This is a genomic window from Lysinibacillus sp. FJAT-14222, assembly GCF_001278875.1.
Lineage (GTDB): Bacteria > Bacillota > Bacilli > Bacillales_A > Planococcaceae > Lysinibacillus > Lysinibacillus agricola.
This window is the reverse complement of record NZ_LIYL01000018.1, coordinates 115,344-230,686: the sequence shown is the minus strand read 5'-3', so window position 1 is coordinate 230,686 and position 115,343 is coordinate 115,344. Positions and strand designations below refer to the sequence as shown.

The following is a 115,343-nucleotide window of genomic DNA, read 5'->3' as shown; positions in this document are numbered from 1 at the left end:
GATCAAGTCATTTATCTTGAAACACAGCTTCGAAAAACATTTGTTAAAACGATGAGCCGTGAAGGTTATCACCGCTTAAACCTAAGTGATCTTGAGCTATTTTTAGCACCTGACTCATTTATACGCTGTCACCGCTCTTATATCGTTAACATTGACTACATTGATGAAATTCAACCAGACTCACATTCAACATTTTTATTAATCATGAAAGACGGTACTCGTATTCCTGTTAGCCAACGCTACGCAAGCTACTTCCGTCGTTCTTTAGGCTTCTAATCTTTTATAAGTACAGCGAACATTTTAATTGTTCGCTGTACTTTTTTACTTACTGAAACATAGCGTTCATCAAAAATTGGGTATGATATTGGTTAAAACGTATACAGTGGATGCAAGTTGATTGGAGTGGAGACTGAGCGACTCCTTGAGGATTAGCGTCACAGATGAAACCCTGGAGTGCAGCGAAGCGGCTCATCGAAAACACACAGTTGGAACGGAAATCAACCCCCCATTATGTTGTTTAATCTTTTATTTTTAGAAAATTCCCTTTGTGCTCTACATTAAAACGTTTTCTCTGTCGAAAATTCATTTTTATGCTCTTTTTTTCTGTTTTTACTCAATTTAATGCTATTTCTAAAGTTTTTGTGACAATTTGGTGATAGTATTATTCAAATGGTTGGAGTCATACTACAACTGAATAAACAGAAAATTCTTACACGTTTTTTCTAGTTTTGTAATCGGTTTCCATCAAACTTTTTAGGGGAGGATTTTTTTATGGATGCAAATGTTCAAAAACGCCTAGGCTTAAAAGAACTTGAAAGTAAAATTGTTACTGCTGAAGAAGCTGCAGCACTTATCTCTGACGGTGATGTAGTTGGTATGAGTGGATTCACTCGTGCGGGGGACGCAAAAGTTGTTCCTATGGCTTTAGTAGAGCGCGCTAAAAACGAAAAATTCAAAATTGATGTATATACAGGAGCTTCTTTAGGACCTGAAGTTGATAAATACTTAGCTGATGCTGGTGTTATCCGCAAACGTGGACCATTCCAAGGAGATGCAACGATCCGTAATTTAATTAACTCTGGGGATATCCAATATGTAGACGCTCATCTTTCACATAACGCTGAATTAGTTCGTCAAGGAATTATTGGACCAATTAAATATTTAATCCTTGAAGCTGTTGCTATTACAGAAGATGGATTAATTATCCCAACAAACTCTGTAGGTAACTCACCAATCTTCGCTGAATACGCTGAGAATATTATTATCGAATTAAATATCTCTCACCCAGAAGCGTTAGTAGGAATCCACGATATCTATGTACCAGGTGAGCAAGGTCAACGTGAAGCAATCCCAATGACTGATGCTATGCAACGCATTGGTGACATCGGTATTAAAGTAGATCCAGCTAAAATTAAAGCAATTGTTATTTCTGAAGAGCCAGATGCTCCATCATTAATCGTACCGCCAGATGAAGAAACACAAACAATGGCGAACATTTTATTAGACTTCTTCAGCGGTGAAATTAAAGCTGGTCGCCTAACAAAACAATTAATGCCATTACAATCTGGTGTAGGCTCTGTTGCAAACGCTGTACTTGACGGCTTCGCAAATTCAGAATTTGAAGATTTAGTTGTTGCTTCTGAAGTACTTCAAGATGCTGTATTCAACTTAATTGATGCTGGTAAAGTTAAATTTGCAGCAGCTACTTCAATTACACTGACTGAAGAATTACAGAAAAAAGTATATGGCAACCTAGAGAAATACGCTGATAAAATTTGCTTACGTCCACAAGAAATTTCTAACCACCCAGAGCTTATCCGTCGTTTGGGTCTAATCTCAATCAACACTGCTCTTGAATTAGATATCTATGGCAACGTAAACTCAACACACGTATCAGGTACTCGTATGATGAACGGTATCGGTGGTTCAGGTGACTTTGCACGTAACGCACGTCTAGGTATTTTTGTTACTAAATCATACGCAAAAGGCGGCGCTATCTCTTCAATCGTGCCAATGGTTTCTCACGTTGACCACACTGAACATGATGTTGATGTAATCGTAACTGAGCAAGGTATTGCTGACTTACGTGGTCTAGCACCAAAAGAGCGTGTACCTTTAATTATCGAAAACTGTGCACACCCGGATTACAAAGAACAACTTTGGGATTACTATAACCGTGCTCTAGAAGCAACTGGTGGCCACCAAACACCTCATATTTTAGAGGAAGCACTTTCTTGGCACGTAAATCTTGCTACAAACAAAACAATGAAAAAAGAAGTTGCTAAAGCTTAATTACTAAAGTTTAGGAACGCCTCATTAAGTCAAAAAACTTATGAGGCGTTCTTTTTTTGTCGGAGATGGTATAATAAGAGTGATACTCATTCTCACTAATACATAATTTCCCATCGGAGGGGCTATGAAGAAATTTATTTATTTGATTATATTCTTTTCATTTTTTGACCTATTTACCCAGCTTCCTGTCATGAGTACATACGCTGAATCCTTAGGGGCATCAGCCTTTTTAACTGGCCTAGCAGTAGGTATGTATTCCCTTTCCAATACATTTGGTAATATTATTTCTGGTTTTTTAACAGATCGTAAGGGACCATTTGTTATTTTAATCCTAGGTCTTTTAATGACAGGTCTTTCACTATCACTTTATAATTTAGTAGAAGAGCCTATTATTCTATTAGTAGTCCGCTTTGTACATGGATTAGTGGCTGGCTTTATCGTCCCTGCTGCTTTCACATTTTTAGCAAATGCAACTGAGCAAGAAAAAAGAGGCAAGGGCAGTGCTATCTCTGGAGCATTTGTTGGCATCGCCGCAATAATCGGTCCTGCATTTAGTGGAATATTAGCGAGTCGTACTAGCGTACCATTCGTTTTTAATATAACAGCAAGCTTTATGCTTTTGTTAGGTATACTTGCCTTCTTTTTACTTAAATCAAATCAAGTAAAAAAAGAAAACTCTGCGCCAACTGCCAACATTCCTATTCGTGTGCTTTTTAACAATACAGGTACATTAAAAGCCTTCTCTGGTGCATTCTTTTTAATGTTTTCTCAAGGGGTTATTGCCTATCTTCTCCCACTAAAAGTACAATCTTTAGGCTTTGATTCACGTTTAAGTGGAACATTGATGAGTACATTCGGAATTATTGCTGTACTCGTATTTATTTTGCCGACTAACCGTATTTTCGATAAGGTTGCTCCCATTAAAACATTATCACTTGGTATAGCTTTAATGGGGGTAAGTCAATTATTAATTAGTCAGGCAGATTCAAGTACGTTACTTTATATTGCTATGGCCTGCTATGGTTTCGGGTTTGGCTTCTTATTCCCATCACTAAATTCACTTTTAATCGATTCTACGACTGCTGAAATCCGTGGAAAAGCCTATGGTTATTTTTATGCCTTCTTTTCGCTAGGAGTTGTCTTAGGTTCCTCATTGCTCGGTTGGCTCTCACTAGGTATTGTCAGCGGCTTTATATTTACTGGGGTTGTATTATTAGTATTTGCAATCATTATTATAAGCACACAAAAAAGACCTTCTCACGTGAAATGAGAAGGTTTTGTTATTATTTCTCTTGTTCCTGAATTTCCCCATTGAAATAATGGATACCCGTATGTCCCCCACCCTCAGCAACCATTTCGTTTGAAGCTATTTTCGTTGGGGATGTTCCAGCTCGTGTCGCTACTTGAGCAGTTATACGCTCTGAAATATCTTCGTGCATCTCCGTGTTTGTTGTATTCAAATAAGATGCTAATTTAGACTTTGCACCATTGAGCATATTCAATGCTTTATCACGGTTTTCTTTTTTACTTAAATAAGATGCTGCTAAAGTTAACCCTACTAGCACAACACCTGATCCTTTACGTTTTGCCATTATAAATCCCTCCCAAAAATATAGAAACTGGCTCTGTATTATATCTTTTCCCTATTTTCAGAGGACTAAACATACTTTTTATTTACATTACAGCATATATAAAAAGAGAGTAGTCATCTATAACCCTTCGCTTCCATCATATAAACACTTAATTCATAGTACGTCTGTATTTTTCAAGACTTAGTTTAATCATTCTCCTACTAAATTTTATTGCAGGTATCTATTCTTTGCTTATCACCAAAAGTTAGGGATACCATTTGTAAAAACGTATGCTAAATATAAGTTGATTGGAATGGAGGCTGGGCATCAGCGTCACAGATAAGACCCTGGAGCGAGCCGAAAGAGGAACGAAGCATCATGTCCTGCGATAACGCCTTCGTGACCAACATCCTTTTGGCCAAAGCGGCTCATCGGATGCCCCCAGGAAGCTTTGCTCTGTGCGCAGCAACAATGTTTTATCTGTGCGAAAGCGAAGCGGCAGCAACAATGTTTTATCTGCGCGAAAGCGAAGCGTCAGCAACAATGTTTTATCTGTGCGAAAGCGAAGCGTCAGCAACAATGTTTTATCTGCGCGAAAGCGAAGCGTCAGCGGCAATGTTTTATCTGCGCGAAAGCGAAGCGTCAGCGGCAATGTTTTATCTGCGCGAAAGCGAAGCGTCAGCGGCAAATGTTTTCTGTAGCGAAAGCAAAGCGGCAGCTACAAAGCGCCCAGTCGGAACGGAAATCAAACATACTTTATGGTAATGAGCCATCTTTTTCGTAAATTATGATAATTTTGTAACTATTTATGATTATAAAGAACAAGCGAAGGGAATTAATGAATTAATACTAATAATAGGAGAGTGATTATTATGAAAGATCTAGACTCAATATATGATTGGATAGATATGGCTTCATTAGTAGGTGGAGCGGCCCTCTTAACAGCACTAATTTACAGTGTTATTTTACTGTAAGGAGCATCGTGGATGGTTCACGATAGAAATTAAAAGGCAATCCACTTATCTAACAAGCAGATTGCCTTATTTTTATTGTTTTACATCATCATAAGCATTAGTTTTTTCAAATGCTGCAACTACATACGAGCAAACAGCCTCCATTTTATAACCCTGTTCACGCGCATAAGCTGCTGCACGATCCAACAATTTTTTGGCCACACCTTGGCCACGGAGCTTATCTGATACATATGTGTGATCCATTACCATTACTTGGCCCTTCTGCTGCCACGTAATTTCTGCTATTCTTTCCCCTTCTTGCTCATAGACAAAAGCAAGCTTATTTTCTGCTAGCTGTTGTAATTGAAATTCCATTTCTCACCACTCCTTTTTTTCATAGTAACATAGCTTTTTACATTTTTACAAAGATAGCGGGTAGCATCCCATCTCTTGAGCTAACATGACAAAAATAAAAGAATCTGCCCACTTTCCTCTAGCAATCTAGAGGAAGTGTTGCAGACTCTTTTCTATTAATTAAACCAAGATGAAATCGTATCCTTTAAATTAGCAAAGAAATTTTTCACACCTGCCCAGAATCCTGTATCTTCCATTAGCGATCCGAATTTTTCTTTTATTGTATTGCTAATATCATCTAATTGTTCAGACCATTTACTAAAATCTATGTCTAGTTTACTAATTTTGTTCATCAAATCAACTAGTAATTGACGGTCTTTTTCACTTAAATTAATTTCAAGCTTATTTAATTGCTCTTGCACAATCTTTTCAACATCTTCTCGCGTTTCTGGCTTTAATTCCGCAATTTGTTTTTTGATTTCTGTTAGTAATTCTGCAACCTTGGCATCGTCCACCCCAGCTGATTGTGTAAGAGTAGTTGCTACTGATAGTTCTTCATTTGCAACATCTGTACGATCAATATCAAGTGTTTCACCTGTTGTTACTTCGTAAGCTTTGTAAATTCCTACAAGTGCGGAATGACCTGTTACTGCTTTTGGTGCAGCCACCTGTACTGTTGCATCTTCAATACCTGCTGTTAGCATTGCGTTTGCATACATTTCAGACGTAACTTGTGTAATATTTGATGGTGTAACAATTTCAATAACTAAGCCTTCTCCTGCATTCTTGCGCGTAATTTTGGCAGAAGAATACATACGAGAGCTCGAATTACTATCTTTAATATATTTAACTAAGTCTTGACCTGATACTGATATTTCTTCAATTTCAGGCTCTTCATTCACTTTTAATGATTTTTTAACAGACTCTTTTTCAGCCTCAGATAAGTTTGCACCATATACGACGATCGGTACACCTAGTTTTTCATCAATTGCTTTAGGTGGCGTATTATCAGCTGCAAAACCCGTTGCTGGTGCCATCACGCCAAATACTAACATAGTCGCTGTAAGTATTTTCATCCACGTTTTTTTCAAATTGTATGACCCCTTTCGTTAGAAAACTCATTTGGCCTGTATAATGTTTGCCAAGCAATTAGGCCTCGGCATAATTGCTTTCTTCGCTTTCGCTACAAAAAACAACATTTGCTGAAATAAGTTAAACAATAATTAGTACGAAAAAAAGACGAGAAGGTTTCAAAGGGCTCTCGTCATTTTCTTTCACTTCATCTGGTATTCAGTCACCATACCTTAGATATATGAATGTTCCTGCACTAAATTTCCTCTGTCCAACCATTTTGCTGTTTCACTTTACCAGCTTTCAAAAGTGTACCTAACGCGCGTTTAAATGCAGCTTTACTCATATTAAACATTTCTTGAATTTCATCGGGTGAGGATTTATCGCCAAATGGCATTTTGCCCCCAACATCTTGTAGATAATTTAAAATTCTTTGTGCATCATCTGAAATACGTTCATGCTTACGTGGTAAAAGTGAACCATTCAATGAGCCATCCTCTTTTACATCAATAATACGAACAACTACGTCTTGTCCAAGACGAGGCTCTGCATTACGCTCTGATTCATGGACAAAAATGCGGTACGGATTTTCTACACCTAATAAAAAAGAGCCTACTGGTAGCAAACGATATGGTCGTGCCTTGATGTTTTTATTGTGCATTTCATCAAATGCACCTTCATATAATTCCGAAATTTTTTCTTCAGTTGCTAAACGTCCAAATAAATCACCATTGCGATCTGTGCGTAATGTCATAAATAAATGATCGCCTGGTATTGGCCAAAGCTCTGTTATTGCAGGTAAATCTTCAGCTTTCACTAGTACCTCACGTGAAGTACCGATATCTACAAAAACCCCTTCACGCTCGACTACTTTTAGAACACGAGCCCAACCATACTCCCCTTGTACGAAAGATGGAATAGCTGTCGTAGCCGCTAAATCGCCACGACGATCCGCAAATAAAAATACTTCAAGGCGATCACCTACTGTAAGTGGCTCTGTTACCTCTGAAGCATTTAAAGGCAGTTCATCAACTCCATTTGTTAAGATCCATTTCGATGCTTGTTGCTCTAATACTGTTAACGAAACAACTTCACCTGATTTTAATTCGTTCATATTGTCTTCCTTTCCTTTACACCATCATTTTCGCAAAAATTTTTCCGCTGGAGGCTTTAACTTCTGTAGCTGACGTTTCACTTTCGCTACAAAAAAACATCTGTAGCTGACGTTTCACTTTCGCTACAAAAAACATTTGTAGCTGACGTTTCACTTTCGCTACCAAAAACATTTACTGAAAGAAGTTAAAAATTATGCTGTGTCCTAGATGCCTCCAGTTTTTTCACGATGTCCGGATTTTCTTCCATTACCTGCACAAGATCTGCAATTCGATCTATTGAATTCCAACTTAAATGATGTTCAATTCCTTCTACATCATTGTAAATACGCTCTTCATCTACACCAATGATTCGCAAAAATTGCTCTAGAAGCTCATGGCGCTGTACAAGACGTTTTCCAAGTTTTTCCCCTTTTGGCGTCAATGTAAGACCACGGTATTTTTCGTAAACTAAATAACCATCTTTATCTAATTTTTGAACCATTTTTGTAACAGAAGAAGGAAGAACAGATAATGCTTCAGCAATGTCAGACACACGAGCATACCCTTTATTAGCGATTAATAAATATATTTGTTCGATATGGTCCTCCATACTAGGTGTTGGCATATCCTATTCCCTCTCTTTCCTTTTCTTACTTTCTAGTTTACTACAAGCTTGCCTTAAAAGTTAACTGAAAATACATATGCCAGAAAAACAATACATGTGCAACATAAAAAGAACCAACTTCATATGTTGACTCCCGTGTAGTTGGAAAATTTGTGTCAATGAAATTAAGGTATCATTTTAAATAAAGTTTGCTTTACGCAAAGCAAGGGGTTGATTTCCGTTCCAGGCTACTCGCTTTCCTGTGGGCGAGCGTCGAGCCGCTATGCTCCGTGCAGGGTCTCGCCTGTCTCGCTTTCCCACGGGAGTCGAGTAGCCTTCCACTCCAATCAACAATAGCGTAGTGCTATTATAAATTTCATGCATTTCAAAAGTGAACGCTTTGGCTACTCATCATATTCGAACTGAATAGACTTATTTGTATCTGATGTTGCTACCACTTCGCTTTCGCACATAAAACATTTGTTGCTGTCGCTACGCTTTCGCACATAAAACATTTGTTGCTGAAGTTTCATTTTATAATATAAATTAGAGTGTCATGCCAGGAGATACACGTAATTGAATGGGTTGATTGGAGTGGAGACTGGGCGACTCCTTGGGGATCAGCGTCACAGATGCGACCCTGCAGCGAAGCGAAGCGGCTCATCGGACGCCCCCAGGAAAGCGCCTAGTCGGAACGGAAATCAACCCCTCACTTTGTCGAAAAACCATACTTTTTTTAGACACACCTTAATTAACCCAATACTTTTTCAAAAACATGAAGAGCCAACTTCATATAGAAGTTGGCTCCACTTTATGTCGAGGATGCTTATTTACCACATGTAATGCATGAATAATCTCTCTATTGATTCGCTCAATATGTTCAGGAGTATTCATCACTTTAAATGCTTCATCTCGGGCTTCCATAGATGTAACATACTTACTAGGCAATGCATTTAGTGTAAGTGCCACTGTGTCAAGTTCACAGACTTCACATTTACAAAATGTTTGATATTCCGGTCCTCGTAGTAGAAAGCTTACTAAACCACGCACAATTTCCTCTGTAACATTTACTAAAATAGGATCTGACATATTCAAACTTTCGCCTCATTTATTTTTAATTGTTACATTGTTCCTGAAACCATAATAGCGTTAACAAAGGTTTTTTTCAAGAATCGCTAGTAACATCTATAGCAATAAAAATCACTAGCTCATCAGAAAGACTAATTTCCTACATACTACCACCGGATTAAATCTTATTTACTATTTTTTAGTTTTTATTAATCGTAATGAGTTAAGAACAACTAATAATGTTGCACCCATATCTGCAAAAATTGCTATCCATAATGTTAGCAATCCTGGGATAACAAGTAACAGAGCAACTAATTTTAAGGCTAGGGCAAATATAATGTTCTCTTTAATGATGCGTAATGTTTTTCTGCTTAAGCCGATTGTATAAGGAAGCTTCGATAAATCATCACTCATTAATGCGATATCCGCAGTTTCGAGTGCCGCATCTGTGCCAGCACCTCCCATTGCAATACCAACATTGGCTGAGGCAAGTGCAGGTGCATCATTGACACCATCTCCTACCATCGCCACAGCGCCAAATCGTGTACGTAAATCTTTAATGGCCATTAATTTTTCTGCTGGTAATAAACTTGCATGCACATCTGTCATACTTAAAGATGTTGCAATCGCCTGTGCTGTTGGCTCAGCATCACCTGTCAGCATAACTGTATGCTTTACTTTTAGGCCTTTTAATTTATTCAAGACATCTTCACTTTCTTGACGTAATTGATCAGCAATACCAATCATTCCAATAAACTGATCACTACTAACAGCTGCTACTACTGTTTTACCCTGTTTTTGAAGTTTTTTAACCTGTTCCTTTATCATTTCATCCACTGTTGTTAATGTAGCAATCCATTTTAAGCTTCCTACATAGATTGTTTGATCATCAACCGTTGCATAAGCACCTTTGCCTGTAACAGATTGAAAGTCTGTAGGTACAAGCTCTGTTAAATTTTTATCATGCAATGCCTTCAAAATAGCTTTAGCTAATGGATGCTGTGATTGTTTTTCAACTGCTGCTACTAGCTGTAAAACATAATCCTCAGACATCTCTTTTGCTGTAAAAATATCTGTTACAGCAGGTTGACCTTTGGTAAGTGTACCTGTCTTATCAAATGCTATTGCTTCAATATGGCCTAGCTGTTCTAAATGAATACCACCTTTAATCAGGACACCTTGTCTAGCTGCGTTACCTATAGCCGTAACAATAGCAACTGGCGTGGAAACGACTAGTGCACACGGACATCCTACAACAAGGACTGCTAATCCTTGGTAAATCCAATGTTGCCAATCACCTATAAATAAAGGTGGTATAACAGCTACAAGTAAAGCAATAATCATAATTGCTGGTGTGTAGTATTTCGCAAAGCGATCAACGAACTGCTGTGAAGGTGCTTTTTCTGCCTGTGCTTCTTCAACCAAATGAATGATTTTTGCAATTGTTGTGTCTTCTACACGCTTTGTCACTCGAACCTCTAGGGCACCTTCTTCATTTAAAGTTCCTGCAAATACTTCATCATCGACTGTTTTATTGACTGGAATAGATTCACCTGTAATCGCTGCCTGATTCACTGCTGATAATCCACTAACTACAATTCCGTCCATAGCAATCTTCTGACCAGGTTTAACGATTAAAATATCGCCAATTTCAATCTCCTCAGTCGGTAATTCCATCTCATGGAAATGCTCACCATGTGCCCGCTTTATTGTTGCTGTTGGAGGAGCTATATCCATTAACTGACGAATCGATTGACGTGCTTTATCCATTGAATACGCTTCAAGCGCTTCACTTACTGCGAATAAAAAGACAACAACGGCCGCTTCTTCCCATTCTCCTATAATAGCTGCACCTATTACTGCAATGGTCATCAGCGTCTTCATATCAAATTCAAAGCGTGCTAGATTACGGAAGCCTGTTTTAAAAATTCCGATCCCCCCAACTAGAATCGCGATAATAAACATCCCAATTGCTAGCGGATCAGTTTCACTACGCATTGCTCCAATTACATATCCAAGCACTACAAATAACAAAGAGATTCCAGCTAATATATTTTCTGTTTTTCGATAAAAAGGTGTTGATTTTTCAAGCGCTTTTGCTGTAGATTGGGATACTTTTATACCGTCGAAGGCACCTGCCTCTTCAAGCTGATCAACATCAATATCACCAATAACTGTTATTTTAGAAGCACCAAAATTCACTTGTGCATCCTGTACTTCTGGAATAGCTTTCACATTTTTTTCGAACTTTGCTGCACAACTGGCACAGGACAAGTTTTGTAGCCTATATTCTTGTTTAGTTGGCGTCGATGCCATTTGCAATCCCCTCTTTCACATGTTCGTAGGCAACCGTTACAATTTGATACACATGCTCATCAGCTAAAGAGTAATACATTTGCTTTCCTTTACGATACGATTTCGCTAAATTATTATCTTTTAAATAACGTAAGTGATGCGATGCTGTTGCTACTGACGAGCCAATAATGGAGGCAACATCACAAACACATAATTCATCCTCGACCGTTAAGGCATACGCAATTTTAAGCCTTGTTTCATCAGATAATGCCTTTAAAAATTTTGCTACTCCTGATAGATCTGGCATTTGCTGTTGTACCTTAATGACTGCTTCTTCATGAACATGTGTTATCTCACATATTTCTTTTGGCATTTCCTCACCTCATTCAAATGTTCGTTTGATTGTTTTTAATATAACATAATATTCCATCATATTCAAACGAATATTTGAATGTAAATGATTTATATCACAAATTTAAAAATACATTTATTTAAATTGCTACCTTATAAATATAAACGTAAAAAAGCCATCACTTCAATGTGATAGCTTTGCATGTTGTTTGATAATGAAACTATGGTGACATATTAAACAAAGTGGAGATAAATAAGGCATGCTAAGAGGTTGATTGGAGTGGAGACTGAGCGACTCCTTGGGGATTAGCGTCACAGATGAGACCCTGGAGCGAGCAGCGCGAGTGAAGCGGCTCATCGGACGCCCCCAGGAAAGCGCTCAGTCGGAACGGAAATCAACCACTCGTTTTGCTGAGAAACCATGTTGTCTTAATATAAAACCCTATAGATTCTTATAGTTTCTAATTCTATTTTGCTTTTAATCGCAACGTTTTGCCTTTAATATCTTCTTTTCTCACAAACGTTTGATGATAATCTCCATTAGCCCAATCTATTACTTGATCTTGATACCAATCAGATTTTACATGTCCACTCTGCCCGGGACCAACGATATGATAGGCTGAGCTTAAATCGCCAACATCTGCAACAAAACGCCATGATGCTCCGTGATCTACATTTCCAGCCAAATCATTATCAGCTGCCTGAACAGTAACCTTCGAGCCACCGATCGGAACCTTCTTTGCATTAAAGTATGCCGCAAGAATTGGCGAAGCGTTACCTAATGTGTGATCAAAGGTAAGTTGATGGAAATCTCCCCATTGCCACTTTGATGCACTTTTGCCGAATTGATTTTCTATTTGTGCAACAGTGAGTTTTAACGCCTTGTAAACTGTTACATCGACTCCACCTTGCTCCTCAATCCATATGCTCTTGTCTCCTGCATAAGCCGTACGTAAAAGCTGGTCTGTAATATTAAATTTCCCAGACATTAAATTATACATATCTTCTGGCATTTGATCCTTAAATAATACTTCCTGTAACTTTTGCATTAATGTATGGAACACTAAAGGTGCACCTGAATCCTTTGCATCTACCATATTCCAATCCTCTAACAATTTAATAACATCCTCATACTTTCCATCGTGATCTTGTGCCTTTATCGAGTTTAATAAATCTGGTAAAAACTCACGAGCATAAAGGTTATGCTGATCCATTTGTAAATTCATCATGTCTTCCACTGTTAAAGAATCATTTGCTTCTAAAACTTCCTTAATCCGTTCAAAGCGATAAGGCTGTGCCCAGGAATCTGTTATATGATAAGGATATTCTTCACCAATGACTTCATTATTCGCTGTTGCAATAAAGCCTTCTTTTGGGTTTACTACAGTCGGTAACTCATTCCACGGAATAAAACCCTCCCAGCCATAGTCACTGGAATCACCTGGTACCGGTAATTGCCCGTCTCCTTGTTTTCGAATCGGAATTTGGCCATTCGCTTTATAAGCAATCGTGCCATCCTTTGATGCAAAGACAAAGTTTTGTGCTGGTGCCTTAAAATCTTCTAACGCTTTTTCAAAATCATTCCACGTTTTTGCCTTGTTAAAACCAAGTACTGCACGTAGCTCCGTTGTTGGTTGGAGTGCCGTCCACTGCATCGAAAATTGTGCTGTTGGCTCAGTCCCTTTAAATGCTAAATCTGTCATGATAGGGCCATGACGTGTGACAACGACTTCAAAATCTACCGTTTCTCCGTCCTTTACCTTTATTGCCTCATCACGTACTTCCGCTTGCTCCCACTTGCCATCATAGCGGAACTGTGTTGGGTCATCCGGGTTTGGTATTTCAATATATAAATCTTGTACATCAGGTCCAACATTCGTTACCCCCCATGCAATTTCATCGCTGTGACCTAAAATGATGCCTGGAATACCTGCAAAGATTACGCCACTAACATTTTGCTCAGGAGATTGTAGGTGCATTTGATACCAAATAGATGGTGTACTTAATCCTAAATGTGGATCATCTGCTAAAATTGGCGTACCATTTTTGGTTTTACTCCCTGACACAACCCAGTTATTACTGCCGTTAAATTCATTGGGCAACAGCTCTGCATTAAAATTCCCTGCCACTTCTACTGGATTTTCTTTATTTGCTGCGAGAATGGATGAAGCGTTTTCTGGATATTTTATAAATAATTCTTTTGCTTTTTCTTCATCAAAATTTTGTAAAGCCCAGTGTCGAAACGCAAGCGTATTCCAATTACCACCTAAATCATAGGCCATATATTTGCCAATAGTAAGCGAGTCCACAACTGACCACTCCTCTGGGTCATAGCCTAATAATGCAAATTCATAGCTTAAAGTATTATTTTCCTTTGCCTGCGCCATAAAAGCATTTACGCCATCTGTGAACCACTCAAGTACCTGCTTACTTTCTGCATCATAGGTAGATAATGATTTTTCAGCTGCATCTCGTAAACTAAATGTTCGGAAATATTTATCAGTTTTTATAGTTGCCTCACCGATTATTTCCGACAAGCGACCGCTAGCCTGTCTTCTTGCTAAATCCATTTGAAACAGTCTATCCTGCGCTTGCACGTAGCCTTGTGCACGATACAAGTCTGCATCCGTCTTAGCAAAAATATGAGGAACCCCCTTATCATCCCTTGTGACAGTTACATCCTGATCCAGCACGCTCACCGTAAGCTCGCCATCAATTACTGGTTTTGATTTATTCATAAACCATGTAAAACCGATAAATGCGACAATGGCTACTACGGCTAAAAATCCAGTTATAACCAGAAGCCATTTTTTCCACGTAAACTTTCTCACATCACACACCCCCTTCTTTAGAATATATTCTTTTACTCGCTTATCAAATCCTTTTTAAAGGTTCGAAATTTTAGTGTTTATTGCGTTGTAAAAACATTAACTGTAAAAATATAAAAAAAATCGCATTTCCTTTTAGAAAATACGATTTTTTATGTTGTTGAAAAAATATTGTCTCAATGAAATTATGGTGTCATTAATTAGAGTAGATCTTCGGCAAAACGAAGTGTCCGCAGCATCAGCCGAGGAAGCGCCCACAGGAACACGAGTAGCTTGGAACAGAAACTACCCTCATTTAAAGTGCAACAGAGATTCCCCTAACCATTTTATTTTTCATAGATATTACTGATTAAGCTGTAATTCAATTGGGCAATGATCACTGCCCATAATGTTTGAATGAATACTTGCCACATCAATTTTATCCTTTAGACTCTCCGACACAATAAAGTAGTCAATACGCCACCCAATATTACGTTCTCGTACTTTATTCATATAGGACCACCATGTATAGTGGTCTGTTGTATCAGGATGCATGTAGCGGAATGAATCCACAAAACCACTACCCAATAGCTCAGTCATTTTTGCACGTTCTTCATATGTAAAACCTGAATTACCAACATTCGACTTTGCATTTTTTAAATCAATTTCCATATGCGCGACATTTAAATCGCCACAGTATACTATAGGTTTCTTGGAATCTAGCTCTTGTAAATATAGCGCTAACCGATCCTCCCACTCTAAACGAAGAGGTAGTCTAGCTAAATCACGCTGTGAATTCGGGGTATAGACATTCACTAAATAAAAATCTTCATACTCTAACGTAATAATTCTCCCCTCTTCCTGTGATTCATCCTCACCAACACCATAATGTACTGAAAGTGGCGTATGCTTTGTAAAAATAGCTGTACCTGAATAACCTTTCTTCTGTGCATAATTCCAATATTGTTCATATCCCTCAAGTGAAATCTCCACTTGTCCATCCTGACACTTCGTTTCTTGAATACAGAAAAAATCTGCATCTACATAATTGAAAAAATCTAAAAAACCTTTGCCCAAGCAAGCTCGAATTCCATTGACATTCCATGATATAAATTTCATTTTCTGTTTCACTCCTCAAAAAACGCTCTCCGCCATTAGCGAAGAGCGCAGTATCCTATAAATCATCACCAACGATTTTAACTTCTGTTTCTAAATCGATGCCAAACTTTTCTTTAACTACTCGTTGTACCATCTGGATTGTCGCAATATAATCAGTAGCCGTTGCATTACCTTTATTAACAATAAAGCCTGCATGCTTCGTTGATACCTCTGCACCACCTACGCCTTTTCCTTGTAGGCCACTATCTTGAATAAGCTTGCCTGCAAAGTGGCCTGGCGGGCGCTTAAAAACACTCCCTGCTGATGGGTATTCTAACGGCTGCTTAGATTCTCGCTGAAAAGTTAAATCAGCAACTTTCGCATCAATTTCTTCTTGCACACCGTTAGATAATTGAAATTCAGATGAGAGTACATAATACCCCTTCTTGGCAATGATACTTTGACGATAACCGAGTTCAAGCTCTTCTTTTGATAATATTAAAATGTCGCCTTCTTTTGTTAACACTTTTGATGAAATAATAATATCTTTAATTTCACCACCATATGCACCTGCGTTCATTGCCATAGCTCCACCAATTGAGCCAGGGATACCACATGCAAATTCAAAGCCTGTTAAAGATGCTGCTGCCGCTAGCTTTGATGCATCCTTTATAAGTGCACCGCTTTGCGCGTAAACATGGTCACCATTAATATGAATTTCATCTAAAAGTGAAAATGTAACAACGATCCCTCGAAGACCGCCATCACGAACGACCATATTAGATCCATTACCTAACATTAATAACGGTATATTATTCATGTAAGCATAGCGAATAACTGTCGCTGCTTCTTCCTCAGTTTCAACGAGAACGAAAACATCCGCTTTACCACCTAGTTTTGTCATAGTATATTGCTGTAATGATTCATCTAACTTAATATTGGCTGGATTAACGCTCTGTGCTAAATCCGCCGCCCATTGTTCTTTTGTCATGAGAGCTAATTCCTTTCTAACGTCCTTCTTACTCTACCCTAGTATGGATTTAGAACCCTAATTTGACAAGTAAAATGAAGAGTATTTTTTATCTCACCTTAACAGTCAGCGAGACTTCTTGTGCAGAGATAATCAGATATTTTGATAGTCCTCACACTTTAAAGCCAGCTCGTTGCCCATGACTCGATATTGCGAATTGCACCTTCTAGTGCTCGACCTTTATCTGTTAAAGAATATTCAACACGCACCGGTACCTCTGAATACACTTTGCGTTCAACAAGCCCTTCTTTTTCTAGCTCTTTTAAACGTTCCGATAATAAACGGCCGCTTACAGGTAAAGCTGATTCAATCTCATTAAAGCGCTGTGGCCCATCTAATAATTGATATAAAATTAGCCCTGTCCAGCGTTTTCCGATTAAATCCATTGCTTTAGCTAAACGAGGACATAAATTTGACTCATTCATTTTTTTCACCTCTTATGTAATCTATTGTAACGATTATTTTTAAAAAAGTAAATTTGAAGTAACTTATTTACCTCTAGTAATTTATTTACCATTATATATTTAATTACTAAAAGTAACTTTAGGATATTTTATCATTTCTGGCATTTACTTTAATAGAATATCGGTAACCATTTTTATCCGTTTCGATTGATTAGAAGACGCTGATTTTCCTCATCAATACGCCTGTATTATTAACTCTGTCTTTTTACTGTCTCTAGTTTCATATGAAGCTAACAATGTCATAGAAATTAAGCCATGGCCGCCCAATTAGAGAGTAATCATGGGGTCTAATAACAGCAATGAAAATGGCAATTTACTTCTATATAGATGCACATGGTTTTATTTTTATGACTCCTGCCGTTAACAAATAAAATTACCATTGTATAGATACTGTTATGAGCCAGGAACTATTTGGATATTTATATTATTTTCTGGATCATCAATGACATTTGTTAAAACGTATACCATGTGGATAAGTTGATTGAAGTGGAGACTGGGCGACTCCTTGGGGATCAGCGTCAAGGGCACTAAAAAACTAAAGAAATTCATTTTTTATATTATAAATCTGTCTTTTGTTGGATTTATAAACTCAAAAAAGTCGATTTGCATCACATTTTTTGTGGCAAATCGACTTTTTCAGTGCCCTCGATCAGCGTCACAGATGAGACCCTGGAGCGCAAGCGGATGTTTTCTGTGCGAAAGCGTAGTGCTAACGTAGCGGCAGCAAATGTTTTATCTGTGCGAAAGCGTAGCGGCAGCAACAACAAATGTTTTATCTGTGCGAAAGCGTAGCGGCAGCAACAACAAATGTTTTCTGTAGCGAAAGCAAAGCGGCAGCTACAATGTTTTATCTGCGCGAAAGCGAAGCGTCAGCGGCAAAGCGCCCAGTCGGAACGGAAATCAACCCCACGTTAGGTGATGACCCTTATTCTTGGAATACAATTAAGTGATAATATCATACATTTGAACGACACAAAAAGGAGAGCAGCAAATAATTTGCGCTCTCCTTTTTATTTTCATTATTTAATTAAATACTTACCAAAGCCGCCTTCTGTATCTTCTAAATATTCGATATTGCTGCCAGCAGGAATGACCTTTTGTGCATCCTTAGCAGAGTGGTAAATAATTTTTGTATTTGCTGGGAACGGTGCAAATGACCAATTGTTATCCGCAGCAGGATTAATTGTTTTGTTAGCCATAATGTAGTCAATTACAGCTTGGCGATTTTCATAAGCATAGTTTGTTATGTTAGAGCCATTTTCATTTTTGAATGTGGCACCATAAGAACCACCAACACGGTAGTTGTTTGTAATGATGATGAACTCTTGATCTAGATCGATTGGTTTACCGTTGTATTGTACATTTTTAATACGGTTCGCTTTTTCGTCTACTAAAATACCACGACGATCATATTTTGATGGTGATGTTACATCGATTTGATATGTTAAGCCATCTAATACATCAAAATTGTAAGAACGTGCTTCTGGGTCAATAATATTTTGTTCTTCCGTTTTATTTGGATCGATCGTTGCAAAAATGCCAGCAGCCATTTCTAACCATTCAATTGCTTGTGCGCCTGTTACTTTAATCGTTGCAACAGTATTATCGTAATGATAGATGTCTGCCATATTTTTAATCGCAAGTGGACCTACAGGAATGTTTGTGTAATCTGCAGGGTTGTTACGAGAGCCTGCTTTGAAAGGTGCACCAGCAGAAAGAAGTGGTGTATTTTCATCAGCAGTACCTTTTAATTCTTGTTCAATAAACCACTTTTGAGCTTGTGTCACAATTTGAATAGAAGGATCATCTTGAACCATTGAGAAGTAACTATGGATTGGTGCAGTTGTCTCACCAACAGGTTGACGAATATACTTTAACGTTCCTTCATGTGCTTCTTTAATTGCATTTAAAACTGTTTTAGATGGTTTTAAGCCTTCTTGTTTGATAGAACGGATAGAACCTTGTCCATCCACTACAACCCATTTAGAGCCTTGTTGTTCTAGCTTTAAGTCAATGACACCAAGATGGCTACCATAGCTACCTGCCATTACAGTAGGTACACCATTAATTTTGCCTTTTTCTTGATCAACATTTTTAAGATCTTTATAGTCACCTGGGAATGTTAAATGAGAATGACCTGTAATTAAAGCGTCAACACCTTCAATTTCAGAGATTTGGTATCCAACGTTTTCGGCACCTTTTACATAAGTGTCCCCACCAATACCTGAATGAGAAAGTACTACAATTACATCTGCCCCAGCTTTTTGCATTTCTGGTACAACTTCTTTTACTGCTTCAACTGGTTCTTGCATTTCTACTTTACCTGCTAAATGGATAGCATCCCATTCAACAATTTTCGTAGGCACGATACCTGTAACGCCAACTTTAAGTGTGTGCTTTTTACCTGTATTGTCTACAACCTCTTTATCAAGAATGACATAAGGTGTATACATACGCTCTTTCGTTTTAGCGTCGTATGTGTTTGCATTTACGACAGGGTATTTTGCATCATTTAATACTTCATCTAAAAACTCTAAGCCATAGTTGAACTCGTGGTTTCCTAAAGTTCCACCATCATATTTTAGTGCATTTAATGCTGCAACAGCTGGATGAACTTCACCTGGCTTTAAGACGTTTTCTAACGCTTTATAAGAACCTAGTGGCGTTCCTTGAATTAAATCGCCGTTATCAAATAATAATGTATTTGGGTTCTTAGTACGAGCTTGTTCAATTAATGTAGCAGTGTTTGCTAAACCTACATCAGCTGATTCAGCATCTAAGAAATAATTGTAATTTGCAAGGTTTGTATGAATATCTGTAGTACCTAAAATTTGAAGATTTACTGTTGTTTCAGATGTAGGTAATTTATATTCAGCTACAAAGCGTTCAACAATGCTTTTCATTTGCTCAGTTGTTACATAGTCACGAGGACGAATTGTGTTATCCTCAAAGCCTTGTAATATGTTTGCTGCAACTGCATTTGCTAAATCCTGCTTATGTGTCTTAGCAACTTGATCTGCATCTTTAAATTTATCTAATACAGAAAGTGGAGCGTTTTCATTCACTAATCCACGAGCAGATATAACGAATGCTTGTTGACGTGTCAATTTATCGTTTGGATCAAACAATGTCGCAGTTTTACCTTTAATAAGCTTTAGTTCTACTGCTTTTTCTACATACGGGGCTAAATCCTTTGGGACATCAGTGAAGGCAAGTTTGGAACCATCACCTAGCTCTACATTTAAGCTTTCTACTAATTCTTTCACGTAATCTCCACGTGTCACATCGTTTGATGCAGCATTTGCGGAAAGTCCAAATGGTAACACCGTGAATAGAACAAGTAACATCGCCAAGAATTTAGTCATTAATTTCTTATTCATGTAACAGCCTCCTTATAAATCTAATATTTTCCTACGATTTCTATTATAATATACTAATTACTTTTTTAACTGAATAAATAGTCCTAATTGTATGTACTTTTAAATGAATAGCAAAACACTTTAACAAAAAATGATAGATTAATATTATTTCATACTTATTTCACATAATGTGATGTTATTAAATGTAAATCAAAAATAAGTGCATAGTACCAATATGTCAGACCTCCTTACCATTACCGTACCTCTTTGAAAGAAATAAAAAAAAATCCTCTCAAATTAGAGAGAACTTTTATTAAAAAATAAATTTTTATGCATTTACAGTTTGTAAAGATTGAGCTACTTTTTTAACTGCTTCTAGGCCGTTTGCAATAATTTCTTGTGCTTTATCTTGAGAAGCGTTATGACCTTCAATGATAACCTCTTCGATAATTTCCATACCGAACATGCCACCAACAACGTTTTTGATGTAGTTAACTGACATTTCCATTGGCTGTGCTTCAGGTGCTGAATAGTTACCACCGCGAGCATTTAAAATAATAGCTTTTTTGTCAGTCATTAAGCTAACTAATTGACCGTCTTCACCATATTTAAATGTGTAACCAGCTTGGAATACATAGTCAATGAAAGTTTGTAATGTCGCTGGGATTGTTAAGTTCCAAAGTGGGAAAGCAAATACGACTACGTCAGCTGCAGTTAAAGCGTCCATAGCTTTTTGTTTAGCAGCTAAAAGACGTGATTCAATGTCAGTTAACTCTTCACCGTTTTGAACTTTACCAAAAGCATTGAAAAGATCTTGACCGAAATAAGGCATGTCTTCTGCGAATACGTCAAAAGTCGTTACATTTACACCTTGTACATTTTCCATAAATGTGTCATACATTTTTGTTGAAATACCATCTGGACGGTTGTTAGCTTTTACTACTAATACATTCATTATATAAATTCTCCCTTAAAATCCATAGTTTAATATCTCGAATTCAAGATATATAAGTATAATAAAAAACTTTCTGTAAAAAGTCAACGCAAGTAGACTCAGACTTTTGACTGAAATGTTGATATTTCAATTAAAGCATCTCATCGCCATAACGTGGGGTTGATTTCCGTTCCTACTGGGGCGTCGCTGAGCCGCTTGCAGCAACAAGTGTTTTTTGCGCGAAAACGAAGTGCTAACGTAGCGGCAGCAACACATTGTTTTTTTGTGCGAAAGCTAGCGACAGTAACAGCACGATGTTGGTCACGAAGGCGTTATCACAGGACGTGACTTTTTTAGCCTTCGTTTCTCTGCCGGCTCGCTCCAGGGGTCTCATCTTTGACGCTAATCCCCAAGGAATCGCCCAGCCTCTACTTCAATCTACTTAAATACATGGCATACGTTTTAACAAAGGTCATCCCACAAAAGACATTTGTAACTGCCGTTTCACTTACGTTACATAAAACATCTGTAGCTGACGCTTTGCTTTCGCTACCAAAACACTTGTAGCTGACGCTTTGCTTTCGCTACCAAAACACTTGTAGCTGACGCTTCGCTTTCGCTACCAAAACACTTGTAGCTGACGCTTCGCTTTCGCTACCAAAACACTTGCTGAAAGAAGTTAAAATTTACAGCTATCATCTGTACAAACTCCACTATCTCCAGAGCCTGCCATCTTTAATCCAGGTTGTAGGCCTTCTTCCTCTGCAACTTTACGCAAGGTTTCTTCAAATACTTCTTGAGGTTGCGCTCCAGAAATACCATACTTACGATTTAAGACGAAGAAAGGTACTCCACGTACGCCAAGCTGTAGTCCTTCTTGTATATCAGTCTCTACCTCTGTTTTAAAATCATCACCGGAAAGTACCTTTGCAACTTCTTCACGATTCAGGCCTACTTGCTCAGCAATATCGATTAATACATTATCCTGGCCAATACGCTTTGCTTCTATAAAATAATTGTGTAATAGTGCTTCAACAAGTGCTGTAACATCCCCTTGCTGTTCTGCCCATTTTACAAGACGATGCGCCTTTAATGTATTTTCCTCCATTAGCTTATCAAAATTATAGTCTAGACCAACTTCTTTTGCGCGAGCAGCAACACCCTGTGTCATTTCCTTCGCTTTTTCTAGCGACATTCCATACTTTTTCGCCAATGATTCAAATGTAGACACATTTTCATCCACAGGTGTTGTTGGATCAAGTTGATAGCTTTTATAGACAAGCTCCACCTGTCCTGCAAAACCTGTATCTTGAATCGCCTGCTCTAGTTGTTTTTTACCAATATAACAAAATGGACATACATAGTCTGACCAAATTTCAATTTTCATAGCTAAACACGCTCCTTTTGATACATTGTAGCGATAGTCCTTTCGATCAGGCAATTTTTATGCTTCATTGCATAAATTTTCAAACCAATCTACATACTGAACTTAAAAACAATGTGAGGGTTATGTATGACACAATCTCTTTGGCTCGCAACAACTGATCCCGTCTCCTTAACATCTCTTCCTGCGTCAACAACTTGTGATGTATGTATTATCGGTGGAGGCTTGACGGGACTATATACAGCCTATATCTTAGCAAAATCAGGTGTAGATGTAGTTTTGCTTGAAGCAAATTCCCATATCGGTCATGGTACGACTGGTCATTCAACAGGAAAATTAACTGCACAGCATAGCTTAGTTTATAACAACCTTATAGAAAAACTTTCTGTAGATGAGGCACGGCTCTATTATCAGCTTAACCAGCTCGCTGTTGATAAAGCTCTACAGTTATTACCTAAGGAAAGTATTCAACAAGTAGATTCATTGCTTTATTGCCAAACAAAAGAAGGTTATGCCCAATTATTAAAGGAGTGGAATGCCTATAAAGTATTAAATATTAAGGCGAAAATCACTTCTGATACAGAGCTTCCCTTCCCAATTACAAAAGCGCTTAGCATGTCCCAGCAGGCACAAATACATCCTGTAGAAGTTTGTAATTTCCTTGTAAAAGAAGCATTATCAATGGGGGCAAAACTCTATACAAGTACCCGTGTTCAGCAATTAAACATACCACAAAATAACTTACATACCGCAAATGATATGTCGGTTCAATACAACAAGCTTATTTTGGGTACACACTATCCTATTGAGGCCTTTAAAGGGCTACAGCTTTTTAAACTCTCTAACAGTCGCTCCTATATGGTGGCTGGCAAAGTTACTGATACACTGCAAGGACAATATTTATGCGTAGATAATCCTACTCGCTCTATTCGGACAGCCACCATAAACGATGAGCATTATTTAGTATTAGGTGGCTCTAATCATATTGCAGGTGAAACAACCAATACGGAGCCCTATTATGAGTCTATTCAAGATGAATTGAAGGGGCATTTCGATCAGGATCCTATCTATCGATGGTCAGCGCAAGACATTGAAACACCTGATATGGTACCTTATGTCGGCAGGATCACACAGTCCTTGCCTAATGTTTTCATTGCAACCGGCTATCGAAAATGGGGGATTTCCAATTCTTTTGTAGCTGGAGATTTACTATCCTCCTTAATAACAGGGTCAAGGATTGAGGAAGGTGCAATTGCTCTTTATTCACCATCACGTACGAAATTCGGTGCTCAGTTCATGCAAATGCTAAAGGTAGGTGGCTTCGTAGCCAAGGAGTTTGTATCAGGCTATCTTAGACATGCCAATACCCCAACTTGCACGCATTTAGGCTGTAAAACAAAATGGAATGAAGCCGATGAAACTTGGGATTGCCCTTGTCACGGCTCTCGCTTTAATGCCAAAGGGGAAGTGCTGGAAGGTCCTGCTGTGCACCCACTAAAGCTAGATTAACAAATGCGCTAAAGCGCTCGTTTACATCCGACAAGCGCTGGAGAGCCCGAAGCAAAAGTATGCGCTCCACCACTTTTGCCCGAGGGATCGAAGCGACCTCGAGAATGTACCGCTTTAGCCTAGACGATAACTATGCCCTGGGTTATCCACAACATAAAAATCTATAATTTCCTTAACAATAAAAAAGAGGTTGTCTTTTTCAGGACAACCTCTTTTCCATTATTTCAATGCTTCAGTTAAAACTGGCACGATTTGTTTTTTACGAGATACAACACCTGGTAGAAGAACGCGATTATTTACAAGCTCTGCGCCAAATCCTTTTGCCGCAGCCTCTGCTACTTGTCCAATTGCAACGGCTGTTGAATCATTGTTTAAAATATCAGTTACAACGAAGAAGAATAAATCTAAGCCATTTTCCGCTACATTTTTGTTTAATAAAATTTCTAATTCCTCTTGGCGACCAAGCACATCGTTAATATCGACAGCGTTTACCTGAGCCACTACAGATTTATATTCACCAAATTGGAATTCTTTTGCATCTAATGATAAAAGATCTTCTAATGATTTATCTGAAAGATCAGCACCTGCTTTAAGCATCGCTAATCCGTATTCAGCAGCATCAACACCTGCAATTTTTGCTAGCTCCTCACCAGCTTTTACATCTTGCTCTGTGCAAGTTGGAGATTTGAATAATAATGTATCAGAAACGATGGCAGAAAGCATTAATCCAGCAATGTTTGCAGGGATCTCTACACCATTTTCTTTGAAAATTTTGTTTAAAATCGTTGCAGTACAGCCTACAGGTTCTGCACGATAGTATAGTGGATCAGCTGTTTGGAAGTTCGCAATACGGTGATGATCAATTACTTCTACAATTTGTACTTCTTCAATACCATCAGCAGATTGCTGGAATTCATTGTGGTCTACAAGAATTACTTTCTCTGCTTCTCCAACTACTGATGTAATTAATCGAGGTGCCTCAAAGCCAAATTTGTCTAATGCAAACTGTGTTTCATTATTTACTTCTCCAAGGCGTACCGCTTCAGCATCTTCGCCAATTTGTTGCTTTAAATATGCATATACAATAGCAGATGTAATTGTATCTGTATCTGGATTTTTATGTCCAAAAATTAAAACTTTACTCATAAAATTTATTCCTCCTAAATGGCCAAAACATTTGTATTTTATTTTATCAAGTGTGTTGATTAACCATTTTCATCCATTCTAATTAATTAGAAGGCTCTGATTTCCGCTACGGGCTACTCGCTTTCCCGCGGGAAGCTTTGCTCTGCGACGAAAGCGAAGCGACAGGAGCACTCGAGTAGCCCTACGTTACAATCAGTTAAAATGGACATACATTAGCAAAATATCAACAAAAAAATCCTTTTATCACTCAATAATAAACCTATATTTTCCTAATCAACACGCTTGTTATTTTATCATACCTTATAGACTAACATGATATAAAGTGAAAGTTCTATTAAGGATCTACTATCAATCCACAACTAAAATTTCATATTCTAAAATAACTGCATCTTTATGTATTCCTTACTTCTCCTATACATAACATAAAAGAAGTTAAAGATCGCTGTAGTCAATGTCGAAAATCACCATAAAGTGGAGTTGATTTCCGTTCCAACTTGGCGCTTTGCCGCTGACGCTTCGCTTTCGCGCAGATAAAACATTGTAGCTGCCGCTACAGAAAACATTTGTTGTTGCTGTCGCTACGCTTTCGCACAGATAAAACAATTGTTGCTGTCGCTACGCTTTCGCACAGATAAAACAATTGTTGCTGTCGCTACGCTTTCGCACAGAGCAAGCTTCCTGGGGGCGTCCGATAAGCAGCTTGGGCCAAAAGGATGTTGGTCACGAAGGTGTTATCACAGAACGTGACGCTTTTAGCCTTCGTTCCTCTATTGGCTCGCTCCAGAGTTTCATCTGTGACGCTAATCCACAAGGAGTCGCCCAGCCTCAACTCCAACCAACTTATATATGGCATACGTTTTAATATACAACATTCCGAATTTTAGCAATAGGCAAAAAACAACCCTTACTTACTATTTATTGGTTATTATTAAATTTATTATATTTATCTATTTTTTACCATCCAATTTTTAACATTTAATAGTAACAATACACAGTTCATTAAAAATATTTACTATAAATAGATATATAGTTGCGTTTTTATATTTAAGAAACCGTAATTTTATGCTATCATCAGGTAGTCTATATTTTAGGATATACAGGAAATGGGGATTACGATGACAAAGAAGATGGAAAAAAAGTATATTCCTTTAGCAAATTATTTTGAAGTAGCTTTACAACAAGAAATTACTTTATCCTTTACCGAATTAGAGAATATAATGGGACAAGCCTTGCCAAATGCAGCTTACTTGAACAGAAGCTGGTGGAAGAAAACAAAGCCCCCTCTTTCTCATTATCTGTCATGGACAAATGCAGGCTACTATGTCATTGATGTTAAGCTCGGCACTAGTGTAACTTTCTCGCGTACACAAATGAAGACTACGAGTAATATTTCTAAAAATGACAACAACCCATCTGCATACATAATTCGAGCAATTGAAGCATCAGACGCTAGATCATTTATTCATTTGCAAGAAGAAATTTTCCAACAAACTGAATTCATGTATAACATGCAAAACGAATTAGACCTTACAGTCCAACAGCTTCGTAAAGATTTAGTCTATTGGAAACAACTGAAAAACCGTACGATTTTACTTTGTATATTAAATGGTATTTTTGCTGGCTATGCCGTTATCCATGGATATAAACACTCTAAAGCTAAGCATGTTGCATCAGTCCGCTTAGCTGTTAAGGAAGAGCATCAACGACAAGGTATCGGTTCAGCGCTTATGAAGGCAGTTGAAAGCTGGTCTAAACAGCGAGATATTTCGCGCTTAGAATTATCTGTTATGGAGCATAATGATAGTGCTTTAAATTTGTTTAAAAAATTAGGGTTTCAGCAAGAAGGTATTCGACAAAACGCCATTAAATTAAATGATACCTTTATTAACGAATATAGCTTAAGTAAAATTTTATAAGCTTCTTTTCAAGGATGTCTAAAACTTATTTGGGCATCTTTTTTATGTGTGGCCTTGTTTTAAAGTAGTTAAAAAAACGCATAGATCAGCCTTGTACATTATCTACGCGTTAATATTTTAGAATACTTGCTTTTCTCTTACCGCATCTAAGAATAATAAATTATGTTCTACTTGCTCATACGATTGCTGATATTTCACATATTGCGCCTTATCCTGACTGATCATTTCCTCAATTAGCGCATGTAAAAATGAAAATAAAACTGGAATAACGTCCAATGAAGATTGGTTTTTCATACAAAGTGCAAATAACGCACTTGCATAATCTCGAATAGGCGACAACGCCGAATCAGTAATGGCAATAATTTTTACTTTTTTCTTCTTCGCAATTTCTACGATCGTTTTAATATCGATTGAATGCTTGTCACACGAAAAAACTATTAACGTTGTGTGCCCCCCCATACTGTTAACTTGTTGTACAATATCATCGGAATCTAAACGAAGTTGTTTCACATTTTGACGTAAAGTTTTCATTGTGTACGATAACCAATTTGCAATGGACGCAGCTTGACGAGTACCTAAAATGTAAACATTATCCGCCTCATGAAGCCATTTTGCGCTCTTTTGAAGCATGTTATCATTAATTAAATGAATAGTATCTTGAATATTTTGAATATCACGTTGCATTATCTTACTAAAACTTGAAGTATATGAAGGTTGAAGACTCGCCCCATCATCTTGAGTCATTAAATAGCTTCTAATTTCGTCTTGAAGCTCTACATAGCCCGAAAAATCCATCGCATAACAAAATCGAATAACTGTCGATTCACTAACATTAGCCTGTCTACCTACTTCTGCTGCTCCGTTCCCTATTACAGCTGTAGGGTTATTCATAACAAATTGTGCAACTTTACGCTGTCCCTTCGACAGCCTAATAAATCTTCTTTTTATTTCTTCATTAATACTCATTTCTAACAACCCTTCTTTCAATGAAATTATCACGAATGGAGATTGTTTCCTACTGACTCTAGATTCGAATCAATTATGCCTCGGCACGATGTTGGTCACTCAGTCGTGTGTTGTTGTTGTTGTTGTTGCTGTTGTTGTTGTTGCTGTCGCTTCGCTTTCGCACAGTTAAAACCGTGTTGCTGTCGCTTCGCTTTCGCACAGGTAAAACATTGTTGCTGTCGCTTCGCTTTCGGTACAAAAGACACCTGCTGAAAGTAGTTAAAAATACAGTATCACGATTACAATCTGAATACAATGACTTTTCAGAAAAATCTTCAACGCATTAACTTGCTAACGTGATAGTTCATAATAAAATGACATAAAATTGTTCTATTTTCATTATCGAAGTCGATTGATTAATCATCACTATAACCCGTTGGTTGATTTCCGTTCCAACTTGGCGCTTTCCAGGGGCGTCCGATGAGCCGCTTCGCTCCAGGGTCTCATCTGTGACGCCGATCCCAAGGAGTCGCCCAGTCGGAACGAAGATCAACTTATCCACATGCTATACGTTTTAACAAAATGCCATCCCATTTTCAGTGATGTACCTTATTGATTGTGATTTTAACAGATTTTTAAAAATATTTGTATAAAAATTAATAATTTCTAATTTTTATGTAATTGAATCATAAAAATGTCTTGGATTATAGTTCATCCAAGACATGATTATCTTTGTTATTCTAATTCAATTTGTTTCGTTTCTTGACCTAGGAATATTACCCCAACAACACCGATAATAATCGCTACGCAGAAAATAGCAAAGATAAAGCCGATATCATAACCTGCTGTTAATAAAGAGCCTACTAACAAAGGTCCAAAAATACCACCGATGCGCCCAACAGCTGCTGCCATTCCTGCACCTGTACCACGAATAATTGCTGGATACTGCTCTGGTGTGTAAGCATAGAGTGCACCCCATGCACCTAAGTTAAAGAACGATAAAAACATTCCTGATGTTAACAGTACTGCCAGTGTCTCAGCATTACCGAAAATGAAAGCACTTACAGCTGTACCAATTAAATAGGAAACAAGAACAAACTTCCGTCCGATTTTTTCTATAAACCATGCTGCTGTGAAGTAGCCTGGTAGTTGTGCAAGCGTCATAATGAGAACATATTTAAAGCTCGTAATCATGTCAAAGCCTTTACCAACCATGACACTTGGTAGCCATAAAAACATACCGTAATACGAGAATACAACTGTAAACCATAATACCCATAACATAAGTGTCGAGCGTGCATATTTTTTCGACCATACTTCTCGAATATTTTGCACAACACTACGTTTCTTAGATTCTGCCTTTACTGCAAACTGTGGTGAATCAGGTAAGTGCCAGCGAAGATAAATTGCATAGATTGCTGGAATTGCCGTTAACAATAACGCAACACGCCACCCCCATGATGGAATAACAAAATACGAAATCAGTGCAGCGATTAACCAACCTGCTGCCCAGAAGCTTTCCAGTAAAACAACCACGCGCCCACGCTCTTTGGCTTCTACACTTTCAGAAACCAATGTTGATGCGACTGGCAATTCTCCTCCTAGCCCCATACCTACAAAAAAACGCAGTGCCATAAAAGCTGCTAATGTAGTTGTAAATGCAGACAAGCCACTTGCAATAGAAAATAATACAAGCGTCCACATAAAAATTTGCTTTCGTCCCACTTTATCGGCAAACACACCGAAAACAAGTGCTCCTACAGCCATCCCAATTGAGTTAATGCTACCTATCCAGCCCGATTGACTTGGTGTTAATCCCCAATCAGCTGCTAATGCTGCAATAACGAATGATAATATTCCTACATCCATTGCATCGAAAAGCCAGCCTACACCCGCTACCCCCAAAAGTTTATTACGAGAAATAGATTGTTGAGGCTTATTCGTTGATACTGTATTTGTTGTCATTTCAACCACCTGTCTTTACACTTGACTTTACATCGTAAGTTTACTATACAGTTGTTTCAAGAAAGTGACAAGCAAAATTCAAATTACCGAATTGTTTCGACAATTTCTGAAATGCTATTGAAAACATAGGGCAATTTGCGTTAAAATGTCTTTTATACAAAAACAACTGTTCTTTCTATAAGAACAAAAGGAGATCGTAAACGTTATGTGGAAAGGCCTTATTGAAGAATATAAACAATTTTTACCCGTAACAGAAAACACACCTGCTTTAACTTTAAACGAAGGCAATACGCCTCTTATACATTTAGTAAATTTATCTAAAAAACTTGGCATTGAGCTTTATGGAAAAATCGAAGGTGCAAATCCAACAGGTTCATTCAAAGACCGTGGTATGGTGTTTGCCGTTGCAAAAGCAATTGAAGACGGTAGCAAATGTGTTATTTGTGCCTCAACTGGTAACACATCAGCCGCGGCAGCAGCTTATGCAACACGTGCAGGAATCCAATCTATCGTCGTTATTCCTAAAGGAAAAGTGGCTCTAGGTAAGCTAGCACAAGCGACAATGTATGGTGCAAAGATTATCGAAATCGACGGTAATTTTGATGATGCATTAAATATTGTTCGTCAAGTAAGTGAAACAACTCCTGTGGCACTTGTAAACTCTGTAAATCCATACCGCATTGAAGGGCAAAAAACGGCATCATTTGAAATTGTAGATGCTTTAGGAGCAGCTCCAGATTATCTTTGCATCCCTGTTGGTAACGCAGGTAACATTACTGCATACTGGAAGGGCTTTAAAGAATATGACGTAGCAAAAGGCTCTGGTTTACCAAAGATGTTCGGCTTTGAAGCTGAAGGTGCAGCAGCGATTGTAAAAGGTGGACCTATTGCTAATCCTGAGACAGTGGCAACAGCTATTCGAATTGGTAATCCTGCAAGCTGGAAATTTGCTGAAGCAGCTCGTGATGAGTCTGGCGGAATTATTGATTCAGTTACAGACGAAGAAATTTTAGCTGCTTACAAATTAATTGCTGGCACTGAAGGAATTTTCGTTGAACCAGGCTCAGCTGCATCATTAGCAGGTGTTATTAAATCAGTTGAAAATGGCAAAATTGCAAAGGGCTCTAAAGTTGTTACAATTTTCACGGGTAATGGATTGAAAGATCCTGATACTGCAATGAATGTCTCGACTGTAGATGTTGTTTCACTTAAAAATGATGAGGAAGAAATTCGAAAATACATCGAGGGTGTACTATGAGTAATATGTGGCAAATCTCAGTTCCTGGGAGCACAGCCAATCTAGGCCCTGGCTTTGATTCAATAGGACTTGGCTTGTCTCTTTACTTAAAGTTAACTGTTTCTATACAGGATCGATGGGAAATTATCCATCTCGATGATAATGGTCCTAAAGAGTTTGAGTTGGAAGAGCACTTACTATACGTGATTGCCAAAAAAATTGCGGATCAATACGGTAAGCAGCTACCTGCCTGCCGTGTTGAAATGGCAAGTGAGCTTCCATTAGCCCGTGGTTTAGGGAGCAGTGCAGCAGTCATCGTTGCAGGAATTGAACTAACTAACCAAGTCTGTGACCTAGGCTTAACTGTACAGGATAAACTCAATTTATCCTCACAAATCGAAGGACATCCAGACAATGCAACAGCTTCAGTATTAGGAGGATTAACAATTTCTTCAATGAATGAAAATGGCGTTGTCGATACATTTCATTTCAATGATATTGATGCTTCCTTTGTTGTGTATGTACCCGATGTCGAACTAAAAACAAGTGAATCTCGTTCTGTTTTACCAGAACAATTTGAACGTGCCTATGCAGTGAATGCCTCTGCAAATGCAAATATGCTAGCTGCCTCATTAATGGCTCGTGATTTTGAGCGTGCAGGTCGTTATATGGAAGCCGATTTATTCCATGAACCTTTCCGCGCCAAATTAATTCCACAATATACAGAGATTCATGAAGCCGCAAAGGCTAATGGTGCATTTGGAACAGCTTTAAGCGGAGCAGGGCCAACGCTAATTTCCATCATCCCTACTGCTATTGCACATGATTTCGTAAATGCCATGAAAAATCAATTTCCAGAGCATCAAATTATCTTAACAAAAGCCGATGAATATGGTGTACAGGTAAAATTTGAACGTCTACTGCAAAAGTAGACATTTTTTCTTGAAGGGGGAAGTAGCTTGAAACCAATTATTTTCTGTGATTTTGATGGCACTATAACAGAAACAGATAATATCGTCTCACTAATGACTCAATTCGTTCCAGAAGAATCTGAGAAAATTGCTAAAGCAATGATGGAACAAACTATAACCTTTAAAGATGGCGTTTCAGCAATGTTTGAGCTATTATCAACTAAACAAAAGGATGCTGTTATCCAATATTTATTAGATACGGCCATTATACGCGAGGGTTTTGGCGATTTCGTTCGCTTCGCACGGGAGAAACATATTCCGTTTTATATTGTTAGTGGAGGTGTCGATTTTTTCATTGAGCCACTTCTAAAAAAATACGGCCCATTTTCTGATATATATTGTAATAGCGCTGATTTTTCAGGACAACAAATTAAGCTCGTCTTTTCAAATAGCTGTGATGAGGAATGTGCGAAATTTGAGACACAGGGCTGTGGCTGCTGCAAGCCAAGCGTCATGCGAAAGGTCGCACAGAGCGATCATTTTAAAATCGTGATTGGAGATTCCCTTTCTGATTTTGAGGCTGCAAAACAGGCAGATTTAGTGCTTGCTAGGGATCATCTTATTAAACGCTGCGAAGACCTTCATCTTCCTTATAAGCCCTTTGAGACATTCTATGACTGCTTAGAAATGGTAAAAGAGCTTATGGAAGCAGAAAAGGCTGTTTCAATGTAATGAAAAAAATTAGAGCAATGGCGGTATGGTTAATAAGTGCCGCTCTTATTTCTATCTAACAAAGGGAGCCATCCTCCAATTAGATGGCTCCCTTTCCACGTTCATGATTTATCCCGCATTAACTGCCGTAAATGCCCGATTAGTGAATACTAATAATCAGTGGAGGATGAAGAACCCCCCACTGATCAAAGTTTCACTTTATTTTTCGCTATAAAAAATCTCTTTCGACGTTCATACCAAAAGACACAGATAATGAACCACGTATACCCCATACTCCATCCAGCCAAAACATCTGAAGCAAAATGACGGGCACCAGCAACTCGTGACAAACCAATAAGTCCCGTTAATATAATTGCCCCAAGCCAAAGTATAGTTTTACGCCCCTTGCTATTGTTCTCCGAAAAAATATAGGCAGTTGTAAATAAATACAAGATGCCTGTCATAGCATGTCCAGATGGAAAGCTAAAGGATGTTAATTGTTCCTCAATTTCAGGCCTTGGTCGTTGCACCCATTTTTTCAATAATTGGTTCAGAACATTTCCACCTGCAATTGTTAACAAAACAAATAATATGCCTCGATAATTTTTTACTTTCCATGCTAAATACACTATTAGAACAATAGCCACAGACACTACAAATGCCGGTTCTCCTATATAATGAAAAAATTCTATAAATCGATTACCGAAAAATAAATCAGCCATTTTTGTATCAAATGTATTGATTAACTTACTTTGAAAAGTAACACGTAACACAAAAAAGATAATGAGCGTTAATACCGCTAAAGGATAAGCCCATTTTTTCATATAATACTCCACCTCAAAACTCTATGCTGTTATATTTTTCACATCATATCATATTTAAGTCAGCTAGAGGTGAATTTGCTTTTTATCCCTTGTAATACTCCCCACCCCAAATTTAGAGAAACGAAGTTAGGTACGAGGTTAACTGTCCGTAATTGCCCGATTGGTGAAACTTTATCTAACCCAATGTGCCCCCTCTTTCCTGAGGTATGACAAATGTTTTTTCTTCTGCTTTATTAAAATAATTTGAAAGAGCTAATGCAACGATAAATAAGATTGCAACGATAGGTATTATTTTTCTAAACAAAATATACACTTCCTCATCTTCAGTTTGAATTATTTTAATAATACTGGATCAAATAACCAATCCTTTGGTCCAAAGTTTTTATCCTTCTCTCCTCTTACTTCACGAGATATATTGTTTTTAATAATTAATTCTCTAAACTTTCTACTGAACAAAGTTTTTCGGTATAAATACCTTCCATCATGGCTCCATTCTGCCGAGAAAAATACATCGTCTTTTAAATTGGTTACATCTTTGCACTGATAAATATCAGGTCCGTTGATAATCCCACTTAAACCACATCGGCATGGTGGTTGCTCTGTCGCAAAATACAATTTAACTCTTTCAGTGCTGCATTCTGGTAATACTTGTGTCGGTATAATTTGAAAGGCTTGTTGCTTCCCTTCTTCCGGTCCTTGATGAATAACCTCTAAAAGTTCATAGCCTTTAATATTCTCTTGCTTCATTAATGTCACTAATTCCTGTGACGCTACCCAATATCCGCTCACATGAACTAGATGACGATCTTTCATTTCTGTTGTATCTATCACTAATGGTGAAAGTTGCTCTTTTTCCTTAAGTCCACAATGCTGGCAATGGGTGCTTATAGAAAATAAAGTTCCTTTATCGTCTATAAACATATCAGGTGAGTTACCTGTTGAATTTAATGTAAACAATGGTGCTTGCTCATATTCGCTATCTGAAAAATCAAAGTAAAAACGTTCTCCGATTGAAACAATCCCTAATTCGCGTTCCAATGATTTATATAATGCTGCTACATGTTCATATGTTACATCTTCATTTAATGTGAAAATAGGATTAAATGATGCCTTTAAATTTCTTTTTCTTATTTCAGGGGCACCGATAAAAATACCAAAGCGATTATACACTTTAATGACTTGATCTTGACTAGATTCATCTATAGAAAATAAATTTTCAAGTTCTACTTTCAAAATACACGCCTACCTTTATATAAAGTTTTATGGTGAAGTACGTTGACTAGCTAGTATCTTAAAAAAATCTACAATCTCTACTTTATTCATAGATAGTCAGGCTGCTTATTTTAAACGAAATCTTATAAATATTTATTACTTACTATAACAAATCTACTTAACCACGATTATATTAAGCCTACCAGTACTTACACCGACATTTCAACGTTGGGTTTACGCCAATTTTTTGGCGGTCTTTGACCCGATTTCTGGCGTGATTTGGCGGTCATATAAAAAACACCGCCAAAAAATGGCGGTGTCACACGAGGATTATAGGTATTTAGAATTATGATTAAGGGATAATTACCTAAGTCAAAATATGGAACTCCAAATACACCTAATCTCTCCCTTTTTATTGAAAAATATACCAATATCAATGAGTATAACATATAGATAAACTATAGTAAATTCATTCTTTCTGCAAGATTTACAGCCTCGGTACGAGAATCTACATTCAACAAAGAAAACAGCTGTGTTAAATATCTTTCGGTTGTTCGTTGAGGGATATTTAGCTCAATAGCAATTGCTTTATTCGTATGCCCTTCCGCAATCAGTCTTAAAATTTTCTTTTCTTTTTCGTTTAAGTGAATATCGAGTTTAGCGTCCTGCAATTTAAATCGATTATCGAGAAAATCCAAGAAATTTTGAGGTAAAACAATTTCACCATTTGCAATGGCTCGAACAGTTCGTAAAATTTGTTCCTTAGAGGCTGTTTTAGCTAAAATACCTTCTATTTTCCGTTCTAAAATAAGTGGATAATAATCAGTAGTATCGTCACCCGTATAAAGGATAATTGAAGCATTTGATTGGATAGCTTTAATGCTGCGTGCTAAATTGATACCATTTTCTAACGGCATATTTATATCAATTAAATAGATATCATAGGGTTTGTCTTTAATTCTCTGTATGACATGAGTTGCATCACTTTCTGTATCAACTATAATATCTTCATTTTCTTGAAATAAATTTTTCGTTCCCTCTAACACAATAGGGTGATCATCCACTATGAGCATCGTAATCAAGTGTGTCACTTCCTTCTTTTACTGTAATTCTAATAGACATTCCTTCATTAGCCTGTGAATCGATGTAAAAATGCCCGTTAAAGGCCTTTACACGCTCTTGCATACCCCGAAGTCCCATCGATTCTGCGACAATAATATCATTAACATTGCAGCCTACACCATCATCCTTGTAAATGATTTCGAAACCATCGTCCCATTCTTGAAGATGAATTTCAACTGTTGTTGCATAGGAATGTTTTAAAGCATTGTTGAGTAATTCTTGAAATAGTCGATAGATCATTAAATTCATACGCTCATCCTCTAAATAAAGGCGATCTATCGTATAAATTAACACAAAACTAGCTCTTTCTATTACTTTGCGAATTAGCTTTTCTAATGCTGCATTTAGCCCTAATGTGTCTAATAATGGGGGCTTCAAATTTTCACAATAAGCTCTTAAATCATGTAAGGATGTAACCATCTGCTTATGAATTTTTGCAAGTTTTCGCTGGATATCTGTTGTATCCTTCGCATTGATAAGGACATCAACCTCTCGAGCAATATGAAGCTGCTCTTGCAAATTTGTATCATGTAGTTCTTGAGCTAATTGATATTTCTCCTCTTCAAACCTTAACCATAATAACTTGTTTAACCAAGGTAATTGACTATCACCGGCCTGCCTCATATGTTTTAGTTCCTCTAAAAGTTCTTCCACCATCTTAGTATTTTCAATGAAATTATTTACATATAATAAGAGCAATTCAAGCCATAGAAGCTCTTCATCTTTTAAATGAATTGAATTGTTATGTCCCAATACTAATACTCTTTTATAATGCGCATCTTGATGGAGGAAGGCTAGATATACTTGGTCAAATTTTTTAATTTCCCCTAATTTTATATCTTCCATTAACACCGGATTAATCGGGAGCCTACCCTCAACCGTTGATGTAAATTGCTTTGTGTCATAATCATAAGTTAATACAAATACATGCTCAAGCTCAAGATGTAGAGAAACTTCATGAGCAAATTTCTCTAGAAGCTCATCTATTTTTATTGTTTTACCAATCTTATCTACTGCCGTATATAACTGATGTATATAATCCCCTTTTGTCGAAAATAAGATTTTTCGTTTTCGGTAATCGACTTTCTCTTTTATGTAAAAAAGAACAACTAACGATGAAAAAGTAAAAAATGAAACACCTGATATTACGGTCATCGTTAAATATTTCCCTGCAATCCAATACAAACCAACTATAAACCACACAGTAAAAATCAACGAAAAAATTACATAGTAACGGAGTCTTGTAATATGGTATTCAATATCAAATAGCCGCTCTGCTAATTGCGTAAAAATAAAACTAAACGGAATTAACAATAAAAATAGAGCACTAATTTCTGCTGAAAGTATAGATTGATGAAATAAAATGTAAGGGAGTGCATATAGAAAAAGGAATGGCAGAAACGGAATCAGTATACTAATTAATAAAATTTTTAACTGAGGCGATTTATATTTGAAATAGCTTAGCAATAAAATACTAAGTATGATAATAAGGAAAATGAAGAACACAGCTAGTACAATATTCGAAAGTAAATTATTAATAGCAGGGTAAATAATGCCAGTGCCACCCAATATCATTGCTATCACAGGGAGTATATAAAACAATTTTATATTGTTAGAAAGCAACCAATTTGTTTTTAAAAATGTATAATAATTCCTTAAGAAATGGAGTAATAACACTAAGCATAGCAACATGCTACCACGGTTAACGATTACACCAATACTGTTTAGAGCGCCGGATGAACCAATGCTAACATAAGCCATGGAAACAGTGAGCATAAATAATATAAGTAAACATAAAAGAGATGTATTTTTTTGTTTAAAATATAAGTAAAACACAATAATTAGTGTTAAAAAAAAGTAACAGGCAGGTATTATCAATATATAATAATAATATTGCTCTAGTACATCAAATCTACTAATTCTCACATCAATTATTTGTTCGTTAGGCTTCATTATTGTTAGTAAGCTTGCCGTACGTATTAAATGATCATGTTTTACATTAGGGACATCCTCTGTTTGCATGTTATTTACACTTAAAATAACATCCCCTTCAGAAATTCGAATTCCATCCTCTAATTGTTTATTATATGAACTAGTTACTACCCATTCCCCATTTTCTTCTTTTAAATCTATACCCAAAGAAGGCTTGCTATAAGTAATATACATTAGGTAAGAGCCTAGCAATATGTAAATACTTATAGCAAGCAGAAACCATATACGTTTAATTATTTTTAGTTCCAAAATCCATTTTCTAAGCATACTTTTTCTTCAAACGAGTCAAGTATCGCTTTTTGCTCAATAGCTGAAATTCCAATTAATGAGGCTTTTTGTTCCTTTAATAGAGCAACTAGCTCTGGGTTCTTTTCTAGATGTTGAATTACATTAATCATACAAATCTCTCCTCATTTCATTAGTTTATTTAGGTAGTTTTTACCCAATTCGTTTATAGCTACATTTTCAAGAATATTTAATGCTTTTAACTTATAAACATTTTTAATAGTAATTGCATAACGTATTGCACCACCATTTGTCAACTCGTTTTCCGTAGCATTATTATCCAAAAATGCAACTATATCATTATTATAATAGTTTATAACAGATTTTGAAACATCATTTTTCTGTGATAAAAGATAAATAATAGGCAGTGAGTATCTTTTATTTAGCAAGTCATTTTTAGGTCCCCAAGTTTTTAAACTTTGAATATCGTTTTTAATTTGTTGGATAATACCTATGTATTTCCCATACTCCTCAACCTCAGGAGATATTTCTCCTTTTGCAAGAACTTCACCAATTAAGCAACCCATTGCTGTTAAAGAACCAGACTTTTGGTCAATCATTTGTAAATATGATTCCTCATCCCTACAAATATTGAGTAAATCTAGCTGCTGACCGTTTATACTCCGTAATGCATAATCCTCTAGTATTTGAATAGCAGTATTTTTGTGTTTAAAGGAAGTCTCATGAATAGTTTTAGAAGCCATCACTAGCATAGCTAAAGCAACATTTAATGATAATTCAGGTGTTTCACTCCAAGTGTAGTCCGAATCCTTGTCCTGCAAGTCATCGATAATATCAAAAGACAAAATTAGAAGTTCAATAGCTGCGGCTACTTTATAGATGTCCTCGTTCAAACAATCTGTAAATGCTTCATAATGCAAATAACATAGCTTACCAAATGAATAGCCTACTATTTTCTTCTCTTCTTTAAAACTTTCTAGCATCGACCGTAGTTTATGGCCTATCAATGCCTCATTTTTAATAAGAATGTCCAATGATTCATTAATTTGTTCGTCTATCACCTTCAATAGTCCTCTACCCCCTTAAGCATACTATTAAATAGTATATAGATTAATGGGAAATAATACTAGACATTAAAACACAAAGGAAATATTTTACTTAATATTTTGCAGACCGCCAAAAAATGGCGGTCTTTCTGAAGGCACGCCATTTTTTGTTTAGAAATAGTAAAAATAAGTGGCGGTATTGTATTACTGACCGCCATTTTTTGGCGTAAACTCACCATTGAAATGGCGTCCTCACTGATGATACGCTTAAATTAAGCTAAGATAGTATTGTACATAGTTAATTCAAAGTTATAAGTATAGGAACCATTTAAGCTACTAATAAGGGAATTCTTCAACACTGGGAGTGATTGAAATGAAAAACGAAGTAAATGAAAATGTTTTAATACTTACAGCTACTTTTTCCTGTACAATTTTTGTCTCTGAAGAAGAAATCACCATTAAAAAGCCTTCGAACGAACAACAATATATTGAACAAATAATTATTCATGCCGAGCAACAAGCATATCAAGAAACCTTATCAGAGTATAAAAACAAGTCTACATTTTCAAATTTTATTTGTGATATTCCAGGATTTGAAGATACTTTTCAACAAAAGCTGGACACTTTTATTAAACCATATGGAATTTTAAGAGCAGCTGAAGAAAGTCTATCCATTTTGCCTTTAGTAAGCCCATTTACCTCTGGTCTGAATATACATACACCTATAATCTATACGTCTCCAAACTATAGTATTATAAACGCAAGAAGCACTTGCTCTAACACCACATCTATTGAAAATGCCGCTAAAATAGGCGAAACGGTCGGCTCATCTGATTATCTCAATAATTCAGAATTAGAAATTGACATTTCCTCTTCAAGAAAATTTACTACTGTGAACGAAGTAAATCGGACACCTAAACGATCTACAGCCAAATTTACTGGAGTTTCCATTAGTGAAAGTGGTATTTCTTTTAATATTACTACTGCATTTAATATATGGAATAAAGCGTCCATTAAACATTAGTTTATCCATTTCGCCTTGGCGTAATTATAGCTTTCGCGCAGAAAACATTTGCCGCTGACGCTTCGCTTTCGCGCAGAAAACATTTGCCGCTGACGCTTCGCTTTCGCGCAGAAAAGATTTGCCGCTGACGCTTCGCTTTCGCGCAGAAAAGATTTGTAGCTGTCGCTTTGCTTTCGCTACTAAATACATTTGCCGAATGAAGATAAAATAACCCTTTAGCAAGTCTCACATTTTTTTCGAGCTCCTACTATAAATAATGGGGATGGCACAATTACAGATGTGCTTCCCCTCCTTTATGACGTCCTACCGTTGCTTTAACGAGGCTATCCTTCACTTCGACCCTTCTATCCGTCACTTTTGTTTCTACAACATAATACAAGGTTCCCACATATTTCGGTCAACACAAAATACTCCCTGATCTATACTAAAGCAAATTTTCGTTAGGAGTGTCGGGATAGTAACATCCATTACTAAAAGAAATTATTTGAACGCTCAATCATTTATTTACCAGATAATCCTCCGAATCAAAAAAGGTGCCTCAAATAACTTTGAGACACCTCTACATTATTAACCTTTTACATAATAAACTTCTTGACCGCTTTCGATGATGTGTTCGGGTTTCGGTTTACCAGCACTTGCTTTATGACCAGCAATATGCTCAGGGCTCTTCTCCCAGTTTTTCCATGCTTCTTCTGATTCCCAACGAACCACAATTAGCACTTCCTCATCACCACGGCGTACTTTTTTTACAAGTACTTGCTTATCAATAAAGCCCGGTTGTTGTTCAAGCAATGTTGGACCATCTTTTTTGGCACCAAAACGCTCAACAACTTTATCCGAATTACCTTCCGTCACGACAATCCGTTTAATTTGTACAAACATATTAGTTAAAAGCCTTTAAAACGTCATCTACTTTTTGAGTTTCAGAAGTTAAACCGCCACCAGATAAATACCAAACTTGTGGATCTAAATAGAAGATTTTACCGTTTTTAGCAGCGTTCGTTGCTCCAACGATTTCGTTTTCAATCGCAGCTTTTGTACCAGATTCACCTTCTGGATTTACAGCAGCATCACGGTCAACTACAAATAGGATATCTGGGTTTGTATCACGCACATATTCAAATGATGCGGTAGCACCGTGTGTAGAAGCTTCAATTTTTTCATCAGCAGCTTTTACACCATATACGTCATGGATAACACCGAAACGTGAACCAGGACCATATGCAGATAATGAACCTTCATTTGCTAGAACGATTAAAGCTTTTTCTTCAGCTGAAGCTGTTTTAGCTTTAACTTCCTCTACTTTTGCTTCATATGCAGCAAATGCATCAGCAGCTTCTTTTTCTTTACCAAAGATTTTACCAGCTAATTCTGTTTTTTCTTTAAATGACTCCACGAAATTTTTATCATCTACACCTACATATACAGTTGGCGCAATTTTAGATAATTCATCGTAAGCTGATGCTTGACGACCAGAGATGAAAATAATATCTGGATTCATTGAAGAGATTGCTTCAAAATCAGGCTCTTTTAAAGAACCAACATTCACATAAGTTGTATCAGTATATTTGCTTAAGTATTCAGGAACTGATTTTTGTGGAAGACCCGCAATTTTAACATCTAAAGCATCTAAAGTATCAAGGAAACCATAGTCAAATACAACAACATTTTCTGGAATTTTATCAAGAGTTACTTCTTTGAAATTATCTTCACCGTCTTTAATAGCTGGGATTGTAATTGGGTAAGTTGAAGCCTCTTCTTTTTGCTCTTCAGCAGGCTTACTATCAGTTTTAGAACCTGTATCCTCTTTTTTTGCATCGTCCTTTGAGCCGCAAGCAGCTAATACTAATAGCATCATCGCCATTAATACAGTAAGTAATTTCCAATTTTTCATTGTAAAATTGCTCCTTTAAATTTATTTTATAGTTAATAGATGGTCATTCAATCTTTACCATTTTTTATGCGTTAAAATAGACACAAATGCGACAGCCATCCTGTTCTTGAACAGGAATGTCCATATCATAGATTTCCTTTAAAGCATCTGAATTAATGATGTCATTTGTTGGACCGTCTTTGACAACACGTCCATTCTTTAAAGCAACGATATGATCAGAATATACAGAAGCAAAGTTAATATCGTGTAATACGATGACAACTGTTTTTCCTAGTTCATCAACTAGCTTTCGCAGAATCTTCATGATTTGCACAGAGTGCTTCATGTCCAAGTTGTTAAGCGGCTCATCAAGCAGAATATAATCTGTATCCTGTGCGATAACCATTGCGATAAACGCACGTTGACGTTGACCGCCCGATAATTCATCCAAATAATCATGTTGAAGATCATCTAAATTCATATATTGAATTGCTTCGTCTACCTTTAGCTCATCCTCTGGCTTTAAATTCCCTTTTGAATAAGGGAAACGCCCGAATGAAACAAGCTCACGAATTGTTAGTCTGACATTCATATAGTTCGATTGCTTTAAAATCGATACACGCTTTGCGAAGTCATCTGATTTCCAACGACGTACATCTGACTTGTCGAGTAATACTTCCCCAGTATCTGCATTAAGTAAACGGCTTACCATTGAAAGCAATGTTGATTTACCTGCACCATTTGGTCCGATAAAAGACGTAATTTTCCCTGGTGCAACGTCTACACTGACATCTTGAATGACCGGTTTTTTTCCAAAATACTTGGTAAGTTCTTTTACTTGGATCATCCCGCTGACCTACTTTCCTTCAATAATAAGTAGATGAAGTATACGCCACCTACAAAGTTTATAATAACGCTGAGTGTTGTATCGAAGTTAAAAATACGTTCGACCATCCACTGTCCACCGACTAAAGCAACAATACTCATTACACAAGACCCTGCGATTAACACAGAATGCTTGTACGTCTTGAAAAATTGATACGATAAATTCGCTACGATTAAACCAAAGAATGTAATTGGTCCAACAAGAGCTGTAGACACGGCAATTAATACCGAAGAAACTATGAGCATGCGCTGTACAAGCTTATCATATGGTACCCCTAAATTAATTGCTGTATCACGCCCAAGAGACATTACGTCTAATTGACTCATATGACGCCAGCCATAAATAAAGGTAATGAGTATGACGACACCTGCAAGCCATACCAAATCCGAATTAACATTGTTAAAGCTTGCAAACATTTTACTTTGTAAGCTTAAAAATTCATTCGGATCAATCAATACTTGGAAGAATGTTGTTACGCTTCCTAAAAATGTTCCGACAATCATGCCGACGAGCAGCAAGAAATAAATCGGACGTTTTCCTTCCTTGAACAATACACGATAGAAAATTAACGCAAAGACAATCATCGCTGTAACAGCAAGTAAAAAATTGTATTGAGCGTTAATTACGAATACCGACATAGAACCAAAGAAGTAGAAGATGATTGTTTGAACCATCAAATATAAAGCATCGAGTCCCATTACACTTGGCGTTAAAATACGGTTATGTGTAATCGTTTGGAAGACCACGGTTGAATATGCAATCGCAATCCCTGTTAACGACATCGCTACCACTTTAATAAGGCGGCGTGGGAACGCATAATGGTAGTTGCCATTTAGCTCATAAAATACATACAGTAAGATAAAGACTACTGCGAGACCTAATAAAACCAACATCTTTGTACGATTACGCATATGCTTTCCCCCTAAACAACATAAATAGGAAGATCGCACTTCCGATGACGCCGACCGTCATACTAATCGGAATTTCATAAGGGAAAATCAGCACACGCCCTATTATGTCGCAGAATAATAAGAACGACATACCTAGTAAAGCTGTATGAGGCAATGTCTTAGCAAGGTTATCCCCTTTGAACAGCGAAATTATATTTGGAATGATTAAACCAAGGAATGGAATCACACCAACAGTTAGCACCACTGTCGTTGAAATAAGTGCTACTAACACTAAACCTAAATTCACAACGAATTTGTAAGAAAGACCAAGGTTTTTGGCAAAATCCTCACCCATCCCAGCCACTGTGAAACGATTTGCATAAATGTAAGCTATAATCAGCACGGGTACACTTATGTATAAAAGCTCATATCGACCTTTCATCATTAATGAGAAATCTCCTTGTAACCATGCAGAAATGTTTTGGATAATATCCGCCTTATACGCAAAGAACGTTGTAATCGACGAAAGGATATTCCCAAACATTAAGCCAATAAGCGGTATAAAGATCGCATCTTTAAACTTTATTCGATTTAATATTTGCATAAACAATAATGTGCCGGCTAAAGCAAATATGAAAGCGAAGGAAATTTTTTGAAAGTACGTGACATTTGTGAAAAACATCATCGAAATTAGTACACCCAACTTTGTGGCATCTAAAGTACCTGCTGTCGTTGGTGACACGAACTTATTCCTACTTAAGCTTTGCATAATTAAACCAGCAATACTCATACCTGCTCCTGCTAACAAAATTGCTACAAGTCTTGGTATACGACTAATAAAGAATAGTCTAGTTTCTTCTGATCCGAAGTCTAAAAGGTCACTAGGTTTAATATTCACTACACCGATAAATAGTGACACAATTGACAACACTACAGTTGCTGTTAAAAGATATCTTATTTTCATTGTAATCCCCGGTAGATTCATTTTTGCTCGTAATTCATTCTCTAGTGAAAATGATTATCACTACTCACGATTCTCATTATAAGCATGTTTGTATTCTCAGTCAACCTTCAATTGAGAATTGTTCTCGTTTTATTCGATAATCCTTAAAAAACAAGCTTAAGTAACGGAATATCTGCGATTCCAATCATTTTTCGAAGTTGAATATTTCTACCTTTTTAAACAAATAAAAAAGATGATTGAGAATAGAACACCAATTATCCCTCAATCACCTTATCAATTATGCTATTCGTCGAATTCCTCTTAACCACGCAAAAATAATTAAAACTACCAATATAAAACCGACATACCCCATTACAGCATATAACTTTGCTACAAGTGTTGTAAAACCAGCAAGACTTGCTAGAAAGCTCAAACCTCCGATAAAAACGGCAGCTACTTTAAAACTAGGCTTACTAGGTTTTAAAAATCTTACCAAGAATGAATAGAACATTCCCACCGCTGTATTATAAATCATCCCTAATAGGGAAATGGACATTAGTAGACCGACTAGAGGATGAATTTCATTTGCTAAGGCTAGCATCGGTATATCAATACCAACGATGACATTCATTTTTGCAAGAAGGGAAAGGTTAATAAGTAGAATTAAAGCTCCTAGCAAAATCCCGCCAATAATGCCTCCCATCCCTGCAACTTTTTCATTGCGGATAGATCCACACATAACAGTTAAAAGCGAAAAACACACACCTATATTAAAAGACATATACAGTAATGCCGTAACCCACCAGCTTTTAGAACTTACTTGTGCTTGTTGTGCGATAACAGCTTGTTCTACAAAGGTTAAATCCATCGTAGCTAATGAATAGACAGCTATTATTGATACAATTGTTAGTAGATAGGGTGTGGCAATAGCAATAATGTTTATGATGCTTTTCACATTCATCATAACTGTCGCTATCGTAAGTACAATCATACAAATACTTCCTAGCCAAACTGGTAGTCCAAACATTTGCTGAAAAGTAGCACCTGCTCCTGCAAACATAATTACCGCTACACCAAATAAGAAGAGCGACAGTAAATAATCCATCACCAAACCTACAGCATTACCTGAAATTTGATAAATTAAATCCTTGTGCGATGTCGTACGCAACCTTGAGCTAATTTGAGCAATGCACATTCCTACTAAGGCAAATCCAAATGTAGCGATAAGTGCACCATAAATTCCATGAAAGCCGTAGCTCGTAAAATATAGTACGATTTCCTGTCCTGATGCAAATCCCGCACCGACGATAATTCCTACATAGGCACCACCGATTTGTAAACTTTTTTTCAATCAGTTCTCTCCCTGTTTATCCTATTATTGGGATCATCACCAAAACGTGTGGTTGATTTCCGTTCCGACTGGGCGCTTTGTTGTTGCTGTCGCTTCGCTTTCGCACAGATAAAACATTGTTGCTGTCGCTTCGCTTTCGCACAGATAAAACATTGTTGCTGTCGCTTCGCTTTCGCACAGATAAAACATTGTTGCTGTCGCTTCGCTTTCGCACAGATAAAACATTGTTGCTGTCGCTTCGCTTTCGCACAGATAAAACATTGTTGCTGTCGCTTCGCTTTCGCACAGATAAAACATTGTTGCTGTCGCTTCGCTTTCGCACAGATAAAACATTGTTGCTGTCGCTTCGCTTTCGCACAGATAAAACATTGTTGCTGTCGCTTCGCTTTCGCACAGATAAAACATTGTTGCTGTCGCTTCGCTTTCGCACAGATAAAACATTGTTGCTGTCGCTTCGCTTTCGCACAGATAAAACATTGTTGCTGTCGCTTCGCTTTCGCACAGATAAAACATTGTTGCTGTCGCTTCGCTTTCGCACAGATAAAACATTGTTGCTGTCGCTTCGCTTTCGCACAGATAAAACATTGTTGCTGTCGCTTCGCTTTCGCACAGATAAAACATTGTTGCTGTCGCTTCGCTTTCGCACAGATAAAACATTGTTGCTGTCGCTTCGCTTTCGCACAGATAAAACATTGTTGCTGTCGCTTCGCTTTCGCACAGATAAAACAATTGCTGCCGCTTCGCTTTCGCACAGAGCAAAGCTTCCTGGGGGCGCCCAGCCTCCACTCCAATCAACTTATTTACATAGTAGACGTTTTACCAAAAGTCATCCACAACTTTTGAACCTATTATTGATAGACCTTCTTGCTAATTGTTAATTCATCAATTACCTTCCTATTAGGCGTATATCCAATTCCAGCCGTTTGTGGCACACGAATATAACCATCCTCTACAATTACTTCAGGTGTAATGATATCCTCATACCAATAATGACTAGAGCCTGCAGTATCCCCAGGCAATACAAAATTAGTGAGTGATGTTAATGCAATATTATGCGCTCGTCCGATTCCTGCCTCTAACATACCGCCACACCAAACGGGAATATTATTTTCTTTACATAAATCATGAATTCTCCGGGCTTCCGTTAATCCGCCTACGCGCCCTATTTTGATATTAATAACACCACAGCTACCAAGCTCTATCGCTTTTCGAGCATCTTCATAGGAGGTGATACTCTCATCTAAACAAATAGACGTTTTTAATTTTCGCTGTAGCTTAGCATGATCAACAATATCATCTACTGCTAATGGCTGCTCAATCATTAATAGATTAAATACATCCAGTTGCTGCAATACATCCATATCGTTCAATGTATACGCAGAATTAGCATCTACCATCAATGGCAGATCTGGCATTTCAGCTCGAATGGCACGAATAACTTCTACATCGTGGTCTGGCTTAATTTTCACTTTTACTCGTTTATAGCCTTTAATTACATGAGCTTTTAATAAATCTATTAATGCTTCTGTAGAAGATTGAATCCCTACGCTTACGCCTACCTCTATTCGCTCCTTATCCCCGCCTAACGCTTGAGCAAGTGATTGTTTTGTTTGCTGAGCATAAATATCCCATACAGCCCCTTCAATAGAGGCCTTCGCCATACAATTACGACGAATAGAGGAAAACAAAGCACTTACCTCATCTGGATGCCCAATCTCTTTATGTAACAAGATGGGTATCAAAAAATCTTCAAGCATATGCCATGTTGTTTTTAATGTCTCCTCTGTATACCAAGGTGCTACAAAGGCAACAGCCTCTCCCCATCCTACAGTTCCTGATTGATCTCTCGCCTCTATAAGTAAAAACTCTTTTTCATCAATTGTACCGAAACTCGTTGTAAATGGTGCTTTCATGGGCATTTTTATATGTCTAACTGTAATCTGTTCTAGTTTCACAAAATTTCACTCCTTATTCTTATTATAAAGCTAATAAGGAGCGTCTGACTAATAGGTAGCTATGCACATATTCATTGTCCTTTTTCAGTCGAACAATTGCATAATTTTGTTCAAATAATGTCGTTAAAATAGTACGGATTTTATAACGCCAGTCCTCTGCAAGCTTAGGACTCTCTACTTTCATCTTTTGTAAAAATTGAGGAATAGGTAATAAATAGGCGTCTTTATAATATAATTGCTCTCTCTGAAATTCACCATCAATATCGAGCACTGGTAAGCCATCCACCGTCAAAGACCACGGCACAATTCCCTCAGCTTCTTCTTCTAATTCATTTAGGGAGTCCTCCACTTGATCACGTTCAATCCACCATTCTACAGCAATTCGATCTGAAGGTAACCCATCGTTAAAATCATCCCGGAGCGGACCATAATAATCATTTTCATAATGATAACTAAAAGCATTGAGCTTCAAAAATGATAAATTAGCCATATGTGCCTCTAGCGGATCAAATAACCAACGCACAAGCTGAAACCCATGTTCTTTTGCATATTCCTGTTGGGCATGCTTTAATAATTCACCTACACCTTGTTCACGATATGTTTTCTCCACACCAATCATGTGTGAGTGCAAATAGATTATCCCTTCACGGTATCCAACAAAACAATAATTAAAGCCAATCAGCTTTTCAGCCAAATAGGCTCCAAGCACTAATCCACCATTTTGTACAGCTGCTAACAATTGATGCGAGGGAATAGCCTGACTTCCCCAAATTTTTGCGTTCAAGATTTGTACTTCTGCAATCTCTGTAGGTGTCATTATTTTTTGAATACGCACTCTATCTAACATTATGCTGATTCCTCCTTTGTATTCCCCGACTCCAATGCTAACAATACCGCTCTTGTAAGGATTTCAACACCAGTTACGAGCCTTGCCTGTTTAAATCTCATCTTCGGATGATGTAGTCCCGGCGTTAACCCACAGCCTAAACCTAACATCGTAGACTTTAAATGCGGGCGCTGAACAGCATAGTGATGAAAATCCTCTCCTCCAGGTGTACGTACTGGCTTTCTTAAATTCGACAACCCTGTTGCTTTGACGATCGCCTGCTCCATAATATATTGAGCAGTTGAGTCTACCTCAGCAGCTACTATATTTGCTACTGTACGTAATTCAATCTGCACTTTATGCAAGATCCTAGAAGAATCAATTACCCTTTTTACTCCCTGTGCAAGTGCATCCATTACATCATTTTGTTGAGCTCGTATATCAATGGTGAACGATGCATTTCCGGGAATAATATTGCCGGATTCTCCTCCTGCCTGGAATTTTGTCATCTTAATTGATACAGGAACCATTGGATCTGTATGAATCGTTCTTAAATCTTCGATAATAGTTGCCCCTACCTCAATGGCATTCACGCCTAGATGCGGTCTTGCAGCATGAGCATCTTCTCCAATGATTTCCCCCTCAAGCAATCGGGAGGCTCCATGATACAACGCGGCACAATATGTACCGTCTTCAAGCTCATGGACAGGTCTTACATGGACACCGAATAAGAATTCTAAATCATCAACGATTCCTTCTTTTAAAACGGATAAAGCGCCTGTTCCTTTTTCTTCAGCTGGTTGAAAAATCACACGAATTGTACCGTTGAATGATTGAGCAAGCTCTTTCAAGAGTAATAGAGCACCGATTGCCATCGTCATATGTCCGTCATGGCCACAGGAGTGATTCGCACGAAATTCACCATCTACCTCCTGCCATAATGCATCAATGTCCGTACGCAAGCCGACTTTCGGATTACCACTTCCCACATCAACATAAAGCCCTGTACTGTTTTTAAAGCGTATTGGTGAAAAACCTTCACGTGTTAGTAAATCAAAAATATAATTTGTTGTTTCTACCTCATGCCAGCTTATTTCAGGATTCGCGTGTAAATACGTGAAAATCTCCATTAATCTTGGCCTCAAACGATTCAAAGCTTCCTTCATAGCAAAACCACCCCCTCATTTTTCAAACTATTAAGATTATTATAACGAAAATAAGATCTTTTCTACACAGAAACTTATACCCGCATTCAGCAAATTAAACACATGATAAAACTCACCACTTTTAGACTGTCAATAAATAGCTCATCTCCATAACGTGGGAAAGAAACGTTGATTAGTCCCTTAGCATTATAAAAGTGGTTCTTCATTATATATGTTTGAATGCTTTATGACGTTCTATCCGTCACTTTTGTTTCTACGGGCACAATGTGAAGCTTTCAACTTTCTGACGAATAGTTGCCCACCTCCTCGTTTTGTTAATTCAAACACTAATTAATACAAAAAAAGATGCAAGTACAGTTATTTAAATAACTGCACTTACATCCTTTTATTAGTTAATACCTCGCATAGCTTTTGAAATGATTGGCGAAAGTACTAATATTATAATCCCTAAAACAATTGATAATGAGCCTAAGAAGCCGAAGTATGTGAATTCACTTACAACTTCATAAACCTTTACGAGTTGTGCGTTGATTGCTTGCGCTGCTGCACTTGTTAAAAACCAAAGTGACATCGTTTGTGCAGCAAAAGCCTTTGGCGCCAATTTCGTTGTAGCTGACAGACCGACTGGCGATAATAATAACTCCCCAACCACAACTAAAAAGAATGATAATACTAACCACCATGGACTTACTAAAGCTTCTCCATCTGATAAATATGCTGGTAGCATCATAACTAAGAATGATAATCCTGCAAAGAATAATGCATAAGCAAATTTACGTGGTGTAGTTGGTTGCTTATCTCCCCATTTTAACCATAACATTGCAAATAATGGCGCCATAGTAATGACAAATAATGGGTTTAATGATTGGAACCATGAAGATTTAAGTTGGAAGCTACCAATACTCAACTGTGTACGTGAATCAGCATACGTAGCTAAGATAGTAGCACCTTGCTCTTGGATTGCCCAAAACATAACTGCTGATAAAAACAATGGAATATATGCAAGTAGACGAGACTTCTCATCTTTTGTTGTTTTTTCACTGCGATACATGTAAATAAAGAACACTGTTGGAATAATAATCCCTAAAGCTGTAATGATTAAGCTAAACATATTCATTGTCAATACACCGGTTTTAATGCCGATAGCACCTACTATGACTAAAATTAAGGCTGCTACTCCAAATTGTGTAAAGACTTTTTTCCGCTCTTCAGGCTTTAATGGATTGTTTACTTGTAAACCTGCTATACCTAAATATTTTTTCTCTGTTAATTTATAAACAATTAGACCAATTAACATTCCTACTCCTGCTAAACCGAAGCCAAGGTGGAAGCTATAATCTTGTCCAATTGTTCCGACAATAAATGGCGCAATGAATGCCCCCATATTAATACCCATATAGAAAATTGAAAAACCTGAATCACGACGACTATCAGTTTCAGCATAAATATCTCCGACAATGCTTGAAACGTTCGGTTTTAGTAAGCCAGTCCCGATGACAATAAAGGCCATTGAAGTAAATAACATGCTCACACCACCAGGTAATGCTAGCAGTAAATGACCAATCATTATTAACACGCCACCATAAAAAATAGTTCTACGTGTGCCTAACAGTCGATCGGCAATCCAGCCACCAATTATCCCCGACATATAAACGAGTGAGCCGTAGATGGCCATAATGGAGTTCGCTGTCCCACGATCTAGACCTAGACCGCCTTCATTCAATTCATAATACATAAAGAAAATCAGAATTGCTCGCATACCGTAGTATGAGAAACGTTCCCAAAATTCTGTGAAAAATAATGTAAAGAGCCCTTTTGGGTGTCCGACAAAACCATTTTGAGGGACGGATTTTACAATTTCATCTTTAGTAGACATAAAAATATCCTCTCCCAATTTCATTATTCAATAAAAATATTATTACCCATTAATAAGGATAAAAAACTTTGTTTCATCATACTAAAGCGTTTTCAAGAGTTTTTCAAGAGTTTTAAAAAATGTTGAAAATTTATCACTTTTCTCTATATTCAGATTGATTTTTATGAAATTATAACAAACCTGTTGATATTACTAAGTTTTCTAACTCTTTGACATCTACTAAATTACAAATCAATATAAAATTATTCTAAAATACTTTATACTCTGAGTATTTACTTTTTTTACAAATAAGCTAGGATTATCTAAAATTTCATTCACAGCGCTATGAATCTGCTTTCTCGACTATGCTTTTTAACAAAAAAAGCATGCTAAAAGTGAAGTGCTTTTAGCATACTTAATGTGAGAGTAATTATTTAATTACATATTTCTGGAATTTTGTATAATCCGCTTCTTTTATCTCTAGTGTTAACAGTGTACCATTTTCTTCATATACTGTTTCATAGACAGCAGCATGTTCATTTAAATAAGATACGATATTTCCCTGTTCATACGGAATGAGCATTTTACATGTTACATAATCAGAGAAAATATGCTGACGTATCATTTGCAATAATTCCTCTAATCCAGTCCCTTCCTTTGCTGAAATCCAAATATTATCACCGCTGATAACAGGGTATGGAACGCTTGCTATATCAGCTTTATTATACACATAAATTGTTGGAATTCCTTCAACACCAACCGCTTTAAGCGTTTCATTCGTTACTTCCATCATAAAGCCATGCTCAGAATTTGAAACATCTACAACATGTAGTAATAAGTCGGCATCTCGAGCCTCTTCCAATGTTGAACGAAACGCCTTCACTAAATGATGTGGTAATTTGCTGACGAAACCAACTGTATCTGTTAATAAGAATGTCTTTTTATCAGGCAATTCTATTTGACGGACAGATGTTTCAAGTGTGGCAAAGAGCATATCTTTCTCAAACACTTGTTTATGATCTTCTTGTCCTATCTTCGTAAGTAGCTGATTCATAATGGTTGACTTACCAGCATTCGTATAGCCAACAATGGAAACGACAGGAATCGCATTTTTGCGTCGTTGCTTACGCTGTGTCTCTCGTTGTTCCTTTACAACCTCTAGCTCTTTCTTTATTTTCGCAATCTGATCCTCAATTTTACGTCGGTCTAACTCTAGCTTTGTCTCACCAGCACCACGGTTTTTAAATCCTCCACCAGTGCCACCACCTTGACGGCTAAGAGATGCATGCAAGCCAACTAAACGAGGTAGCATATATTGCAATTGCGCTAATTCAACTTGCATCTGCGCTTCACGTGTTTTGGCACGACGCCCAAAAATATCTAAAATCAACATCGTTCTATCAATGACCTTCGTCTCTAAATCACGCTCTAAATTACGGATTTGTGAAGGTGATAATTCATCATTAAAAATCACTAAATTTGCTTGTGCTTCATCATAAAAATTTTTTATCTCTTCTATTTTACCAGTACCAACATAATGCGATGGCGTAATGCGCTCTAAATTTTGCGTGACAATGCCGACTACTTCTACATTTAAAGCTTCTGCTAAATTTTCAAGCTCCTCCATTGAATAATCAAAATGCTCACCATTTCGTAAATTTACGCCAACTAGAATAGCTTTTTCCAACAATACATCTACTTCCTTAATTCTATCCATCCACAAACCTCCCACCAATGCCTTGGTGCTACTACGACAAATTTTCTCCATCTTACCATATAATGCCCTAATTCGTGGTATTTATAAAACATCTATATTCGTAAAAAATGCGCCCTCTAGCAAAAGGCGCATTTCATTCAATCATTTACTTACGTTCTTCTTTTAGCAATACTTCAGTGCGATTGAATTCATCTTCAATATCTTTATTCGGTTTATATGTCACAATGCTGACAACAACCGCAACGATTAAGCACACTAAGAAGCCTGGAACAATCTCATATAATGCGTCAGATAAGACTTTCATTTTCCCCCAAATGAAGGCAGTTGCAGCGCCTGTCACCATCCCACTGAGAGCTCCGTAATTCGTTAATTTCCTCCAGTATAGTGACAGCAATATTACTGGACCGAAAGCTGCACCGAAGCCAGCCCAAGCAAAACTCACTAAACCTAAAATAGAACTGTCTGGATTCCATGCTAAAATCGCTGCGACAATAGCTACAACTAAAACAGCGACACGGCCAATAAAGACATAATGCTTATCATCTGCTGTTTTATTAAATAATGCTTTGTAAATATCTTCTACAAGCGCTGACGAAGTAACAATTAATTGCGATGAAATTGTACTCATTACTGCGGCTAAAATGGCAGCTAGCATTATACCTGCAATAAATGGATGGAATAAGATTTGGCCAAGTACAATAAATACTGTCTCAGCGTCCTTTAACTCACCTGCATTTTGCTCAAAATAAGCCACACCTACCAAAGCCGTTCCAATCGCACCGAATAGACTTAACACCATCCATCCAATACCTATACGGCGAGCCTGCTTCGTTTCTTTTACTGAGCTAATAGCCATAAAGCGCACAATAATATGTGGTTGTCCAAAATAACCTAATCCCCACGCAAGTGATGAAATAATTACTCCTACTGTTACAGTTGAAGGTAATAAGTTTAGATGTTCAGGATTTACAGCTTTAATGGATGCTATTGTATCTCCAAGTCCACCTGTTAAATACAATCCGAATAACGGTACAGTAATAAGTGCTAAAAACATAATAAGACCCTGTAAAAAGTCTGTATAACTAACCGCTAAAAATCCTCCAAATAATGTGTACGCCACAACTACACCTGATACAATTAATAAACCTGTATGGTAATCATAGCCAAATGAGCTATCAAAAAATTTGCCCCCTGCAACCATCCCTGAAGAAACATAAAATGTAAAAAAGATTAAAATAATAATACCCGACGCGATTCTTATTAGCTTTGTGTTGTCACGTAAACGATTATCCAAATAACTTGGAATTGTAATTGAGTCATTAGTAACTTGTGTATATACACGCAGTCTTGGTGCCACAAGTAGCCAATTCAAATAAGCGCCAATCGTTAAACCAATGGCAATCCAAGCCTCAACTAGCCCAGATAGATAAATTGCACCTGGTAAACCCATTAAGAGCCAGCCAGACATATCTGCTGCACCTGCGCTCAGCGCCGTGACAGCAGGGCCTAGCGAACGCCCTCCAAGCATGTAATCCGTTAAATTCGATGTTTTAACAAATGCATACCAACCGATTCCTAGCATGGCGACCATATAAATAATAATCGCAAGTAATTGATACGTGTTTACAGACATATTTCTCCTCCTATTTCATCGTTGTCTTTATTAAAGAACTTCTATAATAAAAATACCACAAATATACAAATTATCCTATAATTATTAAAAGAACCAATTCTGAAATATATAGTAGCATTGTACTTCATAAAGTGTGTTAAACTAGTGCCATCTATTACACGATAAAGAAGGCGAAATGTATGACATTTGAAGAAATGAGAACTCAGCTTATGGAGCGAATTTTACAACAGCAACTTATTACGGCCACAATCAGTCAACCACGTATGAAATCAAACGAAGTAAAACGCATCAAATTAAAACCTTTAATACTTAAGGATGCTTACCATATACAAATTGAATACCAATTTGAACGCATTTTAAAACACGACAACGTTTTATTAGAAGATTTCCCCGCAAGGCTAGATACATTTTTTAACGATTACCGTCAAGCGCATGTTGATTTTATAGATGAAAAAGTACAAGTACAACTATCAAAAAAGAACAAAGTACTATGGAAATCTGATAAATCCTCAGCTCCAAAGCAAGTAAATTTAGCACATAATCGCAAGAAAAACTATTTACTTGCAGATGATAAACCATATCCATTTTTAATTCGTCTTGGGGTGCAAACAGAAGAGGGAAAAATAAAACAACAAAAATACGATAAATTTAAACAAATTAACCGTTTCATCGAATTCATTGATGATGCATTAGCTTATTTGCCAAAGGATCGTCAGGTTCGTATTTTAGATTTCGGTTCAGGCAAATCCTATTTAACATTCGCCCTATACCATTATTTAAAAATTGAAAAAGGCTTAGATATTCATGTCACTGGCTTAGATTTAAAGAAGGAAGTCATTGAAGAATGCTCAAGAATTGCAGAGGATTTAGGCTATGAGCAGCTCGAGTTTCTAGTAGGAGATATTAATGATTATAATGATGAGTCTGCTGTGGACATGGTGGTGACGCTTCACGCATGTGATGTTGCCACAGATATGGCATTAGCCCGCGCTGTGAAATGGGGAGCAAGCGTTATTTTAAGTGTCCCTTGTTGCCAGCATGAGCTAAATCGCCAACTTAATACACCAGCACTCGATATCATGCTTCAGCACGGCCTTGTACGTGAACGTTTTGCAGCGCTCGCAACGGATGCAATTCGAGCAGAAATTTTATCACTTGTTGGCTATGAGGCACAATTGCTAGAGTTTATAGATATGGAAAATACACCAAAAAACATCTTAATAAGAGCGTATCATACAGGTAAAAAGCCAAGTTCCGACCAGCGCGCTCACTATGATGCCTTTTTAAAGTTGCTAAATGCCAAGCCGTTTTTAGCGAATGAATTACAAGCTTATTTATAAAATTCGTTGTATTTTTAGTTGAAACGTGGGTGTTTCATCGGGATGCACGGGTATTTTCCCTCCTTCCGCGGGTATTTCATCGGGAAGCGCGGGTATTCTCCTTCCTTCCGCGGGTATTTCACCGAGAAGCGCGGGTATTCTCCTTCCTTCCGCGGGTATTTCACCGAGAAGCGCGGGTATTTGCCTTCCTTTCGCGGGTATTTCATCGTAAAGCGCGGGTATTCTCCTTCCTTCCGCGGGTATTTCACCGAGAAGCGCGGTATTTTCCCTCCTTCCGCGGGTATTTCACCGAGAAGCGCGGGTATTTGCCTTCCTTCCGCGGGTATTTCATCGTAAAGCGCGGGTATTCGCCTTCCTTCCGCGGGTATTTCACCGAGATGCACGGGTATTCGCCCTCCTTCCGCGGGTATTTCTGAATTTGCGCAATCAAATTAAAGGGCGGCCCAAAACTTCTGGACCGCCCTTTCAATTATAGTTCTTGTCGTAATGCTTGAATAACGTCAATTTTTGTAGCCTTACGTGCTGGACGATAGCCTGAGATCATCGCTACACCAATACTAATCGCTGATGCAATAATAACAAGCTGCCAAGGAATAAGAGAAAACGTAATTTCATTTCTACTAAAAGCGTCTTCACCTGTTGCTGCTTCTAGAATTAAAGGTAATGCAGCATTTGCCGCAAAGCTAAGAACATATGAAATTGCTACGGCTATCAAAGTACCAACAATACCGATGAATGTGCTTTCCATTAAGAATAATCGTTGAATAAGCTTTGGACTTGCTCCGATTGCCTTTAAAACACCGATTTCACGAGTACGCTCTGTAACTGCCATTGTCATTGTATTGAAAATGCCAATTGATGCGATTAATACAGCAATTGTTCCTACAAATATTAAACCGATTTTTAATACTAGGAAAAATACATTCATTTGATCCAATTGTTCAGTAACTGAATAAACGCTATAGCCTTTGTCTTTCAGCTTGTCTAATATTGGCTTTACATTTTCCATGCTATCCGCAAAAATATTAAACTCCGAATAAAACATTTCATCCTCTTTAACATCACCTGTTGCTGCTAAATTTGTAGCTATCACTGGCTTTTGCTCTGTATCCATATAAACCGCATTATTGACCATCCAATCATAAGAAGGCTTTTTCATAACGCCGACAATCGTATAGTTCATTTTCTCTGTCTCTTCTGCCGTATCAGTGTGAGGTACCAATGACAATTCGATTTCTTTGCCAATTAATGATTCCTTATAGCCTTCTTCACTTCCATCATAATGCGTGCCTTCTGCTTCAGCTTTTTTATTTTTTTCGTCAATAATATTGCGCTCTGCATCATTTATTAATGTTTGAGCAAAATGATAACCTACAATGATTTCGTTTGGCTTTGTTGGGTACTTTCCTTCTGCAAGCTTGCCATTTACTTGCTCAAAATCCTGCATATTCGCAACGAATAATTCAGAGTTTGTATCACGTCCCTCAAAAAATGAATGTGTGTGTGCATTGACAGTAATTGTTTCGAGTACTGTTTCCACATGCTCTAAACCTTTTATTTCATGTATTTGATCATCTGTAAATTGTTCATTGCCAAAAACTTGAATTTTCGTAACTTTTTCATCCGATAATATTTCATTGCGTAAGGAATCTTGAAGCCCAAATCCAACCGATGCGAGGACAATCAAAAATGCACAACCCATTGTTGCCGCAAGTACTGTCATAAACACACGTAATTTATTTTTCTTTATATGCTGTGTCACAAAATCTAATTGATCTTTAAATAACATGTTATGCTTCCTCCTTTACAAGTTCACCATCGTACATGCGGAAACGTCGATGTGCTATTGTTGCTACTTCCTCGTCGTGAGTAATGATGACGAATGTTAAACCAAGCTCACGGTTTAAACTTTGAATGAGCAGCAATATATCTTGCTCTGTTTCCGAATCAAGACTTCCTGTCGGCTCATCCGCCAACAAAATAGGTGGATTTGTAATCAAGGCCCTTGCAATACTAACACGCTGTTGCTGACCACCCGATAATTCATTCGGGTAATGGTCTGACACCTCCGTTAGACCAACCTTGTCCATTAACTTTTTCACCTTTTCTTTTCGCACAGCTTTCTTAGTACCCTGTAATTTTAATGGTAGTTCAATATTTTCAAACGCTGTTAAGCCAGGCATTAGTTGAAAGTTTTGAAAGATAAATCCGAACTGTTGCAAACGAAAAGCTGCACTTTCTGCTTCCGTGAGATTAGCTGTTTCCTTTCCGTTTACCTTAATAGACCCTTGTTCAGATTTCATAAATCCAGCTAAAGTTTGTAATAAGGTTGATTTTCCAGAGCCACTTTTGCCAACAATTGCGACAATCTCTCCTTTCTTCACCTCAAAGTTGACACCTTTTAAGACCGGAACTTGTTTTTCCTTGCCTTTTTTTCCAATTAAAAATGTATGTTGTAAATTCTCGACTTGAATCATTTTTACATAAACGCCCCTTTCACATTCTTTAGGCTATCACCAAAAGTTAGGATGACATTTGTTAAAACGTATGCCGTTTATATAAGTTGATTTCCGTTCCGACTGGACGTCCCTAGGAAAGCGCCCAGTCGGTACGGAAATCACCCCCTCGTTATGGTGATGAGCAATTCTTTACCATTATAGAAAAAATTTCTTAATAAAGTTGAAGGATAAAAATGAAGATATTCTTAAGAAAAAGGGAAAACTATGAGCAAAACGATTCCTTTACATTCTCTTTACAATTCATTCATATAATTATTCAAAATTTTATGTCTCAATAGTCTTCTTTTGTATTAAACAGAAAGTAAAATTCCTTATAAAATCTATTTTTAAAGTGTTTTTCTGTATTAATAAAAACAAACACAGAGATACTTTTATTATTTTGTGAACAATTTGTATATTACAGGAATGTAAAGTTTTATGTAGAACAGAAGAATTTTATGTAGATAAATTAAAGATTTTGTTATGATAGTAAAGTTTAGAGGCCAATTTATTTATATCCAGGAGGATTCGATTTACATGCTTAACTCAAAAAAACAAGACCCTTTCTTTATAGCTTTGCATAAAATTGCTGAGAATATGAGAGAGGCCGTACATTACGCAAATGATTTTCGTATTAACAGCGTAGCTGACCTGAAAGAGATTAGCATTACTATGAAAAATTACGAAACAGCTGGTGATAAGCTCATTCATGAACTAATCGTGATGCTAAACAAATCATTTATGACACCTATCGAACGTGAAGACATTTTAGAATTTGCCATTCGTATGGATGACGTATTAGATGGTACGGAGCATTGTATCGCTCATTTTGAAATGTTTTCCCTAACAGAAGTTGATGAATCCATGCGTATTTTCTTAGGCTATATTTCAAAAAGTGCTGACGAAATTGTTAAAGCAACAGAAGAGTTAAAGAAGAAGAATCTTATTGGCATGCGCCCACACTCAATTCTTATTAAAGACTACGAGCGTGAATGTGATGAAGTGCAACGTTCGTCTATTAAGCAATTATTTTTAAATGAAAAAGATCCAATTCGAATTATTAAATTTAAAGATATATATGAACAACTTGAAGATATCGCTGATCATTGTCAAAACGTTGCAAATACAATGGAAACAATTATCATGCGTAACGCGTAATTAGGAGATGGGCACTTACAATGAACACAATCATTATACTAACCGTACTGGTCGTTATCTTTGCCCTAACATTTGACTTTATCAATGGCTTCCATGATACAGCAAATGCTATCGCAACTTCAGTTTCCACTAGAGCATTGCCACCACGTGTAGCTATCATTATGGCAGCGACGATGAACTTTATCGGAGCTATTACCTTCGTTGGTGTTGCAAAGGCTTTAACAAAAGATATTGTAGATCCATTCTCTTTAAATGCCTTTCAAGGAGACACGACAGGCTCAGTCGTTATTTTAGCAGCATTAATCTCCGCTATTATTTGGAACTTACTAACATGGTATTTCGGTATTCCATCGAGTTCTTCACATACTCTGATTGGGTCCATTGCTGGTGCAGCAGTTGCATCTGCTGGCTTCGGAGTTCTAAACTATGGCGGTTTTACTAAAATCATTATGGCCTTAGTGCTTTCACCAATCCTTGCGATTTGCGCTGGCTTTATTATGATGACATTGTTTAAATTATGGTTTAAAAACTTAAATTTATATCGTACGAATAAAGGCTTCCGTACGATGCAAATTTTCACCGCTGCCATTCAATCTTTTACACATGGTACAAACGATGCACAAAAGGCAATGGGGATTATGACGATGGCGTTAATCGCTGGTGGTTTGCATACAGGAGATGATATTCCTTTCTGGGTACGAGCTGCAGCAGCAACTGCAATGGGGCTTGGTACCTCTATTGGTGGCTATAAAATTATTAAAACAGTCGGCGGTAAAATCATGAAAATCCGTCCTGTAAACGGAGTTGCAGCAGATTTAGCTTCTGCATCAATTATCTTCGGTGCTACATTAATTCACCTACCAGTATCCACAACACACGTTATTTCCTCCTCTATCATGGGTGTTGGCTCTGCACAACGTGTACGTGGTGTAAACTGGGGAATGGCGCGTAAAATCGTAACTACTTGGATTATTACAATGCCAATTTCTGCTGTAATGGCAGCTATTATTTACTTTTTATTATCTTTATTCTTTTAACTTCTTTCAGCGGGTGTCCAAACACCCACTGAAATAGAGGAACTCAGTCTAAGAACGCCACGTCCTGTGGCATTACCGAAATGACCAACATCGTGTTGGCCCTCACGCAGGCCTAAGCACAAAGCCGATTCCGGACGCAATTATGCCAAGGCATAATTGATTTTGATCGCATACTAAGACTCCTGTTCCTTGTGGACAGGAGTCTTTACATTGTCACACGACAAAATATGACACATCCTTTACACTATTTTAAAAAGGAGATAGCACACTACGATGAAAACTATTTCAGCTTTTATAACAGCTCATGCCAAAGCTATCGTAGCTATTTGGTTCATAATTTTTATCGCCATGGCTATGTTTGCAATACAACTTCCAAGTAAGCTTCATGGAGACGGTTTTTTTGTTGAAGGAGATCATACCTACGTAACTAATGAGCTTGCAAAAACATTTGATCTGCCTTCCGATACAATTTTGGTCGTCTTTAATCCAGCTGAGGATAAGCAAATTCAAGACACTTTAAAAAAGTTGGATAAAATTAAGGAGATTCATTCGATCCAGTCACCACTTGATGATTCCTCTTTACAAAAGAATGGTATAGCTTATGCCATGGTTCATATTAAAAATGATGTTGATTATCTACCTGATGTTGTGAAGGACATCCGTTCATTACTAGAGAATGATGGTGTAAGCATTACAGGCGGTCCTGTGATTTCAGCTGATATCAATACAGCAAGTCAAAAGGATTTAGCATCCGCGGAAGCAATAGGCTTGCCAATCGCTATTATAGTGCTATTACTAGCTTTCGGCACTGTCGTAGCCTCCATCTTACCTATCATTATTGGCGTTATCACTGTTGTAACTGCGTTTGGAATTTTGACATTGCTTAGTGGCAGTGTAAATTTATCGATTTTTGTGTTAAATATAGTACCAATGCTTGGACTTGCATTAAGTATTGATTTTGCCTTGTTGTTTATTAATCGGTACCGCGAAGAACGTGCCCATACATCCATTGTACAGGCTATCCAAACAGCTATACAGACAGCTGGCCGTTCTATCATCTTTTCTGCCGTTTGTGTCATGATCGGTTTAGGCGCCATGATTGTCATTGACGTCGAAATATTTCACAATATCGCTTTAGGTGGCACGATTGTTGTATTACTTGCAGTGCTTTCTGGCTTGACCTTGCTCCCTGCAACGATGATGTTATTAGGAGATCGCCTAAACAAATGGCGTTTATTACGCGTCAAGTCCGGTGGAATAAATCGTTGGCGTGGCTTCGCTGGCTTTGTCATGAAACATCCAGTGACCATCGTTATTGTGGCATTATTATTACTAAGTATTGGTATGATTCCATTGAAGGATATTAAACTGACAATTCCTCAGGTGGATTCATTACCAACAAAATATGAGGCACGTGCAGCTTATGATCAATTAGACAAAACATTTGGACTTGGTGATACCTCAACTTTATATTTACTAGCAGAACGTAAGGAAGGCTGGGAAGATAGTGAGGCAAGAAAGCTTATTTACACTATTCAAGAAAAGTTACTTGATGACCCACTGGTAAATCATGTATCAACCATATATACGACCGCTAACATTAAGTCACCTGAGGAACTGACAGCTTCTTTGGAAATTCCACAAATGGCAGAACAATTAACACCAATTCTAAATACGTTTTCTAAAGATAAACAACTCTTTATCCCAATTACATTAGATGCCGCTGGTTCATCAACTACCGCTCAAAAATTCGCTCGAACATGGAACGATAAAGATTTAGGTGTGAATTTTGCACTTGGCGGTCCTGCGAAATTTAACCAAGAAATTTTTGATGAAATATCTAGTAAAATTTTCTTGGCCATATCCATTATTATCGTATCAACGTTCTTTATTTTAATGCTCGCTTTCCGTTCTATTTTAATCCCACTGAAAGCGATTATTATGAATATTATTGGGCTTTCGTCAGCCTTCGGTATTCTCGTCTATATTTTCCAATATGGGCATTTTGGAATTGAAGCTGGTACGATCGTACTTATTATTCCAGTCATTGTATTTTGTCTTGTATTCGGCTTAAGTATGGACTATGAAGTCTTTTTAATATCACGTATTCAAGAGGAATATCAAAAAGGGGCGGATAATACACGTGCAACGATTGACGGTCTAACCTCCACAAGTAGAATCATTACGTCAGCAGCGCTTATTATGATTGTCATAACAGGGGCATTCGCTTTCACAGATGTGATGCCAGTGAAGCAAATTGGTGTTGGTATAGCTATTGCAGTCGTCATCGATGCAACGATTATTCGTCTCATGCTCGTGCCAAGTCTGATGAAGCTCTTTGGGGATTGGAATTGGTGGCTACCTTTCGCAAAGAAACAAAAATAAAAGAATCCGCAACCTTCCGTGAACTCTCTCTCACAAAGGATGCGGATTTTTTCTTATTTTGAATAAATGCTGTTGTACCATTCTTTTGCTGCTTCTACCTCAGGCATTGTTAGCTGATGACCATAATTAAACCATTTAGTCGTCACATCTGCCCCTGCTGACGTTAAAAGCCCCTCTAAGTCTTCAGATTCCTGTGCAGAACACATCGGATCATTCGCTCCAGCACCGATAAAGACAGGGATAGAAGAAAGTGTAGGCAATTCAATATCACGTCTAGGCACCATTGGATGATGCAGTATTGCGCCTGCTAGAGCATCCTCATAATGGAATAATAGGCTAGCAGCAATATTGGCACCATTTGAATAGCCAATAGCAACAACTCGATTGCGATCAAAGCCATACTGCTGTGCTGCCTCTAATAAGAAGTCGTTTAATTCCTTCGTACGGAAAATTAAATCCTCTATATCAAAAACACCTTCCGCTAATCGACGGAAAAAGCGCGGCATGCCATTTTCAAGTACATTTCCACGAACACTTAAAATACTTGCTGTATCATCAATTTCCTTCGCAAGTCCAATTAAGCTTTGCTCATTTCCACCTGTACCATGTAACAGTAAAAAAGTTGGTTTTGCTTCATCTGTTCCCTTATGAAAAACGTGCTGCATTTACAGTCCACCTCTCAATTATCTTGAATTCGAGATAATTGTAGCCTGTGGCAAAATTAAATTCAAGCTCTTTGACTTATTAATTTCTCGATTTTCACTATTTGGCTGTTCTTGATTGTTTTTATAAAAATTTGTAATCGTGAATACCGAAAATAGACATACCGCTATAACAGCAACAATAACTATTCCCACTAATTTTTTCCCATTCATTTGCTATGATCCCTCGCATTACTTATTTCTTTTTACGAAAGCCCTCTTCTAGTAAATATTCTTTCGCAGCATCATGTGTACCAAATGCTTCTTCTAAATTTTCACCATGATAAACATTCCATGAACGTTGCTCAAAGGCTAGTTTTAATTGAATACCTTCACGATTTTGCCATATCTCTTCGATTGGCCCTTGATCTTCTTCTTCTTCCGATAAATATTGAATGGCATCTTCAACAATCTCACGAAGCTGTTGTTCATCGTAATCACGAATATTTACTAGACCTTTATCGTTTGCTTCTTCCTCATAGCGCAATAAATCACCAACAAAGACAAAACCGTTGCCATTTGGATGTAGCTTTTCCACAACAATTGTCTTTTCGTAAAGGCTATCCATAAAGTGATAATTTAAGCGCTTCAATGAAACTTCCTTCTTTGTAAGTTCAGGGAATGATTCGATGATGGTTTGTTTTTGTTCAAATGTTAGCATATAAAAATGCTCCTTTTCTATTCAATCTTTCTTACAGTATAACTTATTTTCCTTTTTATATCGAAGTAAAATAGGCAGTTCTAAAAGTAAAATTAGTGGTTCCTCTTCTATAACGTGTGGTTGATAGTTCCGGCTAGGCGCTTTGTTGCTGCCGCTTCGCTTTCGCGCAGAGCAGAGCTTCCTGGGGGCGTCGGTTTTATGGGGGTCCGATCTTAATAATTTACTGATATAAAGATAAAAATCCGCGTAGACCTCTGCGGAGAAAACAAGAGCACGAGACCCAGAAGGGAGTTAGCGAAAATGTGTTTCGTAACGAAGCGTGGTGAAACGCAGCGTCAGGAGCACACCGATTTGGCTCGTACCTTGTCCACGGAAGGCGAAGCGGATTTTACTTTATTTATTGTGCTAGAATTCTTATGAAGGATTTTTCAGACACCCTCCACAATTCATAACGTTTTATTTAACACTTTATCTTTTACAAACTGAATAACATGGGCAACGTATAGTTCACGGTAAGGGACAAATTGTGCTGTACTTACTGGGCGCACAATTTTTGCTCGTTGACCATCAGGGAAATATTCATAGCCTTCAATATTTAGAGTAGCTGTTTCTCCTAAAAAGAATGCCTCTGCCTCATCAAGCTTTGCTCGAACGACCCCTGACACTTCCTCATACTGCAGTTCAAATGATTCCCAATCATGTTTGAATGGATATATATAAACATGACAAAATTCATTGTCGATCATGTTTTCCGAAACAATGCTACAAGATGTCATGCCCATTTTAACAACTTCGTTTACATTAACATCGAGTCCTAGCTCTTCCTTCACTTCACGAATTCCTGATTCTACTGTCTCTACAGCTAATAGATGCCCTGCCGCTGTAATATCAAGCAAGCCAGGGTAGTCCTTTTTTTGTGAACTACGGATTTGGAAATAGATATAGTCCTCATTGACAAGCCAACAGTGGAATGTTTCATGCCATAGTCCTTTTTCATGTACCTCTGCTCTCGTTGCTGTCCCAATCTGTTCATGCTGTTCATTAAAAACTTTCACAATTTCTTGTTCCATTTTTTCCGACTCCTATACCGACTTCGTAGCCTTTTTCTTAATCACGTTCCGTTCATCATAAATATTAGATGCGATTACTTTTAATACTGCATAAAACGGTACAGCAATGATAATACCGATAAAGCCTGCAATATTACCTGCTGCTAAAATAACTGTAATAACGGTTAACGGATGAATATCGAGTGTTTTCCCCATTACATTAGGTGTTATAAAGTTACTATCAATTTGCTGCGCCACGAGTGTGACAACAGACACCCATATGACTAACACTGGATCCTGAACAACAGCCACGATCAGCGCTGGTGTAAAGGCAATCCATGGTCCTATAAACGGAATCATATTCATAAAGAACGCGAATATAACAAGTAGCAACGAATATTCTAGACCTATAATTAAATACCCGACATACATAATGAGTGCTAGTAAAAAACTAATTTGCAGCTGTCCTTGAATATAGCTACGTAAAACATCGTCAATTTCACTTAACGTCTTTTTCACCCATTCTCGACGTTCACCACTGAAATATTTATAAACTGACGGCGCAAATTTTTCATGATCCTTCAACATAAAAATAAAGAAAAATGGAATTAAAATAGCTAATAAAGAAACTGATACAACTGATTGTAAAAACGAAACTAGCCCCTTACTTGCCACAACGGCAAAATGCTGTGCAGAATTTGCCATATTGTCGATAAAATCTTTCAACTGTGGTGGGAAGTTATCCTTGTTTTTAAACACATAATCAGCTGCCTCTTGAATACTAGCACTAATCTGCGGTACATTTTTCACTAAATTATTTACCTGTACTGCAATCGGATTACCAACGATCCACCCAAAGCCACCAACAAGCGCTATTAATCCAATGACTATCGTTAATATACTTGCCCATCTCGGCCATTTACGCTTCTCTAAAAACCTCTGAATCGGCTCCGTAACATAATACAAAACACCGCCAAGCAATAAAGGTATAAAAATAACCTTTAAGATAATTACAAACGGCGAAAAAATCCAATGAATCTCTATAAAATATTTAATGATTAGTAGAGCAAGAAAAACCCCTACTCCTACTTGAAACCAAACTTTCCTCGTCACTTTATTCACTTCCCTTTATCACAGTTACTGAAAATACTACTTATATATTACCCATTTCGCAAGTATTCTATCATGTATTGTCAAGTTAAAAGAGTTTTTGAAACTAAAAAATTCGCAACCCTCCAACAGGCAATCCCGCAAGCCCCTCAAATGCTAAAAGCATATGAGGAGGCTTATACAGCTTGCCTTCCACAGGAGTGTCGCAAATTTTCACTAATGATGCATAATGCAGCAGTTTATAATTTTGTATCGTCTACTGAATTTAAGTAATCTTCAATATCTCCAATAACCGATTCAACACAACCGTCCTCAAATGGTGAAATTAAGCCTGCTTCTTTTACAAGCTTCGTAAAGGACATGGAGCCACCTAAACCACATAAATGGATATAGTCCTTCCAAGCAGCTTCAAATTCTTCACGTGAACGTTTCCAGAATTGGAATGCGCAAATTTGTGCTAGCGTGTAATCAATGTAATAGAATGGGCTCGAATAAATATGTCCCTGACGTTGCCATATACCGCCCGCTTCTAAATAGCTGTTATGATCATAGTCACGGTGTGGTAAATATGTTTCCTCAATTTTTTTCCATGCAGCCTTACGTTCCGCTGGTGTCATATTCGGATTTTCGTAGATAACATGCTGGAACTCATCAACTGCAACACCGTAAGGAAGGAATAATAAGCCACTACTTAAGTGTGTGAACTTATATTTTTCTGTGTCTTCCTTAAAGAATAGCTCCATCCATGGCCATGTGAAAAATTCCATACTCATCGAGTGAATTTCGCAAGATTCATATGTTGGCCATAAATATTCTGGAATACCAATGTTACGACTTGAATAAACTTGGAAAGCATGTCCAGCCTCATGTGTTAACACATCGATATCGCCTGAAGTACCATTAAAGTTCGAGAAGATAAATGGTGAGTGATAGTTTTCGATAAATGTACAATAACCGCCACTCTCTTTTCCTTTCTTCGCCACTAAATCCATTAAATCATGGTCAATCATGAAGTTGAAGAATTCACCTGTTTCAGGCGATAGCTCTTCATACATTTTTTTGCCGTTCGCAACAATCCACTCCGGATCGCCTTTTGGTGTAGCGTTTCCTGATAAAAAGTTTAATGCTTCATCATAGAACTTAAAGTCAGAAATACCAATACGTTTTGCCTGACGTTCATATAATTTTGTTGCAACTGGTACGATTAAATCACGAACTTGGTCACGGAATTTCTTTACCATATCAGCGTTATAATCAATACGATTCATTCGAATATAGCCTAGCTCTACATAGTTTTTATAGCCTAATTTAACAGCAATTTCATGACGTACCTTTACAAGCTCGTCATATAGTCGATCAAATTCCTCTTCATGCTCAGCAAAAAAGCCAAAGCGTGCATCCGTTGCCGCCTTACGCATTGCACGATCAGTAGACTCTGCATATGGTCCAAGCTGAGCAAGCGTTAATGTTTCACCATTAAAGTCAATTTGCGCAGAGGCAACTAGTTTATTGTATTCTGAAACAAGCTTATTCTCCTTTTGCATTAAATCAATGACTATTGGTGAAAAGCCTTTAATTTGATAAGTTGCTAGATCAAATAACTGCTGTCCCCATTTTTCCTCTAACTGCTCACGGAATGGTGAAGCGTTTAGTGCTTTATAATATTCTGTTGTTACCTCTTCCAACTCAGGTCCAACCTCGTCGAAATAATCGCGCTCTGCATGATAAAATTCATCATTCGTATCAATCGAAGCACGAATGTACATTAAGTTCGCCATCGTAGCATAGTCATTACTTAATGCGTTTAACTTTTCAATTATCCCACTTTGTTCATCCATCGTTTGAGCATTTTTAAATAGGTCAATTAAGGATAATTGTTGCTCTTTCATTGCCTCGATGTTCGGACGGCTGTATTCATAGTCTTTAAACGTTTTCATAAAGTCCCCTCTTTCTGTCATATACCCCATTATATTTCTATTATATGCCAAATCTATCTTATTAAGAAACAATTTAATAGCCAATTATATATGTTTTTAATAATGCTGCCCTTTCACGTAGCTTTAACTTTGCTTCCACTGATTTTGGTGTTTTTGCCGCGACGACATCTACTTCAAAATCCAAAGACTCAGCCAGATATCTTGCACGCTTTAAATGAAAATCATTAGAGACAATCGTGATTTGCTTTGTTCCTTTAGGCAATAGTTCTTTAGAAAATAATAAATTCTCATAAGTTGATGTAGATTGGTCTTCCACTAATATTCTGTTCGTTTCAATGCCCTTGTCCTGTAAGTACTTAAGCATTACAGAAGCCTCTGTCCGATCTTCATCTCCCCCTTTTCCACCTGACACAATTACTTTTACATGAGGATACTTGTTTAAATACTTCACAGCCTCTTCCAATCTATTTTTCAAAGAAAGCGATGGGACTCCACCCGCTTTTACCTTCGCTCCTAGAACAATCATGTATGCAGCTGTTCCGTTTGCGGCAGGCTGAACCCCTTGTTTCATCTCTTCGCCAAGCCAAATATAAACAACACTACTCACAGCAAGTAGTAAAACTCCTACTCTTATCACCCATTTTTTCACGATTTATCCCTCCTTTACCTTTTATTAGATCATCATCAACAATTGGGAACATATGTTAAAACGTATACCATGTATATAAGTTGATTGGAGTGGAGGCTGGGCGACTCCTCGGGAATCAGCGTCACAGATGAGACGCTACAGCGAAGCGGATGTTATCTGTGCGAAAGCGTAGCGGCAGCAACAAAGCGCCCAGTTGGAACGGAAATCAACCTCACACGATGGTGTTAAGTCCTTTTATTAACGTTAAGGTAGAGAAAAAGGATGCTTGTACTAGAATTACTGTACAAACATCCTGGTTGATTATCTTTATCTTAATATAAAGCGCTTAATAGATTCCTGTAACGCCGTTATTTCATCTGTTAAATCATTGGAAGATTCACTAACAAGCTGAATGGCGTGCTGTTGTTCATCAACGGATGCCGTTACTTCCTCTGAAGCAGCAGCATTTTTCTCACTAATCATCGCAATACTTTCAATAGATTGCATAATGTTATCCTTTGAGCTATTTAAATATTCTACTCCCGCAGTCATCTCCCCAATGACGGAAATAATTTTCTCTACAGCCAATTCGATTTCCTTAAAGGATGACTCCGTTATGGCAACCGAATCATTTTGCTGACGAACAATGACGTCTGTTTTCTTCATCTCATCGTTCACTAAATTAGTTTCACTTTCAATCCCCTTTAAGGTTGTACGCACTAGTTCAGTTGCACCAGATGTTTGATCCGCAAGCTTACGTACCTCCTCAGCAACAACTGCAAACCCCTTGCCATGCTCACCGGCTCTTGCTGCTTCTATTGATGCATTCAATGCAAGTAGATTCGTCTGATCAGAAATCTCGGTTATAGTACCGACAATGCCTTCAATTTCCCTGACTTTCACAATTAAGCTAGTAAATACAGCCTGAACATTATTAATCAATTCAGAAGACTCATGTGATTTCTCTTTTAAGCTGTTTAAATTCACAAGACCCTCTTGATTGGATTGCTTCATATGCTGTGATGCGCCTAGCATTACTTCATTTTTGTCATGTAAAACTTCAATTTGTTGGGCAAACTCAATGGCAGTTTTATTTGTATCCTCAGCATCTGAAGCTTGCTTTACCGCACCGCTTGAGACCTCATTAATCGCTTTTACTATTTCATCTCCATAAGCGTTTGTTTCCTCTGCCACAGATGTTAAATTTGACGATGTTGATTGAATTTCTACAATAGCTTCCTCTACATCTGTAATTAACGTTTTCAGTTGATCAACCATTTCATTAAAGCCTTCATTTAGCTGACCAATTTCATCTGAGCGTTGAAGATCTTCAATTTCTACAGTTAGATTCCCCTTTGCTACTTCACGTACACGTTTAGATAGTTTTTGAACGGGTAAAGCCAAATGTCTAGAAACCATTATGACAACTGCTGTACCAATAATAATGGCACCAACTAATGTAATACCGATAACAAGTAATAATGAATTAGCTCCTTCATTAAAGTCTTGCATATATGTACCTGATGCTATGATCCATCCCCAATGAGGATCCTTTGCAGAATAAATTATTTTATCGGCTATTACATCTTGACCCGGTAGCTCAAATTCATATTGTGTAAAACCCCCACCAACAAGTGCTTTGTCGGTTACTTCCCGGATAAAATAATTGCCGCTACTATCTTGATCGTTCCATAGGTTGTCCCCTTCTCGAGTCGGATGGGTTGTTAACGTTCCTTTATCATCTAGAACATATATATAACCATACTCTCCTAAGTCTCCAGGATAATTAATTGGTCTCTTTCCTTCACTATCCTTCGGTCCGAGTAATGCCTCCCGCACTCGCTCCTGTGCAACATTCAAAGGGATATCGCCCTTTTCAACGCTTTCATTTGCAAGCTCGATTAATTGCAAAGTAGATTCAACACTATTTTTAATAACTTGTTCGCCAATATCCTCCATACCATTTTTTGCTTTACCGTAGCTAACTAGACCGATAATTAAGCTAGGGAATATTAATAATGCTAATGAAATGATAATTAGTTTCCCCTGTATCGAACGTAAAAACTTCATGCTTTAGCCCCCTTTTTCTCCTCGTTTACCATGACTATTAATCTATATTATGTTATGATTTGAAATTTTTCACAATGGGTAAAACACAATTTAAGTACGAATTATTCGCTTTTTTACCCAAATATGCTCATTCATCATAGCGTGAGGTTGATTTTCCGTTCCGACTGAGCACTTTCCTGGGGGCGTCCGGTCGGAACGGAAATCAACTTATATATGACATACGTTATAACAAATGTCATCCCTAGCTTTTGATAACGAGACCCAAATATGCTATTACTCATATTTTTACAGTTAAGAAAAAAACTATCTTTCTACAGGCATATGCCTTTTAGAAAAATAGTTTTTTAATTTTTATCGTAATTTAAATTTAAACGCTACTGATTATTCACCGAAATCTGCATTATGGTAAACATTTTGTACATCTTCTAAATCTTCTAAGACATCAATTAATTTTTCAAATTTCGCCACATCGTCACCAGTTAATGCTACTTCTGTTTGTGGAAGCATTGAAAGCTCTGCTACTGTAAATTCTTGAACACCGGCCGCTTTTAATGCTTCTTGTGTAGCAAAGAATTGATCTGGCTCTGCATAAATAATTACAGTCTCTTCTTCTTCTAGAATATCACGAGCATCAATATCTGCTTCCATTAAAATTTCTAGAACTTCATCTGCTGATTTACCTTCTAAACCGATAACTGCTGTTGAATCAAACATGTAGGCAACAGATCCACTGACACCCATATTCCCATTATTTTTACCAAATGCTGCACGTACATCAGAAGCTGTACGATTAACATTATTTGTTAAAGCATCAACAATTATCATAGTACCAGCTGGTCCGAAACCTTCATAACGTAATTCGTCGAAGCTTTCATCGCCGCCACCCTTCGCTTTATCAATTGCTTTTTCAATAATATGTTTAGGAACACTGTATGTTTTTGCTCGTTCAAGAACCACTTTAAGGGCACGGTTTGACTCAGGATCTGGTTCGCCTGATTTAGCTGCCACATAAATTTCACGTCCGAATTTTGCATTGATACGGCTTGTGCTTTGGTCTTTAGACGCTTTCTTTTCTTTAATATTGTTCCACTTACGACCCATAGTTTCCACTCTCTTTCAAATGTAAGTTTATCAAAATCATAGATGCGCAGATGCGCAGTTGCACATCTGTAAATGGTGATTAAATACTTCTCGTTTACTCTGCAAATAATAACACAAATGATGCTTACAAAGCTAGATATACCAATGTTTAAGGTGACTTTATTAAGCATTAATTGTAAAAAATTGTTTCATCACCAAAAGTTGTGGATGACATTTATTAAAACGTATGCCATATTATAGTTGATTGGAGTGGAGGCTGGGCGACTCCTCGGGGATTAGCGTCACAGATGAGACCCTGGAGCGCAAGCGAAGCGGCTCATCGGACGCCCCCAGGAAGCTTTGCTCTGTGCGAAAGCGAAGCGACAGCAACAACAAAGCGCCCAGTCGGAACGGAAATCAACCACATGTTATGGTGATAATCCAAAAAATTGTTTCACTTAGAGCCGCTTTACAATTGGTTTTCTACTTTGATTTTTTCTAATAATGCATGACAACCCTCTAAGACTAAATCATAGGTTTCTTGAAAATCACCCGTATAGTATGGATCAGGTACATCTTTTTGATGGTCGGTTAAATCTAAAAAGCGGAAAATCTTTGGAGAATCAGGATTGCCAAACATCGTTAGGATGTTACGTATATTGCTGTCATCCATGCCAATAATGTAATCAAAATTTTCAAAGTCAACCTTTTGTAATTGTCGGCCCTGCATCCCTTTCGTCGAGATGCTATATTCTTTCAGCTTATCTTGTGTTCCTCTATGAGGAGGTTCACCAATATGCCAAGAGCTTGTTGCAGCCGAATCTACTTCGACTTTATGACTCAAATGCTCTTTTTCTACTAAATCACGCATGACCGCTTCAGCCATTGGCGAGCGACAAATATTTCCCAAACATACAAAAAGTACTCGAATCATTTTTTGTCCTCCTACAACAAAGCACTCAAAATCAACTTGATCCTGAGTGCCTTCTAAGTCATTTCTTTTCTGTTGCAATTCGCTTTTCTAATTCCTCTGTTAAAGCCACCAGATCATGCTCAAGACGATGTGTAAATTCCTCGCGCCCTTCTTTACCCTTGCCTGTCACATAAAATGGTTCACCATAAATTAGATAACCTTTACCACGCTTAAAAACATCACCGACATTACGCGCACCAACATAAGCGGCTGGTACGATTGGGGATTTTGACAGCTGTGCTATTGTAATCGCACCTTGCTTTAAATCCGAACCTTCAGCATTTCGTGTACCAGATGGGAAAATCCCTACGATTTTACCCTCTTTCAATAACTGTGAAGGGATTTTAATAACACTTGGTCCTGGATTGTCACGATCAACCGGAAAAGCATTTAATCGTTCAATTAGCCAGCCAAGACCTTTTATATCAAACAACTGCTTTTTAGCCATAAAGTGAATTTCTCGAGGAGACATTGAAACTCCAAGATTTAAAATATCAACATAACCCGTATGTGTACACGCAATGATAAACCCACCTTCCTTCGGTAAGTTTTGCTCCTCATATACACGCGCCTTTGAGCCCGTTAATTTTAATATAACTTTGACAAGATTTGCTATAAATTTATACACTGTCTCATTCCTACCTTATTCAATAGTTATTCCCATTGTAATCGAAAAGACCAGTATACTGCAATTGCATGTGAAATAATAAATCAATTATGCCTCGGCATAGAGGTTGGAGCCTTCTGTACCTGTCGCTACGCTTTCGGTACAGAAAATAATTGTTGAAAGCAAGTTAGACCTTTCCCACTAAAATATCAACATCAATCGTAATTTCATTTAATTGAATATTTGCTCCCTCTTTTTTATGCCAGCCCATCGGTGTCATTTCAAGCAGTGCTGGTACAAGCTCTGTAGCTAGCGGTACTGTATAAGTAATACGCTCCACACTAACATCGGCAAAGCTTTCTTTAAAACGAGCAACTATTTGTTCATTTGAATACGACTCTTTGGAAGAATCCGCATATAATTGCGCTCGAAGCTCATGTAGGTACCCACTTTGAGGTACAACTTTTACAACACAACCATTCTTAGTTAAAAGACGTTTAAATTCTTCGTAATTGGCAGGAGATAAAATATTTAAAATTGCGTCGAAGCTTGATCTTGCAAATGGACTTTTCGCTAAATCACCCACACACCAAATTTGCTCTGGATAATGTCGAGATGCAGCAAGAATGCCCTCTTTCGCTATATCTATACCAATGCCAATCCCTTGTTCCTTCGCCATAATACGGGCTAAATGTGAACCTTCACCACACCCTGTATCAAGCACGGTTTCTGCAGTAGCAATTAGCTCTCTAATTTTATCTTCTACTACATCATAAATACCACTATCAATAACCGCTTTTCGAGATTCAAAGAGGTCTTTACTGTACTTAGAAATAGCACCATGTGTCAGCATATTGATGTAGCCCTGCTTGGCAATATCAAAAGAATGATTTGATGAACATATAAGTCTACCCTGCTCAAAAACACCCATTGACTCCTGACAAATCGGACAAGCAAAAAGCATTATATTTTTATCCATTAAAGCTGCCCCTGCAGCTCTTTTAGAAATTGCCCCCATTAATTTACCTCCTTCTGTTCTGTAGGTGAAACAAGTGCGAAACGCTCCCACTTACGACTTTTCCATCTAAAGTATACGATAATGGCTCGCATCCATTCATCTGCCGAAATCGCTAGCCAAATACCTACTAAGCCCCAATCTAAAACGAATACGAACAAGTAGCCGAGTGGAAGGCTCATACAAACCATCGATAAAAATCCAATTTTGACCGGAAATCTCGCATCCCCTGAGGCACGCAATGAATTAATAACCACGATATTCATCGTACGGCCTGTTTCAAGCAGAATACTTAATGCTAAAACAGATGCTCCGATGGCAATTACCTCTGGATTATCAGTAAAAACACGCATTAGTTGCTGACGGAATATCGTCACAACTGCAACCATTATTATCGTAAAGATAAAAGCCGCCCTCACACTTAACCAAAGCTGATGGTAAGCTTCAGCCTTTTTACCAGCACCGACAAAACGTCCAATAATAATAGCTGTCCCTGTACCGATTGCAATCGCAAACAAATACGTAAACATCGAAATATTCATCGCATATTGTCTTGCTGCAAGTGTCTCTGATCCTAAATACGTTGCATAGTAGAGGAAGACAATCTGACAGAACTGATAAAGCACCTGCTCAAACGCGGACGGCAAACCTATGTTTAATATTTTTCGAATATATTCCTTTGAATATTCAAAATAATATTCCAGCTTTATCCTTACTTCCATGACTTGGTACAACAACCAGAAAAACACAATAACTGCTAATCCACGACTTATTACGGAAGAAATAGCCGCTCCTTTTACACCTAGCTCTGGTAATCCAAAGTTACCAAAGATTAAACCGTAATTTAATACAACGTGTAGCACATTCATACCTAGTGATACATACATCGTTTGCTTTGTCCAACCATGTACACGAATAATCGCTGCTAACGCATTTATAATTGCCTGTAAAAAAATAAAGCTTCCTATGATCACTAAATAGCTTTGTGCGTATTGAAGCACTTCCCCCTGCAAGTTCATCATGGTCATTAAATGACTTGAAAAGAAGAAGAATAAGACACTCATCATTAGTCCAACGACCAAATTCATCGTTACTGCTAAAGCGGAAATCTTCGCAGCTTCAAAAATGCGCCTTGAATCTAAATATTGAGATACAACAATGGAAGCACCATTACCAACTACTTCAAGTATTAAAATTGCAATATGAATATATTGATTGGCTGCACCAACTCCTGATACAGCATTGTCTGATAAAGCACTGAGCATAAATGTATCGGCTAGTCCCATTAACATAAATAAAAATACTTCTAAGAAAATCGGCCATGTTAAATGGAATAAACTTAACTTGTTAGTCTCTTTTATATCACTTTCTTTTCCTGTATCCGCCAATACTTTTCACTTCTCCTATACATTTCATAAAATATATAGTATCTTATCATAGATTTTTAGGCTGTAAAGAGTTTATGTATCAAACATCAAAAGAATATGCAAAGCTAGTATTACACATAAAAAAAATCCCTTTCACAGGACCGTGTGAAAGGGTTTCTTATCATGTTAAGCAAAGAGTCTGTAATTGCTCACGCTTTTCTTTTGTTAGATCAAATTCTTGCTCTAAAAATGCTGACTTAGAGCCATATCGGTTATCCATTGCATCAAATGCTGCCTGTAAATACTCCTCACGGGCAGACATTAGTGCATAAAATTGCTGTAATTCTCGATCGCTATAATCTTGCTGAATTGCCTGAGCCATTCGTTCTACTAAGGGACTTAGATGTACATTTGTATCTAAATAATCCTCCATTATCGTTTCCTCAGGTACATCTAAAGCGAGTAAAATAAGTGCACCACCAATACCTGTACGATCCTTCCCTACCGCACAATGATGAACAAGCCCTAAATTTTCAGGGTGTTGAATCGTTATCATTAACTCCTTAAACGAAGCATTATTAAAAGGCATTTGGGCGTAAAATTCTTGGAACATCTCTGGACTTACGACTTTATAAAAATCTTTTCCTCCTGTGTTTGTAGGCATCTCGAAGGCATGATTTCCCTTTGCTGGTATTTGAATATAATTAGCATAAGGGAATATCGGATTAGGATTATTTTGCGCTTCATGGTTATCACGATAATCAAAAATTGTTTTCACACCTAGCGTTTCAAAAAGTTTCTTATCCGCCATCGTCATTTTGCCAAGTGCCGCTGAACGATAAATTAAGCCATTCTTTACAGAACGCCCATCTCTCGTCTTATACCCACCCATATCACGAAAATTGTAAACAGCCTCAAACGGAATAATCTTCATATCAAACTGTTTCATTCACTGCACCTCCCTCAGTTAGCAAGCATCCTTATTTCTATTCTATAGAACAATTCGATATAATACCAATTTTCACACTAGGAAATCATACAATACTTATACTAGACTGATATGGAACTTTATTTGATCTTTTCTTTATCGAAGCAGAGTGATTTTCGGTATTACCTGATCACTTTTTCTGCAAAGCGGACCGGATTTCAGCATTACCCGATCGCACAAGCACCCCTCCATCAGAACAAGTTGAGGGAAGTCTTCACTGCCAGAGTAATTATCCATCAAAAAAGCTGCCCTCGATAAAGGACAGCTCTAAAATGCTATTTTCAATTAGATTATTTGAATAACTCAGGATATACCGCCTTGGCTATTAACTCAACAGCTTCGCCAATACGTGGACCTGGACGGTTTGAGATATCAGTATCGATATAATAAATCGCTTTATTTTGAATGGCAGCGATTGAATTCCATCCATCACGAGAAAGAATTTCTGCCGCTGGGTTATCCACATAGTTTACTGTTGTTAAAATGACTTCTGGATTTTTCGCAATGACATCTTCCTCAGATATCTCTTTCCAGCCTTTTAGCTCAGCAAATACGTTGTTAACATTTGCAGCATTTAAAATCTCTTGTTGGAATGTACCAGAAGCAGCTGTAAATATTTGTGGCTTCGGACTAATTTCTAAGAAGATATTTTTTGGTTCTTTTACTTCTTTGACTTTCGCTTGGACTTCAGCGATCTTAGCTTTAATATCTTCATTTAACTTTTCGCCTTTATCTTCAATTCCCATAACGGTTGCGATTTGTTGGATGTCACCGTAAACATCATCAAATGACTTAGCTGATTGAATGGCAAACACTTTAATCCCCGCATCTTCAAGACCTTTTAATGCATTTAAAGTTTCATCATTTCCCGTTGTATAGGCAATAACTATATCTGGCTTTAACGCTAAAATTCGCTCACTATTGAATGTTACAGAATCAGAAACACGCTCAATTTTTTGTGCTTCTTCTGGATACGTATCATACTCCGTTGCACCGACGATTTTATCACCAACGCCTAGAGCATATAAAATTTCTGTATTACTCGGTTGTAAAGAAACAACAGTTTTAGGTACTGCAGCAAACTCTACTTCTACACCACGGTCATCCTTAACTTTATAGCTAGTTTTCTCAACTTGTTGATCTTCCTTAGAAACAGTATCTTTATTAGTATCCTCTTTCGTACCGCAGCCTACTAATACAAGTGCCAGCATCAACACAAACAGCCATTGTAGCTTAAACAATTTCTTCATTTCATTTATTCTCCTTTTTCTTTTTCATTGGGTATGACTTACTAAGAAACGGTATTTCAGCAATACCAGCGTGTTGATTCATATAAACTGCCATTACAAAAAATACATTGGCTAGTAATCCTAAATAATCAAAGAGAATAGTTGGTACTTCTCGTTCTTCAGATACTTTGTGCAAAGCGCGATATGATTTTTTCGCCTCACTACGGCATAAATGTAATGTAGCAGCAGCCTCCGTTCCTTGAGGTAATACAAAGTTTTGTATTTCCTCCTTCACATAACTAACATAAAAATCATAGCGATCACTTAGCCAAGTCAAATCATCTTCAGTTACCGCTAACTTACCTCGGACTGAGCCATTTACATGGTAAGCCATTGGCAAAATAACTAGTAAATCATCCGCTACTAACTCTACCGTCTCTTTTTTCACTGCTGCCAAAGCGACGCCAATATGTGTTGTAAGGCTATCAGTTCGAATTTCAAAATCAACTGTTGATGCCTTTTCACGCATAAATGGATAACAAGAATAACGTGCATCTTTTTTCAAATCTAAGTCCCCGCTTTCCTTCATGAAAAACTCTTACTTTATCAATTGCGCCTTGGCGTAATTGTAGCTGTCGCTTCGCTTTCGCTACAGATAAATACCCTTCTTAGACTTGTCCTAAAATTTCAATAAGTGTGCATAAAAAAACGTCGTTCCTACCCCTAGGAAACGACGAAAATAACATAAATAATGTCTATTATATAGCACAACATAGCCTATGTATTTGCCGCATATTCTCCTAGCTTCCGAAGAGTATTTATACGTTCAAATAAAGGTCGGTCTCCTGGCTTGTACAGTTCACTACATTCAAACTTGTTGTGGATTATAAAAACCTTCCCATCTGATATTCGACAGTGGTTTATCATATGATTCCTGTACTTACAGTTGCGGAAACAGCTTTGGTTTTTCACCGAATTCCCGATTATGCTATAGTTCAGCACCTTTATTCTGCAAGAATTATTCACTTATAAAGCAGTTTATCATAGATTGATAGGAAAAAATAGCTGTGGAGTTTGGAATAAACAAATACGATGGATAAAAATCATGTAGGTATTTTCCCTTACGCATGCGGGTATTTTCACTGCCCCTGAGGGTATTCCTTCTACTCGCACATGAATCTGTCATTCTTCATAGATCAAATCGTTTTATTTTTTCATACTCTATTACCGAAAAAATTTGCACAAAAAAATAGCCATTCCATGACCTTTAATGGATGGCTTTCTTATATTTCTTTTTGTATTTAACATCTTGTTCTTCTTCAATTAAACGCTCCGCAATTTCTAGTAGTTTCGGGTCATTGGTTTCATCGAATAGCTTTTTAAAGGATACAATAATATCATAGCGTATTAATGTCGGATGCTTTTCGTCTAAGCATGTTTGGAACCTTTTTGCCAAATATGAAACGACTAAATCTCTTTGTACCTGCCCCGCTATACCTATTTTCCAAATTGCCTGCAAAGTATGCCTTGAAGTTACTGTTTTTTCATCATACGTCACTACCCAAATCTTTAAGAAGTCCTCTAATACTCTTTCTTCTGGATCACTTTTTGCTGCGAGCGCGCATAAAAATTGCGCAGCACTTGCACGCACATGTCCATTTTTGTATGTAAGAGCTTGAACAAGCTGTTCCCAAACTGCATATGTCCAATCAACTGGTTCCTGCATAATCTTCATCAATTCTTCGTAAGATTCGTATTGAATATCGCGGTCACGCTCTGTTAAATTACTAAAAAGTTGCATAATCTCTTTTTCCATGATTCATCCCTACCTTTATTGTTTCAGAACGTAATATTATTATAATTTTTTATGGTACACTTAATTTAATTTGCGTAAAGAAGGAGAGTCTATGAATAAATTTAATACTAGGAGACTGATTTTTAGATTAATTATGATTATTTCTTTAATCGTAGTTGCATATTTTATTATCCCGGTTTCCGTTCCCATAATATTAGCAGGTGTTAGTGCATTTTTTTTAGAGCCCATTGTTAATTTCTTTAAACGGCGATGGAAAATGTCTCGTAAAGTTGCAGTCGCTTTTATTTACATAGTGAGCGTTATCTTAATTTCAATTATTTGTTACTTCACTATTACACAACTTATGTCGCAAATAATTTTAATTTCAAAGCAAGCTCCCTATTATATTTCAAAACTATCAGAAATGTGGCTTAGTATGCAAGAAAACATTTCCAAATACACTGAAGACTTTCCACCTGAAGTAAGTACCTCGCTTCAAAATACAACAATGGATTTCATAAAGAAAATTGAAGAATCCTTTTTAAACATTTTCAATTATACCAAAGTTACAGCCTTCTTTTCAGAAATTCCAAGGCTATTTATCAGTCTTCTCGTTTATATGATTGCTCTATTTTTATTTATGCTAGATTTGCCCAAATTAAAACAAATTACTTATAAATATTTAAAGCCTAGCACTGCCAACAAATTAAAGATTGTCTTAAATCGTTTAAAAGGTGCTATTTTCGGCTATATGAAGGCACATTTACTCGTTAGCTTTATAATTGGAGGCGTCACACTTATTGGCCTTCTATTAATCCAGCCAAAATACGCAATAACGATGACAATCATTATATGGTTAATTGATGTTATTCCTTTCCTCGGTTCCATTATCATTTTGGCGCCATGGGGTCTTTATTACCTATTGGTTGGAAATATATCTATTGCTGTAAAATTATTCATCCTAGCTGCTATTTTACTCATTATTCGTCGAGTAGTCGAGCCTAAATTAATGGGGGAGCATATCGGTTTATCAACTTTACCTACATTAATTGCAATGTTTATTGGTCTTCAGCTATTTGGTGTGATCGGTTTACTTGCAGGACCTTTTGTCATTATTTTCTTTATTGCATTAAAAGAAACAGGTATTATCAAGCTGAATTTTAAAATATAGCACTATGTTTGGCTTCCAATAATAAAAAGGTCATCTTTGTATTTTTTCTTTACAAAGATGACCTTTTCGTTATTTAAATCGTCTATATAATAGTAAGACTTATTGAATACGACCGAAGCCTACTAAATATTGGTTCCACCAATCAAGTGATTCAATAACAACACCATTATTTTGAGCATCGATCATCGTGTTGTTACCTAAGTAAATACCTACATGCGCTACGCCTGAACCATAGCTGAAGAATACTAAGTCACCTACACGTGCTTCGCTTGCTGAAATACGTTGTGTTGCTAAATATTGTTGTGATGCTGTACGTGGTAAAGATACACCTGCTTGGCTGTAAGACCATTGTACAAGACCCGAGCAGTCAAATCCTGTTGATGGGTTACTGCCGCCCCAAACATAGCTACGGCCTAGGAATTGCTTAGCCGTTGAAATAGCATCACCTGAAGATGCAGTGCCTGTGCCTGATCCAACAACGATTTTTTGTGATTTCACATTGTTAGCATCATTACCATTGTTACTAGCATTATTTGTATTATTTGTATTATTTGTATTATTTGTATTATTTGTATTACCATTGTCACCATTGTTGTTTGTTGCTTGTACAACTGGAGTAGCTGCTTGAAGTGCACGTAAACGAGCTGCTTCTTCCTCTGCTGCTTTACGTTCTGCTTCTAAACGTTCTTCTTCTTGTTTCGTTGCAATTTGTGCTTTTAATGCAAGCGATTTTGCTTCGTTTTCAGCTTTTTTCACTTCCATTTCGCTTTCCTTTTGTTGAAGCTCTTGGAATTGCTTTTGAAGCTCTTTTTGTTTTTCATCTAATATTGCTTTTTGTTTCTCTAAGTTAGCCTTATCTGCTTCTTGCTGATCTACTAATTCTTGGTCAGCATCCATTAATGTTTTTACCGCTACGACACGATCCATTAAATCTGCAAAGCTTTTCGATTCAAGAACAGCACTTAAATAAATACCTACAGTGTTATCTTGCGCTTGGTATGCAGCCATACGTTCACTTAAAATTGTTGAACGTTGCTCAATACGTTTTTTAGTATCTACAATATTTGTATCAACTTCTTTAATATCTGCTTGTACTTTGTTAAATACTTTTACTTTTTCATCGATTTCTTTTTGTAAATTAGTTAATTCTTCTTGTAGCTTTTTAACCTCTGTATCTATTTTAGCTTTCTTATCTATCATTTGTTGAGATGTTTCTTCTGCGTGCACTTCTGTTGGTTGAACTGTATTAAATAATAAGCCGCCAGCTAGTGCTAATGCTAGCACCATCGACTTACGCCATTTATTGCGTTTACCCACGTTAACTTCTTTCCCTTCATTAGTCAATTTCGCTCTTGGTTTTTTAATGTAATCACTTGAACGATTCTTTTGTATTTTCTTATATCTGTATCAGCCTTTTAAAGTTTAGCATTATTAGCATAACTTTTATACTATTTCACAACTTTTTAATCGTTTAGTAAAACTCGAAATATTCTTGTAACATTCACGTAATTTCTGAATTATTCTCTAAAATACTATTCTTTTCTACAAAATAACTACTTTCACTATTTTCCCGTTAGACCCATTCTCTAATTTGTAATGTTTTTGTAATATTTCTCGAGAAGGTTTTGAAAATAAAAAAAAGGTAAGGGAACATTTCCCCTACCTATTACTTCATAGAACGTAACGCTTGAATAGAAAGCCGCACTAAAAGAATGGCGCATAAAAATAATCCTAAGTATGCAGCTGTATTTAAGTAAACAGCATACGAGTCATGAATAAACTGTGAGATTGCTAAAAGTGCTACAGAAATAATGCCAAAGGTAATACCAACGAGAAGCAAAACAAAACGGGAAAACAGATTTGTAATAAAACGAGCATTATGCTCATCCGAAAAAACATCGTGATGTAAAATAATTTTTCCGCTCTCCACCCGTTGAATAAGCTGGTCAACTCGTCTTGGCATTTTGCGTAATGTCGGAATAAGCATCGATAATTCTTCTTGCAAGCGTTCCTTTGTTGCCATCGGTTCTTTAAATGGCTTCAGGAAGGATGCTCGCATATACGTGGATGAAAAATCTTTCGCTTCCATAAAAATATCAAAACGTGGATCGATTACCCGTAATGTCCCATCCAATGTTACTAATGAACGTAGCGCTAAACCTACTGCAGGATAGAATGCAAGACCAAAATCACGAACAACCGTAAATAACGCATGTATTAATTCTTCTGTTGGAATTCGATCCACGTAAGAAATTTTCAACAGAATTTGATCAATTGCTTGCTCCATCCTTGCACGTTCTGCATGATCAGCATTTTCAACCAATAGCGTTAAGCCATCATATAAAATACTTGAATCATTTAGCTGAATCCCCATTAAAAATAACTTCAAGCCCTCTTGTTGCGTAGCTCCCAAACGGCCAACAGCCCCAAAATCAAGCAGTATCGGTGTGCCATCCGTCTCATCAATATGAATATTTCCCGGATGTGGATCTGCATGAAATATACCTGAAAAAAGCATTTGCTCGAAGAAGGAATATAAAACAGTCCGTGCAAACTGCCTACGATCAATTTCTAAACGATTAAATTCAGCCGCAGCATTTGCAACGCTTTTCCCCCGTACATATTCCATGACAATAATATTTTCATCACAATATTCTGTATAGATTTTAGGAATCCGTACTTTATAGTCGCTTTTGGCAAGGGCATTTGTCACCTGCAATGTATTCCGAACCTCAATATCTAAATGAATTTCCTCGCGTAATCCATCTGCAAATCCTCTAGCAAGCTCTCGAAAGCCCAGTGACTCAGCCCATGTAGACTTGCTCGTAAGCCAATTGGCAAATTCCTCTAAAATATCGAGATCGTCGCGCATTATCCCCTTTACTTCTGGACGCAGTAGCTTCACCACGGCTTCATCATAATTCTTTAATCGCGCCTTATGTACTTGTCCAATAGATGCTGCCGCAATAGGCTCCATTTGAAAACTTGCAAATAGTTCATTCATAGGCTTTGGTAGTGAACTTTCTAAAATTTGAGTTACTTGCTCTGACGCTAAAGGCTTCACATTATGCTGTAGCCTCTCTAACTCCTCAATAAAGATGGGTGAAAACAGTTCTTTACGTGTAGAAAGTACCTGCCCAAATTTAATGAAAATCCCACCACATTGCTCCAAAGTAGCCCTTAAAGCAATAGCAAGCTCCTTTTCATTTTCTCGTTGTCTTGCGTATTTAATTGTTTGAACAACACCATTTGTCACAGCTATTTTTAACACCTGACGCAAGCGCTTTTGCTGCCGCCAGTAGCTACGAAGGCGCAACAATAAATTTTTTTGGCCATTACGACGATCTCCAGCTGCAATACCACTCGGATCGAAAAGCTCAAAAACAAGATAAAGCAGCATAGAAATTAGCAGCATGCTTCCAATCCAAATAAGTGTACTGACCTCTGTCACTGTTTGCATCACCGTTTCAGATAAATAATCTGTATGGCGCAAATATGAATACCAGTAAACAAAGGACGTCAGCGTCACACTAATGACGACAGAAAGTACCCTACGAACAAAATTAATGCTTGAGCCAATTAATCGACCACTTACAAAATAAATAATCCCTGATACGACAATGATTTGGATTAAAAATTTCAAAAAAATCAACAGCGTCACCCCCGATGCTACTTCCTAATACTGCTAGTATAACAAATCTAAGGCTCATCACCATAACGTGGGGGTGATTTTCGTTCCGACTGTTATCCCCAAAATATTGTCTATTTGTTTACTTTTTTCGTATTTATCCACTTAAAATGATTTTTACTCAGTAATTTCTGTTGATAAAATACCTTTAGGGGTATATTATCTATTTAAAGCAATAATTATCCACAATCCCATTCATTATTAACACTAGAAAGCTGTTGTTTTATCCACAACATACCCCTGTATGTATATAACTAGAAAAGGATGTGCTTACACATGAGTAAAAAATTTTTAGTAGTTGGTGGTGTCGCGGGCGGCGCCTCGACCGCTGCACGTATTCGTCGTCTCGATGAACAAGCTGAGATTATAATGTTTGAAAAAGGACCGAACGTTTCATTTTCAAATTGTTCTTTACCATTTCATCTAAGTGGAATTGTTGATAACAGCGATAAGTTAATCTTAATGACACCACAAACCTTTCAAACAAAATACAATATTGAAGCTCGTGTTAATCAAGAAGTTTTACATATTAACCGAAAAGGAAAAACCATTACTGTAAAGGATTTAACCACTGACACTGCGTATGAAGAAAGCTACGATGCGTTAGTGTTATCTCCTGGTGCAAGTCCAATTGTTCCAAACTTGGATGGCGTTCATTCTTCACACGTTTTTACCGTTCGTAATGTCGTGGATATTGACCGCTTAAATCGTTATATACAGAGTGATGACATACAGGATATCGCTGTTATCGGTGGCGGATTTATAGGTGTAGAGGTTGCAGAAAATTTACAGCTTGCCGGCTTTAATGTCTCACTCGTTGAATTCAGTCAACAAATCATGATGCCATTTGATTATGATATGGCCCAAATATTACACAAAGAAATGATGGATAAAGGAGTTAATGTCATTGTCAATGACGGTCTAGCTAAGGTTGCAGCTGATTATGTAGAATTGAATTCTGGTAAAAAATTAAAGGCACAGGCAGTCGTATTAGCAATCGGCGTTCGTCCTGAAACCTCTTTAGCGAAAGAAGCTGGATTGGCAATAGGTGAACTTGGTGGCATTCAAGTTGATGCTAATTATGTAACATCAGATCCTTCTATTTACGCTGTGGGCGATGCCATCGAAGTATTTCATCAGCTAACCCATAAACAAACGCGCCTGGCACTAGCAGGTCCAGCGCAGCGGCAAGCACGAGCAGCAGCTAATCATATGTACAATATACCTCAACAAAATAAAGGAGTTATCGGCTCTTCAAGCGTGCAAATTTTTGATTTCACGTGTGCCACAACGGGTTTAAATGAAAAAACAGCACTTGCACATGGATTGCAAGCAAAAAGCGTGTATTTGATCGCACCAGACAAGGTTGGTTTAATGCCAAATAGTAATCCACTTCATTTTAAGCTTGTTTTCGAAGTGCCAACCGGAAAGATTCTTGGAGCGCAGGCAATTGGAAAAGGTAATGCCGACAAGCGCATCGATGTTATTGCAACTATGATAACAATGGGTGGCACATTAGAAGACTTAAAAGAGCTAGAGCTATCGTATTCTCCAATGTTTAGCACCGCTCGTGACATAGTTAATTTAGCTGCACTCGTTGCTCAAAACCAATTATATGGTCATTACAAACAGGTAAAGGTTGACGAGGTGAGAGGTCTCGTTGAAAATAACGCCTATTTCTTAGATGTGCGAGAAAGAAATGAATTCGAGGCTGGTCATCTCATCCATGCGCATAATATTCCGTTAAGTGAGCTCCGTGAACGTTTGGACGAGATTCCACAAGATAGACCAGTTTATGTACATTGCCGTTCGGGTCAGCGAAGCTACAATGCTGTAATTGCCCTTCAGAATAACGGTTTCTCTAATGTCTTTAATGTTGCCGGCTCCTTCCTCGGTATTTGCTTATATGAATATTTCACAGATGCAACAACTAATAGAGATAAAATTGTCACGGCCTACAATTTTAAATAACACGAAAGGGATGCCGTTATTTTGCAGCATCCCTCTTCATTTTAATTCGTGGAAAGCACTTTCTCCCAATCTATTGTGCCATTTTTAACTTGTTCACGTTTTTCTTTATTCATAATATCATTTGGACGTCCACCTTTTGGCCAATCTTTATCATGATTTGCCCACTCAGGTCGATCCTGCGATAAAATAAAGGCTGCTAAATCAGCGGCATCTTGATCAGTCAAAGTACCAGCTGCACCGATTGGCATGTTGTTTTTAATGTAGCCAGCCATTTTTGACATACGTGCCATACCCGCTCCATCATTAAATGATTTTTCACCCCATAATGCTGGACCTGTATTAGCACCCATACCAGAGCCATCAACTGCGTGACAAGTGATACAAGACTGTGCATATAATTCTTCACCGTTCGTAACATCTGGTATAGGGACATTTTTCATAGTACTTGTACCTACCCATTCACGTTCTGCCCCAATAGGTACACCTTCTGAAATATAGGCGAAGTATGAGACCATCGCCTCTAACTCTTCGCTACTCATGTCAAATTTTTTACCGTTCATACTGCGAACCATACAACCATTAATACGCTCTTCAATAGTTACAATATCACCTGAGCGCGCAATATATTGCGGATAATTCGCCATAACACCAACTAATGACGAAACTTGCTCATCATAGCCTGCCCCAGCATGACAGCTTGTGCAAGACAATTGATTCCCAACATATTCTTCTGCAGCAACATGTGTATTATTTACAAGCTCATAGCCGTATAATATCGCTTCCTTCATAGGTCCATCCGGTACTTCTTCAATACTTGGCGGTGCATAGACAACTGACTGAGCAGCTGCTGTTGTTGGTATTTTCGTCTGTACTGCGGTCTCTTTGCTTTCTCCGTTAGCATCACCTAAAATTTTGTCGCTAATAACTGCCCCCACAAAAAGTGTGCCTACTAACAGTACTGTCCCCGCTACTCCTGCTACTATAGGTTTCATCTATAATACCCCCCTTTGTATAATCACCTATATTTTAGCAAAATATCATATTTTTCGATGTGATTTTTCTCACAACTCGCGCAAACAGAACCCTTCAGATGATAAAAATGGATAAATTATGTAATAACTATTGTTCTACAACACAATAAACACTACTTAATACCTGTTGTAGTATGTATAACTTCCTAAAAAATGCCGAGTACAGTACTGTACTCGGCATTTTAGCGTTCTCTTATAATTTACATTCACCATCAGCACAAGTAGCTTCACCATTCCCCTCCAACTTCAATGGTTGAATGCCTGCTATCTCTGCAGCTTGATGTAAAGTTCGTACGAAAACCTCATTTGGCTCTGCCCCTTTAATACCGTAACGATTTTCAAAAACAAAGAACGGAACACTTTGTACACCTAGCTGTTGGGCATCATATCGATCTTTGTTCAAAACTTCACTGAAGTCCTTTGATGCAATAACACCCTTTGCTATTTCAACATCTAAGTCCAGATTTCCAATGACTTTCAATAAAAATTCCTCATCATTTAAGTCTTTTCCTTCTGTAAAATAGCCACTCATAAGTGCTTCCGTATAGGCTGACTCTTTACCAAACAACTTTGTCCATTTTGCCAATCGATGAGCTTTTTCAGTATGAGCTGTTTTCATGTCTTCAAAATTGTAATGCAAGCCAACCTCTTCGGCCCGCATTGCTATACCTTTAGTCATTTCCTTTACTTCTTCTATCGTGGAGTCAAATTTCGCGGCCATACCCTCATATAAAGTTGGTGCATCTTTCTTTGGCGTATCTGGACCAATTTGATATGCTTTGAATTCAATCTCTACCTGCCCTGAATAGCCTGCCAAGTCAATGGCACGTTCCAATTCTCTTTTGCCAATGTAGCAAAACGGACATGTAAAATCTGAGAAGATCTCTATTTTCATTTTCTACTGCCTCCTACAATATATCCATCCAAATTTTAATGGCAGTTGCTAAAATGAGCACTGCTAAAATAGCTTGTAAAACTTTTGTATTTAATTTTTTTCCTGCTTTTGCACCTAGTGGAGCTGCTATTAAGCTAGCTACAATCATAATTAATGCAGGATAATAATCAACTTGTCCCGTCATCAATTTTCCAATTGTCCCACCTATCGAGGATATAAAGGTAATAGCAAGGCTTGTAGCAATTGTCATACGTGTAGGTATACCTAATACTACTAGCATTATAGGCACTAACAAGAAACCACCAGCTGCCCCAACAATCCCCGACCCAATACCAACAATGAACGCTAATATAGCCGCTAGCGGTTTATTGAACGTTACCTCATCCAACGGCTTGTCGTCAATTTGCTTCTTAGGAATAAACATCATCACTGCGGCAATCAACGCCAATACACCATAAACGATGTTAACTCCCTCTTCAGATAAAAATTTGGAGCCATAACTACCGACGAAGCTTCCTACTAATATGGCACCACCCATATAAATAATCAGTGATTTATTTAAATAACCACCTTTACGATATGCCCATACCCCTGCAATTGAGGCAAAAAACACTTGTACTGCACTAATACCCGACACTTCATGTGCTGAAAATGCTGCAAAACCAAGTAAAGGCGGGATATATAATAACATTGGATATTTTATAATCGATCCGCCGATTCCTAGCATTCCCGATACATACGAACCTACAAAGCCAATCAAAAATATTGTAATGATCCATGCTAAATCCATCTTTTTTCCTTCTTTCCGGTCACTTACGCCTTAAGGGCATTGTCATTTCCACTAATCACAAATGAAAGGAGGGTTGTTCATAACTTCAAATAGAAGAGACAACCCTCACCTGCCTTAAGCTTTTTGAATAAAGAATGTAATGACACCAGCGTCTTCAGATTTGTCTAAAATTGTATGACCACCAGCTTTTGCCCAAGCAGGGATATCTGCAAGAGCTCCCTTATCTGTTACTTGAACCTCTAAAATTTCACCTGAAATTAATGTATCTATAGCTTTTTTTGTCTTCACTATAGGCATTGGGCAAGACAAGCCCTTTGCATCTAGTTGTAAGTTTGATTTCATATTTTTCTCCTTTGAAACAGCAAACGTTGTAAGCGATTTTGCCGGTTCTATTTGTTTTTTCATGACTCTGCGAAGAATGAGCGCCTTCGCTTCGCGGTATTTACACGCTACAAGCATGCATGCGTACTCATTGCATTTCAGCATCTTATTAATGGGTTTTCCTTCATCCCTTACTAATTATAAATTTTCACCAATCGGACTTTTACGGATGCGGGATAAAACAAACTATCGAACTGCACAACGGTTCGGACCAATTTCCATCTCTGTTTGCTCATCTTGCGCAGGTGTAATCTTACCCATATTTACTTGACGAATTTCTTGATATGCATTTGGCTGCGGAGGTAAATTATCTGTTACAATGCTACGGAAATTAACTTCATCCTCAATATTTAAGCCGTGATTTTCCGCAAACAATTGTCCAAGACGTTTGGCAACAGTTCCATCTTCATTTAGTTCATCAATAATCATAAAATGAGCTGGCAAAACAATTAGTTCATCCGATAACTCTCTGTATCGTTTGTAAAGTGTTTCGCGTAAATCACCAACCCAATCTTCTGCAAGACCAGCTAAATCCGGGCGCCCAATTGAATCAATAAATAAAATATCTCCAGTTAACAAATACTTGTTGTCCACAACGAATGACGTTGAACCAATTGTATGACCAGGTGAATAAATCGCTCCTACGTCAATTTTCGAGGCACCAATTTGTACAGTTGTTCCATCAATTAAAGGTGTATAGTCAAACACAACCTCTTCCGCATCTTTTGGTGGTAAATAATACGTTGCACCAGCTGCAGCTGCGATATGGCGTCCACCAGATATATGATCAGCGTGCAAATGTGTATCGAAAACATATTTAATTTTCACGTTTTTATCTTCGGCAAAGCTTGTGAATGCGTCTGTAAAACGCACAGCATCGATAATAGCGGCTTCACCCTCAGAGATGACCATATAAGAAAGGCAGCCCTTTCCTAAACGTACAAATTGATAAAGCTCACCACCACCTGCTAAATCTCCTACTTTAATCGGTTCTAAATATTCACTCCACGTTTTCATTCCACCTTCTAAATAAGCCACCGTACGTCCTGTTTCCGATAACATCTCAGCTACCATCATCGATGATCCTTCTTTTGCACAAACAACTAAGACATCTTTATCAGCTGGAATCTTCGGTAAAATGTCTTCGACACCATCTAAAAGCTCAAAATACGGAATATTAAGGTACTCAAATTTGTGCCCATCAATTTTCCAATCTTCGAAAGCATCTGCATTTCGAACATCTAAAATAAATAATTCTTCATTATTAATTACTTTTTTCGCTACTTGTGCTGCGCTCCATTTTAGGATTGACAATCCGATTACCCCCTCAGGTATTATTTCGTTTATTTTTTTAGCGGAAAGGACTGCCCTCTCCGCTTGTATAGTTACAAATTAGTTAGAATGTTAATGACGGTGCTGCATCTTTAGCAAACTCTAAAAACGTCACAGCTCCCCCAACCTCGATACCTTCAATAAAATCATCTGTCGTTAAACCCATTACATCCATCGTCATTTGACACGCGATAAATTTCACACCTAATTCCTGTGCCATTTCCACTAATTGCGGAATTGCAGGTACATTGGCTTTGGCAAAGCCTTCTGCAAAATGCTCTGCTCCAGCAGGCATAGGTAATGCATGCATCCCTTGTTTATGAATTAAATTCAACCCCTCGAATGTGAAGAAGATGGCTACCTCCTTCTCAGAAGCTGCCGCTGCTGTTGCAATGTTGAACACCTTATACGCATCGAAAAGACCACCGTTACTTGCGATTATCGCTACTTTATTTGACATAAATTAATTCCTCCTAAATGTTTTTTGTTAAATCTCCTGTCCAGGATGTCATACCTGGCAGAACGTTAAGTACCTTTGTAAAACCATGTGCTGCAAGCTTCTGTGCAGCTAAATCACTACGCTTCCCTGTTCGGCAAATAACATAAATCTCTTGCTCTTTATCAAGCTCAGAAAGACGTGATTCTAGCTCACCCATCGGTATGGACTTTGCTCCCTCGATATGACCGAAAGCAAACTCTGCCTCCTCACGCACATCGAGAATAAGACCTTCTCTTTCTGCGACTTCCTCTAACTCGATTGTTTGTTCAAACGTTTTTTCATCCAACATTTCGTTTGAACATTTACGAATATAATGCTTAAGCACACTTTCTTCTTCCACTGTCCCAATGTATTGGTGCCCGACAGTTTCAGCCCATGCAGCAATATCCGCCTTTGAACCCTTATCTGTCGCTGATACTTCTAAAATTTGACCATCTACCAACTCCGCCATCGCCTTTTTCGTTTTCACAATCGGCATAGGACAAGAAAGCCCCTTGGCATCTAGCTGAAAATCTACCTTCATACTCATAACTCCCTCCTTATACCTATATGGGTATTATTTTTACTAAAAAATATAGTAAGCTGTACAGGCCCCCTACATTTTCTTACTTTACTTCACCTTCCCAAGCGAGCATGCCACCGACCATATTGGATACATCGAAGCCTTGGCTTTCTAAAAATTGAGTAGCACTACCACTGCGACCACCTGATCGACAGACCATTACATATGGTTCATTTTTATTTAGCTCATGCATACGAAATTCAAGTAAGCCTAGTGGAATATGAATAATACCCGGAATATGTCCAGACTCCACTTCGTCTACTTCGCGTACGTCGATTAAATTTAATGCCTGGCCTTGCTCTAAAGCCTGTTGTACTTCCTTTGCTGAAATTGCCTTCATTCTATTTTCCTCCTAATATGCGCTCATACCACCACGGACATTTGTTACACGCTCAAATCCTTGTTTTTTTAATTGCTTACAAGCCTGACTACTGCGCATTCCACTTTGACAAATGACCACTATCTCTTTATCTTTCGGTAATTTATCAAAACTTGAACCAAGCGGAATGTTTTTAAATTGCGGGATATTACGACCCTTGTACTCTGCTGGTGTCCGCACATCGATAAAAACTTTATCCTTATCATTCAAAATATTTTTCAATTGTGCCGCCGATATTGACTGCACCCCTTTCGTTGGCTTCATTCGCCAAACGAAAAATGCTATCACAACAGCAAGTATAATCCACGTTCCCAAGTAACACCGCCTCCTCCCACATACTATTCAGGGTATATAAAATTTATCTGCTTTTCACGACTAAATCCATCGCATCTTGGATGGCCGTATTCATTTTTTCAGCATCCCCTTCAGCTGTCGTTACACAATCCAATAAATTTTCACTAACGATCACTCCAATAGTTCGATCAACCGCAGAACGCACGGCAGATAGCTGTGTAATCACATCTTTACAGTTTTTTTCTTCTTCCATCATGCGCAAAACACCACGTAATTGACCTTCTATCCGCTTCACTCGATTAGCTGTTTTTGTACCGTAAGCCATACTGTTCATGCCTCCTTTCAAAACGATCGATTGAACTTGCTTACGTGATTCATAATATACCCCATTAGGTATGTTGTCAACATGAAAGCTCGAATTTTTCTTAAACGTCGTTACAATGTTATTTCCCTCTTGTAACTACGTTTTATCCGTCACTTTCAAGTTGTTATCCTCATCTTCTTATCTTTCAGTTACAAAAAAAGCGAGAAATTCGACGATTCTATCATCGAATTTCTCGCTTAAATATACTTTATAGCACATTGCTATGAAGGCTTATTTCTTTTTAATAGTAATTGTCCAAGCGGCTTCACCAACTTGTTCATACTCTGTTACCTCGTGCCCTTCTTCAGCAGCCCAACGAGGAATGGATTCTGTACCTTGTGTGCAATCAAATTGCACTTCTAATTCATCGCCTGAATGTAAGTCTTTTATAGCTTCTTTTGCTTCTACTAAAGGAAATGGACAAACCATCCCCATTACTTCTAATATTTTTTTCATATGAAAACACTCCTTTTTTACGCTGTTATTACTTGTGCAGCTTGCTTAGCTTTTTTACTTGGCCGAACGAATACAAAGTAAGATGCTGTCCATGTACCTAAAATCATAAACCCTAATGAAATCCAACCTTGCCAAGTCATCATTGCTGTCATCACCAATCCATTACCAATTGAGCAACCCCCTGCTAAACCTGCGCCGAACCCCATCATAAGTCCACCATAAAAGCTGTTAATCGCCGTTTTTGTATCAGGGATACGGAATCTAAATTCGCCACTCATTTTTGCTGCGAATAATGACCCTAAGAAAATTCCTAGTACTAGGAAAACACCCCAGTTGATAAAGCTAATTTCTCCTGTCACCAAAAATTGCAAAATATTAGCAGAAGGTGTTGTAATTCCTAACCCACCTATACGACCAGTAGCAACACTTAATGGCCATGCTAAAGTTGCAATCACACCAATAATTGTTGCAGTTATAAATGGATTCCAACGTTTTTCAAATAAAATATGTGCTAATCCCGTTTTTTTCGGCTTTAACCCCGGGATTTTCAATCGTGGCTTCTTTAGCTCACGGTAAACGATAAATGCAACAGCTACTACAAAAATCGTTATAATCAACCAGTTGTTTACGCCAATTGTCTCGGCAATAGAATTAGTTTCAATGCTCGTTTCTTTAATAGCCATATCCAATGGCAACAATACGCCTGATTTCATCATTGCTGCTACAAGCATATAACCAGCTAATGCAATCCAACTGCCAATTAAACCTTCTCCTGCCCGATACCAAGTACCTGTTGCACAACCACCAGCTAAAATAATGCCAATTCCAAAAATAAATGAACCAACGATAACAGCTACGATTGGTAAAGAACCAGCATTGAATTCAAATACCTTTAAACTAATTAACGTATATACACCAACACTTTGAATTGCTATCGCAATCAGTAATGCGTAAAACATACGGTTATCTTTTGTCAAATACATATCGCGGAATCCGCCAGTTAAGCAAAAACGACCACGTTGCATAACAAATCCAAGTAAAGCTCCACAAATAAGTCCCGTAATAACCATTTGACCCATCCATCATTCCCCTTCCGATACCATAGTATTCTTATAGGATATATTACCACTAATTTTACTATGAATTCAATTACTTTTTTTTAACTATTTAAAATCTAATGACTTTTTCATACCAATGCACACAAAAACCCCCTGCTACAAGTGCAGAAAGCTGCTTCTTATAACAAGGGGTCATATATTTATTTATTTTGTTAATTGCATTGCTGGTCCAAAGAATTCATAATGAATTTTTTCGTCTTTTACGCCAATTTCATGTAAATTTTCAATGACCGCTTCCATAAAGCCAACAGGTCCACATACGTAAACATCTGCATCATTGGCAACTTTTTCAGCTAATAATTCTTTTGTAATTAGCTTGTCTTCATCTGAATATAACGCTGTGTAAGATGCATTTGGAAGTGCATTCACTTTCTCTTGAATATCATCGCTAAATGTTACAACTTTTTCATTGCGCGCACACTGGATAAAGCTCACTTCATTTGCCGCATTAGCTTCTAGTGATTGTAGCATACTGTTTAATGGCGTTACACCAATACCACCGCTTACAAACGTAATTGGAGCAGAAGCTTCTTCTAAAACAAATAGCCCTGCTGGTACACTTACATCCACTAAATCTCCAACTTGTAATACGTCGTGAACAAAGTTCGAAACTTTACCATTCGGTGTATGATCGCTTTCACGTTTTACTGAAATGCGATAGCCGTCTTCTGCACTTGCTTGTGAAAGTGTATATTGACGGTTCATTAAATACTCTTCGCCTGGTACTTTCACACGGATACTGATATATTGACCTGGCTCATATGCTGGTAGAGGGGAACCATCTTCATTTTCAAAGTAAATAGATGTAACAAGATCACTTTCTACTACTTTTTTCGCCACTTTCAATGGTTTAAATAAGCGCCATCCGCCACTACCCTCTGCTTTTTGATATAGCTCTTCTTCTACTTGAATAAAGATATCTGCAATTACGCCATATGTTTCAGCCCAAGCATTAATGATGTCATCTGTTGCTGCATCACCAAGCACTTCTTTAATTGCTTTTAATAAGTATTCTCCAACAATTGGATAGTGCTCAGGTAAAATACCTAAACTACGGTGTTTATGAGCAATTAACATCACCGCCGGTAAAATAGCTTCTAAATTTTCAATATGAACTGCAGCAGCATAAACTGTGTTTGCTAACGCTGTTTGCTGACGACCTTTTTCTTGGTTTGTATGGTTAAAAATATTCAATAATTCTGGATGAGCTTGAAACATATTTTTGTAAAACGTTTTAGTAATCTCTACACCATGAACTTCTAATACTGGAACTGTCGCTTTAATAATTTGTACTGTTTCTTGTTTTAACATATCGCTTACCACCCTTTCGTGATTACAATATAACGCTTTCAATTTTTTAAAGCAATATATAAAATACATCTTTAACAAAATGGACATAATTAATGTATTTCAAATACATCTTTAAAAAAGTATTGAATTTTTAATACTTCAAAGTAAAAATGCTATACTTATTTTGAACTATAGAAAGTAGGGTGTTCTTATGCGCTTAACTTTATACACAGATTATTCTCTTCGAACACTCATATATTTGGGTGCGAAGGAAGACGGCCAATTATCAACTATCCAAGAAATTTCAGATGCGTATAATATATCGAAAAATCATTTAATGAAGGTGACTCATCAGCTCGGACTACTTGGTTACATCGAAACCATTCGTGGTCGAGGTGGCGGTATACGTTTAGCAATTGATCCAAAAACTATTACAATTGGTGAAATAGTACGTCATACAGAAGAGGATTTTCATCTTGTCGAATGCTTTGATAAAGAAAATAATCTATGTAAAATTGCACCAGAATGCCAGCTGAAAGGCGTATTATACGAAGCACTACAAGCCTATTTAGCCGTCCTAGATCGCTATACTCTAGATGATTTTTTACATTCGAAAGAAAAGTTGATGGCATTGTTGCTTGGCGAATAAAAATACCCGCACAACTCAAAGTTGGACGGGTATTTCTTTATGTCTATATTATTTTACAATGCCTTTGAAAAGAAAATCATATCTAGTGCACGAATTCCATTTTCATAGATTGGCTCTGGGTAATTACTGAAAAAATCTTTTTCAATTGCTTCCATACGAAAACCTGCTTTTTGATAGAAAGCAATATTATCAATACTAGAATTTGCAGTTCCAACTATTATCGTTTTATAACCTTGAGATAGACAAATTGTTGTTATTTGATTTATTGCTTCCTTCCCCAGCCCTTTGCCTTGATACTTCGGTACAATCGCAATATTTTTTAACTCTACTGTCGTATCAGACTGTGCAAGAAGTAACGCTACACCTGCTAACTGCTCACCACATTTTATCTCGTATAATTCACCGTCATTTAAATATTTTCGAACAGCTTCTTCACTTTCATCAGCTAATAATAGTTGTGGTAAATAGTCTTCCCTCACACCTTCTACTTTTTTTAAGGCTGTACGGTATCGAACAAAATCTTCGCGCTCAAAAACATTTAAAACACATGGCTGCTTTTCTTTAACCTCTAACCATGAATGCTCCTGCGGAAAATCATTTTCTACTCCTAATTGAATAAAAGACAACTTCTCCTGAGCCTTTTGTGAACGGATATTAACCTTTCTAGCTCCTGCAAAAACACGCTCTAACCCTAACTCAAAAAATGCTATATCTAAAATTGCAATTTTTGATTCAAGATTATAGCCTTTTCCCCAAAATTCATATCCTAGCCACGAGCCAACATGACAGCTCTTTTTATTGTGATCTATAAACATTAATGCTGTCACACCAATAAATTGTCCTTCCTCATCTAAGACAACACGAGGAACTGTCTTTCCAGCTTCTTCATCCACACATTCACGTTTAATAAAGTTAATCGTATCTTCCACTTTGCCAGCAGGTAACCCTAGTGCATCTCGAACCTGTGGGACGGAAGACAGCGCATGCATGGCTTCAGCATATTTTATTTCGTGTCTCACTAAAGTAACTGCCATATGCTATTCTCCTTTTAACATGATCAAGCCTTATTGCATCGGATTTTTGTATCATCCTCTAGTGGCATAAGAGCTTATTCCATCCGTTTATTCATGTCAATGGCTCATCTCCATAACGTGAGGTTGATTTCCATTCCGACTGGGCGCTTTCCTGGGGCGTCCAGCCTTCACTCCAATCAACTTATATACATGGCATATGTTTTAACAAATGTCATCCCTTACTTTTGGCGATGAGGCATATTCATTTATCCCTAAATTTAATTATACGTTAGTTGCCATGACACACCGAAACGATCCTGGATCCAGGCAAATTTCTTAGAAAATCCATAATTATCAAGTGGCATTAACGCCTGTCCGCCCTCTAAAATTTGAGCAACTAGACTGTCGATTTCTTCTTCAGACTCACATTCCACAAAAATAGAAGTTGATGGTGTAAACGTAAAGTTATGCTGTATTACACTATCATTCACCATCATTTTCAAACCCTTTAAATGAAGAACAGCCATCGCAACTTGTTGTGAGTTTTCCATATAAGTTAAGCTTTCCACCTGTAATTCTGAAAACCATTGTTGATATTGCTGAATAGCTTCATTAGCTTGTCCCTGAAACATTAAAAATGTAGTGGCACTTTTCATTTATTTAACTCCCCTTCATATTTTGTAATCCATTGTGCTGGCGTCATCTTCGAAACAAGCTCTCCAATTAACTCATACGGAATATTTTTAGTGCTTGTAAAACGAATACAGCTTTTCCCCATATTAAGCTTTGTCGGTACTCGCTTCGCATATTCCTCTTGGAACCATGAGAGTAACGCTTGATCTGCGTAAATACCCATATGGTACACTGCAATATGACGTTTTTGTGCAGCAAGACTTATAAAGGGCAAGGGAGTATTTGGTGTGACATGATAGCCCTTCGGATAAGTTGAGAACGGTACAACATAGCTTATCATGTCATAATACATGCTTTGTTCAAAACCCTCTGGTAAGTTACTTTCTACCACATCCACAAGTTTGGCAAAACCCTCCCGCCATTTTTCATCCACTTGTTCAATATATGTGTTTTTCATACTCCACCCTCTTTTCAACAAAGAATTATTACTTGATGTGTTGATCTATTTATATTAATTAGAAGACTCATTCCATAACGTGTGGCTGATTTCCGTTCTGATGTTGCTCGCCCCATGGTTCATCTGTGACACTGATCCCCAGCCTCCACTCCAATCAACTGAAATGTCATGCGTTTTAATAAATATCATACCCAATTTTCGGCAATGAACCAAATTAGAAGAAACTGATTTCCGTTCTACTAGCTCAATGAATATAGCATCATCCATATGACATCTGCAAAAGGAATCAATATGCCTCTTTGTCATTTATGCTTGACCCTCGGCCTTTGCCTTTCGGTATAATTCCTTTGTTTTGTAGCCTAATCTAATAATTTCACGCATCTCCTCTAAACGTGCTATTTGCGTCTCTTCCTTCTTCGCACTATAGATATAACGAGCCCAATCCTTTTGATACCCCGGTGTTAATCCATCATAAAGTGTTAAATCATCTGGATTTTCTGCAAGTGAATCACGCAATTGAGGAACCATTCCTTCATAGTCACTAACGCACTGACTACTCGCTGTCTTCTTCTTGCCGCGTCCCTTACCATCTCTCTTGATGCTTACTATAGAAAATGTCTCATCTAGCGACATAAGACTTGCAAATTTATAATCACTGCCAACAATGTATTTTTCCTCGTCCACTTGAATAGCTGGGAAAATTTCATCGCGATGGATAAACTGTTCATACTTCTTATTATCCTTTTTCGGATAAACAAAAAATAAATAGCCCTGTTCCACGAGATTGTTTGACTTTAGTGCATTTTGTAAAAACGTTACCATTTCATCAATATGAAACACAAAGACAATAATACGATCATATGGTGCATCTCCTGAATGGGAAATCCCCTCTAGTATCAAATCCTGCGGTTGATTCTGAATTGCAATGGATAGTCCATCCTTAAGTTTAAATTTCTTTTGCATAGCTTTGACACCTCTTTTAATTATTAATACAATTTTCTCTTGGTTTTGATAGTATAGCTGATTTAGTGAAATTTTCGTACAAAAAAACGCTCGAACATTTTCTCAAGCGTTTAAGAACTTATTAAGCTACTTTATTTTTGAAGTCGCCACTATACCTTTAATAATCGGAATGGCTGTTCCAATTAGCACTATTGGCAGGAACCACCAACCAAGAGTCTCTGCCTCTCCAAGAGCAATACGTACCACTTGGAATGATATAGCTGCAAATAAAATTAGGCAGCAGTTTTTTACTTCATTTAATATTTTTCGGCTATTTAAATAAAATGCTTCTACATTACTTTCGTTTAAGCGTGCTGGGTAATTATGCATATGGGGAGCTTTTTCAAGTAATCCTAGCAAAATCCATAGAAAGATTCCGATAAACGGAAGAATGAATAATTCCATTTTTGAACCCCAACGATCAACTTCTCCTGCACCATTAAAATGGCCTGGAATCTCCTCTGGTAGTTTGCCCCACATTACAAAAATATAAAGGATGGATAGCACAAAAATCCCGGCACCAATATAGTCCCATATCTTTTCATATTTCGTTTTTGGCAATTTCAAAATCGGTCTATACATCTTCCCACATCCTTGCTCGTTTCTTCATTAATTCTACGTTACTACAATTCATTAAGTTTCAAATTTGTGAAAATTGTCATAATTGTGTGTGTTATATCGTTAACTATCCACCTTCGTTAACCGTAAAATGGCAATTTATTCTGCTTTTTTTATCATTTTATCTACAACTTACTTCCTTCTTAATTCCATTTGTTATAGTGAAAATACTCATAATACTTTGTAAAATTCATATAATCTGATATAAATGGTATATACATATTTCATTTTTTTGTAACATTTCTACTAAATTACTGAGAAAGGAAACTACAACTATGCGATTTACTATCTACAAGAAGTTAATACTCGGTTTTTTTATTGTTATTTTAGTGTTAGTTGGCACAATCGGATTAAATTTTAAACAGCTTAATTCTGTAAACAAGACATATCGTGTGTTACTTGAAGAACAAACAACTAAATCTATTAGTATTCAAGAACTACGCGTGATTGCAAAACAAGAAATTGTAAGTATGAGAGGCTATCTATTACTTGGTGACAAACATAATCTTCAAAGTAATTCGGCTTCACGTGAAGAATTTAAACAGAAATATGATGAATTAATAGCATCATTCGATTCTAAAAAATCTATCGAATTATTTGAGGCTATTAATAAAAGTGAGAAAGATGTCCAACAGTTTGCAGATCGCATGTTTTCATTAAAAGCTGCTGGAGAAACTGAGCAATATGAAAAGCTTGATAGCACACAAGGCCGCCTTATTATTAAACAATTTGATGAACGCGTAGAAAACCTCGCCAACTACCAGGATGAGTATATAGAAGGAAAAATCGCTGCTACAGCAAAAGAGATTCAAGCTATTAAATTCCAAATGATTATTCTTGGAGTGTTTGCTGTCGTCGTTAGTCTGATAATTGCTATTGTGATGGGAAGCATTATTTCTCGTCCTATCAAAGGTATGGCAAAGGCTGCAAAGAAGATTGCTGAGGGCGATTTAACGGCTGAACAAATTCACATTAAAAATCGTGATGAGGTGGGTGATTTAGGACTTGCCTTTAATCAAATGGCGCTAAATTTAAAGGATCTTATTACAAATGTACGTCATAACACCGTACAGGTAAGTGGCTCCGCTGCTGAGTTAACCGCAAGTGCTGAACAAACTATCCAAGCGACAGAGCAAATTACTTCCTCCATACAAGAAGTAGCAAGCGGTTCCGAAGCTCAAGGCAAAAATGCTACTGAAAGCTCAGACGCTATGAAAAATATGACAAACGGCATTCAACAATTAGCTACAACTACAGCTGCCGTTTCTGAGCTTGCTATAGAGACAAATACTGAAGCTAATAAAGGAAATGAATCACTACACCGCGTTATTGCACAGATGGACACAATTAATACAGCAGTTTTAGAGTCTGCTAGCGTTGTAAAAAACTTAGAAAGCCATTCCGTTGAAATCGGTAATATTATTGGCCTCATTACGGATATCGCAGAGCAAACAAATTTACTAGCATTGAATGCTGCAATTGAGGCAGCACGTGCAGGGGATCATGGCCGTGGCTTTGCAGTAGTTGCAAACGAAGTGAAAAAATTAGCGGAGCAATCCAAGAAATCAGCGGAACAAATTGCAACTTTGATTTCAGAAATCCAACAAGATACAAACCGTGCCGTAACTGTCATGGATACTGGTACACAAGAGGTACAGGTGGGTATGCAAGTTGTAAAAGTAGCTGAGGAAGGCTTCTCAAAAATCGTTGAACTGATTGAACAAGTATCCAAGCAAATTCAAGAAGCAACGACAGTTTCTGAAGAAATGTCATCAAATGCTGAGCAAATTTACGCATCCTTCGATGAAATAGCAACGATCGCACAAACGTCTTCTGCTAATTTGCAAAATGTAGCTTCTGCATCTGAGGAACAACTAGCAACTATTGAAGAAGTTGCCGCTTCTGCTGCTACGCTATCAAATATGGCCGAGGAATTACAAACACAGGTTTCTCGTTTTAAAGTGGAGTGAAAATGATAAGAGTAGGCGTTCAGTATTGATTAACATTACAACCCTTAACCCAGATTTATTAACAAAATAATAGCACTAATTTCAAGGTTACCAAAATCAAGATTTGTTGATTATCAAACATATTTTGATAATCTATTTCATTGACAAATTAACTTTTTATAAAAAAATCCTCCCAACTTGTAATTAAATATAAGTTGGGAGGAAACTTCGAATCTAGTATATGTCATTCAATGATTTCATTTATTAAAACCTACCTGCCTTAATTTCTCAGCACCTTCCGCTTCAATAAGATCCTTGAGCTCAGTTAACACTACGTCAAATTCAGTATGTTTTCCGAGCAAAAATGTCGTTTCATGCTCAATCGGTACCCATGTTTCAATGGCAGCTTCATTGTCTGTATTTGTACTTCAAGTTTATCTAATGCATTTGCCACTTTCGCTTCATATGTATCTTTATACTCAAATTCAAACCACAAATCATAAAACTGATGCCAGTGTCATTGCCTAGCATATCTCTTATTTTCTAAATCGCTAGAATTTCATTTTGTCTCTTTTCTGCTTTTAGCGTAGCATTATTCATCGTATCAAATGCTGGAATATCAGTTGCATAAACCTCTACTAAATCATGTATAATAATTATTTTTAATAGACGTTCACTATTAATTTTTTTGCGGTAAATGTTCATCTATAACCATCGCCATTAATGCAACTCGCTATGTATTCTCGGCTACACTTTCCTGTCTTCTTTCTGAAAGCCACTATGTCATAGCCCATGTTTCAAGCCTTCCGACTCATGCAAAAGTTTTTCACGTTACGTAAATCCATGGTCGGTACCCCTTATTTGTACTTTTCATTTAACGTATTTAGCATGTCAATTACTGCTACCTCGTCACTTGGTACTTGTAAGGACGCAAGCTCACGTACCTTATGCTCACCTACACAAATGCTTTCTTTCGCCTTTACAAACATGGATGCATCGTTCGCATCATTCCCAAACGCGATAAATCCACCTTCAGCGACACCTAATTTCATTAAGCCATTCCATTTATCAATGCCATTAGGACTCATATCTACAATATTTTCTGCACTATGCTCGTATAATGAAATAGGCAACTGCTGTAATTCAGCTAATATTTCTTTATGTTGCTCTCCAGGAAATAAAACAATTTTTACGATATCTTTTAGTTCATGTAATGACACGTTTTTCGCAAGTTTTAGTGGATCTAAATTTTGATGAATTGGATGTGCCTCACTACCTGTATACGCATAATCCCAATCACCATCAACTAAATATGGCAGTTGAAATGCCAACATAATGTTTTGAATCGCTTCTACAATTTCCCCTGTAAATGCAGTTACCTCAACAGTTTCTCCGTTCTGTGCAACAAATGCACCATTTCCCCCTACCATTGGGAACTTCCGCATGGTTTCCGGTAATACAGGTAATAAATCACGAATCGGACGAGCTGATGCAAAAATGATTTCATGGCCATTCTCGATGCAAGCTTCTAGAGCATTAGTAATTCCCTTACTTAATGGTTGACCCTTAAAACAAATCGTACCGTCTAAATCAAATACAAATTTCATAGTCACGCCTTCTTTCTAAACTGTTAATTCCCCTTTTATTATCCCATAAAAATTTACATTCATTGTGAAAATAATGATTATTATCATAACGTGGGGCTGATTTCCGTTCCAACTGGGCGCTTTGTAGCTGTCGCTTCACTTTCGCTACAGAAAACAGTTGTTGCTGACGCTTCGCTTTCGCGCAGAGCAAAGCTTCCTGGGGGGCATCCGATGAACTACTTCGCTTCCCGCTCCAGGGTCTAATCTGTGACGCTGATTCACAAGGAGTCACCCAGCCTCCACTTCATCAACTTATATCAATTTCGCCTTGGCGTAATTGCGTCCGGAGGCTTTATCAAATACCATCCCAGCTATTGTTTATGAGCCAAAATTAAGGGGGTTTTTTGGTTATCAGACGATTGATAATTATCGCCCCTATACAAGACAGAAAAGAAATAATTTTTAGAATATTATTGACATTCAGGTGATATCCAAGTATTATTGCTTTCAACAACACATTGTAGGCCAAGATTGGAAAAAGTAGAAATGCAAGTGTACTTGTAGAGAGTCGGTGGTTGGTGCAAACCGATAGGCACACATTTTGAACTCGTCCATGAGCTACTCCCTGAACCTTGAGTAAGGGATGTCGGTTTCCTCCGTTAACAGGATAGACAGTGATAGCTGTCGATAAGGGGACTTTTTCTGTAAAGAGAAGGTCAATTAGAGTGGTACCGCGAGCATAAACTCGTCTCTATATTTTTATATAGAGGCGGGTTTTTTTTATTTATTGGCCTAAGTGTAGGTTTCATCTCTAGCAGAGCAAATAATGCAATGCAGAGTCAACATTAATAAAAAGTCAACTACTAAAAAGGAGTGTTTGAAAATGGGAAGAAAAATTTGGGTGTTTGATACAACTTTACGTGATGGCGAGCAAGTGCCTGGTGCAAAACTGAATTTATACGAAAAAGTAGAGATTGCACAGCAACTCAAAAAATTAGGCGTCGATATTATCGAAGCTGGTTTCCCTGCTTCATCACAAGGTGATTTTGATGCAGTTAAAGCTGTCGCACAAAAAGTTGGTCATACAAGTGACATTATGATTACTGCTTTAGCACGTGCTGTACAGGCAGATATTGATGCTGTTTATAACGCTGTAAAATACGCTGAAAATCCTATGATTCATATGGTGCTTGGTACTTCTGATATTCATGTTGAGAAAAAATTTAGCAAATCTAAGGATCAAATTCTACAAATTGGCGTTGATGCAGTAAAATATGCGAAAACTCTTCTACCACAAGTCCAATACTCAACAGAAGACGCATCTCGTTCAGATTTCGAGTATCTTTGGAAAACAATTGAAGCCGTAATGAAGGCTGGTGCAACAATGATTAATGTACCTGACACAGTCGGCTTTGCAGAGCCAGAAGAATTTGGAGCGATGATTTATAAACTAAATGACCGCATGAAAAACTTAAACGATAGCGTTTTACTAAGTGTTCATTGCCACAATGATCTTGGTATGGCAACTGCTAACACGCTTGCTGCGATTAAAAATGGCGCTGATAAAGTAGAATGTACCATTAACGGCATTGGTGAACGCGCAGGTAATGCAGCATTAGAAGAAGTCGTAATGGCGTTGAAAACACGTAGCTCTGTATACAATGCTGCGACACGTATCAACACAAGAGAAATTATGAATACGTCTCGTCTTGTTTCTAGCTTTATGGGCTTAGACGTACAAGTAAACAAAGCCATTACTGGAGATAATGCTTTTGCCCATTCCTCGGGTATTCATCAAGATGGCCTTCTGAAATCTCGTGATGCCTATGAAATTGTGCATCCAGAAGATGTAGGTCTTGATGATATGGAGCTAGTTCTTACAGCTCGCTCTGGGCGTCACGCCGTGAAAAATGCCCTTGAAAAACTTGGCTTTTCAAATCTTTCTACAGATGAATTTGAAGGAATCTTCGAAGGCTTCTTGAGGCTTGCCGATGCGAAGAAAGAAGTATACGATCACGATTTATACGTTATTGTTGAAAGCTATTATGAAAAACATGACGCCAACAATGCGAATGCCACTCATTATAGTGATCAATTCTTTGATTTCGATGATTTACAAGTCGTCAGCAACGCAAGCTTCCCTTCAGCAAGTGTAAAAGTTCGTAAAGGTGACGAGGTTTTTAAAGCAAGTGCAGTTGGATCAGGTCCAATTGATGCCCTGTATTCAGCCATCGCAGAAATTACAAACATTGATGTGAAACTTGTGGAATATAATATCAATAGTGTTTCTCGTGGTAAAGAAGCGCTTGGTAAAGTAAAAATAACAATCGAGCATGAAGGTGAAAAGTATATCGCAAAAGCTGCGGATACAGATATATTAAAAGCGAGTGCGCTAGCTTATATTAATGCCATCAATAGTATTGTGGTTGCTAAATTAACGCCTGTTATGAACTAAATAGTCGAAAGCAGTATGACAATATTAAGTCATACTGCTTTCGTATTTTCCTATCGACTGTCCTTCACTAACTTTTGATACTCCTCTTCAATCAATTCAACATCAAGACGTTCAAACAGTGGTGTCACTTCGCTAATGCTTTCTGGTAAGTCCACTTGCTCATGCCACATCACTTCATTGATCCCTAACATTTTTCTCACCTTCTCAGCTGAGAACGGTAAAAATGGATGTAATAGCTGTCCAAGATTTGCAATAATATAAACACATGTTGCTAATGTTCGATTTCCAGCTTCCACATTCTCTTTCACCTGTAGCCATGGCTGTTGCTCATCAAAATAACGATTTGCTGCACGAATATATTCAAAAATGGCCTCTAAAGCTTGTTTGAAATGACCTGCTTCTATATGAATTCCAACCTCATTAAAGAGCTGAATCGTTTGTTTTCGAATAGTCCCATCTACCTTAGCATGGGGCACTTGACGATCAAACGATTTCTCTAAAAACTTCAATGTACGATTGACAAAATTACCATAAGCGCCAAGTAATTCGCCATTATGACTATAAATAAATTCTCGCCAAGAGAAATCAGTATCACGATTTTCTGGTGCATTCATTGTTAAAAAATAACGAATAGAATCTGCATCGTATCGACTCAAAATATAAGGCACCCACACCGCCCAATTTTGGCTCGTCGATAATTTTCGTTTTTCTAATGTTAAATATTCGTTTGATACAATATGTGTAGGTAAGGCCTTTGCTCCTATCCCGATTAGAATGGCTGGCCATATAACTGTATGGAATGGAATATTATCCTTACCATGCACATAATACGAAGTCGTTTCTTCATTCCACAAATCTTCAATAGCTATTTGATGCTGCTTTGCCCATTCAATACTCGCTGTTAAGTAACCTGCTACTGCTTCAATCCACACATATATTTTTTTGCCTTCAAAGCCTGGGACTGGCACATCTATTCCATTTGGTAAATCCCTTGTTACAGCGCGGTCTGGAACCCCTTCTGCCAAGTAACGCTCTGTTAAACCTAAAGCATTGTCACGCCAGCGTTTTTCTGCCTTTGCCTCTGCTAAATAAGTCTCCAGCCTCCCTTGAAACTGACTAAATGCAAAATAAAAATGCTCTGTCTCCTTGATAATTGGCTCATTCCCACAAATTTTACAGCGTTTATCGATTAAATCGAGTGGGTCTAAAATTGTTGAGCAATTATCACATTGGTCACCACGTGCCTTCGCACCACAGTTTGGACAAATCCCCTCTACAAATCGGTCAGGCAAAAACTGCTTGTCCGTTTCACAATAAGCTTGTTCAATTTTCTTTTTGTATAAAAAATTATTCGCTAGTAGCTGTAAAAAAATCGTCTGAACCGATTCATGATGGTGCTGCGCATCTGTTCTCGTATACAAATCATAGGTAAATCCTAAATCATTAAAGCATCCTGTAAACTCCTCGTGATAATGATTAGCAATTGCTTCCGTTGTCGTATTTTCCTGTGCAGCCCGAATAGAAATCGGTGTACCATTACAGTCACTACCCGACACATATAATACCTTCTCGCCCTTTTGTCGGTAATATCTAGCCAAAATATCACCTGGTAATAATGCGGCGACATGCCCTAAATGCAAAGAACCATTTGCATATGGCCACGCGCCTCCAATAACAATCGTCATCCTAAGTTGCTCCCCTCAAAAAAATTGTAAAAAGTGTAAGGTGTGTTAATTAACCATTTTTATTCATCCCAATTAATCAGAATCTTTTTACCGATCAATAATAAATCTATATTTCCCTAATCAACACACCTGAAAAAAGTGTATAAAAAAACGCCCTAATCAAAATTGATTAGGACGAGTATACCCGTGTTACCACCTATATTTACAAATAGCTCACACTATTTGCCTCCATCAGTACGTCTCATTTCATTTTATCAATTATGCCTCGGCATAATTGCGTCCGGAATCGGCTTTGTGCTCGCACAAAGAACTCCTTTCCGATTCTGTGACATCCGCCGGAGGCTTACTTCTTTGAGCAGGTGTTTAAACACCTGCTCAAAGAAGTGAGAGATACTGTCGCTGTTGTAACGAGTGCCCATCTCGTCGTAATCTACTCGCAAACTTGCTTTCGGTACGAAGCTCAAAGGTCATTTTCCAAAGGGGGCATTTACCTCATTTCCACCAACAGAGGCTCTCTATATAATACTTACCCAATTTACTTTTCCTTATCAATGCTTTTACTATAGATTTCCACCATTTTACTCTTTCTTCTCTTGAATTGCAATGTATGTCGATAAATGACTGAAAGTTCTCGATAAAATGAAAAAGTTAGGCGATAAATCAAAAAAGTTGGGTGATAAATCAGAAAATGTAGTCGATAAAAAAATTTTATCCTAGTTTTATATAAAGTAGCTCTTTCAAATCATCTATGACTATGTCTGCTTTTTGTAATTCCGTCTCCTGCGCAAAGTCAAAGCGTACGCCCACTGAGAGCAACTGATTGTCTTGAGCTGCCTGAATATCAGAAGAACGATCACCAACAACTGCCCCGCGTTGAATGGCATTTTCCTCGATTACCTTTTTCACTAAATCAGATTTATGACCGCTCGAAATGGACTGAATACTATATGTACCTTTAATAAAGCGCTGTAATTGATAGGTTTCTACTATTGCTTGTAAATATTCAGTTTGTCCATTACTGGCTATGAATAAATCATAGTTTTCTGCCAAAGTAGCAAGTGTTTGCTCTGCATTTGGATACAATGCGCCCTGGCGATTACGTACTTGCTCAATAAGTTTAACATGGAATAATGCATTGCTTTCTTCGCGTGTCTCTAATGTGTGCATTGGGCATAACGTTTCCCAGACAACAGGTAATGGAACACCCATAATTTCTCGGTATTTCTCTATCGGTGTTTCTCCCTGCCACATGCCCTTTGCACGTAACACATCGAACGTTGCCGATAGTGCTGGCTCTAATATTAGGTTTGTTTGAAATAAAGTACCATCCATATCAAAAATAATAGCTTTTTTCATAAAATCACCCCTTCTACTATTATCAACGTTTTCATTAGAAGGAGTGTTGCAACTATAAGACATCAAAAAACTCCATATGCATTTTTTCCTTCTTATAATAATCCAATCGATCCTGTAAGGTCCCTGTATGAAATTCGAATTTATGACCGTCTGGATCCGTGAAGTAAATCGATTTTTTATCCCGCACATCTCTTTGTCTGCCTTCTAGAATATTGACATTAAGTTGGATTAGCTTTTCATACATTTTGTCATAATCGTCCTCCTGGATAGAAAACGCTATATGTGTATAGGATTGATGTATTTCATTGCGTGGAATATCCTGTTCTACATTCAGGGCAAGCCACAGCCCATTTACATCAAAATAGGCTGTACTTTTCCCCTTCACTAGTAATTTTGCGTCAAAAACCTTTTCATAGAATGCAATGGATTTTTCAAGATTTGAAACTGAAAATAATAAATGATTTATGTTTTGGATTGTCATGCGTGTGCCTCCAACTTTGAAATCGCTGATAAAAGTGTGATTCTCGCCGATAACCTTTAACCCTCATATCAAGTTTCGTTTAATTTGATTTTTTTCCTTTCTTCCCCTTCGCAATTTGCTTTGATTTGCGTTGCTCATTTAGTTTTGCCTGTGCATTTGCTTTTCGTTCAATAAAAGCAAGCTCTCTTTGCAATTTAAAGTAGCTTTGGAGACGTGATTGTTCAAGCACACCATCTGTAATGGCTTGCTGTACAGCACAATGTGGCTCCTTCTTATGTGTGCAATCCCTGTAATGACAGGCTGTAGAAAGTTCCTCAATATCCTTAAAACTAGAGGATAAGCTGTCACTCTCCCATAATTGTAACTCTCGCATTCCGGGTGTATCAATTAAACAACCACCACCTGGCAATAAAACTAATTCACGATGTGTTGTTGTATGGCGCCCCTTCGCATCATCTTCACGAATACCCGAAACCTTCATAAGCTCCTCGCCACTTATTGCATTAGTCAATGTGGATTTCCCTGCGCCAGAAGAGCCAAGTAATGCTCCTGTCACACCTTCCGTAAATAACACACGAATATCTTCTAAGCCCTCACCTGACAGAGCACTAGTCACAAAAATATCCACACCAAACGCTACAGATTCAACCTCACGTATTTTACTAGAAACATCTTCACAGAGATCAGCCTTCGTCAATACAATGATTGGCTTTGCTCCTGAATCCCACGCTGCAACTAAATAGCGTTCTAAACGGCGAATATTAAAGTCGGCATTTAAGCTCATCACTAGAAGCACGATATCAACATTCGATGCTACAATCTGCTCTTGTACTTCCCCCCCGGCGGCCTTGCGGGAAAAGACTGATTTTCGTGTAAACAATTTATGAATAATGGCCTTTTCCTCACCAGGCATTTTCTCAACTAGCACCCAATCCCCAACCGCTGGGTAATCCTCACGTGCTAATGATGTATACGCATAATGTCCAGCAATCGTTGCCAGCCACTCTCCTTCTTCAGCCAATACACGATAGGAATGCTTATGTTCTAATGTCACCCTAGCCGGTACACAATTCGCTAGCTTAGCCTCCTGTTTAAATCCAGTCATTTGCTCTTCAAAATATGTTGAAAATCCTAAAGTTGTTAAATTCAATTTGTTTTCCTCCTAAATATGCATATCATTTGTAATCAATTTTGAAAATAAACACAAAAAAACCATGTCTCTGCGCAATTCGGCAGTTACAAGGTTCACAGGCACATTTAAGAGAATATACAAATCACCACAATTGTGATTTAAATACAATGCGTGGTCAATTTATATAATTTAGGCGTGTGAAATTGAACAAACCGAATTGCAGTTCGTTAAAAGCGGCTCTATTCATCATGTCACATCACCTACTTCCGATTTATTTATTCTAATGTAGCAAAATATTCTGAAATTGTCAATTATAAGATTTCTTTTCAAAAGTTCCATCACCATAACGTCTGGGTTATTCTGTTCCGACCGTCGCTTATCTGAGAGCGGCCGATTTGCCTCTTCTGTAATAGGAGTTAGCCGCAAAGGCGTCAATCGATACAGGACACTATATGCTTTTAGCCTTCTTCCCTCTATTGTCTCACTCTGGGTGATTCCAAAGGAGTTGCCAATCCTCCACGCCAATCATATTCTTTTGATGATGAAACTTTAAAAATAGAAATCCTTTTTTCAAAAATCTAAAAAGAGATTACTTAATAAAAAGACAAGTTGACTTTTAACAGGGCATCCCTTTAGAGGACTTTGTACATAATAGATTACTAATACGTTGAACATCTTTCAACAATATACTCGACAAAAGTCTTTCAAATAATAAAAAACTCATAAATTAAAAATGTCCAATAAAGAGATTATCAAAATATGATCCAACAAAAGTTGATTTGGGCACCATTATAAAATGTGTTATCGTAAAAAAACAATTATTAAAGAGGCTTTATAAAGAACTATCTACTAAATATTTAAAACATCTTAACCATTTATAAACAACCATGTTATACTGTAATATACTTACATAATTACTAATATTGTAAAAAATACACTCCCTTACTTACAGACATTTTATAAAGAAAGGAGAAAAATATGAACACTACTTCCCAAAAAGAAATTATGGATTGTGCATCTAATTGGATTATTGAGTCTTTTTTCAATCAGCAATTACAAGATACTGCCATTGAATACATACAATATAAATTCAATCAACCTTTAAGTTTCTCAAAACTAACTGAAATACACTACAACGTTTTTAGAAATGTACATAATAAAAAAGAATTAATAGAAATTCAAACCATTGTAGAACTTATTCTTTTATCAGCTGATATATTGGATGATATTCAAGATAATGATGCTTCGTGTAATCCTTGGAGTAATAAAACCCTTAGTTGTAATTTAAATATTCTACTTGGGTATTTGTTTATAGCTTTCCAAAGAATACACTCTATTGATTGTTCTGATGATGTAAAAATTTTCTTACATAACATTATATACCCATCACTACTTGATGCAATTAATGGGCAACACGCTGATTTAATTAATGACCTTACTACTGAACAAGAGTATTTTGACATGACAGCATTAAAATCAGGGTCTCTCATTTTATTGGCAAATTTACTTGGTGCCGGAAATGTATGCCCAACAACATTTGAAAAAATAAAAGAATACTCATATTATCTCGGCATTATTGCACAAGTAAGAAACGATGTGAATGATGTATTATACACGAAACATAAAAATGATATGAAAGGTAAAAAGAAGACACTTCCTATTTTATATTATCTACACATACAAGATCCGAGGTTTGCATCAATAAAGGAATATTATAATAAAAATGTCTCCTTTGAAGAATTGCTTGATAGTGAACGTCAAACATTACAGCTTTGTATCGATAATGGTGGTGCAATAACATACTGTAAAGTTGTTGAGCAAATATATCTTAAGAAGTTTAAGGATTGTATATATTCTTTAGATATCCCTACTAAGCATAAACATTTACTTCTTACTATCAACGTTTAGAAGTTATTTTGAAGTCCAAGAGATTGAAGCTGGTAGAATAGAAGTATTTGCGCTTTCAAGCGATTTCAGAGTATCCGTAATTATTTTAATTTCATCTGCGGATACCATATTCACCAATTTTTCTTGCCCGACATTACTCGAATTATTTAATAAAAAATGAACTAAATCCATTAACATTTACATTACATCCTTTCAACTATATGTTATTTGTTCTTAAAAACACTATTAATGACAGGAAGCGAAATTATGGTTTTTAAAAAAGTCTTTTTAGTCTTATGTGGTCTATTTATAATTTTACATTTTTATTTATTTTCATTAATGCTCAACCCATATATGGGTATAAATATTTCTAGTAATTCATCTGGTGACTATATAATAACCCAGATTAATAAAAACGATGGATGGGTACGTCATACAGCCGTTTCACCCGGTGATATTATTACAAAGGTTGACGGACAGGCAATCTCTGATGTCTCTATAAACAGTGGCAGCGAAGTAGAAATTACAGATGGTAAATTCACGCAAATATTTGCTATTCCAAAGTTTGAAACAAGACAAACTATTGAAGAACTAATTATTACAAGTATTTTTTCTATACTAGCACTAGTTTTATCAATATTAATGGTTAAATCTCCGAATGCAGTAAATCGATATTTCATTGGATTCTTGTTATCAGCTGCTTTGAGTTTATTTGCTTCGACCGAGTCTGGAAGGGGAGATATTATTGCTAATATCATCATCGCTACTTTTCTGCCACTTGGATCATTGTTTTTAGTTTTATTTATCTTTGCTCTTCTTCATGACAAAGGAATTATTCAGCAACAATCATCTATGTGGTTTAAATTTAATAAAGTTTTATGCACAATTGTCATATTAATCAGAATATCAAATTTATTATATCAAGGACCTATTTCAGCAATTAGTGCAAATTTAATTTTAT

General features: G+C 37.4%; 115 protein-coding genes, 1 riboswitch and 2 other annotated features (2 of these 118 cut by a window edge). Of the genes, 25 read left to right on the top strand and 90 right to left on the bottom strand.

The annotated features are described in order from the left end of the window. The 3 genes from AN161_RS08890 to AN161_RS08880 all read left to right on the top strand — a co-directional run. Positions 1-276: the end of a LytTR family DNA-binding domain-containing protein gene (locus AN161_RS08890; protein ID WP_053593997.1), read on the top strand. The gene continues 375 nt to the left of window position 1, outside the view; the window shows 276 of its 651 coding nt (coding positions 376-651); the start codon falls outside the window, past its left edge; it ends in the stop codon at positions 274-276. 495 nt (positions 277-771) lie between these two features. Continuing rightward, positions 772-2,292 (top strand): succinate CoA transferase, encoded by a 1,521-nt coding sequence (locus tag AN161_RS08885; protein WP_053593996.1) that lies wholly within the window; start codon positions 772-774, stop codon positions 2,290-2,292. Positions 2,293-2,416: 124 nt separating this feature from the next. After that, on the top strand, positions 2,417-3,562 hold the full coding sequence (locus AN161_RS08880; RefSeq protein WP_053593995.1) for an MFS transporter: 1,146 nt from the start codon (positions 2,417-2,419) through the stop codon (positions 3,560-3,562). A 13-nt stretch (positions 3,563-3,575) separates the two neighbouring features. Here the strand turns inward: AN161_RS08880 and AN161_RS08875 are convergent, their stop codons facing one another. Next, positions 3,576-3,884 (bottom strand): hypothetical protein, encoded by a 309-nt coding sequence (locus AN161_RS08875; protein ID WP_053593994.1) that lies wholly within the window; start codon positions 3,882-3,884, stop codon positions 3,576-3,578. Positions 3,885-4,241: 357 nt separating this feature from the next. Here AN161_RS08875 and AN161_RS08870 point away from each other — a divergent pair, with 357 nt between their 5' ends. Beyond that, entirely contained in the window at positions 4,242-4,628 is a 387-nt protein-coding gene (locus tag AN161_RS08870) for a hypothetical protein (RefSeq protein WP_053593993.1), read from the top strand. 281 nt (positions 4,629-4,909) lie between these two features. Here the strand turns inward: AN161_RS08870 and AN161_RS08865 are convergent, their stop codons facing one another. From AN161_RS08865 to mntR, 5 genes are all read right to left on the bottom strand, one after another. Then, positions 4,910-5,191 carry a GNAT family N-acetyltransferase gene (locus AN161_RS08865; protein WP_053593992.1) on the bottom strand — a complete coding sequence of 94 codons (282 nt, stop codon included), beginning with the start codon at positions 5,189-5,191 and terminating at the stop codon, positions 4,910-4,912. Positions 5,192-5,346: 155 nt separating this feature from the next. After that, positions 5,347-6,261: a DUF1002 domain-containing protein gene (locus tag AN161_RS08860; protein ID WP_053593991.1), complete on the bottom strand. Its 915-nt coding sequence runs from the start codon at positions 6,259-6,261 to the stop codon at positions 5,347-5,349. 236 nt (positions 6,262-6,497) lie between these two features. Then, positions 6,498-7,355 (bottom strand): S1-like domain-containing RNA-binding protein, encoded by an 858-nt coding sequence (locus AN161_RS08855; RefSeq protein WP_053593990.1) that lies wholly within the window; start codon positions 7,353-7,355, stop codon positions 6,498-6,500. A 16-nt stretch (positions 7,356-7,371) separates the two neighbouring features. After that, the gene (locus AN161_RS29550; RefSeq protein ID WP_201406564.1) at positions 7,372-7,509 is read right to left on the bottom strand and encodes a hypothetical protein; all 138 of its coding nucleotides are present in this window, start codon (positions 7,507-7,509) and stop codon (positions 7,372-7,374) included. Positions 7,510-7,540: 31 nt separating this feature from the next. Further along, positions 7,541-7,960 (bottom strand): transcriptional regulator MntR, encoded by a 420-nt coding sequence (mntR, locus tag AN161_RS08850; protein WP_053593989.1) that lies wholly within the window; start codon positions 7,958-7,960, stop codon positions 7,541-7,543. A 592-nt stretch (positions 7,961-8,552) separates the two neighbouring features. Between mntR and AN161_RS29545 the strand changes: the two genes are divergently transcribed. Next, the gene (locus tag AN161_RS29545; protein ID WP_158002996.1) at positions 8,553-8,690 is read left to right on the top strand and encodes a hypothetical protein; all 138 of its coding nucleotides are present in this window, start codon (positions 8,553-8,555) and stop codon (positions 8,688-8,690) included. 38 nt (positions 8,691-8,728) lie between these two features. Here the strand turns inward: AN161_RS29545 and AN161_RS08845 are convergent, their stop codons facing one another. The 7 genes from AN161_RS08845 to AN161_RS08815 form a co-directional block, all read right to left on the bottom strand. Next, entirely contained in the window at positions 8,729-9,034 is a 306-nt protein-coding gene (locus tag AN161_RS08845; protein WP_053593988.1) for a late competence development ComFB family protein, read from the bottom strand. Positions 9,035-9,199: 165 nt separating this feature from the next. Next, complete coding sequence (locus tag AN161_RS08840; protein ID WP_053593987.1) at positions 9,200-11,323, bottom strand: heavy metal translocating P-type ATPase; 2,124 nt, start codon at positions 11,321-11,323, stop codon at positions 9,200-9,202. Continuing rightward, entirely contained in the window at positions 11,304-11,675 is a 372-nt protein-coding gene (locus AN161_RS08835; protein ID WP_053593986.1) for a metalloregulator ArsR/SmtB family transcription factor, read from the bottom strand. Before AN161_RS08835 ends, AN161_RS08840 begins: the two co-directional genes overlap by 20 nt. 445 nt (positions 11,676-12,120) lie before the next feature. Continuing rightward, positions 12,121-14,484 carry a penicillin acylase family protein gene (locus AN161_RS08830; protein ID WP_082340010.1) on the bottom strand — a complete coding sequence of 788 codons (2,364 nt, stop codon included), beginning with the start codon at positions 14,482-14,484 and terminating at the stop codon, positions 12,121-12,123. Between the two features lie 339 nt (positions 14,485-14,823). After that, positions 14,824-15,579 (bottom strand): exodeoxyribonuclease III, encoded by a 756-nt coding sequence (locus AN161_RS08825; protein WP_053593984.1) that lies wholly within the window; start codon positions 15,577-15,579, stop codon positions 14,824-14,826. A gap of 55 nt (positions 15,580-15,634) precedes the next feature. Beyond that, positions 15,635-16,549, bottom strand: coding sequence for a UDP-N-acetylmuramate dehydrogenase (gene murB, locus AN161_RS08820; RefSeq protein WP_053593983.1), 915 nt, complete (start codon positions 16,547-16,549; stop codon positions 15,635-15,637). 158 nt (positions 16,550-16,707) lie between these two features. Further along, a complete protein-coding gene (locus AN161_RS08815; protein WP_053593982.1) occupies positions 16,708-17,013 on the bottom strand; it encodes a helix-turn-helix domain-containing protein in 306 nt (101 codons plus the stop codon). 806 nt (positions 17,014-17,819) lie between these two features. Between AN161_RS08815 and AN161_RS08810 the strand changes: the two genes are divergently transcribed. Further along, positions 17,820-18,002, top strand: coding sequence for a hypothetical protein (locus AN161_RS08810; RefSeq protein WP_053593981.1), 183 nt, complete (start codon positions 17,820-17,822; stop codon positions 18,000-18,002). Between the two features lie 69 nt (positions 18,003-18,071). Here the strand turns inward: AN161_RS08810 and AN161_RS08805 are convergent, their stop codons facing one another. The 3 genes from AN161_RS08805 to AN161_RS08795 all read right to left on the bottom strand — a co-directional run bounded on the left by AN161_RS08805 (position 18,072) and on the right by AN161_RS08795 (position 22,732). Further along, on the bottom strand, positions 18,072-20,432 hold the full coding sequence (locus AN161_RS08805; protein ID WP_082340008.1) for a bifunctional 2',3'-cyclic-nucleotide 2'-phosphodiesterase/3'-nucleotidase: 2,361 nt from the start codon (positions 20,430-20,432) through the stop codon (positions 18,072-18,074). Between the two features lie 307 nt (positions 20,433-20,739). After that, positions 20,740-21,366 (bottom strand): FMN-dependent NADH-azoreductase, encoded by a 627-nt coding sequence (locus tag AN161_RS08800; RefSeq protein WP_053593980.1) that lies wholly within the window; start codon positions 21,364-21,366, stop codon positions 20,740-20,742. Between the two features lie 658 nt (positions 21,367-22,024). Next, positions 22,025-22,732 carry a DsbA family oxidoreductase gene (locus AN161_RS08795; RefSeq protein ID WP_053593979.1) on the bottom strand — a complete coding sequence of 236 codons (708 nt, stop codon included), beginning with the start codon at positions 22,730-22,732 and terminating at the stop codon, positions 22,025-22,027. 126 nt (positions 22,733-22,858) lie between these two features. On the opposite strand from AN161_RS08795, the gene AN161_RS08790 reads away from it, so the two are divergent. Then, positions 22,859-24,238 carry an FAD-dependent oxidoreductase gene (locus tag AN161_RS08790; protein ID WP_053593978.1) on the top strand — a complete coding sequence of 460 codons (1,380 nt, stop codon included), beginning with the start codon at positions 22,859-22,861 and terminating at the stop codon, positions 24,236-24,238. 219 nt (positions 24,239-24,457) lie between these two features. Here AN161_RS08790 and AN161_RS08785 read toward each other — a convergent pair whose 3' ends face one another. After that, complete coding sequence (locus AN161_RS08785) at positions 24,458-25,384, bottom strand: manganese-dependent inorganic pyrophosphatase (protein WP_053593977.1); 927 nt, start codon at positions 25,382-25,384, stop codon at positions 24,458-24,460. A 1,115-nt stretch (positions 25,385-26,499) separates the two neighbouring features. On the opposite strand from AN161_RS08785, the gene AN161_RS08780 reads away from it, so the two are divergent. Then, complete coding sequence (locus tag AN161_RS08780; RefSeq protein ID WP_075807212.1) at positions 26,500-27,300, top strand: GNAT family N-acetyltransferase; 801 nt, start codon at positions 26,500-26,502, stop codon at positions 27,298-27,300. A 117-nt stretch (positions 27,301-27,417) separates the two neighbouring features. Here the strand turns inward: AN161_RS08780 and AN161_RS08775 are convergent, their stop codons facing one another. The 3 genes from AN161_RS08775 to AN161_RS08770 all read right to left on the bottom strand — a co-directional run bounded on the left by AN161_RS08775 (position 27,418) and on the right by AN161_RS08770 (position 30,210). Next, positions 27,418-28,266, bottom strand: coding sequence for a MurR/RpiR family transcriptional regulator (locus AN161_RS08775; RefSeq protein ID WP_053593975.1), 849 nt, complete (start codon positions 28,264-28,266; stop codon positions 27,418-27,420). 95 nt (positions 28,267-28,361) lie between these two features. Further along, entirely contained in the window at positions 28,362-28,511 is a 150-nt protein-coding gene (locus AN161_RS29540; protein WP_201406567.1) for a hypothetical protein, read from the bottom strand. A gap of 469 nt (positions 28,512-28,980) precedes the next feature. Beyond that, positions 28,981-30,210, bottom strand: a complete 1,230-nt coding sequence (locus AN161_RS08770; protein ID WP_053593974.1) for an MFS transporter — start codon at positions 30,208-30,210, stop codon at positions 28,981-28,983. Positions 30,211-30,415: 205 nt separating this feature from the next. On the opposite strand from AN161_RS08770, the gene thrC reads away from it, so the two are divergent. From thrC to AN161_RS08755, 3 genes are read left to right on the top strand one after another with little or no spacing between them, the layout of a single operon-like run. After that, entirely contained in the window at positions 30,416-31,468 is a 1,053-nt protein-coding gene (thrC, locus tag AN161_RS08765) for a threonine synthase (protein ID WP_053593973.1), read from the top strand. Then, positions 31,465-32,379, top strand: a complete 915-nt coding sequence (gene thrB / locus AN161_RS08760; protein WP_053593972.1) for a homoserine kinase — start codon at positions 31,465-31,467, stop codon at positions 32,377-32,379. Before thrC ends, thrB begins: the two co-directional genes overlap by 4 nt. Before the next feature lie 27 nt (positions 32,380-32,406). Continuing rightward, positions 32,407-33,090, top strand: a complete 684-nt coding sequence (locus tag AN161_RS08755; protein ID WP_053593971.1) for a 2-hydroxy-3-keto-5-methylthiopentenyl-1-phosphate phosphatase — start codon at positions 32,407-32,409, stop codon at positions 33,088-33,090. Positions 33,091-33,275: 185 nt separating this feature from the next. On the opposite strand, the gene AN161_RS08750 is transcribed toward AN161_RS08755, so the two are convergent. The 7 genes from AN161_RS08750 to AN161_RS08725 all read right to left on the bottom strand — a co-directional run bounded on the left by AN161_RS08750 (position 33,276) and on the right by AN161_RS08725 (position 39,526). Then, on the bottom strand, positions 33,276-33,893 hold the full coding sequence (locus AN161_RS08750; protein ID WP_053593970.1) for a phosphatase PAP2 family protein: 618 nt from the start codon (positions 33,891-33,893) through the stop codon (positions 33,276-33,278). A 175-nt stretch (positions 33,894-34,068) separates the two neighbouring features. Then, on the bottom strand, positions 34,069-34,197 hold the full coding sequence (locus AN161_RS30990; RefSeq protein WP_255349992.1) for a hypothetical protein: 129 nt from the start codon (positions 34,195-34,197) through the stop codon (positions 34,069-34,071). A 29-nt stretch (positions 34,198-34,226) separates the two neighbouring features. Further along, positions 34,227-35,126, bottom strand: a complete 900-nt coding sequence (locus AN161_RS08745; protein ID WP_053593969.1) for a hypothetical protein — start codon at positions 35,124-35,126, stop codon at positions 34,227-34,229. Positions 35,127-35,563: 437 nt separating this feature from the next. Next, positions 35,564-36,178 carry a response regulator transcription factor gene (locus AN161_RS08740; RefSeq protein WP_241774531.1) on the bottom strand — a complete coding sequence of 205 codons (615 nt, stop codon included), beginning with the start codon at positions 36,176-36,178 and terminating at the stop codon, positions 35,564-35,566. Then, positions 36,162-38,393 (bottom strand): ATP-binding protein, encoded by a 2,232-nt coding sequence (locus AN161_RS08735; RefSeq protein WP_053594040.1) that lies wholly within the window; start codon positions 38,391-38,393, stop codon positions 36,162-36,164. The genes AN161_RS08740 and AN161_RS08735 overlap by 17 nt, the downstream gene beginning before the upstream one ends. Positions 38,394-38,458: 65 nt before the next feature. Next, the gene (gene comX, locus AN161_RS08730; protein ID WP_053593967.1) at positions 38,459-38,617 is read right to left on the bottom strand and encodes a competence pheromone ComX; all 159 of its coding nucleotides are present in this window, start codon (positions 38,615-38,617) and stop codon (positions 38,459-38,461) included. A 12-nt stretch (positions 38,618-38,629) separates the two neighbouring features. Beyond that, complete coding sequence (locus tag AN161_RS08725) at positions 38,630-39,526, bottom strand: polyprenyl synthetase family protein (protein WP_241774530.1); 897 nt, start codon at positions 39,524-39,526, stop codon at positions 38,630-38,632. A 358-nt stretch (positions 39,527-39,884) separates the two neighbouring features. On the opposite strand from AN161_RS08725, the gene AN161_RS08720 reads away from it, so the two are divergent. After that, positions 39,885-40,535, top strand: coding sequence for a hypothetical protein (locus AN161_RS08720; RefSeq protein WP_053593965.1), 651 nt, complete (start codon positions 39,885-39,887; stop codon positions 40,533-40,535). A gap of 1 nt (position 40,536) precedes the next feature. Here the strand turns inward: AN161_RS08720 and AN161_RS08715 are convergent, their stop codons facing one another. The 14 genes from AN161_RS08715 to putP form a co-directional block, all read right to left on the bottom strand. Then, the gene (locus AN161_RS08715; protein ID WP_053593964.1) at positions 40,537-40,764 is read right to left on the bottom strand and encodes a hypothetical protein; all 228 of its coding nucleotides are present in this window, start codon (positions 40,762-40,764) and stop codon (positions 40,537-40,539) included. A 338-nt stretch (positions 40,765-41,102) separates the two neighbouring features. Then, positions 41,103-41,417 (bottom strand): antibiotic biosynthesis monooxygenase, encoded by a 315-nt coding sequence (locus AN161_RS08710; protein WP_053593963.1) that lies wholly within the window; start codon positions 41,415-41,417, stop codon positions 41,103-41,105. 1 nt (position 41,418) lies between these two features. Next, the gene (locus tag AN161_RS08705) at positions 41,419-42,429 is read right to left on the bottom strand and encodes a siderophore ABC transporter substrate-binding protein (protein WP_053593962.1); all 1,011 of its coding nucleotides are present in this window, start codon (positions 42,427-42,429) and stop codon (positions 41,419-41,421) included. A gap of 64 nt (positions 42,430-42,493) precedes the next feature. Continuing rightward, positions 42,494-43,255 carry an ABC transporter ATP-binding protein gene (locus AN161_RS08700; protein ID WP_053593961.1) on the bottom strand — a complete coding sequence of 254 codons (762 nt, stop codon included), beginning with the start codon at positions 43,253-43,255 and terminating at the stop codon, positions 42,494-42,496. Next, complete coding sequence (locus AN161_RS08695) at positions 43,252-44,205, bottom strand: iron chelate uptake ABC transporter family permease subunit (RefSeq protein ID WP_053593960.1); 954 nt, start codon at positions 44,203-44,205, stop codon at positions 43,252-43,254. The genes AN161_RS08700 and AN161_RS08695 overlap by 4 nt, the downstream gene beginning before the upstream one ends. Beyond that, on the bottom strand, positions 44,198-45,148 hold the full coding sequence (locus AN161_RS08690) for an ABC transporter permease (RefSeq protein WP_053593959.1): 951 nt from the start codon (positions 45,146-45,148) through the stop codon (positions 44,198-44,200). The genes AN161_RS08695 and AN161_RS08690 overlap by 8 nt, the downstream gene beginning before the upstream one ends. A 277-nt stretch (positions 45,149-45,425) precedes the next feature. Continuing rightward, positions 45,426-46,478: a hypothetical protein gene (locus tag AN161_RS08685; protein ID WP_053593958.1), complete on the bottom strand. Its 1,053-nt coding sequence runs from the start codon at positions 46,476-46,478 to the stop codon at positions 45,426-45,428. Between the two features lie 36 nt (positions 46,479-46,514). Next, complete coding sequence (locus AN161_RS08680) at positions 46,515-47,264, bottom strand: hypothetical protein (protein WP_143114683.1); 750 nt, start codon at positions 47,262-47,264, stop codon at positions 46,515-46,517. A 62-nt stretch (positions 47,265-47,326) separates the two neighbouring features. Continuing rightward, complete coding sequence (menC, locus tag AN161_RS08675) at positions 47,327-48,433, bottom strand: o-succinylbenzoate synthase (RefSeq protein ID WP_053593956.1); 1,107 nt, start codon at positions 48,431-48,433, stop codon at positions 47,327-47,329. Positions 48,434-48,455: 22 nt separating this feature from the next. Further along, positions 48,456-49,280 (bottom strand): GNAT family N-acetyltransferase, encoded by an 825-nt coding sequence (locus AN161_RS08670; RefSeq protein ID WP_053593955.1) that lies wholly within the window; start codon positions 49,278-49,280, stop codon positions 48,456-48,458. Continuing rightward, positions 49,280-50,425 carry a M20 peptidase aminoacylase family protein gene (locus tag AN161_RS08665; protein ID WP_053593954.1) on the bottom strand — a complete coding sequence of 382 codons (1,146 nt, stop codon included), beginning with the start codon at positions 50,423-50,425 and terminating at the stop codon, positions 49,280-49,282. Before AN161_RS08665 ends, AN161_RS08670 begins: the two co-directional genes overlap by 1 nt. Before the next feature lie 388 nt (positions 50,426-50,813). Further along, entirely contained in the window at positions 50,814-52,301 is a 1,488-nt protein-coding gene (locus AN161_RS08660) for a peptide MFS transporter (RefSeq protein WP_053593953.1), read from the bottom strand. Positions 52,302-52,710: 409 nt separating this feature from the next. Then, on the bottom strand, positions 52,711-53,997 hold the full coding sequence (hflX, locus tag AN161_RS08655) for a GTPase HflX (RefSeq protein ID WP_053593952.1): 1,287 nt from the start codon (positions 53,995-53,997) through the stop codon (positions 52,711-52,713). A 145-nt stretch (positions 53,998-54,142) separates the two neighbouring features. Beyond that, positions 54,143-55,630: a sodium/proline symporter PutP gene (putP, locus tag AN161_RS08650; protein ID WP_053593951.1), complete on the bottom strand. Its 1,488-nt coding sequence runs from the start codon at positions 55,628-55,630 to the stop codon at positions 54,143-54,145. 179 nt (positions 55,631-55,809) lie between these two features. On the opposite strand from putP, the gene AN161_RS08645 reads away from it, so the two are divergent. Further along, positions 55,810-56,970, top strand: coding sequence for an SAM-dependent methyltransferase (locus AN161_RS08645; RefSeq protein WP_053593950.1), 1,161 nt, complete (start codon positions 55,810-55,812; stop codon positions 56,968-56,970). Between the two features lie 14 nt (positions 56,971-56,984). Here AN161_RS08645 and AN161_RS28695 read toward each other — a convergent pair whose 3' ends face one another. The 4 genes from AN161_RS28695 to AN161_RS08630 are packed head-to-tail and all read right to left on the bottom strand — an operon-like array spanning position 56,985 to position 59,447. Beyond that, positions 56,985-57,218, bottom strand: coding sequence for a hypothetical protein (locus AN161_RS28695; protein WP_143114675.1), 234 nt, complete (start codon positions 57,216-57,218; stop codon positions 56,985-56,987). After that, positions 57,215-57,400, bottom strand: coding sequence for a hypothetical protein (locus AN161_RS28690; RefSeq protein ID WP_143114673.1), 186 nt, complete (start codon positions 57,398-57,400; stop codon positions 57,215-57,217). Before AN161_RS28690 ends, AN161_RS28695 begins: the two co-directional genes overlap by 4 nt. Positions 57,401-57,439: 39 nt before the next feature. Next, positions 57,440-58,759, bottom strand: coding sequence for an FtsX-like permease family protein (locus AN161_RS08635; protein ID WP_053593948.1), 1,320 nt, complete (start codon positions 58,757-58,759; stop codon positions 57,440-57,442). A gap of 1 nt (position 58,760) precedes the next feature. Then, the gene (locus AN161_RS08630; RefSeq protein ID WP_053593947.1) at positions 58,761-59,447 is read right to left on the bottom strand and encodes an ABC transporter ATP-binding protein; all 687 of its coding nucleotides are present in this window, start codon (positions 59,445-59,447) and stop codon (positions 58,761-58,763) included. A gap of 558 nt (positions 59,448-60,005) precedes the next feature. Here AN161_RS08630 and AN161_RS08625 point away from each other — a divergent pair. From AN161_RS08625 to AN161_RS08615, 3 genes are all read left to right on the top strand, one after another. Further along, positions 60,006-60,626 (top strand): DUF47 domain-containing protein, encoded by a 621-nt coding sequence (locus AN161_RS08625; protein ID WP_053593946.1) that lies wholly within the window; start codon positions 60,006-60,008, stop codon positions 60,624-60,626. A 20-nt stretch (positions 60,627-60,646) separates the two neighbouring features. Next, a complete protein-coding gene (locus AN161_RS08620; protein WP_053593945.1) occupies positions 60,647-61,663 on the top strand; it encodes an inorganic phosphate transporter in 1,017 nt (338 codons plus the stop codon). A 273-nt stretch (positions 61,664-61,936) separates the two neighbouring features. Continuing rightward, a complete protein-coding gene (locus AN161_RS08615; RefSeq protein ID WP_053593944.1) occupies positions 61,937-64,048 on the top strand; it encodes an MMPL family transporter in 2,112 nt (703 codons plus the stop codon). Between the two features lie 53 nt (positions 64,049-64,101). Here AN161_RS08615 and AN161_RS08610 read toward each other — a convergent pair whose 3' ends face one another. The 6 genes from AN161_RS08610 to AN161_RS08580 form a co-directional block, all read right to left on the bottom strand. Further along, positions 64,102-64,713, bottom strand: a complete 612-nt coding sequence (locus tag AN161_RS08610) for an alpha/beta hydrolase (protein ID WP_053593943.1) — start codon at positions 64,711-64,713, stop codon at positions 64,102-64,104. A gap of 232 nt (positions 64,714-64,945) precedes the next feature. Beyond that, on the bottom strand, positions 64,946-65,410 hold the full coding sequence (locus AN161_RS08600; protein WP_053593941.1) for a hypothetical protein: 465 nt from the start codon (positions 65,408-65,410) through the stop codon (positions 64,946-64,948). 446 nt (positions 65,411-65,856) lie between these two features. Further along, entirely contained in the window at positions 65,857-66,480 is a 624-nt protein-coding gene (locus AN161_RS08595) for an NUDIX domain-containing protein (protein ID WP_053593940.1), read from the bottom strand. A 12-nt stretch (positions 66,481-66,492) separates the two neighbouring features. After that, on the bottom strand, positions 66,493-67,572 hold the full coding sequence (locus AN161_RS08590; RefSeq protein ID WP_053593939.1) for an AI-2E family transporter: 1,080 nt from the start codon (positions 67,570-67,572) through the stop codon (positions 66,493-66,495). 236 nt (positions 67,573-67,808) lie between these two features. Further along, positions 67,809-69,506: a M3 family oligoendopeptidase gene (locus tag AN161_RS08585; protein ID WP_053593938.1), complete on the bottom strand. Its 1,698-nt coding sequence runs from the start codon at positions 69,504-69,506 to the stop codon at positions 67,809-67,811. Between the two features lie 73 nt (positions 69,507-69,579). Then, the gene (locus AN161_RS08580; RefSeq protein WP_075807210.1) at positions 69,580-70,155 is read right to left on the bottom strand and encodes a YdcF family protein; all 576 of its coding nucleotides are present in this window, start codon (positions 70,153-70,155) and stop codon (positions 69,580-69,582) included. An 84-nt stretch (positions 70,156-70,239) separates the two neighbouring features. Between AN161_RS08580 and AN161_RS29535 the strand changes: the two genes are divergently transcribed. Then, the gene (locus AN161_RS29535) at positions 70,240-70,383 is read left to right on the top strand and encodes a hypothetical protein (protein WP_158002994.1); all 144 of its coding nucleotides are present in this window, start codon (positions 70,240-70,242) and stop codon (positions 70,381-70,383) included. Positions 70,384-70,461: 78 nt separating this feature from the next. Here AN161_RS29535 and AN161_RS08575 read toward each other — a convergent pair whose 3' ends face one another. Together AN161_RS08575 and AN161_RS08570 are read right to left on the bottom strand one after the other, a co-directional pair. Next, a complete protein-coding gene (locus tag AN161_RS08575; protein WP_053593937.1) occupies positions 70,462-72,204 on the bottom strand; it encodes a methyl-accepting chemotaxis protein in 1,743 nt (580 codons plus the stop codon). Between the two features lie 381 nt (positions 72,205-72,585). Continuing rightward, the gene (locus AN161_RS08570) at positions 72,586-73,305 is read right to left on the bottom strand and encodes a YebC/PmpR family DNA-binding transcriptional regulator (RefSeq protein ID WP_053593936.1); all 720 of its coding nucleotides are present in this window, start codon (positions 73,303-73,305) and stop codon (positions 72,586-72,588) included. Positions 73,306-73,592: 287 nt separating this feature from the next. On the opposite strand from AN161_RS08570, the gene AN161_RS30985 reads away from it, so the two are divergent. Beyond that, positions 73,593-73,721, top strand: coding sequence for a hypothetical protein (locus AN161_RS30985; RefSeq protein WP_277815932.1), 129 nt, complete (start codon positions 73,593-73,595; stop codon positions 73,719-73,721). 32 nt (positions 73,722-73,753) lie between these two features. Here AN161_RS30985 and AN161_RS08565 read toward each other — a convergent pair whose 3' ends face one another. The 8 genes from AN161_RS08565 to AN161_RS08530 all read right to left on the bottom strand — a co-directional run bounded on the left by AN161_RS08565 (position 73,754) and on the right by AN161_RS08530 (position 81,279). Continuing rightward, positions 73,754-74,218 carry a low molecular weight protein-tyrosine-phosphatase gene (locus AN161_RS08565; RefSeq protein ID WP_053593935.1) on the bottom strand — a complete coding sequence of 155 codons (465 nt, stop codon included), beginning with the start codon at positions 74,216-74,218 and terminating at the stop codon, positions 73,754-73,756. Positions 74,219-74,276: 58 nt separating this feature from the next. Next, on the bottom strand, positions 74,277-74,885 hold the full coding sequence (locus AN161_RS08560; protein ID WP_053593934.1) for a 1-acyl-sn-glycerol-3-phosphate acyltransferase: 609 nt from the start codon (positions 74,883-74,885) through the stop codon (positions 74,277-74,279). A 166-nt stretch (positions 74,886-75,051) separates the two neighbouring features. After that, positions 75,052-75,882: a putative RNA methyltransferase gene (locus AN161_RS08555; protein ID WP_053593933.1), complete on the bottom strand. Its 831-nt coding sequence runs from the start codon at positions 75,880-75,882 to the stop codon at positions 75,052-75,054. After that, complete coding sequence (locus AN161_RS08550) at positions 75,882-77,267, bottom strand: MATE family efflux transporter (protein WP_053593932.1); 1,386 nt, start codon at positions 77,265-77,267, stop codon at positions 75,882-75,884. Before AN161_RS08550 ends, AN161_RS08555 begins: the two co-directional genes overlap by 1 nt. A 160-nt stretch (positions 77,268-77,427) precedes the next feature. Continuing rightward, positions 77,428-78,195 (bottom strand): tyrosine-protein phosphatase, encoded by a 768-nt coding sequence (locus AN161_RS08545; protein ID WP_053593931.1) that lies wholly within the window; start codon positions 78,193-78,195, stop codon positions 77,428-77,430. A 329-nt stretch (positions 78,196-78,524) separates the two neighbouring features. Further along, positions 78,525-79,484 carry a cobalamin-binding protein gene (locus AN161_RS08540; RefSeq protein ID WP_053593930.1) on the bottom strand — a complete coding sequence of 320 codons (960 nt, stop codon included), beginning with the start codon at positions 79,482-79,484 and terminating at the stop codon, positions 78,525-78,527. 1 nt (position 79,485) lies between these two features. Next, positions 79,486-80,028 (bottom strand): hypothetical protein, encoded by a 543-nt coding sequence (locus AN161_RS08535; protein WP_053594038.1) that lies wholly within the window; start codon positions 80,026-80,028, stop codon positions 79,486-79,488. A 252-nt stretch (positions 80,029-80,280) separates the two neighbouring features. Then, positions 80,281-80,484: riboswitch (cobalamin riboswitch) on the bottom strand. Positions 80,485-80,730: 246 nt separating this feature from the next. Next, positions 80,731-81,279, bottom strand: a complete 549-nt coding sequence (locus AN161_RS08530) for a hypothetical protein (protein WP_053593929.1) — start codon at positions 81,277-81,279, stop codon at positions 80,731-80,733. Positions 81,280-81,370: 91 nt separating this feature from the next. Between AN161_RS08530 and ytvI the strand changes: the two genes are divergently transcribed. After that, entirely contained in the window at positions 81,371-82,429 is a 1,059-nt protein-coding gene (ytvI, locus tag AN161_RS08525; RefSeq protein ID WP_053593928.1) for a sporulation integral membrane protein YtvI, read from the top strand. 99 nt (positions 82,430-82,528) lie between these two features. On the opposite strand, the gene AN161_RS08520 is transcribed toward ytvI, so the two are convergent. Next, positions 82,529-83,746 (bottom strand): NlpC/P60 family protein, encoded by a 1,218-nt coding sequence (locus AN161_RS08520; protein WP_277815931.1) that lies wholly within the window; start codon positions 83,744-83,746, stop codon positions 82,529-82,531. 349 nt (positions 83,747-84,095) lie between these two features. After that, positions 84,096-86,081, bottom strand: a complete 1,986-nt coding sequence (locus AN161_RS08515; protein WP_053593927.1) for an AarF/UbiB family protein — start codon at positions 86,079-86,081, stop codon at positions 84,096-84,098. A 312-nt stretch (positions 86,082-86,393) separates the two neighbouring features. Between AN161_RS08515 and AN161_RS08510 the strand changes: the two genes are divergently transcribed. Then, complete coding sequence (locus AN161_RS08510; protein ID WP_053593926.1) at positions 86,394-88,088, top strand: FAD-dependent oxidoreductase; 1,695 nt, start codon at positions 86,394-86,396, stop codon at positions 88,086-88,088. Positions 88,089-88,129: 41 nt separating this feature from the next. Here the strand turns inward: AN161_RS08510 and AN161_RS08505 are convergent, their stop codons facing one another. From AN161_RS08505 to hmpA, 13 genes are all read right to left on the bottom strand, one after another. Then, on the bottom strand, positions 88,130-89,080 hold the full coding sequence (locus tag AN161_RS08505; protein WP_053593925.1) for a c-type cytochrome: 951 nt from the start codon (positions 89,078-89,080) through the stop codon (positions 88,130-88,132). A 232-nt stretch (positions 89,081-89,312) separates the two neighbouring features. After that, positions 89,313-90,014 (bottom strand): DsbA family oxidoreductase, encoded by a 702-nt coding sequence (locus AN161_RS08500; RefSeq protein WP_053593924.1) that lies wholly within the window; start codon positions 90,012-90,014, stop codon positions 89,313-89,315. 13 nt (positions 90,015-90,027) lie between these two features. Further along, entirely contained in the window at positions 90,028-90,804 is a 777-nt protein-coding gene (locus AN161_RS08495; protein WP_053593923.1) for a sulfite exporter TauE/SafE family protein, read from the bottom strand. Between the two features lie 114 nt (positions 90,805-90,918). Further along, positions 90,919-91,146 (bottom strand): sulfurtransferase TusA family protein, encoded by a 228-nt coding sequence (locus AN161_RS08490; RefSeq protein WP_053594036.1) that lies wholly within the window; start codon positions 91,144-91,146, stop codon positions 90,919-90,921. A gap of 225 nt (positions 91,147-91,371) precedes the next feature. Next, on the bottom strand, positions 91,372-92,499 hold the full coding sequence (locus tag AN161_RS08485) for an MBL fold metallo-hydrolase (RefSeq protein ID WP_053593922.1): 1,128 nt from the start codon (positions 92,497-92,499) through the stop codon (positions 91,372-91,374). Positions 92,500-92,581: 82 nt separating this feature from the next. Next, the gene (locus AN161_RS08480) at positions 92,582-92,977 is read right to left on the bottom strand and encodes a DsrE/DsrF/DrsH-like family protein (protein WP_053593921.1); all 396 of its coding nucleotides are present in this window, start codon (positions 92,975-92,977) and stop codon (positions 92,582-92,584) included. A gap of 13 nt (positions 92,978-92,990) precedes the next feature. Further along, positions 92,991-93,539: a sulfurtransferase TusA family protein gene (locus AN161_RS08475; RefSeq protein WP_053593920.1), complete on the bottom strand. Its 549-nt coding sequence runs from the start codon at positions 93,537-93,539 to the stop codon at positions 92,991-92,993. Positions 93,540-93,621: 82 nt separating this feature from the next. Continuing rightward, the gene (locus tag AN161_RS08470) at positions 93,622-93,918 is read right to left on the bottom strand and encodes a rhodanese-like domain-containing protein (RefSeq protein WP_053593919.1); all 297 of its coding nucleotides are present in this window, start codon (positions 93,916-93,918) and stop codon (positions 93,622-93,624) included. Positions 93,919-93,930: 12 nt separating this feature from the next. Then, positions 93,931-94,272, bottom strand: a complete 342-nt coding sequence (locus AN161_RS08465; RefSeq protein WP_053593918.1) for a rhodanese-like domain-containing protein — start codon at positions 94,270-94,272, stop codon at positions 93,931-93,933. Positions 94,273-94,315: 43 nt separating this feature from the next. After that, a complete protein-coding gene (locus AN161_RS08460) occupies positions 94,316-94,576 on the bottom strand; it encodes a metal-sensitive transcriptional regulator (RefSeq protein ID WP_053593917.1) in 261 nt (86 codons plus the stop codon). Positions 94,577-94,846: 270 nt separating this feature from the next. Next, positions 94,847-95,071: a sulfurtransferase TusA family protein gene (locus AN161_RS08455; RefSeq protein ID WP_053593916.1), complete on the bottom strand. Its 225-nt coding sequence runs from the start codon at positions 95,069-95,071 to the stop codon at positions 94,847-94,849. Positions 95,072-95,088: 17 nt separating this feature from the next. Next, positions 95,089-96,150 (bottom strand): YeeE/YedE family protein, encoded by a 1,062-nt coding sequence (locus AN161_RS08450; protein ID WP_053593915.1) that lies wholly within the window; start codon positions 96,148-96,150, stop codon positions 95,089-95,091. A gap of 183 nt (positions 96,151-96,333) precedes the next feature. Beyond that, a complete protein-coding gene (gene hmpA, locus AN161_RS08445; protein WP_053593914.1) occupies positions 96,334-97,500 on the bottom strand; it encodes an NO-inducible flavohemoprotein in 1,167 nt (388 codons plus the stop codon). Between the two features lie 190 nt (positions 97,501-97,690). Here hmpA and AN161_RS08440 point away from each other — a divergent pair, with 190 nt between their 5' ends. Beyond that, complete coding sequence (locus AN161_RS08440) at positions 97,691-98,128, top strand: Rrf2 family transcriptional regulator (RefSeq protein ID WP_049663205.1); 438 nt, start codon at positions 97,691-97,693, stop codon at positions 98,126-98,128. Between the two features lie 53 nt (positions 98,129-98,181). Here AN161_RS08440 and AN161_RS08435 read toward each other — a convergent pair whose 3' ends face one another. The 5 genes from AN161_RS08435 to AN161_RS08415 form a co-directional block, all read right to left on the bottom strand. Continuing rightward, positions 98,182-99,162, bottom strand: a complete 981-nt coding sequence (locus AN161_RS08435; protein WP_053593913.1) for a GNAT family N-acetyltransferase — start codon at positions 99,160-99,162, stop codon at positions 98,182-98,184. Between the two features lie 257 nt (positions 99,163-99,419). Then, positions 99,420-99,797: a VOC family protein gene (locus tag AN161_RS08430; RefSeq protein ID WP_053593912.1), complete on the bottom strand. Its 378-nt coding sequence runs from the start codon at positions 99,795-99,797 to the stop codon at positions 99,420-99,422. Further along, on the bottom strand, positions 99,794-100,231 hold the full coding sequence (locus AN161_RS08425) for a DUF1801 domain-containing protein (protein ID WP_053593911.1): 438 nt from the start codon (positions 100,229-100,231) through the stop codon (positions 99,794-99,796). Before AN161_RS08425 ends, AN161_RS08430 begins: the two co-directional genes overlap by 4 nt. Positions 100,232-100,537: 306 nt before the next feature. Then, entirely contained in the window at positions 100,538-101,194 is a 657-nt protein-coding gene (locus AN161_RS08420) for a YdeI/OmpD-associated family protein (protein WP_053593910.1), read from the bottom strand. 126 nt (positions 101,195-101,320) lie between these two features. Further along, entirely contained in the window at positions 101,321-101,815 is a 495-nt protein-coding gene (locus AN161_RS08415) for a DUF1648 domain-containing protein (RefSeq protein WP_053593909.1), read from the bottom strand. A 311-nt stretch (positions 101,816-102,126) separates the two neighbouring features. On the opposite strand from AN161_RS08415, the gene AN161_RS08410 reads away from it, so the two are divergent. Then, entirely contained in the window at positions 102,127-103,821 is a 1,695-nt protein-coding gene (locus AN161_RS08410) for a methyl-accepting chemotaxis protein (protein ID WP_053593908.1), read from the top strand. 310 nt (positions 103,822-104,131) lie between these two features. Here the strand turns inward: AN161_RS08410 and AN161_RS30980 are convergent, their stop codons facing one another. The 4 genes from AN161_RS30980 to AN161_RS08400 all read right to left on the bottom strand — a co-directional run bounded on the left by AN161_RS30980 (position 104,132) and on the right by AN161_RS08400 (position 105,678). Next, positions 104,132-104,296: a hypothetical protein gene (locus tag AN161_RS30980; protein ID WP_277815930.1), complete on the bottom strand. Its 165-nt coding sequence runs from the start codon at positions 104,294-104,296 to the stop codon at positions 104,132-104,134. 47 nt (positions 104,297-104,343) lie between these two features. Beyond that, positions 104,344-104,505, bottom strand: coding sequence for an HD domain-containing protein (locus AN161_RS30975; protein WP_277815929.1), 162 nt, complete (start codon positions 104,503-104,505; stop codon positions 104,344-104,346). A gap of 152 nt (positions 104,506-104,657) precedes the next feature. Beyond that, on the bottom strand, positions 104,658-105,407 hold the full coding sequence (locus tag AN161_RS08405; RefSeq protein WP_053593907.1) for an HAD-IIB family hydrolase: 750 nt from the start codon (positions 105,405-105,407) through the stop codon (positions 104,658-104,660). Next, positions 105,391-105,678 carry a hypothetical protein gene (locus tag AN161_RS08400; RefSeq protein WP_053593906.1) on the bottom strand — a complete coding sequence of 96 codons (288 nt, stop codon included), beginning with the start codon at positions 105,676-105,678 and terminating at the stop codon, positions 105,391-105,393. Before AN161_RS08400 ends, AN161_RS08405 begins: the two co-directional genes overlap by 17 nt. Positions 105,679-105,904: 226 nt before the next feature. After that, positions 105,905-106,142, top strand: a binding site (T-box leader). A 127-nt stretch (positions 106,143-106,269) separates the two neighbouring features. On the opposite strand from AN161_RS08400, the gene AN161_RS08395 reads away from it, so the two are divergent. Beyond that, on the top strand, positions 106,270-107,841 hold the full coding sequence (locus AN161_RS08395; protein WP_053593905.1) for a 2-isopropylmalate synthase: 1,572 nt from the start codon (positions 106,270-106,272) through the stop codon (positions 107,839-107,841). A gap of 50 nt (positions 107,842-107,891) precedes the next feature. On the opposite strand, the gene metG is transcribed toward AN161_RS08395, so the two are convergent. The 4 genes from metG to rsgA all read right to left on the bottom strand — a co-directional run bounded on the left by metG (position 107,892) and on the right by rsgA (position 112,513). Continuing rightward, positions 107,892-109,526: a methionine--tRNA ligase gene (metG, locus tag AN161_RS08390; RefSeq protein ID WP_053593904.1), complete on the bottom strand. Its 1,635-nt coding sequence runs from the start codon at positions 109,524-109,526 to the stop codon at positions 107,892-107,894. A 167-nt stretch (positions 109,527-109,693) separates the two neighbouring features. Continuing rightward, positions 109,694-110,087, bottom strand: a binding site (T-box leader). 147 nt (positions 110,088-110,234) lie between these two features. Beyond that, the gene (locus tag AN161_RS08385) at positions 110,235-110,882 is read right to left on the bottom strand and encodes an HAD hydrolase-like protein (RefSeq protein ID WP_053593903.1); all 648 of its coding nucleotides are present in this window, start codon (positions 110,880-110,882) and stop codon (positions 110,235-110,237) included. 52 nt (positions 110,883-110,934) lie between these two features. Beyond that, positions 110,935-111,363, bottom strand: a complete 429-nt coding sequence (gene fosM / locus AN161_RS08380; protein ID WP_053593902.1) for a FosM family fosfomycin resistance protein — start codon at positions 111,361-111,363, stop codon at positions 110,935-110,937. 79 nt (positions 111,364-111,442) lie between these two features. Then, positions 111,443-112,513: a ribosome small subunit-dependent GTPase A gene (gene rsgA / locus AN161_RS08375; protein WP_053593901.1), complete on the bottom strand. Its 1,071-nt coding sequence runs from the start codon at positions 112,511-112,513 to the stop codon at positions 111,443-111,445. Between the two features lie 960 nt (positions 112,514-113,473). Here rsgA and AN161_RS08370 point away from each other — a divergent pair. Continuing rightward, positions 113,474-114,403, top strand: coding sequence for a polyprenyl synthetase family protein (locus tag AN161_RS08370; RefSeq protein WP_053593900.1), 930 nt, complete (start codon positions 113,474-113,476; stop codon positions 114,401-114,403). A gap of 3 nt (positions 114,404-114,406) precedes the next feature. Here AN161_RS08370 and AN161_RS30135 read toward each other — a convergent pair whose 3' ends face one another. Next, positions 114,407-114,580 carry a hypothetical protein gene (locus AN161_RS30135; protein WP_198926860.1) on the bottom strand — a complete coding sequence of 58 codons (174 nt, stop codon included), beginning with the start codon at positions 114,578-114,580 and terminating at the stop codon, positions 114,407-114,409. 69 nt (positions 114,581-114,649) lie between these two features. Here AN161_RS30135 and AN161_RS08365 point away from each other — a divergent pair, with 69 nt between their 5' ends. Continuing rightward, on the top strand, positions 114,650-115,343 hold the 5' end (the start) of the coding sequence (locus AN161_RS08365) for an ATP-binding protein (protein ID WP_053593899.1). 1,586 nt of this gene lie beyond the right edge of the window; only the first 694 of its 2,280 coding nucleotides appear in the window; it begins with the start codon at positions 114,650-114,652; its stop codon lies beyond the right edge, outside the window.

Coding starts and splice junctions, on each gene's coding strand:
- AN161_RS08500 (WP_053593924.1), bottom strand. CDS start 90,014: ATGAAAATAGAGATCTTCTCAGATTTTACATGTCCGTTTTGCTACATT.
- AN161_RS08475 (WP_053593920.1), bottom strand. CDS start 93,539: ATGAAGGTAGATTTTCAGCTAGATGCCAAGGGGCTTTCTTGTCCTATG.
- AN161_RS08810 (WP_053593981.1), top strand. CDS start 17,820: ATGTTTTATCTGTGCGAAAGCGTAGCGGCAGCAACAACAAATGTTTTC.
- AN161_RS08505 (WP_053593925.1), bottom strand. CDS start 89,080: ATGAAACCTATAGTAGCAGGAGTAGCGGGGACAGTACTGTTAGTAGGC.
- AN161_RS08530 (WP_053593929.1), bottom strand. CDS start 81,279: ATGGAAAAAGAGATTATGCAACTTTTTAGTAATTTAACAGAGCGTGAC.
- AN161_RS08635 (WP_053593948.1), bottom strand. CDS start 58,759: ATGTTATTTAAAGATCAATTAGATTTTGTGACACAGCATATAAAGAAA.
- AN161_RS08545 (WP_053593931.1), bottom strand. CDS start 78,195: ATGAAACAGTTTGATATGAAGATTATTCCGTTTGAGGCTGTTTACAAT.
- AN161_RS08710 (WP_053593963.1), bottom strand. CDS start 41,417: ATGTTTGTACAAATTAAACGGATTGTCGTGACGGAAGGTAATTCGGAT.
- AN161_RS08470 (WP_053593919.1), bottom strand. CDS start 93,918: ATGAAGGCAATTTCAGCAAAGGAAGTACAACAGGCTTTAGAGCAAGGC.
- AN161_RS08415 (WP_053593909.1), bottom strand. CDS start 101,815: ATGTATAGACCGATTTTGAAATTGCCAAAAACGAAATATGAAAAGATA.
- AN161_RS08870 (WP_053593993.1), top strand. CDS start 4,242: ATGTCCTGCGATAACGCCTTCGTGACCAACATCCTTTTGGCCAAAGCG.
- AN161_RS08705 (WP_053593962.1), bottom strand. CDS start 42,429: ATGAAAAATTGGAAATTACTTACTGTATTAATGGCGATGATGCTATTA.
- hflX (WP_053593952.1), bottom strand. CDS start 53,997: ATGGATAGAATTAAGGAAGTAGATGTATTGTTGGAAAAAGCTATTCTA.
- AN161_RS08800 (WP_053593980.1), bottom strand. CDS start 21,366: ATGAATGTATTAGTAGTAAAAGCTAACAACCGTCCAGATGGTATTTCA.
- ytvI (WP_053593928.1), top strand. CDS start 81,371: ATGAATAAATTTAATACTAGGAGACTGATTTTTAGATTAATTATGATT.
- AN161_RS08880 (WP_053593995.1), top strand. CDS start 2,417: ATGAAGAAATTTATTTATTTGATTATATTCTTTTCATTTTTTGACCTA.
- AN161_RS08370 (WP_053593900.1), top strand. CDS start 113,474: ATGAACACTACTTCCCAAAAAGAAATTATGGATTGTGCATCTAATTGG.
- AN161_RS08630 (WP_053593947.1), bottom strand. CDS start 59,447: ATGATTCAAGTCGAGAATTTACAACATACATTTTTAATTGGAAAAAAA.
- AN161_RS08575 (WP_053593937.1), bottom strand. CDS start 72,204: ATGAAGTTTTTACGTTCGATACAGGGGAAACTAATTATCATTTCATTA.
- AN161_RS08615 (WP_053593944.1), top strand. CDS start 61,937: ATGAAAACTATTTCAGCTTTTATAACAGCTCATGCCAAAGCTATCGTA.
- AN161_RS08750 (WP_053593970.1), bottom strand. CDS start 33,893: ATGAAAAAATGGGCTTATCCTTTAGCGGTATTAACGCTCATTATCTTT.
- AN161_RS08780 (WP_075807212.1), top strand. CDS start 26,500: ATGACAAAGAAGATGGAAAAAAAGTATATTCCTTTAGCAAATTATTTT.
- AN161_RS08435 (WP_053593913.1), bottom strand. CDS start 99,162: ATGGCAGTTACTTTAGTGAGACACGAAATAAAATATGCTGAAGCCATG.
- AN161_RS08555 (WP_053593933.1), bottom strand. CDS start 75,882: ATGGGGGCAATTTCTAAAAGAGCTGCAGGGGCAGCTTTAATGGATAAA.
- AN161_RS08610 (WP_053593943.1), bottom strand. CDS start 64,713: ATGCAGCACGTTTTTCATAAGGGAACAGATGAAGCAAAACCAACTTTT.
- AN161_RS08440 (WP_049663205.1), top strand. CDS start 97,691: ATGCGCTTAACTTTATACACAGATTATTCTCTTCGAACACTCATATAT.
- metG (WP_053593904.1), bottom strand. CDS start 109,526: ATGACGATTGTTATTGGAGGCGCGTGGCCATATGCAAATGGTTCTTTG.
- AN161_RS08425 (WP_053593911.1), bottom strand. CDS start 100,231: ATGAAAAACACATATATTGAACAAGTGGATGAAAAATGGCGGGAGGGT.
- AN161_RS08480 (WP_053593921.1), bottom strand. CDS start 92,977: ATGTCAAATAAAGTAGCGATAATCGCAAGTAACGGTGGTCTTTTCGAT.
- AN161_RS08885 (WP_053593996.1), top strand. CDS start 772: ATGGATGCAAATGTTCAAAAACGCCTAGGCTTAAAAGAACTTGAAAGT.
- AN161_RS08595 (WP_053593940.1), bottom strand. CDS start 66,480: ATGGAACAAGAAATTGTGAAAGTTTTTAATGAACAGCATGAACAGATT.
- AN161_RS08600 (WP_053593941.1), bottom strand. CDS start 65,410: ATGCTAACATTTGAACAAAAACAAACCATCATCGAATCATTCCCTGAA.
- AN161_RS08690 (WP_053593959.1), bottom strand. CDS start 45,148: ATGAAAATAAGATATCTTTTAACAGCAACTGTAGTGTTGTCAATTGTG.
- AN161_RS08840 (WP_053593987.1), bottom strand. CDS start 11,323: ATGGCATCGACGCCAACTAAACAAGAATATAGGCTACAAAACTTGTCC.
- AN161_RS08660 (WP_053593953.1), bottom strand. CDS start 52,301: ATGTCTACTAAAGATGAAATTGTAAAATCCGTCCCTCAAAATGGTTTT.
- AN161_RS08695 (WP_053593960.1), bottom strand. CDS start 44,205: ATGCGTAATCGTACAAAGATGTTGGTTTTATTAGGTCTCGCAGTAGTC.
- AN161_RS08565 (WP_053593935.1), bottom strand. CDS start 74,218: ATGATTCGAGTACTTTTTGTATGTTTGGGAAATATTTGTCGCTCGCCA.
- AN161_RS08825 (WP_053593984.1), bottom strand. CDS start 15,579: ATGAAATTTATATCATGGAATGTCAATGGAATTCGAGCTTGCTTGGGC.
- AN161_RS08395 (WP_053593905.1), top strand. CDS start 106,270: ATGGGAAGAAAAATTTGGGTGTTTGATACAACTTTACGTGATGGCGAG.
- AN161_RS08795 (WP_053593979.1), bottom strand. CDS start 22,732: ATGAAAATTGAAATTTGGTCAGACTATGTATGTCCATTTTGTTATATT.
- fosM (WP_053593902.1), bottom strand. CDS start 111,363: ATGACAATCCAAAACATAAATCATTTATTATTTTCAGTTTCAAATCTT.
- AN161_RS08790 (WP_053593978.1), top strand. CDS start 22,859: ATGACACAATCTCTTTGGCTCGCAACAACTGATCCCGTCTCCTTAACA.
- AN161_RS08645 (WP_053593950.1), top strand. CDS start 55,810: ATGACATTTGAAGAAATGAGAACTCAGCTTATGGAGCGAATTTTACAA.
- AN161_RS08665 (WP_053593954.1), bottom strand. CDS start 50,425: ATGAAGGAAGCTTTGAATCGTTTGAGGCCAAGATTAATGGAGATTTTC.
- AN161_RS08460 (WP_053593917.1), bottom strand. CDS start 94,576: ATGGCTTACGGTACAAAAACAGCTAATCGAGTGAAGCGGATAGAAGGT.
- AN161_RS08875 (WP_053593994.1), bottom strand. CDS start 3,884: ATGGCAAAACGTAAAGGATCAGGTGTTGTGCTAGTAGGGTTAACTTTA.
- AN161_RS08835 (WP_053593986.1), bottom strand. CDS start 11,675: ATGCCAAAAGAAATATGTGAGATAACACATGTTCATGAAGAAGCAGTC.
- AN161_RS08450 (WP_053593915.1), bottom strand. CDS start 96,150: ATGGGTCAAATGGTTATTACGGGACTTATTTGTGGAGCTTTACTTGGA.
- AN161_RS08540 (WP_053593930.1), bottom strand. CDS start 79,484: ATGAAGAAATTGTTTAAGCTACAATGGCTGTTTGTGTTGATGCTGGCA.
- AN161_RS08735 (WP_053594040.1), bottom strand. CDS start 38,393: ATGTATATTACTTATAGCAAGCCTTCTTTGGGTATAGATTTAAAAGAA.
- AN161_RS08620 (WP_053593945.1), top strand. CDS start 60,647: ATGAACACAATCATTATACTAACCGTACTGGTCGTTATCTTTGCCCTA.
- AN161_RS08455 (WP_053593916.1), bottom strand. CDS start 95,071: ATGAAAAAAATATTAGAAGTAATGGGGATGGTTTGTCCATTTCCTTTA.
- AN161_RS08785 (WP_053593977.1), bottom strand. CDS start 25,384: ATGAGTAAAGTTTTAATTTTTGGACATAAAAATCCAGATACAGATACA.
- putP (WP_053593951.1), bottom strand. CDS start 55,630: ATGTCTGTAAACACGTATCAATTACTTGCGATTATTATTTATATGGTC.
- AN161_RS08720 (WP_053593965.1), top strand. CDS start 39,885: ATGAAAAACGAAGTAAATGAAAATGTTTTAATACTTACAGCTACTTTT.
- thrB (WP_053593972.1), top strand. CDS start 31,465: ATGAGTAATATGTGGCAAATCTCAGTTCCTGGGAGCACAGCCAATCTA.
- AN161_RS08815 (WP_053593982.1), bottom strand. CDS start 17,013: ATGAATGAGTCAAATTTATGTCCTCGTTTAGCTAAAGCAATGGATTTA.
- AN161_RS08570 (WP_053593936.1), bottom strand. CDS start 73,305: ATGGGTCGTAAGTGGAACAATATTAAAGAAAAGAAAGCGTCTAAAGAC.
- murB (WP_053593983.1), bottom strand. CDS start 16,549: ATGACAAAAGAACAATGGGCGGCGGATTTAGCACAGAGCGTTAATCCA.
- AN161_RS08625 (WP_053593946.1), top strand. CDS start 60,006: ATGCTTAACTCAAAAAAACAAGACCCTTTCTTTATAGCTTTGCATAAA.
- AN161_RS08495 (WP_053593923.1), bottom strand. CDS start 90,804: ATGGATTTAGCATGGATCATTACAATATTTTTGATTGGCTTTGTAGGT.
- AN161_RS08770 (WP_053593974.1), bottom strand. CDS start 30,210: ATGACAACAAATACAGTATCAACGAATAAGCCTCAACAATCTATTTCT.
- AN161_RS08700 (WP_053593961.1), bottom strand. CDS start 43,255: ATGATCCAAGTAAAAGAACTTACCAAGTATTTTGGAAAAAAACCGGTC.
- AN161_RS08410 (WP_053593908.1), top strand. CDS start 102,127: ATGCGATTTACTATCTACAAGAAGTTAATACTCGGTTTTTTTATTGTT.
- AN161_RS08420 (WP_053593910.1), bottom strand. CDS start 101,194: ATGCAAAAGAAATTTAAACTTAAGGATGGACTATCCATTGCAATTCAG.
- mntR (WP_053593989.1), bottom strand. CDS start 7,960: ATGCCAACACCTAGTATGGAGGACCATATCGAACAAATATATTTATTA.
- AN161_RS08855 (WP_053593990.1), bottom strand. CDS start 7,355: ATGAACGAATTAAAATCAGGTGAAGTTGTTTCGTTAACAGTATTAGAG.
- thrC (WP_053593973.1), top strand. CDS start 30,416: ATGTGGAAAGGCCTTATTGAAGAATATAAACAATTTTTACCCGTAACA.
- AN161_RS08670 (WP_053593955.1), bottom strand. CDS start 49,280: ATGTTAGATAGAGTGCGTATTCAAAAAATAATGACACCTACAGAGATT.
- AN161_RS30975 (WP_277815929.1), bottom strand. CDS start 104,505: ATGAACATTTACCGCAAAAAAATTAATAGTGAACGTCTATTAAAAATA.
- AN161_RS30135 (WP_198926860.1), bottom strand. CDS start 114,580: ATGTTAATGGATTTAGTTCATTTTTTATTAAATAATTCGAGTAATGTC.
- AN161_RS08740 (WP_241774531.1), bottom strand. CDS start 36,178: ATGCTCATAGTGGATGATCACCCTATTGTGTTAGAGGGAACGAAAAAT.
- AN161_RS08510 (WP_053593926.1), top strand. CDS start 86,394: ATGAGTAAAAAATTTTTAGTAGTTGGTGGTGTCGCGGGCGGCGCCTCG.
- AN161_RS08585 (WP_053593938.1), bottom strand. CDS start 69,506: ATGAAAACGTTTAAAGACTATGAATACAGCCGTCCGAACATCGAGGCA.
- AN161_RS08405 (WP_053593907.1), bottom strand. CDS start 105,407: ATGAAATTTGTATTTGATTTAGACGGTACGATTTGTTTTAAGGGTCAA.
- AN161_RS08775 (WP_053593975.1), bottom strand. CDS start 28,266: ATGAGTATTAATGAAGAAATAAAAAGAAGATTTATTAGGCTGTCGAAG.
- comX (WP_053593967.1), bottom strand. CDS start 38,617: ATGATTAATGTAATTCAACATCTAGAAAAGAACCCAGAGCTAGTTGCT.
- AN161_RS08385 (WP_053593903.1), bottom strand. CDS start 110,882: ATGAAAAAAGCTATTATTTTTGATATGGATGGTACTTTATTTCAAACA.
- AN161_RS08490 (WP_053594036.1), bottom strand. CDS start 91,146: ATGAAATCAAACTTACAACTAGATGCAAAGGGCTTGTCTTGCCCAATG.
- AN161_RS30985 (WP_277815932.1), top strand. CDS start 73,593: ATGAGACCCTGGAGCGCAAGCGAAGCGGCTCATCGGACGCCCCCAGGA.
- AN161_RS08805 (WP_082340008.1), bottom strand. CDS start 20,432: ATGAATAAGAAATTAATGACTAAATTCTTGGCGATGTTACTTGTTCTA.
- AN161_RS08865 (WP_053593992.1), bottom strand. CDS start 5,191: ATGGAATTTCAATTACAACAGCTAGCAGAAAATAAGCTTGCTTTTGTC.
- AN161_RS08430 (WP_053593912.1), bottom strand. CDS start 99,797: ATGAAAAGTGCCACTACATTTTTAATGTTTCAGGGACAAGCTAATGAA.
- hmpA (WP_053593914.1), bottom strand. CDS start 97,500: ATGTTAAAACAAGAAACAGTACAAATTATTAAAGCGACAGTTCCAGTA.